106 protein-coding genes, 4 tRNA genes, 3 rRNA genes, 5 pseudogenes and 2 riboswitches (2 of these 120 only partly in view) are annotated in these 115,343 nt (G+C 31.4%); of the genes and pseudogenes, 61 read left to right on the top strand and 57 right to left on the bottom strand.

From position 1 onward, the window contains the following. The 14 genes and pseudogenes from gspM to gspC form a co-directional block, all read right to left on the bottom strand. On the bottom strand, positions 1–154 hold the 5' portion of the coding sequence (gspM, locus tag CF386_RS03720) for a type II secretion system protein GspM (RefSeq protein WP_089073112.1). Its footprint begins 293 nt before the window's first position; the window shows 154 of its 447 coding nt (coding positions 1–154); its start codon is at positions 152–154; its stop codon lies off the left edge, out of view. A gap of 6 nt (positions 155–160) precedes the next feature. Further along, complete coding sequence (locus CF386_RS03715) at positions 161–1,303, bottom strand: type II secretion system protein GspL (protein WP_089073111.1); 1,143 nt, start codon at positions 1,301–1,303, stop codon at positions 161–163. Next, positions 1,278–1,523, bottom strand: coding sequence for a hypothetical protein (locus tag CF386_RS13610; protein ID WP_404824958.1), 246 nt, complete (start codon positions 1,521–1,523; stop codon positions 1,278–1,280). Before CF386_RS13610 ends, CF386_RS03715 begins: the two co-directional genes overlap by 26 nt. Beyond that, on the bottom strand, positions 1,475–2,275 hold the full coding sequence (gspK, locus tag CF386_RS03705; protein WP_089073109.1) for a type II secretion system minor pseudopilin GspK: 801 nt from the start codon (positions 2,273–2,275) through the stop codon (positions 1,475–1,477). The genes CF386_RS13610 and gspK overlap by 49 nt, the downstream gene beginning before the upstream one ends. Further along, positions 2,238–2,834 (bottom strand): type II secretion system minor pseudopilin GspJ, encoded by a 597-nt coding sequence (gene gspJ, locus CF386_RS03700; protein ID WP_089073108.1) that lies wholly within the window; start codon positions 2,832–2,834, stop codon positions 2,238–2,240. The genes gspK and gspJ overlap by 38 nt, the downstream gene beginning before the upstream one ends. Beyond that, positions 2,827–3,216 (bottom strand): type II secretion system minor pseudopilin GspI, encoded by a 390-nt coding sequence (gspI, locus tag CF386_RS03695; RefSeq protein ID WP_158522288.1) that lies wholly within the window; start codon positions 3,214–3,216, stop codon positions 2,827–2,829. Before gspI ends, gspJ begins: the two co-directional genes overlap by 8 nt. Next, positions 3,200–3,445 carry a hypothetical protein gene (locus CF386_RS03690; RefSeq protein ID WP_145955010.1) on the bottom strand — a complete coding sequence of 82 codons (246 nt, stop codon included), beginning with the start codon at positions 3,443–3,445 and terminating at the stop codon, positions 3,200–3,202. The genes gspI and CF386_RS03690 overlap by 17 nt, the downstream gene beginning before the upstream one ends. A 26-nt stretch (positions 3,446–3,471) precedes the next feature. Continuing rightward, positions 3,472–3,726, bottom strand: coding sequence for a prepilin-type N-terminal cleavage/methylation domain-containing protein (locus CF386_RS03685; RefSeq protein WP_089073105.1), 255 nt, complete (start codon positions 3,724–3,726; stop codon positions 3,472–3,474). Further along, a complete protein-coding gene (gene gspG, locus CF386_RS03680) occupies positions 3,716–4,189 on the bottom strand; it encodes a type II secretion system major pseudopilin GspG (protein ID WP_089073104.1) in 474 nt (157 codons plus the stop codon). Before gspG ends, CF386_RS03685 begins: the two co-directional genes overlap by 11 nt. Positions 4,190–4,290: 101 nt before the next feature. Further along, a complete protein-coding gene (locus CF386_RS03675; protein ID WP_089073103.1) occupies positions 4,291–5,490 on the bottom strand; it encodes a type II secretion system F family protein in 1,200 nt (399 codons plus the stop codon). A 7-nt stretch (positions 5,491–5,497) separates the two neighbouring features. After that, on the bottom strand, positions 5,498–6,964 hold the full coding sequence (gene gspE / locus CF386_RS03670; RefSeq protein WP_089073102.1) for a type II secretion system ATPase GspE: 1,467 nt from the start codon (positions 6,962–6,964) through the stop codon (positions 5,498–5,500). Between the two features lie 130 nt (positions 6,965–7,094). Further along, positions 7,095–7,976: pseudogene (locus tag CF386_RS12990) on the bottom strand (type II secretion system protein GspD); the annotation flags it as partial. After that, positions 7,952–8,989, bottom strand: a complete 1,038-nt coding sequence (locus CF386_RS12985) for a secretin N-terminal domain-containing protein (protein WP_225971715.1) — start codon at positions 8,987–8,989, stop codon at positions 7,952–7,954. The gene CF386_RS12985 and the pseudogene CF386_RS12990, both read right to left, overlap by 25 nt. Beyond that, complete coding sequence (gspC, locus tag CF386_RS03660; RefSeq protein WP_089073101.1) at positions 8,922–9,728, bottom strand: type II secretion system protein GspC; 807 nt, start codon at positions 9,726–9,728, stop codon at positions 8,922–8,924. The genes CF386_RS12985 and gspC overlap by 68 nt, the downstream gene beginning before the upstream one ends. Positions 9,729–9,844: 116 nt before the next feature. On the opposite strand from gspC, the gene CF386_RS03655 reads away from it, so the two are divergent. From CF386_RS03655 to pckA, 3 genes are all read left to right on the top strand, one after another. Further along, positions 9,845–10,252 carry an RNA-binding S4 domain-containing protein gene (locus CF386_RS03655; RefSeq protein WP_089073100.1) on the top strand — a complete coding sequence of 136 codons (408 nt, stop codon included), beginning with the start codon at positions 9,845–9,847 and terminating at the stop codon, positions 10,250–10,252. Between the two features lie 9 nt (positions 10,253–10,261). Further along, positions 10,262–11,122, top strand: a complete 861-nt coding sequence (hslO, locus tag CF386_RS03650; protein WP_089073099.1) for an Hsp33 family molecular chaperone HslO — start codon at positions 10,262–10,264, stop codon at positions 11,120–11,122. A gap of 112 nt (positions 11,123–11,234) precedes the next feature. Beyond that, a complete protein-coding gene (pckA, locus tag CF386_RS03645) occupies positions 11,235–12,851 on the top strand; it encodes a phosphoenolpyruvate carboxykinase (ATP) (RefSeq protein ID WP_089073098.1) in 1,617 nt (538 codons plus the stop codon). A gap of 42 nt (positions 12,852–12,893) precedes the next feature. On the opposite strand, the gene dtd is transcribed toward pckA, so the two are convergent. After that, positions 12,894–13,328, bottom strand: coding sequence for a D-aminoacyl-tRNA deacylase (gene dtd, locus CF386_RS03640; protein WP_089073097.1), 435 nt, complete (start codon positions 13,326–13,328; stop codon positions 12,894–12,896). 2 nt (positions 13,329–13,330) lie between these two features. Next, positions 13,331–15,160 carry a translational GTPase TypA gene (typA, locus tag CF386_RS03635; protein ID WP_089073096.1) on the bottom strand — a complete coding sequence of 610 codons (1,830 nt, stop codon included), beginning with the start codon at positions 15,158–15,160 and terminating at the stop codon, positions 13,331–13,333. Between the two features lie 339 nt (positions 15,161–15,499). On the opposite strand from typA, the gene glnA reads away from it, so the two are divergent. The 3 genes from glnA to glnG are packed head-to-tail and all read left to right on the top strand — an operon-like array spanning position 15,500 to position 19,387. Then, a complete protein-coding gene (glnA, locus tag CF386_RS03630; protein ID WP_089073095.1) occupies positions 15,500–16,909 on the top strand; it encodes a glutamate--ammonia ligase in 1,410 nt (469 codons plus the stop codon). Between the two features lie 23 nt (positions 16,910–16,932). Beyond that, on the top strand, positions 16,933–17,958 hold the full coding sequence (glnL, locus tag CF386_RS03625) for a nitrogen regulation protein NR(II) (protein ID WP_089073094.1): 1,026 nt from the start codon (positions 16,933–16,935) through the stop codon (positions 17,956–17,958). A 25-nt stretch (positions 17,959–17,983) separates the two neighbouring features. Beyond that, the gene (glnG, locus tag CF386_RS03620) at positions 17,984–19,387 is read left to right on the top strand and encodes a nitrogen regulation protein NR(I) (protein WP_089073093.1); all 1,404 of its coding nucleotides are present in this window, start codon (positions 17,984–17,986) and stop codon (positions 19,385–19,387) included. Positions 19,388–19,390: 3 nt separating this feature from the next. On the opposite strand, the gene yihI is transcribed toward glnG, so the two are convergent. Beyond that, positions 19,391–19,810, bottom strand: a complete 420-nt coding sequence (gene yihI / locus CF386_RS03615) for a Der GTPase-activating protein YihI (protein WP_089073092.1) — start codon at positions 19,808–19,810, stop codon at positions 19,391–19,393. A 56-nt stretch (positions 19,811–19,866) separates the two neighbouring features. Next, positions 19,867–20,481 carry a c-type cytochrome gene (locus CF386_RS03610; protein ID WP_089073091.1) on the bottom strand — a complete coding sequence of 205 codons (615 nt, stop codon included), beginning with the start codon at positions 20,479–20,481 and terminating at the stop codon, positions 19,867–19,869. Positions 20,482–20,558: 77 nt separating this feature from the next. Between CF386_RS03610 and yihA the strand changes: the two genes are divergently transcribed. Beyond that, entirely contained in the window at positions 20,559–21,200 is a 642-nt protein-coding gene (gene yihA / locus CF386_RS03605; protein ID WP_089073090.1) for a ribosome biogenesis GTP-binding protein YihA/YsxC, read from the top strand. Here yihA and polA read toward each other — a convergent pair. The 9 genes and pseudogenes from polA to lptM form a co-directional block, all read right to left on the bottom strand. Further along, positions 21,194–23,903 (bottom strand): annotated as a pseudogene (gene polA / locus CF386_RS03600) (DNA polymerase I). The gene yihA and the pseudogene polA overlap by 7 nt on opposite strands. Positions 23,904–24,095: 192 nt before the next feature. Then, the gene (locus CF386_RS12980; RefSeq protein ID WP_225971714.1) at positions 24,096–24,908 is read right to left on the bottom strand and encodes a 3'-5' exonuclease; all 813 of its coding nucleotides are present in this window, start codon (positions 24,906–24,908) and stop codon (positions 24,096–24,098) included. After that, positions 24,869–26,240: pseudogene (locus tag CF386_RS12975) on the bottom strand (UvrD-helicase domain-containing protein). The gene CF386_RS12980 and the pseudogene CF386_RS12975 overlap by 40 nt, the downstream one beginning before the upstream one ends. A 41-nt stretch (positions 26,241–26,281) precedes the next feature. After that, on the bottom strand, positions 26,282–26,989 hold the full coding sequence (locus CF386_RS03590) for an HAD-IA family hydrolase (protein WP_089073089.1): 708 nt from the start codon (positions 26,987–26,989) through the stop codon (positions 26,282–26,284). After that, positions 26,986–27,891 (bottom strand): tyrosine recombinase XerC, encoded by a 906-nt coding sequence (gene xerC / locus CF386_RS03585; RefSeq protein ID WP_089073088.1) that lies wholly within the window; start codon positions 27,889–27,891, stop codon positions 26,986–26,988. Before xerC ends, CF386_RS03590 begins: the two co-directional genes overlap by 4 nt. Before the next feature lie 12 nt (positions 27,892–27,903). After that, on the bottom strand, positions 27,904–28,509 hold the full coding sequence (locus CF386_RS03580) for a DUF484 family protein (RefSeq protein WP_089073087.1): 606 nt from the start codon (positions 28,507–28,509) through the stop codon (positions 27,904–27,906). 11 nt (positions 28,510–28,520) lie between these two features. Next, positions 28,521–29,351: a diaminopimelate epimerase gene (gene dapF / locus CF386_RS03575; RefSeq protein WP_089073086.1), complete on the bottom strand. Its 831-nt coding sequence runs from the start codon at positions 29,349–29,351 to the stop codon at positions 28,521–28,523. Further along, positions 29,341–30,612 carry a diaminopimelate decarboxylase gene (gene lysA, locus CF386_RS03570; RefSeq protein WP_089073085.1) on the bottom strand — a complete coding sequence of 424 codons (1,272 nt, stop codon included), beginning with the start codon at positions 30,610–30,612 and terminating at the stop codon, positions 29,341–29,343. The genes dapF and lysA overlap by 11 nt, the downstream gene beginning before the upstream one ends. Positions 30,613–30,627: 15 nt before the next feature. Then, the gene (lptM, locus tag CF386_RS12905) at positions 30,628–30,762 is read right to left on the bottom strand and encodes an LPS translocon maturation chaperone LptM (RefSeq protein ID WP_089073084.1); all 135 of its coding nucleotides are present in this window, start codon (positions 30,760–30,762) and stop codon (positions 30,628–30,630) included. 81 nt (positions 30,763–30,843) lie between these two features. On the opposite strand from lptM, the gene cyaY reads away from it, so the two are divergent. Continuing rightward, positions 30,844–31,134 carry an iron donor protein CyaY gene (gene cyaY / locus CF386_RS03560; RefSeq protein ID WP_089073083.1) on the top strand — a complete coding sequence of 97 codons (291 nt, stop codon included), beginning with the start codon at positions 30,844–30,846 and terminating at the stop codon, positions 31,132–31,134. Here cyaY and CF386_RS03555 read toward each other — a convergent pair. Next, positions 31,131–33,626 (bottom strand): class I adenylate cyclase, encoded by a 2,496-nt coding sequence (locus CF386_RS03555; protein WP_089073082.1) that lies wholly within the window; start codon positions 33,624–33,626, stop codon positions 31,131–31,133. The two genes, cyaY and CF386_RS03555, sit on opposite strands and share 4 nt — an antisense overlap. Before the next feature lie 150 nt (positions 33,627–33,776). Between CF386_RS03555 and hemC the strand changes: the two genes are divergently transcribed. From hemC to CF386_RS03525, 6 genes are read left to right on the top strand one after another with little or no spacing between them, the layout of a single operon-like run. Next, complete coding sequence (hemC, locus tag CF386_RS03550; protein WP_089073081.1) at positions 33,777–34,709, top strand: hydroxymethylbilane synthase; 933 nt, start codon at positions 33,777–33,779, stop codon at positions 34,707–34,709. Further along, a complete protein-coding gene (locus tag CF386_RS03545) occupies positions 34,706–35,461 on the top strand; it encodes a uroporphyrinogen-III synthase (protein WP_089073080.1) in 756 nt (251 codons plus the stop codon). Before hemC ends, CF386_RS03545 begins: the two co-directional genes overlap by 4 nt. 11 nt (positions 35,462–35,472) lie before the next feature. Continuing rightward, positions 35,473–35,814: a hypothetical protein gene (locus CF386_RS03540; protein ID WP_089073079.1), complete on the top strand. Its 342-nt coding sequence runs from the start codon at positions 35,473–35,475 to the stop codon at positions 35,812–35,814. Between the two features lie 38 nt (positions 35,815–35,852). Next, positions 35,853–36,461, top strand: coding sequence for a uroporphyrinogen-III C-methyltransferase (locus tag CF386_RS03535; RefSeq protein WP_264080472.1), 609 nt, complete (start codon positions 35,853–35,855; stop codon positions 36,459–36,461). Positions 36,462–36,494: 33 nt separating this feature from the next. Beyond that, positions 36,495–36,995, top strand: coding sequence for a hypothetical protein (locus CF386_RS03530; protein ID WP_089073077.1), 501 nt, complete (start codon positions 36,495–36,497; stop codon positions 36,993–36,995). A 5-nt stretch (positions 36,996–37,000) separates the two neighbouring features. Next, complete coding sequence (locus CF386_RS03525) at positions 37,001–37,669, top strand: heme biosynthesis protein HemY (protein ID WP_089073076.1); 669 nt, start codon at positions 37,001–37,003, stop codon at positions 37,667–37,669. Here the strand turns inward: CF386_RS03525 and CF386_RS03520 are convergent. Continuing rightward, positions 37,662–38,054, bottom strand: a complete 393-nt coding sequence (locus tag CF386_RS03520; RefSeq protein WP_089073075.1) for a DUF4174 domain-containing protein — start codon at positions 38,052–38,054, stop codon at positions 37,662–37,664. The genes CF386_RS03525 and CF386_RS03520 overlap by 8 nt on opposite strands. Before the next feature lie 296 nt (positions 38,055–38,350). On the opposite strand from CF386_RS03520, the gene CF386_RS03515 reads away from it, so the two are divergent. Continuing rightward, complete coding sequence (locus CF386_RS03515; protein WP_158522287.1) at positions 38,351–40,393, top strand: OPT family oligopeptide transporter; 2,043 nt, start codon at positions 38,351–38,353, stop codon at positions 40,391–40,393. A gap of 56 nt (positions 40,394–40,449) precedes the next feature. Here CF386_RS03515 and CF386_RS03510 read toward each other — a convergent pair whose 3' ends face one another. The 9 genes from CF386_RS03510 to ubiE form a co-directional block, all read right to left on the bottom strand. Then, a complete protein-coding gene (locus CF386_RS03510; protein ID WP_089073073.1) occupies positions 40,450–41,187 on the bottom strand; it encodes a class I SAM-dependent methyltransferase in 738 nt (245 codons plus the stop codon). Between the two features lie 106 nt (positions 41,188–41,293). Continuing rightward, the gene (locus CF386_RS03505) at positions 41,294–42,592 is read right to left on the bottom strand and encodes an anaerobic sulfatase maturase (RefSeq protein WP_089073072.1); all 1,299 of its coding nucleotides are present in this window, start codon (positions 42,590–42,592) and stop codon (positions 41,294–41,296) included. A 22-nt stretch (positions 42,593–42,614) separates the two neighbouring features. Continuing rightward, a complete protein-coding gene (locus tag CF386_RS03500; RefSeq protein WP_089073071.1) occupies positions 42,615–44,189 on the bottom strand; it encodes an arylsulfatase in 1,575 nt (524 codons plus the stop codon). A 73-nt stretch (positions 44,190–44,262) separates the two neighbouring features. Beyond that, positions 44,263–44,961, bottom strand: a complete 699-nt coding sequence (gene tatC, locus CF386_RS13605) for a twin-arginine translocase subunit TatC (RefSeq protein WP_404824955.1) — start codon at positions 44,959–44,961, stop codon at positions 44,263–44,265. A 27-nt stretch (positions 44,962–44,988) separates the two neighbouring features. Beyond that, on the bottom strand, positions 44,989–45,270 hold the full coding sequence (locus tag CF386_RS03490; protein ID WP_089073069.1) for a hypothetical protein: 282 nt from the start codon (positions 45,268–45,270) through the stop codon (positions 44,989–44,991). A gap of 5 nt (positions 45,271–45,275) precedes the next feature. Further along, positions 45,276–45,440 (bottom strand): twin-arginine translocase TatA/TatE family subunit, encoded by a 165-nt coding sequence (gene tatA / locus CF386_RS03485; RefSeq protein ID WP_089073068.1) that lies wholly within the window; start codon positions 45,438–45,440, stop codon positions 45,276–45,278. Positions 45,441–45,448: 8 nt separating this feature from the next. Continuing rightward, positions 45,449–47,077, bottom strand: a complete 1,629-nt coding sequence (ubiB, locus tag CF386_RS03480; protein ID WP_089073067.1) for a ubiquinone biosynthesis regulatory protein kinase UbiB — start codon at positions 47,075–47,077, stop codon at positions 45,449–45,451. 2 nt (positions 47,078–47,079) lie between these two features. Beyond that, positions 47,080–47,688, bottom strand: coding sequence for a ubiquinone biosynthesis accessory factor UbiJ (locus CF386_RS03475; RefSeq protein ID WP_158522286.1), 609 nt, complete (start codon positions 47,686–47,688; stop codon positions 47,080–47,082). A gap of 13 nt (positions 47,689–47,701) precedes the next feature. Next, the gene (gene ubiE / locus CF386_RS03470; protein ID WP_089073065.1) at positions 47,702–48,457 is read right to left on the bottom strand and encodes a bifunctional demethylmenaquinone methyltransferase/2-methoxy-6-polyprenyl-1,4-benzoquinol methylase UbiE; all 756 of its coding nucleotides are present in this window, start codon (positions 48,455–48,457) and stop codon (positions 47,702–47,704) included. A gap of 98 nt (positions 48,458–48,555) precedes the next feature. Between ubiE and CF386_RS03465 the strand changes: the two genes are divergently transcribed. Together CF386_RS03465 and CF386_RS03460 are read left to right on the top strand one after the other, a co-directional pair. Continuing rightward, positions 48,556–49,437 carry a DMT family transporter gene (locus CF386_RS03465; protein WP_089073064.1) on the top strand — a complete coding sequence of 294 codons (882 nt, stop codon included), beginning with the start codon at positions 48,556–48,558 and terminating at the stop codon, positions 49,435–49,437. A gap of 93 nt (positions 49,438–49,530) precedes the next feature. Continuing rightward, entirely contained in the window at positions 49,531–51,273 is a 1,743-nt protein-coding gene (locus CF386_RS03460) for an aminopeptidase P family protein (protein WP_089073063.1), read from the top strand. 97 nt (positions 51,274–51,370) lie between these two features. Here CF386_RS03460 and thiC read toward each other — a convergent pair whose 3' ends face one another. The 10 genes from thiC to hemG all read right to left on the bottom strand — a co-directional run bounded on the left by thiC (position 51,371) and on the right by hemG (position 60,097). Beyond that, positions 51,371–53,269: a phosphomethylpyrimidine synthase ThiC gene (thiC, locus tag CF386_RS03455; protein WP_089073062.1), complete on the bottom strand. Its 1,899-nt coding sequence runs from the start codon at positions 53,267–53,269 to the stop codon at positions 51,371–51,373. A 62-nt stretch (positions 53,270–53,331) separates the two neighbouring features. Continuing rightward, a riboswitch (TPP riboswitch) is annotated at positions 53,332–53,430 on the bottom strand. 42 nt (positions 53,431–53,472) lie between these two features. Then, positions 53,473–53,859 (bottom strand): fluoride efflux transporter CrcB, encoded by a 387-nt coding sequence (gene crcB / locus CF386_RS03450; RefSeq protein WP_089073061.1) that lies wholly within the window; start codon positions 53,857–53,859, stop codon positions 53,473–53,475. Positions 53,860–53,951: 92 nt separating this feature from the next. Further along, a riboswitch (Fluoride riboswitch) is annotated at positions 53,952–54,018 on the bottom strand. Positions 54,019–54,055: 37 nt separating this feature from the next. Beyond that, a tRNA-Trp gene (locus CF386_RS03445) sits at positions 54,056–54,132 on the bottom strand. 7 nt (positions 54,133–54,139) lie between these two features. Beyond that, positions 54,140–54,216: transfer RNA gene (locus CF386_RS03440), tRNA-Asp, on the bottom strand. A 12-nt stretch (positions 54,217–54,228) separates the two neighbouring features. Then, positions 54,229–54,344 (bottom strand): 5S ribosomal RNA (rrf, locus tag CF386_RS03435). Positions 54,345–54,435: 91 nt separating this feature from the next. After that, positions 54,436–57,327: ribosomal RNA gene (locus CF386_RS03430) — 23S ribosomal RNA — on the bottom strand. A 215-nt stretch (positions 57,328–57,542) separates the two neighbouring features. Continuing rightward, positions 57,543–57,618: transfer RNA gene (locus CF386_RS03425), tRNA-Ala, on the bottom strand. A gap of 37 nt (positions 57,619–57,655) precedes the next feature. Beyond that, positions 57,656–57,732, bottom strand: a tRNA-Ile gene (locus CF386_RS03420). Positions 57,733–57,794: 62 nt separating this feature from the next. Beyond that, positions 57,795–59,336: ribosomal RNA gene (locus tag CF386_RS03415) — 16S ribosomal RNA — on the bottom strand. Together the 16S, 23S and 5S rRNA genes with 4 tRNA genes alongside form the textbook arrangement of a ribosomal RNA operon. 230 nt (positions 59,337–59,566) lie before the next feature. Further along, positions 59,567–60,097: a menaquinone-dependent protoporphyrinogen IX dehydrogenase gene (gene hemG, locus CF386_RS03410; protein WP_158522285.1), complete on the bottom strand. Its 531-nt coding sequence runs from the start codon at positions 60,095–60,097 to the stop codon at positions 59,567–59,569. An 88-nt stretch (positions 60,098–60,185) separates the two neighbouring features. Here hemG and CF386_RS03405 point away from each other — a divergent pair, with 88 nt between their 5' ends. Genes CF386_RS03405 through glyS form a run of 4 tightly spaced genes read left to right on the top strand, consistent with a single transcriptional unit; the run spans position 60,186 to position 64,436 of the window. Further along, a complete protein-coding gene (locus tag CF386_RS03405) occupies positions 60,186–61,169 on the top strand; it encodes an acrylyl-CoA reductase family protein (RefSeq protein ID WP_089073059.1) in 984 nt (327 codons plus the stop codon). Continuing rightward, a complete protein-coding gene (gene tusA / locus CF386_RS03400; RefSeq protein WP_089073058.1) occupies positions 61,166–61,399 on the top strand; it encodes a sulfurtransferase TusA in 234 nt (77 codons plus the stop codon). The genes CF386_RS03405 and tusA overlap by 4 nt, the downstream gene beginning before the upstream one ends. 41 nt (positions 61,400–61,440) lie before the next feature. Further along, positions 61,441–62,367: a glycine--tRNA ligase subunit alpha gene (gene glyQ / locus CF386_RS03395; RefSeq protein ID WP_089073057.1), complete on the top strand. Its 927-nt coding sequence runs from the start codon at positions 61,441–61,443 to the stop codon at positions 62,365–62,367. Continuing rightward, the gene (glyS, locus tag CF386_RS03390) at positions 62,364–64,436 is read left to right on the top strand and encodes a glycine--tRNA ligase subunit beta (protein ID WP_089073056.1); all 2,073 of its coding nucleotides are present in this window, start codon (positions 62,364–62,366) and stop codon (positions 64,434–64,436) included. The genes glyQ and glyS overlap by 4 nt, the downstream gene beginning before the upstream one ends. A gap of 97 nt (positions 64,437–64,533) precedes the next feature. Here glyS and gyrB read toward each other — a convergent pair whose 3' ends face one another. From gyrB to dnaA, 4 genes are read right to left on the bottom strand one after another with little or no spacing between them, the layout of a single operon-like run. Continuing rightward, on the bottom strand, positions 64,534–66,945 hold the full coding sequence (gene gyrB / locus CF386_RS03385) for a DNA topoisomerase (ATP-hydrolyzing) subunit B (protein ID WP_089073055.1): 2,412 nt from the start codon (positions 66,943–66,945) through the stop codon (positions 64,534–64,536). A gap of 36 nt (positions 66,946–66,981) precedes the next feature. Next, positions 66,982–68,055, bottom strand: a complete 1,074-nt coding sequence (recF, locus tag CF386_RS03380) for a DNA replication/repair protein RecF (RefSeq protein ID WP_089073054.1) — start codon at positions 68,053–68,055, stop codon at positions 66,982–66,984. Between the two features lie 2 nt (positions 68,056–68,057). Further along, complete coding sequence (gene dnaN / locus CF386_RS03375) at positions 68,058–69,161, bottom strand: DNA polymerase III subunit beta (protein WP_089073053.1); 1,104 nt, start codon at positions 69,159–69,161, stop codon at positions 68,058–68,060. 4 nt (positions 69,162–69,165) lie between these two features. After that, positions 69,166–70,536 carry a chromosomal replication initiator protein DnaA gene (gene dnaA / locus CF386_RS03370; RefSeq protein WP_089073052.1) on the bottom strand — a complete coding sequence of 457 codons (1,371 nt, stop codon included), beginning with the start codon at positions 70,534–70,536 and terminating at the stop codon, positions 69,166–69,168. Between the two features lie 305 nt (positions 70,537–70,841). Here dnaA and CF386_RS03365 point away from each other — a divergent pair, with 305 nt between their 5' ends. The 23 genes and pseudogenes from CF386_RS03365 (at position 70,842) to glmU (ending at position 90,303) form a co-directional block, all read left to right on the top strand. Beyond that, positions 70,842–71,600 (top strand): transporter substrate-binding domain-containing protein, encoded by a 759-nt coding sequence (locus tag CF386_RS03365; RefSeq protein ID WP_089073051.1) that lies wholly within the window; start codon positions 70,842–70,844, stop codon positions 71,598–71,600. An 11-nt stretch (positions 71,601–71,611) separates the two neighbouring features. Next, positions 71,612–72,277 carry an amino acid ABC transporter permease gene (locus tag CF386_RS03360; RefSeq protein ID WP_089073050.1) on the top strand — a complete coding sequence of 222 codons (666 nt, stop codon included), beginning with the start codon at positions 71,612–71,614 and terminating at the stop codon, positions 72,275–72,277. A gap of 2 nt (positions 72,278–72,279) precedes the next feature. Then, positions 72,280–73,008 carry an amino acid ABC transporter ATP-binding protein gene (locus CF386_RS03355; protein WP_089073049.1) on the top strand — a complete coding sequence of 243 codons (729 nt, stop codon included), beginning with the start codon at positions 72,280–72,282 and terminating at the stop codon, positions 73,006–73,008. 112 nt (positions 73,009–73,120) lie between these two features. After that, positions 73,121–73,255, top strand: a complete 135-nt coding sequence (gene rpmH, locus CF386_RS03350) for a 50S ribosomal protein L34 (protein ID WP_089073048.1) — start codon at positions 73,121–73,123, stop codon at positions 73,253–73,255. Between the two features lie 5 nt (positions 73,256–73,260). Then, on the top strand, positions 73,261–73,608 hold the full coding sequence (gene rnpA / locus CF386_RS03345; RefSeq protein WP_089073047.1) for a ribonuclease P protein component: 348 nt from the start codon (positions 73,261–73,263) through the stop codon (positions 73,606–73,608). Continuing rightward, positions 73,584–73,844: a membrane protein insertion efficiency factor YidD gene (gene yidD / locus CF386_RS03340; RefSeq protein WP_089073046.1), complete on the top strand. Its 261-nt coding sequence runs from the start codon at positions 73,584–73,586 to the stop codon at positions 73,842–73,844. Before rnpA ends, yidD begins: the two co-directional genes overlap by 25 nt. A gap of 1 nt (position 73,845) precedes the next feature. Beyond that, positions 73,846–75,489, top strand: coding sequence for a membrane protein insertase YidC (yidC, locus tag CF386_RS03335; protein ID WP_089073045.1), 1,644 nt, complete (start codon positions 73,846–73,848; stop codon positions 75,487–75,489). Between the two features lie 98 nt (positions 75,490–75,587). Further along, entirely contained in the window at positions 75,588–76,940 is a 1,353-nt protein-coding gene (gene mnmE, locus CF386_RS03330; RefSeq protein WP_089073044.1) for a tRNA uridine-5-carboxymethylaminomethyl(34) synthesis GTPase MnmE, read from the top strand. Position 76,941: 1 nt separating this feature from the next. Then, positions 76,942–77,390, top strand: a pseudogene (mioC, locus tag CF386_RS03325) (FMN-binding protein MioC). Positions 77,391–77,723: 333 nt separating this feature from the next. Beyond that, positions 77,724–79,613, top strand: coding sequence for a tRNA uridine-5-carboxymethylaminomethyl(34) synthesis enzyme MnmG (gene mnmG, locus CF386_RS03320; protein ID WP_089073043.1), 1,890 nt, complete (start codon positions 77,724–77,726; stop codon positions 79,611–79,613). Next, positions 79,606–80,256 carry a 16S rRNA (guanine(527)-N(7))-methyltransferase RsmG gene (gene rsmG / locus CF386_RS03315; protein WP_089073042.1) on the top strand — a complete coding sequence of 217 codons (651 nt, stop codon included), beginning with the start codon at positions 79,606–79,608 and terminating at the stop codon, positions 80,254–80,256. Before mnmG ends, rsmG begins: the two co-directional genes overlap by 8 nt. Before the next feature lies 1 nt (position 80,257). After that, a complete protein-coding gene (locus CF386_RS03310) occupies positions 80,258–81,049 on the top strand; it encodes a ParA family protein (RefSeq protein WP_089073041.1) in 792 nt (263 codons plus the stop codon). 7 nt (positions 81,050–81,056) lie between these two features. Beyond that, positions 81,057–81,929: a ParB/RepB/Spo0J family partition protein gene (locus tag CF386_RS03305; protein ID WP_089073750.1), complete on the top strand. Its 873-nt coding sequence runs from the start codon at positions 81,057–81,059 to the stop codon at positions 81,927–81,929. 154 nt (positions 81,930–82,083) lie between these two features. Beyond that, positions 82,084–82,395 (top strand): ATP synthase subunit I, encoded by a 312-nt coding sequence (locus CF386_RS13600; RefSeq protein WP_089073040.1) that lies wholly within the window; start codon positions 82,084–82,086, stop codon positions 82,393–82,395. Positions 82,396–82,403: 8 nt separating this feature from the next. Then, positions 82,404–83,204: a F0F1 ATP synthase subunit A gene (atpB, locus tag CF386_RS03295; RefSeq protein WP_089073039.1), complete on the top strand. Its 801-nt coding sequence runs from the start codon at positions 82,404–82,406 to the stop codon at positions 83,202–83,204. A gap of 70 nt (positions 83,205–83,274) precedes the next feature. Beyond that, positions 83,275–83,520, top strand: a complete 246-nt coding sequence (atpE, locus tag CF386_RS03290) for a F0F1 ATP synthase subunit C (protein WP_089073038.1) — start codon at positions 83,275–83,277, stop codon at positions 83,518–83,520. Between the two features lie 34 nt (positions 83,521–83,554). Continuing rightward, positions 83,555–84,025 carry a F0F1 ATP synthase subunit B gene (gene atpF, locus CF386_RS03285; protein WP_089073749.1) on the top strand — a complete coding sequence of 157 codons (471 nt, stop codon included), beginning with the start codon at positions 83,555–83,557 and terminating at the stop codon, positions 84,023–84,025. A 20-nt stretch (positions 84,026–84,045) separates the two neighbouring features. Further along, positions 84,046–84,579 carry a F0F1 ATP synthase subunit delta gene (locus CF386_RS03280; protein ID WP_089073037.1) on the top strand — a complete coding sequence of 178 codons (534 nt, stop codon included), beginning with the start codon at positions 84,046–84,048 and terminating at the stop codon, positions 84,577–84,579. A 14-nt stretch (positions 84,580–84,593) separates the two neighbouring features. Further along, on the top strand, positions 84,594–86,135 hold the full coding sequence (atpA, locus tag CF386_RS03275; RefSeq protein WP_089073036.1) for a F0F1 ATP synthase subunit alpha: 1,542 nt from the start codon (positions 84,594–84,596) through the stop codon (positions 86,133–86,135). 29 nt (positions 86,136–86,164) lie between these two features. After that, positions 86,165–87,031, top strand: a complete 867-nt coding sequence (gene atpG, locus CF386_RS03270) for a F0F1 ATP synthase subunit gamma (RefSeq protein WP_089073035.1) — start codon at positions 86,165–86,167, stop codon at positions 87,029–87,031. Positions 87,032–87,058: 27 nt separating this feature from the next. Then, positions 87,059–88,471 carry a F0F1 ATP synthase subunit beta gene (gene atpD / locus CF386_RS03265; protein WP_089073034.1) on the top strand — a complete coding sequence of 471 codons (1,413 nt, stop codon included), beginning with the start codon at positions 87,059–87,061 and terminating at the stop codon, positions 88,469–88,471. 2 nt (positions 88,472–88,473) lie between these two features. Next, positions 88,474–88,896: a F0F1 ATP synthase subunit epsilon gene (locus CF386_RS03260; protein ID WP_089073033.1), complete on the top strand. Its 423-nt coding sequence runs from the start codon at positions 88,474–88,476 to the stop codon at positions 88,894–88,896. 36 nt (positions 88,897–88,932) lie between these two features. After that, the gene (gene glmU, locus CF386_RS03255) at positions 88,933–90,303 is read left to right on the top strand and encodes a bifunctional UDP-N-acetylglucosamine diphosphorylase/glucosamine-1-phosphate N-acetyltransferase GlmU (RefSeq protein ID WP_089073032.1); all 1,371 of its coding nucleotides are present in this window, start codon (positions 88,933–88,935) and stop codon (positions 90,301–90,303) included. Between the two features lie 18 nt (positions 90,304–90,321). Here the strand turns inward: glmU and ilvA are convergent, their stop codons facing one another. The 3 genes from ilvA to CF386_RS03240 are packed head-to-tail and all read right to left on the bottom strand — an operon-like array spanning position 90,322 to position 94,626. Further along, positions 90,322–91,833 (bottom strand): threonine ammonia-lyase, biosynthetic, encoded by a 1,512-nt coding sequence (gene ilvA, locus CF386_RS03250; protein ID WP_089073031.1) that lies wholly within the window; start codon positions 91,831–91,833, stop codon positions 90,322–90,324. A gap of 18 nt (positions 91,834–91,851) precedes the next feature. Further along, positions 91,852–93,690 (bottom strand): dihydroxy-acid dehydratase, encoded by a 1,839-nt coding sequence (gene ilvD, locus CF386_RS03245; protein WP_089073030.1) that lies wholly within the window; start codon positions 93,688–93,690, stop codon positions 91,852–91,854. After that, on the bottom strand, positions 93,691–94,626 hold the full coding sequence (locus CF386_RS03240) for a branched-chain amino acid transaminase (RefSeq protein ID WP_089073029.1): 936 nt from the start codon (positions 94,624–94,626) through the stop codon (positions 93,691–93,693). A 284-nt stretch (positions 94,627–94,910) separates the two neighbouring features. Between CF386_RS03240 and CF386_RS03235 the strand changes: the two genes are divergently transcribed. The 17 genes from CF386_RS03235 (at position 94,911) to CF386_RS03155 (ending at position 113,060) form a co-directional block, all read left to right on the top strand. Further along, entirely contained in the window at positions 94,911–95,768 is an 858-nt protein-coding gene (locus tag CF386_RS03235) for a LysR substrate-binding domain-containing protein (protein WP_089073028.1), read from the top strand. 174 nt (positions 95,769–95,942) lie between these two features. After that, positions 95,943–97,127 carry a nucleotide sugar dehydrogenase gene (locus CF386_RS03230; protein ID WP_089073027.1) on the top strand — a complete coding sequence of 395 codons (1,185 nt, stop codon included), beginning with the start codon at positions 95,943–95,945 and terminating at the stop codon, positions 97,125–97,127. 15 nt (positions 97,128–97,142) lie between these two features. Further along, positions 97,143–98,933 (top strand): ABC transporter ATP-binding protein, encoded by a 1,791-nt coding sequence (locus CF386_RS03225; protein WP_089073026.1) that lies wholly within the window; start codon positions 97,143–97,145, stop codon positions 98,931–98,933. 1 nt (position 98,934) lies between these two features. Further along, positions 98,935–99,927, top strand: a complete 993-nt coding sequence (locus tag CF386_RS03220; RefSeq protein WP_089073025.1) for an NAD-dependent 4,6-dehydratase LegB — start codon at positions 98,935–98,937, stop codon at positions 99,925–99,927. Beyond that, positions 99,917–101,062: a LegC family aminotransferase gene (locus CF386_RS03215; protein ID WP_404824954.1), complete on the top strand. Its 1,146-nt coding sequence runs from the start codon at positions 99,917–99,919 to the stop codon at positions 101,060–101,062. The genes CF386_RS03220 and CF386_RS03215 overlap by 11 nt, the downstream gene beginning before the upstream one ends. Next, positions 101,059–101,643 (top strand): PglD-related sugar-binding protein, encoded by a 585-nt coding sequence (locus CF386_RS03210; protein WP_089073023.1) that lies wholly within the window; start codon positions 101,059–101,061, stop codon positions 101,641–101,643. Before CF386_RS03215 ends, CF386_RS03210 begins: the two co-directional genes overlap by 4 nt. Before the next feature lie 3 nt (positions 101,644–101,646). Next, positions 101,647–102,645, top strand: a complete 999-nt coding sequence (gene neuB, locus CF386_RS03205; protein ID WP_089073022.1) for an N-acetylneuraminate synthase — start codon at positions 101,647–101,649, stop codon at positions 102,643–102,645. 32 nt (positions 102,646–102,677) lie between these two features. Further along, positions 102,678–103,829 (top strand): UDP-N-acetylglucosamine 2-epimerase, encoded by a 1,152-nt coding sequence (gene neuC / locus CF386_RS03200; protein WP_089073021.1) that lies wholly within the window; start codon positions 102,678–102,680, stop codon positions 103,827–103,829. A 246-nt stretch (positions 103,830–104,075) separates the two neighbouring features. After that, the gene (locus tag CF386_RS03195) at positions 104,076–105,119 is read left to right on the top strand and encodes a nucleotidyltransferase family protein (RefSeq protein ID WP_089073020.1); all 1,044 of its coding nucleotides are present in this window, start codon (positions 104,076–104,078) and stop codon (positions 105,117–105,119) included. A gap of 37 nt (positions 105,120–105,156) precedes the next feature. Next, positions 105,157–105,864, top strand: coding sequence for an acylneuraminate cytidylyltransferase family protein (locus tag CF386_RS03190; protein ID WP_089073019.1), 708 nt, complete (start codon positions 105,157–105,159; stop codon positions 105,862–105,864). A 1-nt stretch (position 105,865) separates the two neighbouring features. Continuing rightward, on the top strand, positions 105,866–106,066 hold the full coding sequence (locus CF386_RS03185; RefSeq protein ID WP_089073018.1) for a hypothetical protein: 201 nt from the start codon (positions 105,866–105,868) through the stop codon (positions 106,064–106,066). Continuing rightward, positions 106,063–107,415 (top strand): O-antigen polymerase, encoded by a 1,353-nt coding sequence (locus CF386_RS03180; protein ID WP_089073017.1) that lies wholly within the window; start codon positions 106,063–106,065, stop codon positions 107,413–107,415. The genes CF386_RS03185 and CF386_RS03180 overlap by 4 nt, the downstream gene beginning before the upstream one ends. After that, complete coding sequence (locus tag CF386_RS03175; RefSeq protein ID WP_089073016.1) at positions 107,402–108,538, top strand: hypothetical protein; 1,137 nt, start codon at positions 107,402–107,404, stop codon at positions 108,536–108,538. The genes CF386_RS03180 and CF386_RS03175 overlap by 14 nt, the downstream gene beginning before the upstream one ends. A gap of 56 nt (positions 108,539–108,594) precedes the next feature. Next, a complete protein-coding gene (locus CF386_RS03170; protein WP_089073015.1) occupies positions 108,595–109,620 on the top strand; it encodes a polysaccharide biosynthesis protein in 1,026 nt (341 codons plus the stop codon). Continuing rightward, positions 109,617–110,741 (top strand): polysaccharide biosynthesis C-terminal domain-containing protein, encoded by a 1,125-nt coding sequence (locus tag CF386_RS03165; protein ID WP_089073014.1) that lies wholly within the window; start codon positions 109,617–109,619, stop codon positions 110,739–110,741. The genes CF386_RS03170 and CF386_RS03165 overlap by 4 nt, the downstream gene beginning before the upstream one ends. A gap of 1 nt (position 110,742) precedes the next feature. Further along, a complete protein-coding gene (gene wecB, locus CF386_RS03160; protein ID WP_089073013.1) occupies positions 110,743–111,870 on the top strand; it encodes a non-hydrolyzing UDP-N-acetylglucosamine 2-epimerase in 1,128 nt (375 codons plus the stop codon). A 5-nt stretch (positions 111,871–111,875) separates the two neighbouring features. Further along, complete coding sequence (locus CF386_RS03155; protein WP_089073012.1) at positions 111,876–113,060, top strand: glycosyltransferase family 4 protein; 1,185 nt, start codon at positions 111,876–111,878, stop codon at positions 113,058–113,060. 1,168 nt (positions 113,061–114,228) lie between these two features. Here the strand turns inward: CF386_RS03155 and CF386_RS03150 are convergent. Next, positions 114,229–114,960 (bottom strand): hypothetical protein, encoded by a 732-nt coding sequence (locus CF386_RS03150; RefSeq protein ID WP_089073011.1) that lies wholly within the window; start codon positions 114,958–114,960, stop codon positions 114,229–114,231. A gap of 303 nt (positions 114,961–115,263) precedes the next feature. Next, positions 115,264–115,343 (bottom strand): annotated as a pseudogene (locus CF386_RS03145) (TrkH family potassium uptake protein) (it continues 1,365 nt past the right edge of the window).

Genomic DNA, 115,343 nt, shown 5'->3' with positions numbered 1-115,343 from the left:
TTTTACTTTGTTGATAAAGTTTAGATTGTTTTATATTTTCCTGTGTTAAGTAATTATTAAGAAAGTACAATACTAAAATACAGAAAACGAAACCCAAAAGAATGACTAAAAATTTTTCACGTGTTGTTTTTGAAAGAAACCACTTTTTTATCATGTTAGCCTAGCCTAAAACTTTAAACGAAATAATATCAAGGTTGTTTTTTTTTGTGTTTGATAAAATTTTTAAATTTTTTAATTTTTTTAATAGTACTGCTACATTTCTGTTATTTTTTCCCTCTATGTGTAAAGAAAAAGTCTCTGTATCATTGTTGTAATCTAATCTTTTAATGTGCAATTCTCTTAGCCCAGATAGGATTCTGTCTAATTCAACCAACCTTGAATAAAAATCTTGTTTAGGTTTAGCTTGTTCAATAAGTTTTGCTTCATAACCCAACTTAATTTCATCAATAGACATTGAATCATTGATATTACCAAGATCCTTTTGAGCCATATGTTTAATTTCTTTATTAATGACATCGACCTTGCTTTGTAAAGCTATGTTGTTTGATATTTTTGATAAGAAAAAAGAAATAATGAAGAAAAAAGTCAACACGCATATACTTTTTGTTTTTGTTCTGTAGCGAAAATATGGGCTTTTTTCAGAATTTAAATTTATTAGGTTGGTAGGGTCATTAAGTAAATTATTAGAAATAAAATCAAATTCCTCTCTGTTGTTTTGAAAATAAACATTATATAATTTTGGCTGATGTTCATTGAGAAAAACGTTAAATAAACTATTCTTCAACTCAATACAATCAAAGTCTTGCATTTTTATAATCTTAGAGCTATCTCTGGAGAGTACTGTCCAATGATTTTTTTTTATAGGCAAACACATTGCCTCTGATGTTATTAAATCTATATCTATTCCGATTTCCGAAAAACTGAGAGTTATTTCATCAATAATTTTTTTATCTACAACAGATACATAAACATAATTGGCACCTCTTTTTATGATACTTATTTTTACATCTTCAATTTTTTGAAAAATATATTCTTCAGCTAAAAACTCTACGGTTGTTTGAATATTTTTTTTATTTTGCAACTCCAAGGGCAAATCTAATTTTAAATTAGAAATTATTTTTGTAGGAATAATCAAATAAACTTTTGTTACTTTACTAAAGTAAGCTGAATTCTTTAATTCTTTTAAAGTTCCTTTCTCAACAAAATCTAAAGTTTTTTGCGGCGATCTTGAAGATATATAACCCCATGCATACTCTTTTATGAGTGTATTTTTTAACTTAATGATTAGGGTTATTTTCTTCATATGTTATTACCAAAAATCTATAAAAATTTTTCCATTTATTTTTATTTTGGTAAAAAAGTGATCTCATTTTCCACGTCATATTATTAGTTTTAACAGAAGATTCAATTAAAAAATAATCACTTTTAACTGATAAATATTTTTTATCAGTCGAATTTTTCAACCCTGAAATGCTCAAAAATTCATCAACACTACTCCAACCATCAAAAGGCCTATCTTCAATAATTTTTTTGCATCTTCTGAAGTGAGTTCAGGGTAATAAATTGCACTTAACAAAATTGCACTTTCAGTATTTAATGTATTTATATTAATTGATAGCTTGTCCGAAGGAATGGCACAACTTAACAGCCTCATCTGTTTGAATTTTTGCGAAGTCATGCCATCAACTACTCTTATTTCACTAAAATCTGACAAAGTTCTGTTGGCTGATTTAAATGGAGGAAAATTATTTTCATAAATGGATTCACTCACAGAATCTCCTACTGATATGGGATTTAAATTAATAAAATCCCATATTGAAAAAACTATGTCGTCATCAATTTCAAGTAATTTCAGCAAATCTTGATAAATTGAAATCTCTCTTGGAATCGTGGTTGTTTTTTGCTTATTAATATTAAAAGAGTTAATGTTGAAACAGGAACTCATATCTTTGATCGAAATAGATAACTGTGAATCATCAATATCATAAGTTATACCATTAAATGATGCCCATATTTGACTTTGATTGATATTATTGGAATTATCTTCGAAAGTTTGTCTTAAAGATAACAATCCCAGGTTCTCAATTGATAATGCATACCAAAAACTCTGCTGTTGCGCAGAATATAATTTATTCTTTTTGAAGTTCTGCTGAAAGTTTTTAGTCAAAAAAAGAAGACTAGCCGACACGATAACAAGAAGCATTAATACAAGAATTAAAGCTCCTCCTGTTTCAGTATCATACTTCGCTTTCTGGTAATAAATAAATTTTTTCAATACGACCAATACCTTCAATATTAATTATAATTTTTAAGGCCTGTGGCGTGTTTTCTTTTTTCCATTCTTGAAACCACAGACCTTTTTCATATGACTCAATTTCAAAAGAAAGAATATTGTTTATCAATATCTGCTTATAAAACGGTGTATTATCTGTTGTATCAACAAAAGGATACCACTTTCTCATTAATTGTTTATTTTCAATATAATACTTCACTTTTAAAAACTGACTTCTACGAAACTCATAATTAGGATTAACCCATCCACCTCTAATAAGCGAAACGCCTACATCATCGGATGAATTTTCACCTAATCCTATAATAATAGGATTAATATTTATTTTTTCTTCACTAGAATATTTCCGAGATATAATTTGATTAAAATCATTATCAAAAATAATTAATGCTCTTTGAAGCTCATTATTTTCTTGTGTTTTTTGGTTTGATGCCACTTCTGTTTCTTTAATTGAAAACAGCATAGAATACGCTGCAATTCCTATAAATGACATGATTACTGTCGCTAGTAAAACTTCTATTAATGTAAAGCCATTTTTATACATCAACTTCTTTCTTCTTAAGAGGCACGTAACTAATCAACATATAGATGGAATTTTCTTGTTTTCTGTCATTAAAAACGGTAATTTCTTTTCTCAATAAATAACCATCAACACCAATCTGTGTTTTTATGACCCAATACCATGTTCTATTAACCATTTCTACTTGACCATTTCTTTCATTTTCTGAATATCTTTTATACAAAGCATCTTCTTTAAAAACTTTATCAGCAACCAGCGAAGCATAGAATCTTTCCTCAAGACGCGTGTTTGATTGTAGATTAAAGTTAACTGCATTAAACACACTCAATGAAATAATTGATAATATGACTAACGATAGCAAGACCTCAATCAGAGTAAACCCCGGATTATTATTCAGCAGATTCATATTTTTTTTGTAGTTTCCCTGTCTCATTAATAAATATGCTACCTATTTTGCTTTCATTGCTTGAATTAAAAACTTCAAGCTCAAAAGGAGCGATAAACCCATTGGATTCTAGTATGATACTTGGCCTTACTGTTTCATTATTTTCCATTTTAATTTGAATATTATTTAAATCATTTTTGAATAAGTTTTCATTTTTCAGCAGTTTAAAATTCAATTTGCTTGAATTCACACTCTTAAAATTACTATTTTGGGAGTCTATCTTTTCAAACCCTTTTTGAGTAACTGTAAAAAAAAATATTTGTTATCTGTAAAAGTAACCAAATAGGATCTATTGAATAACACAGATTCATCATATAAATTATTTAATTGTATAAATAGCCTTTCAAATTCTTTAGTTGATTGAGAATTTTTCTTTGTTTCGGGAAGATTTATTGAAACTATAAAAACTAAACTTGAAATAATCAAAAGAACTAATAAAACCTCTAGCAATGTAAACCCTTTAGTATTCATTCAGATTCCAAGATCCAATATCTTGATTCATTTCCTCTCCGCTTTCCTTCCCATCTTGACCAAAACTATATACATCAACTGATCCGAACTTTCCAGGTATTGCATATTGATATGGATTGCCCCAGGGATCATTGGGAAGTCTTTTAATATAACCGCCCTTTCTATAATTTTTAGGTATTGGATCAAGTGATGGTTTTTTTACCAAAGCTTTTAATCCTTGCTCTTCAGTAGGATAAATATTATTATCCAACTTATACATATCTAGTGCGTGCTCTAGTGTTGTTATATCCGTCACTGCTTTTTTTTGATCTGCCTTATCTTTATTACCAAGTAAATTAGGAACAACAAGACTTGCTAATACTCCCAAGATAACAATAACTACCATTACTTCCAGAAGAGTAAATCCACTTATTTTTTTTGTATAATTTTTCTTATCTAATTCCTTTGCTACAAAATAATCCATGATAGTTCCATAATCTAAAATATTTAAAATAAGTTTAGTTTATAGATAATTTTTTTTTTATTAAAATTAATAACCCCATCATATTTTTACAATCAGTTAAACTAAACAAAATTATTAAGCTCAATGATAGGAAGCAAAATGGCAACAACAATAAACATAACTATTCCTGCCATTAAAATGATAAGTAATGGCTCAAATATTTTTAAAGCAACATTAACAACACTTTCAAAATATTGATCTTGATAGTCAGCTGCTTTATTTAACATCTGGACAAGCTCTCCACTCTTTTCGCCACTTGAGATCATGTATAACATTATAGGAGAAAACATGTTTATATTTTTTAATGAGATATAAAGTGATACTCCCTCTTTAACATTATCATAGACCTTATTAATTTTATCATTTAAGAATTTATTAGTTACAACATTTTTTGCTAAAGTTATTCCTTCAAGTAAAGGTATTGAACTTTGCATAGAAATGGCCAACGTTCTGGCAAACCTAGAAGAGTTTAAGTTCACTATTATTTTTCCCACAATAGGAATCTTGAGATAAACTCTATGAAGCCAAAGCTTTGCATAATCTTTCTTTATCCATAACCTAAAAATTAGATAAAAAAAGATTAACAATACAGCAATGAACAAGCCATAGTTTATAATAAATGAACTTATTGAAATCAAAATAACTGTAACTAGTGGAAGTGATTTATTAATGCCAGAAAACTGTTCTATAATTGGTGGAACAACAGAAACCAATAAAAATAAAGTAATAATGATAGACACTACTAATAATACAACTGGATAAACCATAGCCTGAGTAGTAACACTCTTCAATTTATTTTTCTTTTCGATGTAAGTAGCTAGGCTTTCAAGCACACCGCCTAATTTAGATGACTTTTCTCCCGAAGCGATCATACTGACATAAAGAGAGTCGAAAACATTTGGAAACTGATTCATAGTTTTAGATAGGGTATTTCCTTCTCTTACACCATCTCTAACTTTAATAAGTATTTTAGATAGTCGCTCTTTTTGTGTTTGCTCTGCAATAGTGCTCAAACTTTCATCAACTGAGATATTGGCTTGAATCAAAGTTGCCAACTGTCTAGTGAATAAAGATAAATCTTTTATAGAAATTTTATATTTAAAAAATGAAATTTTTTTGTATGCTGCCTTTGGACTTAAAGATACTAATATTTTATGTTGTTCTTTTAATATCAAGCTTACTTCACTTTTAGTGCCAGCGTTAATTTCTCCTTTTTCTGTTTGGCCATCTGCGTTTATAGCTTCGTATTTATATAAAGTCATAACAAAGTTAATCCCTTACCACACGAAGTATTTCTTCGAGAGATGTGATTCCTTGCAAGACTTTGTCTACAGCATCTGTCTGTAATGAAGGATGGGTCTGTCTAATGTATTCTATAATTTTTTGTTCATCTGCTTCATCATTTATTAGTTTTGAAATATTAGGATCATTTAAAAAAAATTCATGTATTCCCGTCCGTCCTGAGTATCCTTTAAAATTGCATTTATCACATCCTAAAGGTTGATAAATGAGAACTTTATCACTGTTGTTTTTCCCTAACTGTTTTAATTGGTCATAATTTGCTTCAACTGGTTTCTTACAATGCTGGCAAAGAGTTCTCACGAGTCTTTGTGCAATTACACCTAACAAAGAAGTTGATATTAAAAAAGAAGGTATTCCAATATCTTTTAATCTAGTTACAGCACCCACAGCAGTATTCGTATGGAGAGTACTTAAAACCAGGTGACCAGTTAAAGATGCTTGAATAGCCACATCTGCTGTTTCTTTATCTCTAATTTCTCCAACCAACACAACATCTGGATCTTGCCTTAAAATTGCTCTCAGTCCTCTAGCGAAAGTCATATCAACTTTCGAGTTTACCTGCGTTTGATTAATTCCATTTAAGTCAAACTCAATTGGATCCTCAACTGTCATAATATTTTTTTCATTACTATTTATTTCTTGGATACCGGCGTATAAAGTAGTTGATTTCCCAGAACCAGTCGGACCTGTTACTAACAAAATCCCATGTGGCTTTAATAAAGCATCTTTAAAAGATTGACTATTTTCTTCAGTCATTCCAAGAGAACCTAAGTTTAACTTAATTGCGGATTTATCTAAGAGTCTCAGAACTATTCTTTCTCCATGAGATGATGGTAAACTAGAAACTCTGACATCAACATTTTTCCCTCCAATGAGAAGAGAAACTCTTCCATCTTGAGGAACTCTTTTTTCAGAGATATCTAGTTTAGCCATAATTTTAATTCTAGATATAAGAAGTGCCGATAATTTTCTATTCGGTTTTAAAACATCTTTTAAAACCCCATCCACTCTAAAGCGAATATTAATTTTATCTTCGTGAGTTTCAATATGAATATCTGATGACTTTTCATTAATTGCTTCCAGTAGCAATGCATTAATCAATTTTATTATTGGCGCATCATCATCACCTTCCAATAAATCCTCAGCCACAGGCATATCATCTACTAAAGAAAAAATGTCTTGTCGCTCATCATCGATAGATGCAATTATTGAAGAAGAGTCATCGCTTCCATTTTGATAGACTTCAGATAGTAACTCATCGAAATCTTCTGGAGTAATTTTTTTTACTTCAAAATCTTTAACTATCACACGATTTATTTCTTGTATGATGTTTAAATTTAAATTACTACAATAGGTTAATATCAACTTTTCATCAACATTATGAAATAATAACTTTAAGTTTTTAGCTTGTTGATAATTGATATGAAAAGTCATTGTTAATTATCCTTAGCATATGTCATAAAAAGTCTTATTTCTTCAGGAAGCTCTACATCGCCAGCAGTTGAAAATTCACCCAAAACCATATCAGAATTTTTTGTTTCAAGATACTATCGTTGAAAACTTGATTGTATAATTGATCTGCTCTTAAGTAATTATATTTTCGTTGTGCTAGGCCATCTGCGCTAATATCATCCCTAATGATAGTTGGTTTTAAGAAAATCATAGTGTTTTCTTTTGTTTTGGATGAGTTGCTTCCTCTAAATAATGCACCTAAAACAGGTATATCTCCTAAAACTGGTACTTTTTGATTAGAATCAACTTCCCTATCTTCAATTAATCCCCCTAGGACAATCATGGATCCACTTTTGATTAAAACCGATGTTGAAAGTTTCTTTGTTCTAAATGTTTGAAGGCCAACACTAGCGTTAGATTGAACAACTCTAAGAATTTCTTGTTCAAGTTTTAGTTGTACCGAGTCACCTTCATTAATTTGTGGTGTAACAGTTAACTTTGTACCTACATCTTTTCTTTCAAAAGTATTAAATGGGTTACTATTATCATCACTAAGTGTTTGTCCTGTTAATATAGGGACTTCTTCTCCAACAGAAATAACTCCTTCAGCATTATCTAATACAGTAAAGTTAGGCGCCGAAATAATATTGGAATTTGAAGTTTGCTGTAGTGCATTTAAAACAACAGCCCAGTCATTCCATACACCTCCTAAAACCAAACCTCTTGCTGATCCAAGTGTAGCTGCTGCTACACCATTATCTCCATTATTTAGTGCCTCTGCCCCAATATAATAATTCACAAAAGGTAGACTATTGGCTCCGCTACTGAACTGAGTAAAACTTCCTTGAGTTGCACCCATTTGTACACCCAGCTCCTTCAATGAATTTTCATCCAACTCAACAATTAAAGCCTCAACATGGACTTGAGCTCTTCTAATATCAAGTTGAGCAACAATACTTTTCAGCTGTTTCATAGTTTCTGGATTTGCAGTGATGACAACAGAATTTGTATCTGCATGAAAAGAAATTTTAATTTTATTTCGACTACCAGATGAGCCTTTATTTCCAGCAAGCTTATTTTTTCAATGGTAATGTTATCTGAAACCTCTTGAAGAACCTTAGCAACCTCCTCTGCCTTTGCATATTTTAAATAAATCACCTGATTATTGGAAGTCGTAGCCATTTCCCTATCTAATTGATAAATCAGTTTTCTTAACCTATATTTTACTTTTTTATCTCCTGATAGGAGCACAGCATTCGTTCTATCATCCGCAACAATAACTGGTTTCAAATACATAGGTGTATTTTTTGAGGTTTTACTTTTATTGAGTGCATCAATTATCCTCACCATTTCTGAGGCGGAAGCATTACGCAAAGGGACAACTTCAACTTCATTGTCACCAGTCTGATCAACTTGTTGAATTATTTTTGTTAGTTTTTTGACAACTGAGGCCCTTCCTGTAAGCATTATCACATTTGAAGGCTCATAATGAACGACATTACCTGAACCAGCATTATCATTTAACTGTCTGAGTAGTGGGGAAAGCTCTTTAACGGGAATATTATGTACAGGAACGATACGAGTTACAACTTCATCACCGATAGCTCCTGAGTTTACTGGTACAGCATCCACTTTTGCATCTTTATCTCTGACTATTTTTAAAATATTTTCATCTACTTTAATGGCTGCATAACCATAAACATCTAAAACATTCAAAAAAAATTGATAGTACTGTTGTCTATCAAGTGGATCATAGCTTTTGACGTTGACCGTCCCTTTAATATTTGGGCTTAATATAATTGTCTTATTTAAATTTCTTCCTACTGTACTTATAAACTCTTGAATATTAACATTTTTAAATGTTGCATTAAATGTTTCAGAGTTTATGAAAGACGAAAAAAACAATAATATAATAAAAATTAATGTTAATTTATACTTATTATAATTCAACAAATATATCATGAAGTTGCCCATCCCTTTGAACTGTAACATTGAAGCTTGATGCATTTAACAGTTCTTCTCTTAATTTAGTCATTACAATAGGCTCAGTCAGATCAAATCCATTTAAGGATATAGCCAAATCATTGTCTCTCAATCCCACTGAATAGAAAAAATCTTTTTTCACACCTGGTCTAAGCCGGTACCCAACAAGTTTTCCATCGCGAATCACTTGCGACATTCTTATATACTGTAATATAGTACTAGGTTTTATTTTTGTTCTATCCATAGATGCTATTTTTTGTAACTGATCATTCTTTTTCAGAATTTTAGTAGATTTTGGGATATTTGAAGCATTATTTCTTGATTCAAAATCAATATATTCCTTTACACCATTGTTGCTTATGTATATTTTATCGGGATAAATATCAGTGACTTTAATGCGTGAGCCCTTAACTGTTTCGTTAACACCATAAGCATCCTGATTTCCTTTATAATCAATTACAACTAAACTGTTGTTTTTAAGTGTAGAAATAACTATACCTGTCAGTTTAGCTCCACTTCTTGATTTTTTTATAATGTTATTGTTTGGTTTTATGGGTGCTTTGACCATACTAAATAATGATGATAATTTAGGAGATTGCAAAGTGTTTCCTTGATTATCTTGATTAACATTATCTGATACAAATTGACTATTTTCTGATTCAACAAAAAAATTAGATAGACTTTTACCTAATAACCATGATATTGCTACAACAAAAAATATGAGGGTTATATAATATAAAATATTGAATATACGTTTATTCATGAAAATATAGATTAGTCTTTTAAACTTTAATTTTAGTTCAAATATACGATCATTGAGTCAATTTAGACTAAATTATGATATACTTCTCATTAAACTTAAAATTATGGCTATAGTAAATGTCAAATCAAGATTCTGAGTTACAAGTCAGATTAGATAAATGGTTATGGGCATCAAGGTTTTTTAAAACCAGAGCTATTGCAAAACAAGAAATATCAAAAGGACGTGTTTTGTATAACAACCATCATGCAAAGGTTAGTAAACAAGTTGAAATGGGCGCATTAATAACAATAAAAAAAGGTCATGTATCATACACAGTTAAAGTTTTGATGCTTTCTGATGTAAGAAGAAACTATTCTCAAGCTCAAGCGTTATATCAAGAAACTGATGAAAGTATAATTGGAAGATTAAACCAAAATAAAAATTACCAAATTAATAAACAGTGCTTTATTCCATCTCAAACTAAACCGAATAAAAAGCAGAGACGTAACATAATAGAATTTAAAAAAGATCAATCCAATAAATAGGTAAAAGAAATGCAAGAGTCATTAACAAAATTTGTATTTTTAAATCATCAAATAAAAGGTGAAATCATTCAAGTCAATAAAGTGTTTGAAGAGTTCACGGTACACAAAAATTATCCTCAACCAGTAAAAAAAATATTAGGAGAACTTTTTATCGCAACTAATCTAATGGCTGCTACTTTAAAGTTTAAAGGAAAAATAACTACTCAAATACAAGGTAACGGTCCACTAAATCTTGCTGTCATTAATACCACAAATAATTTTATCAACAAAGGAACAGCTCGATACGATACGAAGTTAATCAAAAAAGACATGTCTTTCAAACAATTACTGGGAGATGCACAATTAATTGTCAGTATTGAACCTGATCAAGGTGAGAAATATCAGGGTGTAATAGCATTAGATAAAGATAGTTTATCTGATTGCATCAAACAATATTTTCTTCAATCAGAGCAAATAGATACAGATTTAATTATAAGGGTTGATGCTAATATAAATAATCTTGCTGGTATATTGCTACAAAAATTACCTAGCAACTCAGATTCAGATATTACAACAGATCTTAATTCTTTTGAACATGTTCTGACATTAGCTAACACAATCAAAAACGATGAGATCTTCGAGTTATCTCCAAATGATATTTTATATAGATTATTTAATCAAGAAAAGGTAAAAGTCTTTGAATCTGAAGCTATTTCTTTTAACTGTGGGTGTTCCCAAGATAAAAGTGATACCGTAGTTAGGTCACTGGGTTTGGAAGAAGCAAACAAAATTTTGTCTGAACAAGGGAAAATTAGTATAATTTGTGAGTATTGTGGTAAAGAATATTACTTCGACAAAGATAAGATAGAACAGTTATTTATTTCACATTAAACTAACTTTAATCTACTAAAAATTTCATAAATGCTGAGTCACACGCAAAAATAAGTTCTATTAAAAGTTAAGATTCCAATATGTTAAATGAAATCTTAACTAAAGGACTATTATGGCTACAGCGCAAAAAAAATCAGTCATTGACTTAGAAAAGTATGGGATTACAAATAGTACAAAAATATACCACAATCCAAGCTACGACTTATTATATCAGCATGAAACGTCTCCAAGTTTAAATGGATATGAAAAAGGCTTTGTGACTGATTCTGGAGCCATTGCTGTTAAAACTGGTGTTTTTACTGGAAGATCACCAAAGGACAAATATATTGTAAATGATAAGATTACAAAGGATACTATTTGGTGGAACTCCCCTAATAGCCCCAATGATAACAAACCAATACCTCCATCGACGTGGATAAATGTAAAGAAACAAGTAGTATCTCAGCTTAGTAATAAAGTGCTTTACGTTATAGATGGTTACTGCGGTGCAAATAAAAGCTCTCGTCTAAATGTGAGAATTGTTACTGAAGTTGCATGGCAAGCACATTTTGTCAAAAATATGTTTATAAGACCAACAGAAGATGAGTTAGAAACATTTGAACCTGATTTTATTGTTTTAAATGCTTCAAAATGTACTAATAAACATTGGAAAGAGCAGGGATTAAATTCTGAAAATTTTACCATGTTTAACTTAACAGAGAGAATGCAAATTATTGGCGGAACGTGGTACGGAGGCGAAATGAAAAAAGGGATTTTTGCCATGATGAATTATTACTTGCCTTTAAAAAATATTGCATCAATGCATTGCTCCGCTAATCAAGGTTCAAACGGTGAAGTGGCAATCTTTTTTGGTTTATCCGGTACAGGCAAAACAACACTTTCAACAGATCCAAAAAGAGCACTCATAGGCGATGATGAGCATGGTTGGGATGATGATGGGATCTTCAACTTTGAGGGCGGATGTTATGCTAAAACAATAAATCTTTCTCCCGAAGATGAGCCGGATATTTATAATGCAATAAGAAAAGATGCTCTTTTAGAGAATGTAGTTTTAAACAAAAGTGCAGTCGACTACGATGACTCAAGTATTACAGAAAATACTCGTGTTTCTTACCCAATTTATCATATTGAAAATATCGTTAAACCATTGTCAAGAGGGAGAAATGCCAATAAAATTATACTTCTATCTGCTGATGGGTTTGGGGTTCTGCCACCTGTATCAATTTTAACTAAGGAACAAGCTTTATATCATTTTTTATCTGGATTTACATCTAAACTAGCTGGGACAGAACGAGGAGTGACTGAACCAACTCCAACCTTTTCTTCTTGTTTTGGTGCGGCATTCCTTACCCTACATCCAACGAAATATGCTGAGGTTTTGTCAAAAAGAATTGACTTAAATAATGCTCAATGTTACTTAGTTAATACTGGTTGGAATGGGAAAGGCAGCAGAATTTCAATAAAGAATACAAGAAAAATTGTTGATTCTATTTTAGATGGAAGCATACACGATAATCCATCGTCAAAGATTCCCTTCTTTAATCTTGAGTATCCTCACCATATTGGAGAACTTCAGGTTGATATCCTAGATCCAAGAGCATGCTATGACACAAAAGAACATTGGGAATCTAAAGCAAAAAATCTTGCGAAGAAATTTATTAAAAATTTTGAAAAGTTTGAGGATTCAGAGAGTGGTAAATATTTAAAACAGTTTGGTCCAACTTTATAATTTTATTACAAAAAAAGCCTATTGGCTTTTTTTGTAAATAATTTATATATGAATCCAAAACGTGACTGGCCCATCATTAACTAATGATACTTGCATATCTGCAGCAAACACGCCTGACTTAACATTATCTAATTTATCCTTTGCTCTTAACACAAAGTTTTCAAAAAGATTTTTAGAAAAATCTACTGGTACAGACTTAAAGCTTGGTCTTAAGCCTTTTTTTGTATTTGCAGATAAAGTAAATTGAGGTACAACTAATAAATGTCCATTTATATCTTGTAGACTCAAATTCATTTTTTTATTTTCATCGGAAAAAATTCTATAGTTAATAATTTTGTGAATCATCCTATCAACTGTATCAATCGAGTCTTCAACTTCTATACCAAGTAAAATAACAATACCTTGATCAATAGAGCAATGATTGGCTCCATTGATCTGAACTTCTGCTTTTGCGACCCTTTGAATTAATCCAATCACAATTATTTAGCCGCTCTAGATGCTCTTTTACGATCATTTTCAGTCAAATGTTTTTTTCTGATACGAATGCTTTCTGGAGTTACTTCAACTAGCTCATCATCATCTATAAATTCAAGAGCTTGTTCTAAAGTGTATTTGATAGCTGGAGTAAGAATCAAAGCATCATCCGTTCCAGAAGCTCTAACATTAGTAAGTTGTTTTCCTTTTAAACAATTAACTGTTAAATCATTTGAACGATTATGAATTCCAATTATTTGTCCTTCGTAAACTTCATCAGCATGTTCAGTAAACAATCTACCTCTTTCTTGTAGATTAAATAAGGCATATGTCAAAGCTTTTCCAGTTGCATTTGAAATTAAAACACCATTATTTCTTTGACCAATCTGCCCTCCTTTATGTACGCCATAATGATCAAACGTATGGTAAAGCAAACCAGAACCTGATGTAAGCGTTAAAAATTCTGTTTGAAATCCTATTAAACCTCTTGAGGGCATAATAAAGTCCATTCTCACTCTACCTTTACCATCTGGAGACATATCTTTTAATTCGCCTTTTCTAAGACCAATATTCTCCATTATGCTACCTTGATGCTCTTCAAGCACATCTATAGTCACAGTTTCAAAGGGCTCCATCAAAGTGCCATTTTCTTCTTTTAATATTACTTCTGGTCTCGATACAGCAAGCTCATAACCCTCACGCCTCATATTCTCAATTAAAATAGACAAGTGAAGCTCACCTCTACCAGAAACTTTAAATTTATCAGGATCGTCAGTTTCTTCAACTCTCAGAGCAACATTATGTACGAGTTCTTTCTCTAATCTTTCTAAGATATTTCTTGAAGTAACATATTTTCCTTCTTTACCAGCAAATGGTGATGTATTGACCTGAAATGTCATGGTAACAGTTGGTTCGTCTACGCTTAGAGAAGGCAGTGCCTCTACCATATTAGGATCACAGACTGTATCAGAAATCTTTAGATCACCAAGACCAGTAACGGCTATTATATCACCTGCGCTTGCTTCATTGATTTCATTCCTTTCTAGCCCCAAATAACCAAGAACTGTACCAATTTTTGCATTTCTTTGACTGCCATCGGCACCAATAATTGTAACTTGCTGATTAGGTTTTGCGGTTCCACGAGAAATCCTAGCTACACCAATTACTCCAACATAAGAATTATAATCTAATTGAGAAATTTGCATTTGGAGAGGTCCATCAACATTTACATTAGGAGGGCTAACATTATCAACAATTGCATTGAATAAAGGCTCCATGTCTGTTCCTTCATCACCTTCTTCACAAGATGCCCATCCATTAAGTGCTGATGCATAAATAACTTTAAAATCAAGTTGTTCATCAGTTGCATCTAAATTATCAAATAAATCGAAAACCTGATCCATAACCCAATCAGGTCTAGCTCCAGGTCTATCTACTTTATTGATAACAACGATTGGCTTTAATCCATGGGCAAATGCTTTTTGAGTTACAAATCTAGTTTGAGGCATTGGTCCATCAACAGCATCTACAATCAGAAGAACTGAATCAACCATAGACATAATTCGTTCAACTTCGCCACCAAAATCAGCATGTCCAGGAGTGTCTACAATATTTATTCTATAGTCCTTCCAATTAATAGCGGTATTTTTGGCTAATATAGTTATACCTCTTTCTTTTTCAATGTCATTAGAGTCCATGACTCTGTCTTCTAACTCACCTCTTGATTGAAGTGTTCCTGATTGCTGTAATAACTTATCAACTAATGTTGTTTTACCATGATCAACGTGAGCAATAATTGCTATGTTTCTCAATTTTTCGATTTGTAAATTAGACATAATTTTTCTACTTTGTTGTAATAAAATGTAAATTTCTTCAAATAAAAATACGATATTTAACTATTTTACCTTAAAATTGTAACTCTGTGTGATATAAATCACCTTTAATTATCAATTTTTTTTTTGTATTGATTTTGGATGTTAATCATCGTAATAATATACATGTAAAATCAACCCAAATTAGGGCAGAAAAGCACTGATATGGTGCATATTAAAGGTTATTGTATATTTTTTGTTCTAATGAGCATTAAAATCTTCAATAATGACAAGTTACATATTGCGAGTTTTATCACGTACTTTTTATAATTAAAATTAGTTTATTACTGGAGAGATAAAATCATGTCTGTCGAAAATGTTTTAAGTATGATAAAAGATCATGAAGTTAAGTTTATTGATTTAAGATTCACTGATACAAAAGGTAAAGAGCAACATGTATCTATTCCTTCTCATCAAATCGATTCCGATTTTTTTGAGGAAGGTAAAATGTTTGATGGTTCATCTATAGCTGGTTGGAAAGGAATAAATGAATCAGATATGGTTTTAATGCCAGATGCTGAAACAGCCGTGTTAGATCCATTTACAGAAGAGGCCACTCTTAATCTTAGATGTGATATTTTAGAACCATCCACAATGCAAGGTTATGAGCGAGACCCTAGATCAATAGCCAAAAATGCTGAAGATTATATGGTTTCTACAGGTATCGCAGATTCTGTTTTTTTAGGACCAGAGCCCGAGTTTTTTCTTTTTGATAGTGTAAAATACAAAAATGACATGTCAGGTTGTTCCTTCAGTATTGATGAATATGAAGCGGCTTGGAATTCTAATAAAGATTATGATGGTGGAAATAAAGCACACCGACCTGGAGTTAAAGGTGGTTATTTCCCTGTTCCTCCAGTTGATTCATCACAAGATATTCGTTCAGCAATGAGCTTGATTATGGAAGAAATGGGATTAGTGGTTGAAGCTCATCATCACGAAGTAGCAACTGGTGGCCAAAATGAAATTGCAACTAAATTTAATACATTAACCAACAAAGCTGACGAAATTCAAATATATAAGTATGTAGTTCATAACGTTGCTCATGCATTTGGAAAGACTGCTACATTTATGCCGAAACCACTTGTTGGAGACAATGGCTCAGGAATGCACGTACATCAATCTTTGGCTAAAAATGGTGAAAATATTTTTGCAGGCGACCAATATGGTGGTTTATCTGAAACTGCACTATTCTACATCGGTGGTATAATTAAACATGCCAAAGCTATAAATGCCTTTGCCAATGCATCAACTAATTCATATAAACGTCTCATCCCAGGTTTCGAAGCTCCTGTAATGTTAGCTTATTCAGCAAGAAACAGATCAGCTTCGATAAGAATTCCAGTGGTCCCTTCTCCTAAAGCTAGAAGAATTGAAGTACGTTTTGGTGATCCAACTGCAAATCCATATCTTTGTTTTGCAGCTATGTTAATGGCTGGTCTTGATGGAATTCAAAACAAAATACATCCTGGTGATGCGATGGATAAGGATCTTTATGATTTACCACCTGAAGAAGCATCTGGAATACCACAGGTTGCAACTTCTTTAGAAGAGGCATTGGCTGCATTAGACAAAGACAGAGAATTTTTGACTAAAGGTAATGTATTTTCTGATGATTTTATTGACTCTTATATTGACTTAAAATATCAAGATGTTGAGCACTTGAACATGACGACTCATCCAGTTGAGTTCGAAATGTACTATTCTGTTTAAAAAAATAATAATACAAACACAACATGAGTCTTGATAGTGCGATATTAAACAATATAACAACTGCCATTGCTGTCTTAGATGCTCAATTAAATATTAGTTTTACTAATAATGCATGCAGCAAGCTATTTGGACTTAATAAAAAAAAAATTGAAGGGAAAAATATTTTTAAATTTTTCCCTCAATTTCCAATAAACTTCGACTCGCAACAACTTTCTAATAACTTTAACAAAATAATTCATATTAGTGATATTTCACTTCACTCATTTTTGAACAATATTACTGTAGAATTAACTATTAATCCTTTTAACTCCTCTCAATATCTTCTTGAAATTAGGCCTCAAGATTTTTATCGTGATTTGGGTAAAATAGAAAACCAAACTCAATTTAATATTTCTAAGGAAATTATTCGAGGAATAGCTCATGAAATTAAAAACCCCCTAGCTGGTCTAAGAGGAGCTGCCCAATTACTACGAAAAAAACTTAACAATTCAAGTAATGATGAATATATCCAAATGATTATTGAGCAATCAGACAGGCTTACATCTATTGTTGATAAGCTTTTGGGTCCTCAAAAAGTTGAGACATATGAAGTAATCAACATCCATATCATTATAGAAAAAGTTCTACAGGTTTTAGAACTAGATGAACAGAATAATATTACATTTCAACGTGACTATGATCCAAGTTTACCTAACCTAAAAATACAAAAAGAATCTATACAGCAAGTGTTCTTTAATATTTTATCAAATGCATGTCATGCATCTAAAAATATTGGTAAAGTAATTATTAAAACTAGAATTCTACACCAATTTATAGTTCAGGATATACAATATAAACTAACTATACAAATTGATGTTATCGACTTTGGTGAAGGAATCCCTGATGAAATTAAAAGTACTTTATTTTACCCTATGGTTACCAGAAGAGATGGAGGTACAGGGCTTGGATTATCAATTGCTAATAATATAATTATTCAACATAAGGGTAAAATTGAAGCAAAAAGTTCTCATGGTATAACAACTTTTTCTATTTATTTACCTATTTATTAAACATGTGATTAAAAAGAGGTTTGATGTGAACGGAACTGTTTGGATTATAGATGACGACGAATCTATTAGATGGGTTTTAGAGAAAACATGCACTGAAGCAGGGCTAAACTGTAGAACTTTTCCAAGTGGCCATAGGGTTTTAGATGAAATTATTAAAGAAAAACCCAACGCTATCATCACAGATATTAAGATGCCTGGTATAAATGGACTGGAATTACTAACAGCAATCAAAAAAAATTCTTCAGTAAATATCCCTGTTATAGTAATGACTGCTCATTCTGATTTAGAAACAGCCGTAAACACTTATAAACTTGGTGCCTTTGATTATCTTCCAAAGCCTTTTGATATTGATGAGGCTATCCTTCTAATACAGAGAGCTGTGAACTTATCAAACACTTCAGACAGTGAAAAAAAAATTTCCTCCCTAACAACTGATATTATTGGGGAGTCACACGTAATTCAAAATGTTTTTAAAGCAATTGGAAAGTTATCCAAAACAACAATTTCTGTATTAATTTCTGGACAATCTGGTACTGGTAAAGAATTGGTCGCAAAAGCAATACATAAACATAGTCCAAGAGCAAATTCTAATTTTATTGCTCTTAATATGGCAGCTATTCCAAAAGAGTTAATAGAATCAGAACTCTTTGGCCATGAAAAAGGCTCTTTCACAGGAGCAACTACGGATCGAGTTGGTCGGTTTGAACAAGCTCATATGGGTACTTTATTTCTTGATGAAATAGGTGATATGCCATTAGATATTCAAACTAGACTTTTGAGAGTTTTATCTGATAAAAAATTCTATAAAATTGGAGGCAAAAAAACAATTGAAGTAGATGTAAGAATAATTGCTGCAACACATCAAAATTTAGAGGATCTTATAAAAAAAGGCCTTTTTAGGGAGGATTTATTCCATCGACTGAATGTCATTAGAATTAATCTTCCATCTCTCAATGAAAGAATTGATGATATTCCTCTACTATGTAATTACTTTCTTGAAAAGATTTCAAAAGAATTATCTTTGCCCAATAAACAATTTACAAAAAAAGCATTATTGAAACTACAAACAGTCAATTGGAAAGGAAATGTTAGACAACTTGAAAATGTTTGTCGGTGGTTAATTGTTATGACATCTGGAGATCAAATTGAAGTTGAAGATTTACCAACAGATTTATTTTATAATGTTGATAATACAAATATTACTGATAAAGCTTCAAGTAATTGGCAAGAATCACTTTATACTTCAATTAAAAAACACCTTGATGAAGGCAACAAAAATATCTACAGTAAATATATTAATCAATTAGAAAAAGTTTTAATCGATTCAGCCCTAAAGCATTCAAATGGCCATAAAATCAATGCTGCAAATTTACTTGGGATGGGTAGAAACACCCTTACTAGGAAAATCAAAGAGTTAAAAATTAAATAAAAATCACTTATTTTCTTCTAAGATTTTAATCAATTCATCTGCACGGTTTAACTTTTCATTAACATAATCTGTTAAACCTTCTCCAAGCTTCTCTCCGTTATCAATTCGATCTAATAAAATATTTAATTTATTATCATTTTCAATTTGTTTCAGTTCATTCTCAACTTTATCATAATCAAGGCTATCAATTTTTGACTCATTTAAGTTCAATAAAATTGGTTTTTTACTTCCTAATCTGGGATCTTTTTTTAACCTAAAATCACTGTTGGTAATGTTTTCTTGCGAATTTCTATTTCCTGGACGTAACCCTTTTTTCTTATTTTCTTTTTTACGTAAACGGCCCTCGTAGTCTAATCGATTTCTATTTTTCATAACCACGACTTCTTGAAAACCACCCGTTTTTGATTTTTTTCTTCTAGTCATATACTTCTTTATTTTGATTATTTAAATATCAATTAATTATAACCTAAATATAAAACTTAATACAATCCATTCAAATAAGATGCTAAAGCTGAAATTTCTTCATCAGTTAAGTTTTTAACTGTTGTTCTCATCATACCATTCATATCATTTTTTCTTTTATCATATTTAAAAGATAATAATTGTTGTTTTGTATATTCAATATTTTGACCTGATATTCTTGGAAACCCTGTTAAACTTGTTCCATTTCCTCTTGGACCATGACATGCTAAGCAAGCAACAATACCTCTTGTTTTATCACCACCTTTATACAAACTATCAGCTATAATGATAGCTTCCTTTGAAGCAAAACCCGTTATTTTTTTTTGTTTAGAAAAATACATGGATAAGTCCTTCATATCTTGAGTTGATAAATTTTGAACAATTCCTTGCATGATTGGATTAGATCTACCCTCCTTTCCTTGAGATGAAGTTGCTAACTTAAATTCTGTTAATTGTTTGAATAAGTATTTATAATGTTGTCCTGCTAAAACAGGATTATTAGCAATAATTTTATTGCCCTTTAGACCGTGACAGGCCACACACTGTTGAGCTAATTTTTCTCCCTTTTCAATATTAGAAATTGAAAAACAACTTGAACTAATAAATAAAGACAGTAATAATATTATTTTCATATAGAACCATTTATTATATTCTTATAATATGTAATATGGTACTAACTTTAAGATAATGTAAATTTTAATAAAAACTCATGACCAAAATAACAAAATTTAATCAATTAGATTTTCGGCAAACAAAATTTCTATTGAGTGCACCTAATATTTACAATATGCCCACTGACGAAGGTTTAGAAATCGCTTTCGCTGGACGTTCCAATGCTGGTAAATCAAGTGCTTTAAATGCAATCACGGATCAAAAAAATTTAGCTAGATCCAGTAAAACCCCTGGTAGAACTCAATTAATAAATATATTTCAAGTTAATAACCACTTAAGTTTAATAGATTTGCCTGGCTATGGGTTTGCAGAAGTACCATTAGCTGTAAAGCAAGAGTGGCAAAAATCTCTTGGTGAATATATGCAACAAAGAAAAGCTATGAAAGGTATTGTGATTTTAATGGACATTCGACATCCCTTAAAACCACTTGATAAACAATTAATTGACTGGTCATTAGAGAGTAATTTAAATATTTTAATTTTGCTGACCAAGGCAGATAAATTTAAAAGAGGTGCTCAAAAAAATCAACTTTTAAGAGTTAAAAATGATCTTCCTAAAAACAAAGCCATAAACATAGTCCCTTTTTCTGTCTTGAAAAAACAAGGCATAGAAGAGTCAATTAATATACTCAATAGTTGGTATGATCAATACCTATCGGAGGAAGCTCTGCATCAATGAGCCTCTCCCCAATTAAAGCCAATTCCCATATCTGCAATTAGAGGAACATCAAGCTTTACTGCTGTTTCCATCAAACTTTTAAGGTGATATGATACTTCATTTACCATATCAGTATTGATTTCAAAAATTAATTCATCATGAACTTGCATAATCATTTTAACATTTGATGACAAATCGTTTTTTTGGATATACTGTTCAATATTTAACATTGCTAATTTTATAATATCAGCAGCAGTTCCTTGCATTGGTGCATTTATGGCCATTCTCTCTGCAGCTTTAAATTTCATCATATTTTTGGATGTAATATCTGGTATGTTTAATTTTCTTCCCATCAACGTTTTGACATATAAATTACTTTTAGCATCTTCCTTTATTTTGTTCATGTAATTTAAAACTCCAGAGTATTTTTCAAAATAAAGATCAATATATTTTTGAGCTTCGGCTCTTGTAATATCTAATTGTTTAGATAAGCCAAAGGCACTCATACCATAAATTAAACCAAAGTTAATAGCTTTAGCTTTTCTTCTTTGATCTGAATCGACTAATTCTATCGAAGTATTAAATATTTCAGCTGCTGTTGCGCTATGAATATCTTTACCGGAGCGGAATGCATCCATTAGATACTCATCACCTGAAAGATGTGCCATTATTCTTAATTCAATTTGCGAATAATCAATAGAAACTATTTTGTTTCCTTTTTCAGCAATAAACGCTTTACGAATATCTTTTCCTCTCTGTCCTTTTACAGGTATATTCTGTAAATTAGGATCACTCGAACTCAACCTTCCCGTAATTGTTCCTATTTGATTATAAGAAGTATGAATTCTACCAGATTTTATATTGACCATTTTAGGTAATTTATCTAAATATGTACTTTTCAATTTGAACAGAGTTCTGTACTCTAATATTAATCTAGGCAAAGGAAAATCAAGAGCTAGTTGTTGTAAAACCTCTTCATTAGTTGACGCAGCTCCGGTAGGTGTTTTTTTGATGATAGGAAGTTCTAGTTTTTCAAATAATATACGTTGGAGCTGCTTAGTTGAATTAATGTTGAATTTTTCTTGGGAAATCTCAAAAATTTTATGTGTTATACCATCTAACTCTTTCTGGATTTGCTTTGATTGCTCTAACAAAAGCTGTGAATCAATTAAAACTCCTGTATATTCCATTCTTGATAAAACATTGATAAGTGGTAGCTCAATTTCCTCGTATAATTTATATGAATCAGAGTCTTTATCAAGTTCTGTTAACATTTTAAAATAAAGCTGGTAGGTCAAATCCGCGTCTTCTGATGCATATTTCGTAGCAGTTTCAATATCTACCTGATCGAAACTAATTTTATTTTTCCCCTTACCTGTAATTTCTTCATATGAAGTCATTTTGTAATTAAAATATTCTTGTGCTAAGGAATCTAAACTATGTCTCCGAGAAACACTATCCAAAACATGAGATAAGATCATTGTATCCTTAATATTAGAAGAAAGGTTAATTCCATATTTTAATAAAACGTTTCGATCATATTTTATATTTTGTCCGATAATGCAATGATCCTGTGATTCCAATAATCCTTTTAAATTAGTCAAAACATAATTAAGATCTAGTTGAATATTTTCAATTAAATTATGTTGCAAGGGAATGTAATATCCCGTGTTGTCTTCTAAAGAAAAGATATACCCACTAAATTTGCTTGAAAAGGATCTAAACTATCCGTTTCAGTGTCAAATGCAAAAAAATCAGATTCGCTGATTGTAATTAAAAACTTTGAAAATGCTTCATTATCATTTATAGATTTATAATTTTTTTGACTATTGTAGTTTCATTGAAAGAAGCTTCATTTTCTAGCCATTTTTTAAAATTTAACTCTTCATAAATAGCGTTTAATTGTTTTTGGTTATTTGACTTTTTTTGACTTTTGGCGTTAAAAACATTGCTATCATCAAATTCAACATCAATTTTTATAGTTGCTAATTCATACGATAATAGAGCCATATCTCTTTCTTGTTCAAGTTTTTTTGCTAAAGTTTTAGAACCTCTGAAGTTTAAGTCTTTTATCTTTTCAAGATTATTATATATATCTTCAAGTGATCCAATTCCAGCTAGCAGGCTTTTAGCGGTTTTTTCACCAACTCCTTGAACTCCAGGAATATTATCTGAACTATCACCCATTAATGCCAAATAATCAATAATTAAATTAGGTCCAAAACCATATTTAGCCTTAACACCTTCGATATTTAATGTTTCATTTGTCATGGTATTAATTAGAGTGACTTTATTAGTCACAAGCTGTGCAAGATCTTTATCGCCGGTGCTAATTACTACTTCATAACCCAATTTCTCCGCTTTTACAGCTAGAGTTCCAATCACATCATCTGCTTCTACGCCACTCACGGATATTAAATCAATATTCTGTAATTCTATAATTTCAAATAATAAAGGAATTTGTACACTCAAGTCTGAAGGCATTTTTTCTCTATTAGCTTTATAGCTAGGATAAAGATCGTCTCTGAAAGTTTTACCTTTTGCATCAAAAACCACAATAAGTTTATAACTTGGAAATTGTTTAATTAAACTTTTTAACATATTTAATACGCCATAAATAGCCCCCGTAGGAAAGTCTTTACTATTTCTAAAGTTAGGGTAAGCATGATATGCCCTATATAAATAAGATGAACCGTCTACTAAAATTAATTTATTTTCTATCATATTAAACTCTTATAAAATTTTTCTTAATTCAACTTAAATCATGTGGATAACTTTGTTAATAGTAAGCCAAAAATTTAATCGGAAATCCAAAAAAAAAGATCTTTTATGTTAATTACATTAAAATTCAATTACTTAAAAAAAACACAGCCAGCTGATCATTGATCCGGAATAGATCTGCAATTGTGGAAAAAGTTATATTTTTTTTATGTTGCACAAACTTAAAATTAACCATTTTCTACCGAGGAAATCAAAGTTAATCTCTATTTTTTCTAAATCATCATTACCTTGTAAGTTAAGAACATAGCCTTTGCCAAATTTAGGATGCTCTATTCTATCACCAATCATAAATTTTTTTGTTTGATGGTCGACATCAATAACGAGATTATTTGAAGAATCTATGTTATTCACTCTATTTTCTATACAATGCTCTGGAATTTCATCAATAAACCTTGAAGGCAAATGATATTGTTCTTTACCATATATACGTCTAGATTCTGCATGAGATAAAAATAGTTTATCCATCGCTCTTGTTATTCCCACGTAGGCTAGTCGACGCTCTTCTTCAAGTAATTTTTCATTGAGGCTTCGCGGACTTGGAAACAAACCTTCTTCAACACCTACTAAAAAAACAACTTTAAACTCTAAACCTTTTGAACTATGTAGAGTCATCATTTGAATCGCATCATCTGAAGCCTTCGTTTTTTCTTCCCCACTTTCAAGGGATACATAAGATAAAAATTCATTAGTTACATTCATACTTTCATTCTCATGCGATGCCTCGAACTGCTTAGCTGCATTAACTAATTCTTCTATATTCTCGACTCTCATACCGGATTTATCTGATTTATCTGATAAATACATATTTTTTAAGCCAGTATTTTGAATTATAAGTTTCAGTTTATTAGTAAGTGAGAGAGAGCTTGCTTCTTTCGACATGGCAACGATTAACTGTAAAAACCTTTCAATCACTCCTTTAGTTCGTGATGATATTTCAGAATTATCCAAAATTCGATCATAGTTGACCACATTGAAGTTTTGTTTGCTTGGGAAGCAAGTCTTATACTTTCAATTGTCTTCAATCCAATCCCCCTTGTCGGACGATTAAGAACTCGCTCAATTGAAGCATCATCATCTTTATTCTGTAATATCCTTAAATATGCAATACAATCCTTTATTTCCATTCTATCAAAAATCTTGTTCCACCATAAATATAATAAGGGATTTTAACTTGAGAAAGTTGATCTTCAAATAATCTTGATTGCATATTACTTCTATATAAAATAGCTATATCTTTAGGCCTGATATTAAGGCTCATATAATACTGTATTTTCTCAACAACAAAAATTGCTTCGTCAATATCATTAATCGCCGAATAGATGGAAATCTTCTCACCATCATCCATTTCGGTCCATAAGTTTTTTCCAAGACGTTTGTTATTATTCTTAATTAAACTATTAGCAGCATTTAAAATATGAGTTGTTGAACGATAATTTTGTTCTAGTTTAATAGTTTCTACTTCATAAAAATCTTTAAGAAACATATTTATATTATCTATATTGGCTCCACGCCACCCATATATCGATTGGTCATCGTCACCAACGATCATGACGCTATTACGACCACTATAAAATGACTTTAACCATTTATATTGTAATTTACTCGTATCTTGGAACTCATCCACAAAAATATACTCGAATCTTCTTTGGTAGTGCTCTTTAAGCATTTCATTTTTTTCTAATAACTCATATGTTCGAAGTAATAACTCAGAAAAATCAACAAGACTAGAGCGTTCACAAACATTTTGATATTCTTTATAAATATCCATCCACTTTGAATCATAATAGGATAAATCTATATTCGTTTGACCTGGCCTAATACCATCATCTTTTTGGCCATTGATAAACCATGCAGCCTCCTTTGCACTCCATTTTTTCTCATCTAAATTCATACCTTTAATGACTTTTTTTAACAGCCTTAATTGATCATCAGCATCAATAATCTGAAAATTTGGATCTAAACAAGCTTCTTTAGCATGAATTCTTAATAAACGGTGACAAAGTCCATGGAAAGTACCACTAAATATATTTAATCTAGATTCAGAGAGTAAACTTCCAACTCTTATATTAAGTTCATTTGAAGCCTTATTAGTAAAAGTCACTGCCATAACTGAAGAAGATTTAACAAGTTGATTTTTATTAACCATGAAATTCTATGTACTAGAACCTTAGTTTTTCCACTCCCTGCGCCAGCAAGGATTAAGTAATTTCCTTTTGAACATGTAACTGCCTCTTTTTGCTTTTCATTTAAGTTATTAAGTACATTATTTACTGATTGCATAATTTTAAAATCCAATAAAATTTATTTCCAAAGCCAATGAATCAAAGAATTTTTTTTAACTCTAAAATATTTTTAATTTCAAAGTCAGGCGTAATTACATGATTTGTATTTAATTTTTCTTGTTTTAAATTTATCCAACATGATTTCATCGAACATGATACAGAACCAATTACATCATCAACGTAACTGTCACCAATATGAAGTATTTTGGATGGTTTAATATTTAACTCACTAATAGCAAGCTCAAACATGTCTGCTTTGGGTTTAGCTCTACCATCTTTACCTGATTTATAATTATATTGAAAAAATTTATTTAAGACTGTTTGACCAATATCAAGGTTACCATTTGTTATGGATATAAGGATATATTTCATGGACAAAGAGCTTAAAAGTTTTATTATATCACTTTCAACCACAATTTGGTTTCTATAAAACAAAAATATTTCTAAGGCTTTGTGAGCTGCAAGTTTGGATTTCTTGATTGTGAAACCTAACTTTTCAAACAAAATAATGAGACAATTCAATCGAAATAAAGTTAAATCATTTCTAAACATATTATTTTCAAGAAAATTTTTTCTAATTAACGATATATTTTCTAAATAATATTGCTTGCTTATTTTAAAATTGTGATTTAACCAGTAAAATAATTCTAACTCTGCTTTAAATAGGACTTTTTTGTTGCAATAAAGGGTATCATCTAAATCGAAAGATAAAACCTCAAACTCATCTAACTTTTTAAAAGTATTCATTTTTTATTACTTTTTTTAGCCCGAGGATGTGCTTGATCGTAAACACTAGCTAAATGCTGGAAATCTAGATGAGTATATACTTGAGTAGTTGATAAATTAGCATGTCCTAAAAGTTCTTGTACTGCTCTTAAGTTCCTACTTGATTCAAGTAAATGAGTAGCAAAACTATGTCTAAGTTTATGAGGGTTTAAATGACTAGAAAGCGATTGCTTTTTCCCCCATTCAGATAATCTTTTTTGAATGCTTCTATGAGAGATTCTTTTACCTTGCTTGGATAAAAAAACAGCGTCATTAGATAAGTTATTTACAAAATCATCTCTATATTTTAACCACTCTGTCATTGCTTTCAGAGACTGTCCCTGAAATGGAAGTAATCTTTCTTTATCACCTTTACCAATTACTTTAATTTCATGATTTTTACAATTCAGATCACTAAGATTTAATGCAACTACTTCGGATAATCGTAAACCTGATCCATACATTAATTCCATGATGGCTTTATCTCTGATAGATAGGGGGTCATCACTTTCGAAAGCGAGTAATTTATTAATTTCATCAACTTCAATATTCTTTGGTAACAATTTATCTTTTCTAGGAGAATTTAAACTAATAGCTGGGTTAACTTCCAAAAATCCTTCATGAACTAAAAAATTTAAAAAACTTCTAAGACTAGAAAGCTTTGTAGAAATACTTGTAGACTTTAACCCCTTACGTTTTAAATATGATGCGAATTGTCTAACTTTATGAACATCAACATCACGCCAAGAATCAAAATGATTTTTTTCAAAAAATAATTTTATTTCTAATAAGTTTCGTTTATAGTTTTTTAGGGTATGAATACTAGTATTTTTTTCATATTTTAAATAATTAAGAAAATAATCCAACATTTGCTCTTTATCCATATATTCCTCAACTTATGAATCTTTAAAAATCGTTAATAGAAACTCCACCTGCATCTTTAAATTTTCTAAATTGCTTGGATCTAAAGATAAATTAAAATGCTCAACATCTGAACTTTTAAAAAGAAAGTAGCCATGTTTATCTAAACGAATTATGGCTACAGAATATTTATCTGATTGATTAGTTGTATCAATTAATTCATATAGGTTTTTAGCGTCTACAGTGCCTAAAAAAATATTATTATTAAATTTTAACTCATTTAGAAAATTATTTTTAATTAGATGTTTTTTAATATACCTAAATTCTAAATTAACATTTAATGAAAATTTTGTAATCCTTTCAAGAAGTTCATTTTTATTTGTACATAAATACAAATCAGAATATAACCTTAAATATTTTTTTGATAATTTATTATTATGATCGTTTATATTGATAATACTATTCAATATAGATTCACAATGGTTATTTTTTTTTCTAAGCATTTTTAAATGATATTTTGTAAGATTAATAGTATCAGCTCTTTCAACATAAAAATCATGATCTAAAAACTTGCCCATATTTTTCTCTAAAAAATCTGGATTATTTTTTATATATAAAATCACATCATTTTCATCAATCACACTAGAACCCTTTAAATATTCAAGAAACCATCAAATACATGTTTTGCTTCACCAATTAAAAATATTGAGTCAGATGAGCAATCTTTCATTATATCTAGTGTTCCTCCTAGCAACTCAACTCGAACCTTAGATTCTAATAAATTGTTTGATTGTCCAATAGCCACAGCAGCACATGCACCCGAACCACATGCAAATGTCTCACCTACCCCTCTTTCATAAACTCTGAGTTTTATAAAATTATCTGAAATTATTTGCATAAAACCAACATTGACTTTATTAGGAAAGCGATGGTGTGACTCTAAAATCTTACCTACTTTATTAAAATTACAATTTTTAATATCATTTACAGTTATGACTGCATGAGGGTTTCCCATACTAACTACACTAAAAAAAATGGTTTCACCTTGTTCTCGAATGATGTAAGTGTTTTCTTTTTTTGTAGCTTGAAAAGGAATTTTTTCAGGCTCAAAAATAGGCTTACCCATATTAACCTTTACAGATTTATCTGGCTGTATCGTTAATACATATTTACCTGACTTTGTGCTTACCTTAATATTTTTTTTATTGGAAAGACCCTTTCTTCTGACAAAGCTAGCGAAGCACCTTGCACCATTTCCACATTGTTCAACCTCTGATCCATCAACATTAAAAATTCTATAATTAAAATCAATATCTGGATCATATGGTGCTTCAACCAAAAGCAGTTGATCAAAGCCTACACCAGTATTTCTATTTCCTAATCGTTTAATCATATCTTTAGAAAAGAAAACATTTTGCGTTATACAATCAACAACCATAAAGTCATTTCCTAACCCGTGCATTTTAGAAAAATTAACTCTCATTTGGTGCCTCATCAAAATTAGGTATTACTTCCAACTCTAACAAATTATCTATATTTTCCCTTTTTCTAATTTCAAAAACTTTAGATTCATCAATAAAAATCTCTGCAGCTCTCCCTCTAGAGTTATAATTGGATGACATAACAAAACCATAAGCTCCAGCTGATTTAATAGCTAGATAATCTCCTTCAACTATTGACAGTTTTCGATCTTTACCCAAAAAATCTCCTGTTTCACAAATTGGTCCCACAACATCATAATTTTTCATATATTTATTATTCAATTTCAAAGGGACAATTTTCTGCCACGCGTTGTAAAGTGTTGGTCTGATTAAGTCATTCATTGCTGCATCAACAATAGCAAAGTTTTTTGCTTCATTTTCTTTAATTGTTAGTACTTCAGTTAGAAGAACTCCGGCATTTGCAGCAATCGCTCTTCCAGGTTCAAGAATTAACTCCATATCTGGATATTGTCGTAATTGTTGTAAAATTTTTTCTGAATATTCACTTGGTAGCGGTGGATTTTCTTTATCATAAACAACACCAAGCCCTCCACCAAGATCAATATGTTTGATATTTAATCCTTTTTGTTTAAGATTATCAACTAAAGCCAATACTCGTGATAACGCATCTTCAAAAGGACTCAGTTTAGTCAATTGTGAACCGATATGACAGTCAACACCTTCAACTTCAATATTTTCTAAAGAATCTGCATATACAAATTCATCAATGGCTTTTTTGTACGATATTCCAAACTTATTATCTTTAAGTCCTGTCGTAATGTATGGATGAGTTTCTGCATCAACATCAGGGTTTACTCGTATTGAAATTGGCGCGATCTTTCCTAATTCTTTAGCTATTTTATTAATTAAGTCTAGTTCACTTCGTGATTCAACATTAAAACTTTTAATGCCTACATTTAAGGCATTCTCAATCTCAATTCTAGTTTTTCCCACACCAGAAAACACAACTTTTTTAGGATCTCCTCCTGCTCTTATTACTCGTTCTAATTCACCTCCAGAAACAATATCAAATCCAGAGCCAGCTCTTGCTAAACAATTCAGTATAGCTATATTTGAATTTACTTTTACCGAATAACAAATTAAGTGTGGGTGAGAACTTAATGGTTTTGTGAATGCTTGATAATGTCTTAAAAAAGTTTTTTTTGAATATACATACAGTGGTGTACCAAATTTTTTTGCAACATCGCTAAGTTTTACATCCTCACACCACAACTCATGATCTTTAAATTCAAAATAATCCAAAATTCATACTCCTATTCAATATAACAAAAAACTATCTTTTGATTGCTTTTTGTCATTGTTTTTATCTGGTTGATAAAGGGGCCCTGTATTACCACAACCGGATAAAAACAATAAAGATATTAAAGTAAACATTATAACTAAAAATTTCATTTTAATAACCAAGTGATTCTTTTTCTTAATTAAACTATAATCTCATTATTCAACTAAAAATCAAGTAAATTAGAAGGAAATATGGATAATACAACCTATTTAAATCTTGCTGAAAAGGCATTTGAGCAAATAATAGAATTAATTGAATCTATCAATGATGATGTAGAGTATGAAATAAATGGCAATATATTATCATTGGAGTTTGAGAGTGGTTATGAAATTATAATTAATAAACAAGAAGCAATGAAGGAAATTTGGTTAGCATCAACAAAAGGTGGATTCCATTTTGCTTTTACAGATGGACATTGGTACTCGTCAAAAGATTCAATCGACTTACTTACAAAAATAAGAGAGGAGCTCAAAAATAATTAGTTTGAGTTACTACTTTTAAAAGGAACAATATGAAGCTCTCCTTCTGTATTTTGTATAATATTATAAAATTGAGGGAGATTAAAATTAATTGTAGTCTCATAATGAACATTTTTCTCTGAAGCATAAAATTTATTCATTCCATTAATCAATTCATTTTTGTTTCCTGTATTTTGATAATATGCCTCAACTTTGTTATTCTCATCTAAAATATAAATATTAAAACCGATATCACAATCTTCAAAAAAACATTGAACCAGACCTTCACTTGCAAAAGAATGTACAACATTAGGTGCATTTAATTGGTTTATTAGTATATTTTTATGATCAAATTGTTTTTTTAACTTATTGGCTGAAATATCTGCATAAAAATCGATAGGATTTTCTAAAGGTTTAACAGTAACACCTTTAGCCTCAAAAAATAATCCATAAATTTTATGACAAATGGAAAGTGTTTTAAATTGTTTCTTCATAGAACTATATTTGGTACTTAGCCTCATATTAATGCATTCCGAGACTAACTGAAAAACGTAATTTCTTAAATGAGACGTCAAATTTTGACTATAACAATATACATCAATTTGTCTTGGGTGGCTTGCTTCATTGTGCATTTTACCTAATAATGTTTTAAGAGCTAACAAAATAGAATTATATCCTGTAAAATTAAGTGTTCTAATTTCGTTCCATGAATTTTTATAGATTAAATCAATACTTCCAACTAAACTAATTTTGTGCTCACCATAACTCAGGAAATTCTCATTCGTAAAATTAGTATCTATTAGTTTTGTGTCTAATTTAGAGGTGGGGTCTTCCTCAAAATTTATCATTATCATTAACTCTTTGATTTCACATGGACCTCTCAAAGACTCCAAAGAAGTTTTTTCAAAGTCTAGTTCAAATGTATTTTTCAAATCATTTATTGCCTGTAAAAGCTTAATTTGATTCAAGTCATGATAAACATCTCGCAAGAAAATGTTAGTTTCATTTATTAATAAACCATTAAAGTATGACCAAGCTAAAAGTTTGCTTAAATATGAATTTGATTCTAACGATAATTTACCAATCAACTCATTTGGTTTTAGTGAGCTTTTGTATAAATGCCAACCTTTCATATGTGACTTAGATGAGATAAAGAGTAAGTTTTCTTCTGCAAGATCTGAAGTAATCTGAGGGTTTAACAGTGAAACTTTTCCAGGAAGAACTTCAAAACTTGCATAAAGCTTTCGTGATAGCACACTTATGTCTTCTGGACTAATAACGGAATTAATATTATTTTTTCTTGCAAACTTCATCAACTCTCGATAACTCGTCATTAATGACTGTAATAACATATCATGCATTTTTTTTACATTTTCAATCTTCCATGATTTACGCGAATCTAACTCTTGAATTAAATCTGATTTCCAATCCCAGCGATAGGATAGCTTCTTTAAGATAGCTTTTCGCCATGCTACTGACTGAATAGAATTAATCTGTGATAATTTTTCGTGGGTTTTCAGATAAAAACATCTTCTAATCAAATCCAACCTAAATGAATCATTTTTAACTTTGAGATATGTTGTTGCTTTACTTAACATTAGATAATAAGCATCAAATTTATAATCAATATCTTGTTTTGAATGTATCATTTTTTTAAGCTTACTACTTAATAATTCAGTATGTGGGTATTCCCATGAATAAGTCTCTAATAAAATTGCTTTTAATACGGATTTATATGGAGAGTCAATACTCTTATAGAGATGCCATAAATTTGCACCAAAATATTCTGATGGAGAAATTTTATTCAAGGGACCAAAATCAATCCAATCTTTTAAGCTAATAATTTTTTTTTCTTGTAGTTTTTCTATATACTCATCATAACAGCTCTCCATATCTGGAGGTATCACATGCCAAAGTATTTTTTTTCCAGCTAAGCATATTGATGAACGATAAAATTCATCCAACAACAAAAAGTGTTGACTAGAGCCACAATTCTCACCATCCACTGACTCCGAAGATAATTTCCTAAATCTATTCTGTTTAATTATAAAAAAAGTTACCTCGATATTTAGCGCTGATGCCCATTTTGAAATTAAGTTACATTTATCATTAAGTAAATTAATTTCAAGTTCTGTCATTGAATTATCTACACAAACCCAGATATCAAGATCACTAGTTAAGCTTTGCCCCATAGATCCAGTACTACCCATTGAGTAAATTCCAATAATGCTTGGGGTTAGTTCTTTATCATCAGCAGATAAATCTGATTCTATGTCAAACTGAATGAAACGTTCTATATATTTGAGTTGCTCTGCATTAGCTTGAAATTTCCAAACACCTGATGGGACACAGTCTGATACATAGCATGGCATAAAAGAATCATTATAGTGAAGAAATAAAGGAATCAAGTCTAATATTTGTTGTGCACTTTTTGGCATCATTAAACGAGACTTTTCCATACGCTCATTGTTCAATTGAGTTACTTTTTTACTGACTCTTTCAATATAACCTAACAAATTAGCCTCAAATAGAATATTTTATGTAAAATAATAAAAAAACTTCTCAATGATAACATTTTCTAACCAAAAAGTATTCTTGTTTAATTTTAATATATATCATAATGTTATATTATAAGTAACGTTCTGTATAATTATAAAAAATACTATATGCAAAATAAGAAAAAAATTATTATAGCAACTAGAAAGAGTCAACTTGCTATGTGGCAAGCTAGTTATGTAAAGCTTAAAATTGAAAGTCAATCTCCTGACCTAGAGTGTGAACTTCTACCCTTATCGACGAAAGGCGATAAAATTCAAAATACCCCACTCAGTAAAATTGGTGGAAAGGGGCTTTTTGTTAAAGAAATACAAAATGCTTTATTAGAAGGAAAAGCTGATATCGCAGTGCACTCCATGAAAGACTTACCCAAAGAAAATCCTCATGAACTTACAATTACCGCCGTTCTTGAAAGGGCATCTCCTTATGATGCTATGGTTTCTAACAAATATGAATCTTTTGATTCTCTTCCTATTAATGCTATTGTTGGCACATCTAGTGCGAGAAGGTCAGCCCAAATACTTTTGAATAGGCCTGATATACAAATTAAGCAGTTACGAGGTAATGTCAACACCAGATTATCAAAATTAGATAATAATCATTATGATGCTATAATCTTAGCCTCTGCCGGTCTTGAACGCATAGGTTTGAAAAAAAGAATTACACAAATTCTATACCCCCCATTAATGATCCCAGCAGCAGCACAAGGCGTTATTGGAATAGAGACTTGTAAAGACAATACAAAGCTAAATCAGTTAATCCGTTCTATAAATAATCCTAATACAGAAATAACTACTGATGCAGAAAAAACATTCTACAATACCTTGGAAGGAAGTTGTCAAACAGCCATTGCTGCATTTGCAACCATTGACAAAGAAAAGCTATTTCTAAAGGGCTTCATTTCAACGGCCAATGGAGATCAGGTTTTAATGAGTTATGATGTTGGTTCAATTAAACACCCTAAAACCTTAGGTACATCTTTGGCTAAAAAAATGTTAAGTAGTAACTCAACAATAATTATGAGTCAATCAACAATAAAATGAACTTCTTAATTTTTCGAGAACTTAATGATTTTTTAGAAATAAAAAAAGGACTTAAAAATTTTAACATATTGCTAAACCATTCAAATATTTTTAATATATTGCCCGGACCGGATTTAAAATTTATTCGAAATAAATTTCTCTCTCTAAATACTCGAGATATCATAATACTTACAAGTAAAAACTCTGTTATAAGCACATCAAATTACTTAAAAGAAAATAATTTCTTTTGGCCTCAAAATATCAACTACATAGCTGTTGGTAAACGAACTGCAGAAACATTTCAAGAGTTAACAACTTTTGAAGCAACCTACCCTTCATCGTACTCTAGCGAAAACCTTCTCGAATTAAACATTTTTAAACATTTAGCCAATAGAACTCAAAATGTTTTAATTTTAGCTGGTAACAATGGAAGAAAGTTAATTTATAAAACATTAAAAGAAAGATTTATGAGTGTATCACAATTAGAAGTTTATAATATTAAATGGAATGAGAATGCGATTGATTTTAATCAATGGAAAATACATAATTATACTCATTTAGTTGTTACCAGTTTAAACCAATTGAAGTTTCTCGAAACACACTGTAGTGCCTCTAATAAATTATGGTTCAACAATTGCACTATACTTCTACCAAGCATGAGAATAAAAATAGAAGCGATGAAAATGGGGTTTAAGGACTGTATAATTGTAAAAAATGTATCAAACAAAGCTATAATCAATAAAATTATCGACATTTATAATTTATCTAAGTAGGATTAAATTCAATGGAACCAAAAAATAATAAAACTAAATTACTTCCTTCTAAAGTAAAAAAAATTGATAAAAAGTTTATTTTTTTTACAACACTTATTATTATGTCTTTATTTTTTTCGTTTATTAGTTTGGGATTTTTATACAAATTCCATCAAAACTTTGTAGCTAACGATAATCAACTGAATGAACTAAAATTAAATGTTAAAAATTTAACATCCTCTAACACCAATAATTTAAAAAAAATCCAACTCAATATTGATTCAATTCAAAAACAATCAAAGGAAAACAAAAAAAATATTCAATTTTTTACGATACTCAATCAGAATCCCATAATAAAAACATTTGGACTTTAGCTGAACTTACATATTATATCAATATTGCTCAAACAGAATTGTCAATAAAGCACAATATCAAAAATGCTATTCTAGCCCTGAAACTTGCACAAAATACAATAAATTCGGCAAACACCATCGACTCATACGGCTTCAAAAACACTATTAGCACAGATATCAATAAGTTAGAAAAAACACAAACATCTAATAAAACTTCTGCTCAGCAAACTATCCAAGTTTTACAAAATGAAATTAATAATCTTGATTTCAACAACTTAAAAGAAACTGTTGAAGAAAGAAGTGCTAACGTCCAATCTTCATCTTTGGAAGTATTTTTTAATAATCTAAAGGCTATGATAGAAAAAATGTTTGTTGTTAAGACTCTTCAACCTGATCAAATGTGGTTTGAAAATATAAAGCTAACCAAAAATATAATATATTTAAAATTAGAAAGTTGTATTAGTGCTTTAGACCAGAATAACCCTAGGGAGTTTTCAGTAAGATTAAAAAATACTTTGAATTTTATTACTAAAAATTTAAACCAAAATATTGATAATAATAAAGCCTTTATAAGTAAATTGAAAAATATCCACTCCCAAAATGAACAAAATGAATATGAACTAGCTTCATACAAGTTAATACAACAAGTTAACAAAAAGAAGAAATGAAAGATATTGATTCCCCAACTAAGGAGAAGAGTTATGATTAAGTTATTATTAGTTGCTCTTTTCCTTATTTTTGTATTCATATTTAGTGGCAATATTGTTTCAAATAATTCAGAAATATATATTAAGCTTTATAATTATAGTATTCAGATGAACTTAATTTCTTTTGTTATTTGTATTCTTTTGGCCTTATTCTTAGGTAAAGTTTTATTTTATATCTTGAATATGAACAATATTTTCAAAAAAATATTCTATAGTAAATACCAAAGACGTAACCTAGAACTATTTATATCTGCAAACAAAAACTTAGTTATGAAAAGTGGAGATCAAGCTTTAAAAGAATTAAATAATATTATTAGCAAAAAAAACAAGAATTCATTAACTGAAGCTGCAATTTTAAATGCTTTGTTTATTTCGTGTCAAAATGATAGCTTATCTGAAATAAAAAAGTATGAAAAGTTGATCACAGATAAAGCGCAGAGCTTCGATTCTTTTTCTATAATAGCTGACTATTATTATAAAAAAACAACTTCTTAGAGAGCTTGGACTATCTAAATAAAATTAAAAGATCTCTCTCTAATCATGAAAAATCAATTCAAATATGTAACTTAAAAGCACTAGGTAAATGGGATGAACTAACAAAAATAAGTCCTAAATTAATTAAAGATAAGCTCATTACTAGGGAAGAAAGTCAATTATTTGAAATCAATAAATTTAAAGTGGAAATATTAGATCTCATTAAACAACACGATCTTACTAAAATTAAAAAATTCAGAAACTCTTTACCTAAAAACATAAAAAATAATCCGTCAATCACCAATCTATACATCGATGGTTTAATTGAAAATCATCAAAATGAGGAAGCATATAATTTTATATATAATTTGCAAAAAAAGACAAATTCATTACAGTATGTACATCATGTTGCTAATATTAAACTAATGGATTACAGTTCTATTTTAATACAAATTGAACGATTATTAGAAAAAGATGAAAACTTACCTTTTAAATACGAAGCATACAAGACTCTTTATCAATTAAATTTCAAAAACAAAAATATTAACACGGCAATCAAATATTTAAAGTTAGTAATTTCTGAAAAAAAACAAAAAGATGATATATATAAATTAATTAATTACTATATTGATAATAATGAAAAAGACCTGGCATTTAAAGAATTAAAAAATCTATTTGAAAACACTATTAATTAGACTTATACATCGGCATAGTACGGATTAAGCTATAAACTGAATTCAACTCATTTTGTGAGATATTTTTTGCTTGATATTTAATTTTTCCATCTAAACCTATGAGAATAAGGTTATTATATTTAAACATATTATTTACATTTGAAATATTTAATTTATGAATAAAATTATTTTCAGAACTCAACTGGAATTTATTTAAATTTAATATTAAGTTTAAATTGTAATGGTTGAATTCCAATTTATTTTTTAAAAATAGTTTTTTTGTTAAATTGGGGTCACCATTAACAAGTAAAACTCTTTTCTTCCACTTCCAGTTATCCAAACTCAAGTTTGACTGCCCTAATGCGCAAAAAGAAATAAAAGATAAAATCATAATTATTTTAGTCATAATAAGATTACTCGCAAAAAAATGTTCAAAAAATAACCTGCCAATAGATAAAAATTATCAACTCAATCATTAGTTGATCGTAGATAATAAGACCAAATAAACAAAATAAACAGATAATTAAATTGCAAATTAGAATTTAGCAGTTAAATAAACTGCAAACTACGTTTTAAAAGTTAAATAATCTACCTTAATCAAATATTTTTAACTTGTAAACTCAAAAAAAATGATTATCTTATATACAGTTTAAACCATATTTAAACTTTTTTTTTACAAACACGATAATCTTGGAGAACAAATTGAAAAGCTTTATACCAGCGTCACAAAAACTACCAGAGCTCACTATAAGAGCTTGTCTTTTGGCGGCGTTTATCACATTAATATTAATGGCAGCAAATATGTACCTTGCACTGAAAGTTGGTTTAACTTTTTCCACCACATTACCTGCTGCAGTAATATCAATGGCCGTATTAAGTCGATTTAAGAACTCAAATATTCTTGAAAATACTGCTGTACAAACTTTTGCTTCGACTGGAGGCACTTCATCAGCAATTGTTTTTGCTTTACCAGCTCTAATAATTGTTGGCACATGGGCTAATTTCCCATATTGGCAAACGACTTTAATTTCACTTCTTGGTGGATTGTTAGGTGTATTTTTCACCATACCTCTTAGACGTGCTCTTGTTGTTGAAAGTGAAAAGGACTTACCTTTTCCTGAGGGAACAGCAGCAGCAGAAGTTTTAAAGGTCGGCGAAACAATAATCCAATCTAAAAAACAAAATGAAAAAAAAGAATCTGGTATTGGTTTTCTTGTAAGTGGTGGCTTAATTTCTGCAGCCGCAAGTTTACTAATAAATGGCTTTAAACTTGCAAGTGGTGGCATTTCACATCTTTCAAAAATTGGTGGTAGTGTTGCATCTACTAGCTGTGGATTTGGTTTTGCTTTAGTCGGTGCTGGTTACCTAATTGGAGCTAGATTATGTTTGTATATGTTAGCCGGAACAATTTTTGCAAACTGGGTACTCATTCCTTATTTTTCAGCTAGCCCAGAATATGCTTCCATGTCACTTTCAGATATAAGTGATAGCGTATACACAACTAACATACGATATATTGGTGTGGGCTGTATTGCAGTTGCCGCTCTTTGGTCAATTATAACTCTAATTAAGCCACTTTACGAAGGAATTATGGCTTCTATCAGAGATCACAAAGCAAATAAGCTATCTGATGAAGACTTGATGTTAAGAACCGAAAAAGATATACCTGTTAAATACCTTTCTACTGCTATTTTATTTATTGCTATTCCATTAATTGCTTTAATCGCTTATTTTATCGGTACTCAGCCAATACAATTAACTGGCGGAAAATTATTTGCTCTCGTACTTTTTTGTGTTTTTTTAGCTATCTTAATCGGATTTATTATAGCTGCCATAGCTGGTTATATGGCCGGTTTGATTGGTTCATCTAATAGTCCAATTTCAGGATTAATTTATTTAACAGCAATAATAATTGCTCTCGTTCTTAGCTTATATGGCTCGGCATACTTTGAAATTTCAAATGAAAGCCAAGAGCTCGTCAATAAATCAATAGTAGGTATTGTGCTATTTATAGCCTCTTTAGTACTAGCAATGGCGGCTTGTGCTAACGATAACTTACAAGATTTAAAGACTGGACAAATTGTAGGAGCTACGCCCTGGAAACAACAAACGGCTCTTTTGATGGGTGTTGCTGTAGCTGCTTTAATAGTTTCACCTGTATTTAATATGTTATATAATGCTTATGGTCTTCAAGGAGCTCCTCTACCTCATCCAAACATGGATTTATCAAATGCATTAAATTCTCCACAGTCAAATATTGCTGCTGCCTTAACAAAAGGAATAGTCACACATACTCTTAACTGGAATATGTTACTATTAGGTGGTGCTATTGGTGTAATTTTAATAGCATTAGACTATGTTTTTAAAGCCTTAAAGTGGCCTAGGATTAGCTTGTTCTCTTTTAGTATAGCTATTTATCTTCCTATGGACATGATTTTACCAATAGTTATAGGTGGTATAATTGCATATTTCATCCATAAGAAATTAAAAGCTAGATCTAACAGTGAAGAAGACTTTGAAAATCAAAAAACACCCGGAGTATTGGTTGCATCAGGCTTAATTGTTGGTGAAGCACTTATGAGCATTTTTATAGCTGGTGGAATTGGCGCTACCGGTAACCAAAACTTTATCTCACTAGTGAGTAGCTCATATGGGGATTTAGCAAACTATGTGGGTCTTATCATATTTATTATTGGATTGCTAATATCTATGAAATATATGTTAAAAAGATTTAAATTGAATTAATCATAAAATGCTAGATACCAAAAAAGCTTCAATATTGAAGCTTTTTTTACTATGAATCAAATATATACATCATATCTTGTATTTTTACTTAAATATTCAAAATCTGGTTTTAACGAATTTAAAAAAGGTGCCCCTTTGGGTCTTTTTACAACAACTCTCTTTTTTGCTAAAGACTTAGCTTTCTCCAACAAAAAATCAGAATCTTTGTCGTCCCCAACTATTTTATGAAACATGGCCATTTCTTTTTTAACACTAGCTGATTTATTTCTTTTTGGATACATTGGATCTAAATAAACAACATCAAACATATCTAAATGTCCAATATTGTCCAGAATAGTTCCTTTTTCTAGAGTCAAACTATTTTCTTTATTAGTATAGTTTTCTGAGTTCTTAAGTTTATTTAATCCATTTTCAAGCAAGGCACAAACTATCTCATTCCTTTCCAACATATGAACATTGCAGCCATGAGAGAAAAACACAAATGAATCTTTTCCTAGTCCTGGCGTAGCATCCAAAATATTTAGTGGGGTGCGGGATTTTGTTACTCCAATTGCTTTTAAAATTGTTTGTTTTTTTCCTCCACCAAAGCTTTGGCGATAAACTGATTGCTTTGATAAGAAATCCACATATACACCGGAGTGATACTCCTTTAAATCAATTATCTTCAAATAATCATTTTCTATAATAAACTCAAAGTCTGAAGTTGAGTCAATACGAATATCCCAAATCTTACATATTTCATTAATGCATGAAGAATAATTTTTTGATTGATCTATTTTGATACTTATAGTCATTAAGTGTTCTTGTAACTTTTAATAAGTTTAAATAAGGTCTTGGATATTTGAATTATATTAAAACATTATTTCAAAAGTCAATTTGCAATTATATTTGGTAATGGGACTAACTTTTATGAGTTTGTAATATGTGCGCTAATCCCTTTAATATTGGAGTAGAGTATTCAAAAAAATCCCTAAATCCACTACATAAATAATTTAAGCCTAACTCTCCATCAGGAGTCCTAATAATTCTATTTTTTGGACACTCGCCCCAACATAATTTGAGGTGCGGACATTTTCTGCAAAAAACTGGAAGAGATTCTCTCTTAGACATACCAAAAGCTTCTTGACGAACAGATAAAGCCATATCAGCTAATTTATGTGACTTTATGTTCCCAAGTTTATATTCATCATAAACAAAATGATCGCATGAATATAAGTCTCCATTATGTTCTATAGCCAAGGCCTTACCACAAAACTCTGACATAACACAGATTTGTGATGGTTTTCCCATAATTTGAGCCAATGCTGACTCAAATAAGTTTACCAATACAGTTCCCAAATCATTATTTATCCATTCAGTAAAAATTGTTTTTAAAAAAAAACCCCAATCATCTGGATTCACTGACCAATTAGTGACAATTGACATTGGATGACCTGGTAATGATTCATCACTCCCTATTTTTGGAACATTAGGATCTGATGAAAATTGTGGTGCTTCTTCTTTAAACTGCTTTGGCTCAACACATGGAGTAAATTGAATATATGTAATACCTAAATCATTTACCAAAAACCTGTAAATATCCAATGGATATTTCACATTAAAATTATTAACTGTAACTAATGCATTAAATTTAATGTTAAATTTGTTGAGCTTTGATATTGCTTGCATTACTTTTTTAAATGTAGGCTTGCCACTTTTACTAATTCTGTAGTAATCATGTATTTTTTCAGGTCCATCAATAGATAATCCGACTAAAAAATTATTTTCAGATAAAAATTTACACCATTCATCATTTATTAAAACTCCATTTGTTTGGAGATCATTGTATATGTTTTTTCCAGTGGGTTTATGTTTTTCCTGAAAAAATATTATTTTTCTAAAATAATCTATTCCCAACAGTGTCGGCTCTCCGCCTTGCCAAGAAAAAACGATATTTTGATTATCCTGACTGTTAATATAATCTACTATATACTTTTCTAATAGGTCATAATCCATTTTGGGTTGTTTGGGTTGGTGAAGTAACTTTTCTTTATGAAGATAAAAGCAATACTTACAATCTATATTACACTTAGCACCTCCTGGTTTTGCCATCACATGAAATCTTCTTTTATATTTTGGCTTAACGGAGTTATCTTTTTGAGCTGTTTTTAAGGGAATATTTGGCAGTAAAACTGTATCTTTTGTTAATCCTTTAACCATAAATTTATCTCTTTTATATTATTTATTGCTGTGTTTTAGTCTTAGCCTCTTCAATAATTTCAGTCATATCAAAAGTGCTTCCTCCTTGCGTTGGTGGGTACTTTATCAAGGTATCTACATGTTGTTTAACTATTTCACTCACAGGCGCTAATAACCAAGACATTTTCTGTATTAAATGACCATTTGAATCAATTGAGTCATAGCTTTCAAAAGGATCTGCCCTTAAGTTATAAATTTTAGGTTTAGATAGTCTTAGCAAATTATCATAATAATTTTCTGCAATAGCAAAATGAAATTTCCATGGTCCAACACGAACAGCAGAAAGTTGATCTTCAAAATAATACAAAATGGATTTTCTTTCAGATGTATCCGTTAATCCTTTCCAGTAATCCAAATTGTTAATACCATCAATATATTGGTTTTTATCTTCAATAACCTTTTGTTTAATATCACTAATGCCTGCTGCAGTAGTAAGGGTTACAAAAACATCTTGATGACCTTGAATCCCATTCAAGACTTTTCCTTCAGGAATTACTTTGGGCCATCTAACTAAAAAAGGTACTCTAACTCCACCTTCATAAGTTGTCATTTTTTCGCCTCTAAAAGGCGTAGTACCTCCATGCGGCCAAGATGAGTGTTCTGGCCCATTATCAGTAGTATAAATAACTATAGTATTTTCTTCGAGTTCTCTTTTTTTAAGCTCATCTAATAAAAAACCAATATCGTTATCATGTTGAATCATGCCACTTCCATGAAAATCATATTCACTAGTATATTTTTCGGCTTTATAACGCCACTTTTGATCTAATCGGGTATATAAATGCATTCTGCTAGTATTAATCCAAACGAAAAATGGTTTATTACCTTTAATAGATTTATCAATAAAATTTAGCGCAAGTGGTAACATTTCCTTTCTATCAAAATTTTTCATTCTTTCTTTACCTAAAGGACCTGTGTCCTTGCACTCTTGTTTTCCAATGACTCCAAATCTAGGATCTACTTTATTGTTGTATTCTGTAGTTGCAAAACAATGAAGAACTCCTCTTGTTCCAAATTTATTTTTATAAGCCTCCTCTGAACCAGCATATTCAATTGCGAAATTTTGATAATCTCTTTGTTCATGTTCTTCTTGAGTATTCAAATGATATAAATTACCAAAAAATTCATCAAACCCGTGCACCGTTGGAAGAGCAAAGTTATGATCTCCTAAGTGATTCTTCCCAAACTGGCCAGTAGCATAACCAATTTTTTTTAATTCTTCTGCCAATGATGGAGACTCTTTTTTTAATCCTAAAGAACCACCAGGCATTGCAACAGTAGTCATACCTGATCTAATTGGATATTGGCCTGTAATGAAAGCTGCTCTTCCTGCGGTTGAACTTGGCTGAGCATAATGGTCTGTAAAAATTATTCCTTCTTTCGCAATTCGATCAATATTGGGGGTTCTATAACCCATTGTGCCCATGCCGTACGCACTTACATTTTGCCAACCAATATCATCACCAAATATTACAACAATATTTGGTGATTTTTGTTGTGCATTTATACTAAATGAGAACAATGATGACAAGGCAATATACAAAGGTTTGAACTTCATCACATTAACCTAAATAATTAGCTATTATTTCAAATTAGTTTATCTTTATATATTTACAACTAACAAAAAGTATCTAATTGATCTCACCCACATTTTTTTTGAGCTTAAAAATGATTAATGACAATAAAAGTCCTAGCTCATACAAAAGATACAAAGGCAATCCAATTAAAATTTGAGTAAGTACGTCTGGAGGAGTAAGCAACATAGCTATTATAAAACAGGCCACAAAAACATATGAACGAAACTTTTTAAAATGAATTAGGATAGATTGATTAAACCACGCTAGTAACATCATAATTACTGGTACTTGAAAACATAAAGACAAACATAAGCTTAATGAATAAATAAAAGAAAAATATCTTTCTACATCTGTGTTAATATTAATTATGTCCGGTGAGATATATCCTATAAAATAAATTATTTGGGGCATTACGATTAAAAATGAAAATAAAAATCCCCCATAAAATAAAACCACAATGAAAGTAAATATTAAGCAGAAAAATATTTTTTCATTTTTGTATAAAGCTGGGGAGATAAAAACCCAAATTTGGAATAAAATTATCGGTAATGTTAATAAAAAGGAAACACAAAATGCTACTTTTAAAGGTATTAATAAAGGTGAAGTCACTCCTATCGCAATTAAAGGTGATCCGTTGGATTTAATATCATTTAAAGGAATTGAGACTATTTCAAAAATTTCTTTTGAAAAAAAAACACAGATTAACGAAGTAAATAAAAAGAAGATAAATGCTTTTATAATTCCATAACGCATTTGTTCCAAATAAGACATAAAAAATCCTTATTTATATGGTCTCTGTACACTTTTAGTTCGTTCTTCAAAAATTTTTTTAATTTCTTTTAACTCTTTGCCTACCTCAGTGTTTTCATCAAGAGAGTCGAGCTTCATAACTTTTTCCTGAATTTCGTTTAATAAGCTTTCGTTTGTTGCTACTCTGAAATATTTAATTGCTTTATTCAATTGTCTTTTAACTAATACAAATATAAAAAACGTTTTCTCAAAGCCTAAGAATATGAATAACACAACACACAATAGAAGCTCATTGAAACCAATTTCAAACATAAAAATTACTCATCTATTTTATTGTTTTCCTTTTCATCTTTTGTCTCTTTTTTGTAGTTTTTTAAAGCTGCACCCAAATCAGAACCCAAACACCTTAATTTTTTTGAACCAAAGATTAAAACAACTAAAAGAATAACTAATATTAGTTGCCAGATTCCTATATTTCCCATAAATATCCTTATTTAGAATTTAAAAAACTTAGTGCAAAAAAAATCACTCCTACTATTAAAGATGAGATTGACAATTCTTCTGAAGTTGACACCAAAATAAAAGAACCTAAAGTAAATGTAGCACCTATACCTAATAAAGTTTGCGTGAAGGTTCTCCTTTTTGCACTCTCTAGCTGAATTTTTTGATTATATTGAAGTTGTTCTTTTAAATCATTTTTGATATTTAAGTTTTGGTAAATTAAATCGGGAAGATCTGGGAATTTTTCACTCCAATAAGGTAACTGTTCTTTTATAGTATTAAATAATGCCTTAGGACCAAGTTGCTCTGATATCCATTTTTCTAAAAAGGGTTTGGCCGTCGCCCATAAATCCAAATCTGGATATAATTGCCGCCCTAAACCTTCAATATATAATAAAGTTTTCTGCAACAAAACTAATTGAGGCTGAACTTCCATCTGATATTTTCTGGCTGTGTTTAACAGATTTAAGAAAACATAACCAAAAGAAATATCTGATAATTTCTTTTGAAATATAGGTTCGCATACCGTTCTAATAGAGGATTCAAATTGTACAATGTCGGTATCATATGGCACCCAACCAGAGTCAACATGTAGTTCAGCAACTTTTCTGTAATCACGATTAAAAAAGGCTAATAAATTTTCTGCAAGGTATCTTTTATCTTCTTTATTTAATGTACCTACAATACCAAAGTCGAGTGCAATCCAAACTGGCTTTTGGGGTGTTTCACGTGAAACAAATATATTTCCGGGATGCATGTCAGCATGAAAAAAACTATCTCTGAAAACTTGAGTAAAAAAAACTGTCACAGCATTTTCTGCAAGAACTTTTAAATCAATTTTGTTTTTTATTAATGTTTCACGATCGGATACTTGAATACCATAAATTCTTTCCATAACCAAAATATTTTTTGTACTTAATTCTGGGTATATTTTTGGAATATATAACATATTATTGTCTTCAAAGTTTCTTCGAAGTTGTAGACCATTTGCGGCTTCTTGTTGTAAATCAAGCTCACTTAAAAGCTGTTTTTCATATTCGATGACTAAGTCTTTGGGCTTTAATCTTTTACTGTCATAATAATATCTATCAATAAATTTAGCTATTCGATGCATAAGTTTAAGGTCTGATTTTATAATATCCTCAATATCCGGTCTTATTACCTTAATGACAATATCTTTATTATTTTCAATAAGAGTTGCTGTATGGACTTGTGCAATAGAAGCAGATGCAAGCGGCTTTTTATGAAACTCAAAAAAGAATTCACAAATTTTACCCCCTAAAGATTCTTCTATAATTTTAATGGCAGTATTTCCGTCAAAGGGGCTTACATTATCTTGAAGAAGTGAAAGTTGCTCAATTATTTTTAAAGGTAAAAGATCTCTTCGCGTAGATAACATTTGACCTAGCTTTATCCATACCGGCCCCAATGTTTCAAGGGCTTCCCTTAGCCGAACTTCCTTTGGTAAATCCTTTTTCGTATTTCGAATCCAAAAAAGTACTCTTCTAAATTTTTTAATCTTTTTTGTACTCTTATTATTTGGTATAAACTCATCTAATCCATTGGATAAAATTATTTTTATAATTTTATAAAGTCTGCTGAAATCACTGAAAATCATTATTATCTCTTATTTAATTTTGATTTGATTTGATTGAACTTAAATTCTAAATTTGCAAGGTCCATTTTTAAAACATCCACTTCTGAACAAAAATATGCTACTTCATTAGGGTGTGGTGTGATTTTAATTTCATTCAACATTAAATCTGACATTACTAATTTATTATCAGAATGAACTTCATTCACTTTATTCTTCAATAAAACTAAAGCATGGTGCACATTGAACCCTAAAATGTCCCCTAAATATGTGGATAAAATTTCTTCTAAATCTGGTGATAATTTTTGTAATAAATTAGAAAAATTTTGGGCTACATTCATATCCCCTTCAATATCTAATTTACCAGATTTTATCAATTGCGTTATATTGTCAGAATTTTTGATAATTAAAATATCTTTTAAATTAAATTTCATCTTCAAGTCGGGGGTATATTCGGTATTAATAATATTTTCCAAATTATCTCCGATTTGGATAAAAAAAGTTTTTTCGATATCCTTCAATTCAATCATTATCCTTTTGCCTTTAAGGCGTTCGAATCTTTCTTGAGATTTTGAATCAAATTTTAATATGAACTTAATAATGTTCGAAATTTTATCTAAAATAGTAGTGTTCAATTGTTTCATTCCTTTAAAACTTAAAACCTTTATGCAAAGCAACAATACCGTCAGTATAATTATAGTATTTTACTTCATCAAAACCTGCTTGAAGCATCATTTGCTTCAGTTCATCTTGACTAGGGTGCATCCGAATAGATTCAGCTAGGTACTTATAGCTTTCTGAATCTCCAGCAATAATTTTACCCAATATAGGTAAAACATTAAAAGAATAAGTATCATATAATTTAGAAATTAATTGGCTATTAGGTTTAGAGAATTCTAAAATTAAGATTCTCCCTCCAGGTTTTAAAACTCTATATATTGAGCGCAATGCAGCTTCTTTATTCGTTACATTCCTCAAACAGAAGCTAATTGAAACACAATCAAAGTAATTATCAGGAAAAGGTAAATGCTCTGCATCAGCCTGAACATAACTTATATTATTTATAAACCCCAAGTTTCTCAGTTTTTTTCTACCTTCTTTAAGCATAGATTGGTTAATATCTGACAAAATAACTTTACCTTCAACGCCTACAATTTTAGAAAATTTTTGAGATAAATCTCCAGTACCTCCTCCAACATCAAGAACTTTTTGACCTTTTCTTACACCACTATTTGCAATAGTATTCGCCTTCCATACTCTATGTATACCGAGAGACATTAAATCATTCATAAGGTCATATTTTGTAGCTACAGAGTCAAAGACATCTGCGACCAACTCTCTTTTATGGCTTTTATTTACTGTTTTATAACCAAAGTGAGTTTGTTCGTCGTTTTTATGTTGCATTGAATATTTTCTCCGTAATTCATTTAAATTATTAGTATTATAAACCGATTGTCCATATAATATTTTTTTAAGTATATCATTATCGTAATAGGGGTCATATGATTAGAATTGAAAAAGCAACCTACTTAGCATTAATTACTGTTTTTTTTTGGTCAACTATCGCTGTGGTATCAAAACAAGGAACAAGTAAACTAAATGTTGATCAATTTCTTTTATATTCAACCATTATTTCTACAATAATATTTTATGTATATTTAATCAAAATAAAAAAAATTTTCTTTTTAATAGATACATTTAAATCTGCTCCTTTGTTTTTTATAATTTATGGATTAATGAACCCTTTCTTAACCTTAGGTCTTCTATTAACAGGTTATCAGCATTTACCCGCAACTGTTGGTATGAGTATTAATTTTACTTGGCCAATAACATTTATGTTAATTTCTTGGTTAATATTAAAAGAAAAACTCACAAAAAAAGACTTTTTTTACTGTATTTTAGGATATATTGGTGTATTAATTATAATTTTAGGTAACTCTCTCACATCGCATAAAGCAATGTCTTTATTCGGTATATTAATAATGTTTTTATTCACAATTTGTTGGAGCTTATATTGGATATTAAGTAAAAAAAACAAACATGACTCATTAATTAGTCTGACTATTGGCTTCACAATATCTATTCCTTTTTTAATTATATATACATATCTAAATGGACATCTTAATGTTAATATCTCTAATAGTAATTGGGTTTATATTATTTTGTTTGCTTGTTTTGAAATGGGCTTTTCATACATCCTTTGGCAAAAAGCAATAGACACAAGCTCAAAACCATCTAGTTTAGGGATGCTTATTTTTTTGTCACCACCTTTATCTATAATTTGGATATACTTTTTTTTAGGTGAGCCCATAACACCGTGGCTTATTTTAGGACTTTTCACCATCATAGCCTCACTATATTTCAAAAACAAAAAAGCTAATTAATTAGAATTTTAAAACTTGAATAAAGTTTGATATATTATACAAAATAATATAGGAATAATAAGAAATGCAATTTACTATTGAAAAAAAGTCAAATTGATTAGAGATTGGCTTAAAAAAAATAATTTGGATGCTATCATCATCCCTCATGAAAATGAATTCTTATGTGAATATGTGCCTGCAAACCATGAAAGACTATTATGGGCTACTGGTTTTACTGGTTCCAGTGGATTTGCCGTCATATCTGAAAATCAGGCAGCAATATTTGTAGATGGAAGATACACTGTTCAAGTCAAGCAACAGGTTCCTAACTCTGTCTTCGATTACTGTAGCATACCAACAGATACTATAACAGAATGGCTTTTAAATAATTTAGCCAAAAACTCAAAAATAGCCATTGATCCAAAAGTTCATAGTATTTCTTGGGTGAAAAGTACAGAAAGTCTTATCTCGGATAATTTATCTTTTATAAATATATCAGAAAATCCAATAGATTACTTCTGGGAAGATAAACCTAGCCAAGCTAATACAGTAACTAGACATCTCCCTGAGTCAATAACAGGGCAATCCTCAAACGAAAAAATTCAATACATTTCAACTTTTATAAAAGATAAAAAATTAGACCTTTTCATTATTTCGCAACTAGAGAGTATCGCGTGGATTTTAAACTTAAGAGGTAATGACATACCTTGTTTACCAGTAATATTTTCTCATCTAATTATTGATAAAAGTGGAATGGCCCATTTTTTTGTTAAAGCAGATCTTATTAATCAAATAAAAAATTATGATTTCAAAACTAAAATAACAATTCATGATGTAAATGATTATGCTCGTTTCCTCTCTTCATTAAAAGATTTAAATATTGGGGTCGACCCATTGACTTGTAACCAATGGACACAAAATCAACTAACCAATAATAATATTAATCATGTAGAAGATCCTACTATCCATCGTAAAGCTATCAAAAATAAAACTGAAATAGAAGGATTTAAAAAAAGTCATTTAAATGATGGTATTGCATTAGTCAAGTTTTTTTCATGGCTAGAACAATCGATTAGTAATAAAAAAATATTAAACGAAGATACGTTGTCTAAAAAACTGTGGTCGTTCCGCAAAGAAAATAAGGATTGTATTGAGCCAAGCTTTGATACTATCTCTGCAGCAGGTCCGAACGCTGCTATGTGCCATTATAATCACTTAAACTCTGATAATCCCTCCAAACTCCCTGAAAATGGATTATATCTTTTGGATTCCGGTGCACAGTATTTGTATGGGACAACGGATGTAACTCGAACCATCGCGATTGGTAAGCCCACCCAAAAGATGATAGATGCTTACACGCTAGTTTTAAAAGGTCATATTTCAGTATCTAAATCTTTATTTCCAAAAGGCACAAGTGGAAGTCAAATAGATACATTCGCTAGACAATACCTTTGGGAATATGGGCTTGATTTTGCTCATGGTACTGGTCATGGTGTTGGACATTTTCTGAATGTTCATGAAGGTCCTCAAAGAATAAGTAAATTAAGTAATGTTCCTCTTGAGACTGGAATGGTTGTTTCTAATGAACCAGGTTACTATCTTGAAAATGAATTTGGGATAAGAATAGAAAATTTAGAAGTTGTGGTTGAAAAAGAAAATAAAGGTAATTCAATTTCACTTGGCTTTTCCTCCTTAACTAAGGTTCCTTTAGATATAAGCCTAATCAATAAAGATCTCTTAAATGACGAGGAAATCAATTGGATAAATGATTATCATGCTGATGTATATAATTCTTTGGAAGCCCAACTTTCTGAAGAATTAAAAAGTTGGCTGAGAATTAAAACTAAACCTATGTAAAATTTGAGGTCAAAGTTACTCGTAAGTCTTTTACTAAAGTCACATGGTCAAAGTTTACGAGTAAAACATGACGTTAATTAAATTTATTTATCTCAAATTATGATAAATTATCTGCTTTGTGGTAAATATCACCCCCAAGCTTATTAAACTCGTTAGACTTTTGTTTCATTGCATTATCTATATTTTTAATATCAATCTTACTATAGAATTCATTTCTAACTTCATGAGATATTTTCATTGAGCAAAATTTAGGTCCACACATAGAGCAAAAGTGAGCAATTTTTCCAGACTCTTTCGGTAGAGTTTCATCATGAAAAGCTCTACTTGTTTCAGGATCAAGACTTAAATTAAATTGATCTTCCCATCTAAATTCAAAGCGTGCTTTTGACAGAGCATTATCTCTAATGTGTGCCATTGGACTACCTTTTGCTAAATCTGCTGCATGAGCACTTATTTTGTAAGTAATCAAACCAGTTTTGACATCTTCTTTATTTGGTAAGCCCAAATGCTCTTTTGGTGTAACATAACATAACATAGCACATCCATACCAACCGATGTTAGCTGCACCAATTCCAGATGTTATATGATCATAACCTGGAGCAATATCAGTTGTTAAAGGGCCTAACGTATAAAAGGGAGCCTCGTAACATTGTTTTAGCTCCTCAGTCATATTCTCTTTAATCATGTGCAAAGGCACGTGACCTGGTCCTTCTATCATAACTTGAACATCAAAACCCCAAGCAATCTTAGTTAATTCTCCTAATGTTTTTAATTCACTAAACTGAGCTTCATCATTTGCATCTGCAATCGAACCAGGCCTTAGTCCATCTCCAAGTGAAAGGGCTACATCGTATTGTGCACAGATTTGACAAATTTCCTCAAATTTTTCATAAAGAAAGTTTTCTTTATGATGTGATAAGCACCATTTTGCCATTATTGAACCACCTCGTGAGACAATCCCCGTAAGTCTCTTCGCTGTCATAGGTACATATCTTAACAATACTCCTGCATGAATTGTAAAATAGTCGACACCTTGTTCAGCCTGTTCAATCAAAGTATCTCTAAAGACCTCCCAATTTAAATCCTCTGCAATACCGTTAACCTTTTCAAGAGCTTGATATATTGGTACCGTCCCAATTGGAACCGGGCTATTACGAATAATCCATTCACGTGTTTCATGAATATTTCTTCCCGTTGATAAATCCATAACAGTATCAGCACCCCATTTTGTTGCCCATATAAGTTTTTCAACTTCTTCTTCTATTGATGAAGTTACAGAAGAATTACCAATATTTGCATTAACTTTTACCAAAAAGTTTCTTCCAATGATCATTGGTTCTGATTCTGGGTGATTTATGTTATTTGGTATTATCGCTCGTCCTGAAGCAACTTCTTGTCGTACAAACTCTGCAGTTATTTTTTCAGGGATATTTCCACCAAAACTATTTCCTGAATGTTTTATGTTTAATAGTTCATTCTTATATTTTTTTAGCCCTAGGTTTTCTCTTACAGCAATATATTCCATTTCAGGGGTCACAATCCCTCTTCTGGCATAGTGCATTTGAGTAACTACTTTATTTTTTTGACCTTTCTTTATTCTATGATTTGATTGAAACCTAATTTCCTTTAAAGTTATGTCTTCTTCTCTTTTTTTTGTATATTCTGAGTCTGTACCATCGATATAGTCAATATCATCTCTAGTTTCGATCCAGCTATCTCTGATTTTCTCTAATCCTGAATAAATATTAATTTCTTTTTTTAAATCAGAATAATAACCCGATGTATCATATACATAAACTGATTCATTAGGCTCATAAACTGGACTATTTTTCGTTCCACCAATTAGAGTATCTGATAATTTTATTTCACGCATACCTACGCGTATATTAGGATATATTTCACCTGATATATATTTTTTATTTGAATTAGGAAAACTAACATGTTTAAAATTTTGAATAAATGATTTTGCAAGGTCTTTTGATTTGTTTTGAGTCATAATTATAATCTCTTAGAATTAAATGCATAAAATATCTTATTTGAATGACTTAACTAGAGAGTTATATTTAATCTCCTGTTCCCTACGTAAATATTAATTTATTCAGGTTCAACGGATCCTACATTAGTAGTCTCAGCCTTAAGGCACTCCGACAAGATATATTTATATTAATTGACTCAATTTAAAATAACAATAATTTTTTTTTAGTTTTTGAAAAGTAAATGAAATCCTACCCAACAAGCAGATAAACTTAAAACCACATTCAATATAATATTCAAACAGAACTTAAAGAACATTCCTGATTGAAGTAATAAAATACTGTCCATTGAAAACGTAGAGAAAGTTGTTAAGCCTCCTAAAAAACCCAATCCGATAATTTGTCTGTAAGGATCTATGTTATCAAAAAACTCTCTCTGAAATAAAGCCCCTAAGATCCCCATCAATAATCCGCCTACAACATTAACGGTTAAAGTCCCATAAGGAAAATTTTTACCAAATAAAAATGCCATTAGCTCTGATATCAAGTATCTTGAACAACAGCCAACAGCTCCGCCCATAGCAACATACAATAAAGTTATAATTTGATTCATTTAGATATTTCCTCTGTTTATTTTTATAATCAGAAAATATTAATTTAGACTGAGTAATTTCCTAACTATAAAGCTAATTTTACATATTAAACTTTCTAGCAGGAGTCATTATCTCTATTTGAGCGGTTAAATTGGTGGAACTCCATCACCATATGAAATATATTACCCCTATCTTATCTATAAAGCAATACAATATTGGCAGGGGATGACGGATTCGAACCGCCGACATTCGGTTTTGGAGACCGACGTTCTACCGGACTGAACTAATCCCCTAAAGTAATGGCGGAGCGGACGGGACTCGAACCCGCGACCCCCGGCGTGACAGGCCGGTATTCTAACCAACTGAACTACCGCTCCGTAAAAAGGGAAGCTTGGCGATGACCTACTCTCACATGGGGAATCCCCACACTACCATTGGCGCAATTACGTTTCACTTCTGAGTTCGGCATGGGATCAGGTGGTGCCATAATGCTATGGTCGCCAAGCAAAATTTGTTTACAATTCGAAAAGCTGACTTTGCAATACACATCAAGATCTTTATATCTTTAAAATCCTGCAAAACCCCTTGGGTGTTGTATGGTTAAGTCTCACGGGCAATTAGTACAAGTTAGCTCAACGCCTCACAACGCTTACACACCTTGCCTATCTACGTCGTAGTCTCCAACAACCCTTTAGGATACTTATAGTATCAGGGATGACTCATCTCAGGGCTCGCTTCCCGCTTAGATGCTTTCAGCGGTTATCGATTCCGAACTTAGCTACCGGGCAATGCTACTGGCGTAACAACCCGAACACCAGAGGTTCGTCCACTCCGGTCCTCTCGTACTAGGAGCAGCCCCCTTCAATCATCCAACGCCCACGGCAGATAGGGACCGAACTGTCTCACGACGTTCTAAACCCAGCTCGCGTACCACTTTAAATGGCGAACAGCCATACCCTTGGGACCGACTTCAGCCCCAGGATGTGATGAGCCGACATCGAGGTGCCAAACACCGCCGTCGATATGAACTCTTGGGCGGTATCAGCCTGTTATCCCCGGAGTACCTTTTATCCGTTGAGCGATGGCCCTTCCATTCAGAACCACCGGATCACTATGACCTGCTTTCGCACCTGCTCGAACCGTCATTCTCGCAGTCAAGCGGGCTTATGCCATTGCACTAACCTCACGATGTCCGACCGTGATTAGCCCACCTTCGTACTCCTCCGTTACTCTTTGGGAGGAGACCGCCCCAGTCAAACTACCCACCAGGCACTGTCCTCACCCCAGATTATGGGGCTAAGTTAGAACATCAAACATACAAGGGTGGTATTTCAAGGTTGGCTCCACGATAACTGGCGTCACCGTTTCAAAGCCTCCCACCTATCCTACACATGTAGGCTCAATGTTCAGTGCCAAGCTGTAGTAAAGGTTCACGGGGTCTTTCCGTCTAGCCGCGGGTACACAGCATCTTCACTGCGATTTCAATTTCACTGAGTCTCGGGTGGAGACAGCGTGGCCATCATTACGCCATTCGTGCAGGTCGGAACTTACCCGACAAGGAATTTCGCTACCTTAGGACCGTTATAGTTACGGCCGCCGTTTACCGGGGCTTCGATCAAGAGCTTCGTCCGAAAACTAACCCCATCAATTAACCTTCCGGCACCGGGCAGGCGTCACACCGTATACGTCATCTTTCGATTTTGCACAGTGCTGTGTTTTTAATAAACAGTTGCAGCCACCTGGTATCTGCGACTCTCAACAGCTCCAAGAGCAAGTCTCTTCACCGTCAAGAGCGTACCTTCTCCCGAAGTTACGGTACCATTTTGCCTAGTTCCTTCACCCGAGTTCTCTCAAGCGCCTTGGTATTCTCTACCCGACCACCTGTGTCGGTTTGGGGTACGATTTCTTATAATCTGAAGCTTAGAGGCTTTTCCTGGAAGTATGGCATCAATAACTTCACTGCCGTAGCAGCTCGACATCAAGTCTCAGCCTAACAATGACCCGGATTTACCTAAGTCATTAGCCTACACTCTTGAACCTGGACAACCGTCGCCAGGCCTACCTAGCCTTCTCCGTCCCCCCATCGCAATTATAAAAAGTACGGGAATATTAACCCGTTTCCCATCGACTACGCCTTTCGGCCTCGCCTTAGGGGTCGACTTACCCTGCCCCGATTAACGTTGGACAGGAACCCTTGGTCTTCCGGCGAGGAAGTTTTTCACTCCCTTTATCGTTACTCATGTCAACATTCGCACTTCTGATACCTCCAGCAGACTTTACAATCCACCTTCAACGGCTTACAGAACGCTCCCCTACCCAGCAATGCTAATGCACGCTGCCGCAGCTTCGGTGTATAGCTTAGCCCCGTTAAATCTTCCGCGCAGGCCGACTCGACCAGTGAGCTATTACGCTTTCTTTAAATGATGGCTGCTTCTAAGCCAACATCCTGGCTGTCTAAGCCTTCCCACATCGTTTCCCACTTAGCTATAACTTTGGGACCTTAGCTGGCGGTCTGGGTTGTTTCCCTCTCCACGACGGACGTTAGCACCCGCCGTGTGTCTCCCGGATAGTACTTACTGGTATTCGGAGTTTGCAAAGGGTTGGTAAGTCGGGATGACCCCCTAGCCTTAACAGTGCTCTACCCCCAGTAGTATTCATCCGAGGCGCTACCTAAATAGCTTTCGGGGAGAACCAGCTATCTCCAGGTTTGATTGGCCTTTCACCCCTAGCCACAAGTCATCCGCTAATTTTTCAACATTAGTCGGTTCGGTCCTCCAGTAAGTGTTACCTCACCTTCAACCTGCCCATGGCTAGATCACCTGGTTTCGGGTCTAATCCTAGCAACTATTCGCCCAGTTAAGACTCGGTTTCCCTACGGCTCCCCTATTCGGTTAACCTTGCTACTAAAATTAAGTCGTTGACCCATTATACAAAAGGTACGCAGTCACCCCACGAAGGGGCTCCCACTGCTTGTACGTACACGGTTTCAGGTTCTATTTCACTCCCCTCACAGGGGTTCTTTTCGCCTTTCCCTCACGGTACTGGTTCACTATCGGTCAGTCAGGAGTATTTAGCCTTGGAGGATGGTCCCCCCATATTCAGACAAGATGTCACGTGTCCCGTCCTACTCGATTTCATTATCATTGCGCCTTCAGCTACGGGGCTATCACCCTGTACCGCAGAATTTTCCAAAACTTTCGCCTAGCACAATGAAAACTTAAGGGCTGGTCCGGTTTCGCTCGCCGCTACTACCGGAATCTCGGTTGATTTCTTTTCCTCGGGGTACTTAGATGTTTCAGTTCCCCCGGTTCGCCTCCTAAACCTATGTATTCAGTTTAGGATAACTGCTTATGCAGTTGGGTTTCCCCATTCGGAAATCGTAGACTCAAGTGGCTCTTACTGCCTTATCTACGCTTATCGCAAGTTAGTACGTCCTTCATCGCCTCTGACTGCCAAGGCATCCACCGTGTACGCTTAGTCACTTAACCATACAACCCCAAAGGGTCTCACGTATGTCTAAACAACCAAGGTTCTTTGTTTCGCCGGATCTTAAAAATACAAGACACTTGATGTGTTTTGCTTTTTGAGAACTCTTCTAACTTTCGTTAGAATTATTTTACTAGTCAGCTTTCCAAATTGTTAAAGAGCTATGGTTTTCAAAAAAACCAATTCCTAAAGTGTCTCAATCAAACATCTTAGGAATTGGTGGAGCTAAGCAGGATCGAACTGCTGACCTCCTGCGTGCAAGGCAGGCGCTCTCCCAGCTGAGCTATAGCCCCATGAAACCATGGTTAAGATATGATACCAATAAAATATTGGTGGGTCTGAGTGGACTTGAACCACCGACCTCACCCTTATCAGGGGTGCGCTCTAACCAGCTGAGCTACAGACCCATATCTTTGTTCTTCATTACTAAATAATCTGTGTGGACACTACATCAATATAATCTTTAAGGTAAGGAGGTGATCCAGCCCCAGGTTCCCCTAGGGCTACCTTGTTACGACTTCACCCCAGTCATGAACCACACCGTGGTAAACGCCCTCCCGAAGGTTAAGCTATCTACTTCTGGTGCAGCCCACTCCCATGGTGTGACGGGCGGTGTGTACAAGGCCCGGGAACGTATTCACCGTGGCATTCTGATCCACGATTACTAGCGATTCCGACTTCATGGAGTCGAGTTGCAGACTCCAATCCGGACTACGACATACTTTATGGGATTCGCTCACTCTCGCGAGTTGGCAGCCCTCTGTATATGCCATTGTAGCACGTGTGTAGCCCTACTCGTAAGGGCCATGATGACTTGACGTCGTCCCCACCTTCCTCCGGTTTATCACCGGCAGTCTCCCTGGAGTTCCCACCCGAAGTGCTGGCAAACAAGGATAAGGGTTGCGCTCGTTGCGGGACTTAACCCAACATTTCACAACACGAGCTGACGACAGCCATGCAGCACCTGTCTCAGAGCTCCCGAAGGCACCCTTCTATCTCTAAAAGGTTCTCTGGATGTCAAGAGTAGGTAAGGTTCTTCGCGTTGCATCGAATTAAACCACATGCTCCACCGCTTGTGCGGGCCCCCGTCAATTCATTTGAGTTTTAATCTTGCGACCGTACTCCCCAGGCGGTCTACTTAACGCGTTAGCTCCGAAAGCCACGATTCAAGATCACAACCTTCAAGTAGACATCGTTTACGGCGTGGACTACCAGGGTATCTAATCCTGTTTGCTCCCCACGCTTTCGCATCTGAGCGTCAGTCTTTGTCCAGGGGGCCGCCTTCGCCACCGGTATTCCTTCAGATCTCTACGCATTTCACCGCTACACCTGAAATTCTACCCCCCTCTACAAGACTCTAGTTTACCAGTTCCAAATGCAATTCCCAGGTTAAGCCCGGGGCTTTCACATCTGGCTTAATAAACCGCCTGCATGCGCTTTACGCCCAGTAATTCCGATTAACGCTCGCACCCTCCGTATTACCGCGGCTGCTGGCACGGAGTTAGCCGGTGCTTCTTCTGTTGCTAACGTCAAATGATAACGCTATTAACGCTACCACCTTCCTCACAACTGAAAGTACTTTACAACCCGAAGGCCTTCTTCATACACGCGGCATGGCTGCATCAGGGTTTCCCCCATTGTGCAATATTCCCCACTGCTGCCTCCCGTAGGAGTCTGGACCGTGTCTCAGTTCCAGTGTGGCTGATCATCCTCTCAAACCAGCTAGGGATCGTCGCCTTGGTGAGCCCTTACCTCACCAACTAGCTAATCCCACCTGGGCTAATCCTAATGCGAGAGGCCCGAAGGTCCCCCCCTTTGCTCCGTAGAGATTATGCGGTATTAGCCATCGTTTCCAATGGTTATCCCCCACATTAGGGCATATTCCCAGGCATTACTCACCCGTCCGCCGCTCGTCAGCAGGAGAGCAAGCTCTCCCCTGTTACCGCTCGACTTGCATGTGTTAGGCCTGCCGCCAGCGTTCAATCTGAGCCATGATCAAACTCTTCAATTAAAGTTTTGGCTCAATGAATTCTGATTAATAAATTGACTGTGATGAATATCTCTATTCATTCCGGTCACTCAGCTCATTGATAATTCTTTTTTAATGACTATCATTCACGAGTGCCCACACAGATTATCTAGTTATATTTTTAAAGAACATTTGCTTTAAAGCTTATCTTTAAAACAGGTGAGCATATTATTCTTTTTAATATAGGTTGTCAACTTTTTTTTATATAAAAATCAACTTAATATTTCATTAGAAAACAAATTTACTTGCTCCCAGTCTGTATAACATAAATAAGGGATTGTTGTATCTGTTTCTCCACCAGTTAACTTCATGATAAAACGAATCATCGTTCGATCAAAAAAGTTATACTTAGGGTAACACAAGACACCTGCAAAAATTTCAGATTTTACAAAACTCAACTTAGATTTTTGGATAAATTTTAAATAATATTTGCTATTTTCAACCTTTCTCTTCTCAGACTTTCTGGCACTTAAGCAAACTATATATAAATAAAGCTTTTTATTTATAAGTTTACTATAGTTATTTCTAATAAAATCATAAACTTTTTTATTTATATTTCCATATCTAACTGGCATACCCAATACAATAGATTCATATTTTTCAAAATTAAAACCTGAAGGAATCATCGATATCTCTAACAAATCAACTAAATACTTTTTTGATTCAATGTTTTGTTTAATTACAGAAGCTATCTTTTTTGTATGGCCATCTTTAGTAAAGTATAAAATTAAAATTGGTTTCATAAAATAATCACTTAAAGGATGAAAGATTATACAATTTATTAATTTATAGTATAATAAAATAATTTTTATACAAAATGTAACTTTTATTATGATTTCAGCAATTGTTTTAAAAAAAATTAACGATCTTTTTGAGGCTGAATACAAAACAAATGTAAACGTGGACTTTCTTAATGTTGAGGACACTCTCATTGAAGTTGAGTATTCATCTTTAAACTATAAAGATGCACTTGCAATAACTGCTCCAAATAAAATAGTAAAGACATTTCCATTTATACCTGGAATAGATCTTGCTGGAAAAGTTATTGAGTCTAATAATAAAAACTTCTCTAAAGGTGATAGAGTAGTATCAACGGGTTATGGTTTAGGAGAAAAATACTTTGGTGGGTTTTCTTCAAGAGCTTACGTTAATTCAGCCTATATATGTAAACTACCAACCAACCTTTCAACTAAAGAAGCTATGTCAATAGGTACTGCCGGTTTAACTGCATTATTGTGTATTCAATCTTTATTAAAAGAAAATATAAAACCTAATGATGGACCAATAGCGATTACAGGGGCTAGTGGAGGCGTTGGAAGCTCCTCAATAAGTATATTATCCAATTTGGGATATGATGTAGTCGCTATTACAAGTAGAAAAGAGCCAAACCAAAATTATTTAAAACAGCTAGGTGCAAGTAAAGTATATAGTTTAAATGAAATAAGTAATAACCAAAAACCACTCAATAAACAATTATGGTCTGCAGTAATAGACTGTGTTGGAGGAGAAATATTGTCTAATTTACTTACTGAAATTAAGTATGCAGGTTGTGCAATTATTTGTGGTTTAGCCCAAAGCTATAAGCTTAACACAACAGTAATGCCTTTTATTCTCAGAGGTATAAAGTTAATTGGAATTGATTCAGTTTATCAAAACTTACAGTCCAAACAAAACTGTTGGGACAATGCCAAAAAGTTATTTAAAGAAAATTATTTTCAAGATAATATGAAGGTAATACCTTTGTCAGAAGTTCTTTCATATTCTGAAGATCTTATAAATAAAAAAGTTACTGGTCGATTAGTGATATCATTATGACAAAAAAAAGTGATTTTGAAATAAGTACATTAGGTTTAAGGTGTCCTGAACCAATAATGATAATTAGACAAAAAATTAGAAAAATGAAAAATGGAGAAACTTTAATGGTATATAGTGATGACCCTTCTACCATAAGAGATATACCAAGTTTTTGTAGGTTTATGGAGCATGAGTTATTGTCCAAAGAAATAAATTCAACTCCTTACAAATTTTTAATAAAGAAAAAATAATGTTTCATGTGAAACAAAATGATTAACAAATGGTTCTTATAATGAATAAATACGACATAAATACTTTTCAAGGAATGATTTTCGCTCTACAAGATTTTTGGTCTAGGAATGGTTGCTCTATTGTGCAACCCTTAGATATGGAGGTTGGTGCAGGAACCTCTCACCCGATGACATTCCTAAAAGCTATTGGGCCTGAGCCAATAAATACAGCATATGTACAACCATCGAGAAGGCCGACAGACGGTAGATATGGAGAAAACCCTAATAGACTTCAGATGTTTTATCAGTTTCAAGTAATATTAAAACCCTCACCATCAAATATACAAGAATTATATTTAGAATCATTACAATCAATAGGGCTAAACCCTAAAGATAATGACATTAGGTTTGTTGAAGACAACTGGGAAAACCCAACTTTAGGAGCGTGGGGTCTAGGATGGGAAGTTTGGCTAAATGGCATGGAAGTTACTCAATTTACCTATTTCCAACAAATTGGAGGGCTTGACTGTAAACCAGTAACTGGAGAAATTACTTATGGATTAGAAAGGCTGGCTATGTATATACAAAACGTCGATTCTGTCTATGATCTTGTCTGGTCAAACAATGTCAATGGCTCAGTAAGCTATGGTGATATTTTTCTTCAAAATGAAAGAGAGCAATCTGCATATAACTTTGAACATGCTGATGTTGATTTTCTATTTAAATTCTTTGAACAATGTGAGTCCCAAGCATCTTACTTAGTTGAAAGCCCAGTCTCACTTCCTTTAGCTTCCTACGAACAAATACTTAAAGCTGCCCATGTATTTAATTTATTGGATGCAAGGAAAGCAATATCTGTTACTGAGAGACAAAGCTATATATTAAGAATCAGAAACTTAACAAAAAAAGTTGCAAAAAGTTACTATAAATCTCGGGAAGAATTAGGTTTCCCAATGCTTGAGAATTCTACTTTTAAGGAAAAAAAATGAAATTAAATTACCTTATTGAAATAGGAACTGAAGAGCTCCCCCCGTCAGAGCTGAAATCTTTAGGCTTAAACTTCAAAAAAAACATGCAAGAAGATTTAGAAAAGAATCACATTAGTTTTTCAGAAGTATTATGGTATGCCACACCAAGACGGCTTGCTATTGAGGTTGTTGATATAGCCGAAAATCAACAAAATATAATCGAGGAAAAAAAAGGACCTTCTAAAAAAGCAGCTTTCGACAATGATGGTAATTTTACAAAAGCTGCTCTGGGATGGGCTAAAAGCAACCAAGTTGAATTATCTGATATTTCATTTGTTGAAACTCCAAAAGGTGAATGGTTATTTTTAAAAAAGGAAATAAAAGGAAGACCCGTAAAAGAAATCATAGGTGATATTTCATTAAATGCATTTAAAAAAGTTCATGTTGCAAAAGCAATGAGGTGGGGTCAGAATGACTTTACATTTGCTAGACCAGTAAAAACCTTAACAATGATGCTAGGTGATACATTAATAAACGGTGATATTTTTGGAATTAGTTCATCAAATAAAATATTTGGTCATCGTTTTATGGGTGAACAAATTATTGAACTTGATAAAGCGAGTCATTATGAAAAAATTCTTGAAAATAAAGGGTTTGTTATTCCTTGCTTTAACAAAAGGCAGAATATTATTTTAAAAGAATCAGAATCAATAGCAAAATCATTAAATGGTAATATCAAAGTTTCTGATGACTTATTAGATGAAGTAACATCACTAGTTGAATGGCCCAAGGTATTACAAGCTTCTTTTGAAGATAGGTTTTTAGGTGTCCCCAAAGAAGCTCTAGTTTCAACAATGGAGAAAGATCAAAAATACTTTCCCATATATGATAATAACCATGAATTAAAACCAAACTTTATATTTGTTTCAAATATTGATACAGAAAACAATAAATCTATAATAACTGGTAATGAGAAAGTTATAAGACCAAGGCTTAGTGATGCTGAATTCTTTTTTAATTCAGATAGGAAATGCTCTTTAGAAAGTTACCTCTCTCTTCAAAAAGATACTTTATTTCAAAAACAATTAGGTACATTAATGGATAGAACCACGAGATTAGTTGAACTAAGTGGTCATTTAAATTTATGTATTAATGGTGATAAATTATTAATTGAGAGAGCTGCTCTTCTATCTAAATGCGATTTAATGACTTCTATGGTTTTTGAATTACCAGAATTGCAAGGTATTGCTGGCAAATATTATGCTCAACTTGATAATGAGTCACCGGAAGTTGCTTTAGCAATTGCCGAGCAATACTCACCCAAAAATAATCAAGATGATGTTCCTAAATCTAAAACATCAATTGCATTAGCTTTAGCTGATAAATTTGATTTATTAACAGGAATATTTGGTATAGGCTTGCAGCCAAAAGGTACTAATGATCCATATGCACTTAGACGAGCAGCAAATGGAATTATCAAAATTATTTTAGCTAATAAAATTTCAATAAATTTAAACAAGATATTAACTATATCTAATAATACATATAAAATAAATTTAGAGTCTAAAAACTTAATTGAAAATATTTTTGATTTTATTCTAACCAGATATAAAAGTTATTTATTAGATGAGGGTTTTACTGTTGATGTAATTAATGCTGTGTTTGCTGGAGATTCTTATAACTTATTAGATATTTATCATAAAATTAATGGGTTAACTGAATTCAAGTCACATAATGATATTGAAGATTTTTTTGAAATAAACAAAAGATTAAAAAATATTGTTGAAAAAAATGCAAAAAATATTAACGTTTCTAATAAAAAAGAAATAGTCCTAAATAATGAGTTTGAACTTAATCTTTACAATAAAATTAATGACATACAGATGAGAGCAAAGGTTTCATCAGAAAATAATAATTATGTTGATGTTTTTAACAATATTCTAGAAATTAAGACTGAATTAAATATCTTTTTTGATAATGTCATGGTTATGTCTGAGAATTTAAACGAAAGAGAAAATCGATTAACTTTATTGAAAAGAATACATGTATTTATTTCTCAGTTCGCAGACATATCTCAATTATCATTATAACTAAGATTATTATTTTTGAGGTAAGAACGAAGTTAAATATTTTATTAATAAAAAAGGCAGTTAAACTGCCTTTTTTTACAATAAATTTTTAATTTAGTTAAACATCTAAATTACCGACTTTTAAAGCATTTTCTTCAATAAAATTTCTGCGAGGTTCTACATTATCACCCATGAGCGTACTGAATAACTCATCAGCAGCAACAGCATCCTTTAATGTAACTTGCATCATTCTTCTTGAATCAGGATCCATGGTGGTTTCCCATAATTGATCAGGATTCATTTCTCCTAACCCTTTATATCTTTGAATATTTAGACCCCTCTTGGCTTCCTTAACTAACCACTCTTTTACTTCTTTAAAAGTACTCACTTTCATCTTTTTATCACCCTTACATATAAAAGACTCATCTGAAATTAAATCATTTAATTCGGTAGATAGTGTAAATAACCTTTTGTATTCTTGGGAATTAAAGAAATCAAATGAAAGTGGATAAAAGTAATCAACCCCGTGAGTTCTTATTTTTAAAGTTGGTAAAAAAACCTCATTAACTTCGTCATAATTTATCTCGAAGTTGTAAATGCTCTCACCACTTTGTTTTTCTTTTAATTTATCGATGACTTGTTGGATCCAAAACACAACCTTCTGTTCATCTTTTAAAGAATTTACATCAATAGTCAGATATTCAAGGAGCAGATTCAAAAACTCAATTGGATATTTATGTTTTAATCTATCAATCAATTTTAATACGGCATTGTATTCTAATAAAAGTTTTTCTAATTTAACACCCAGGATTCCAGGAGCATCTTTTGTTTGAAAAAAAGTTGCGTTATCTAATGCACTTGAAATAAAAAACAATTCCAAATCTTCTTCATCTTTAATATAACGTTCTTGTTTGCCTTTCTTAACTTTATATAAAGGCGGTTGAGCAATATACACATAACCATTTTCAATCAGTTCTGGTAATTGTCTATAAAAAAAAGTTAATAATAATGTGCGAATATGTGCACCATCAACATCGGCATCGGTCATAATTATTATATTATGATATCTAAGCTTTTCAATATTGTAATCTTCTCGGCCAATTCCACATCCCATTGCTGTAATGAGGGTGGCAACTTCAGCTGATGATAACATTTTATCAAATCTAGCCTTTTCAACATTCAAGATTTTACCTTTGAGAGGAAGAATTGCTTGATTTTTTCTATTTCGACCCTGTTTTGCAGAACCTCCAGCAGAATCACCCTCGACTATATATAATTCGCTTAGGGCTGGATCCTTTTCTTGACAGTCTGCTAGTTTTCCAGGCAATCCAGCTAAATCTAATGCTCCTTTACGACGAGTCATTTCTCTTGCTTTTCTTGCCGCCTCTCTAGCTCTCGATGCATCTATAATTTTATTACAAACTATTTTTGCATCGTTTGGATTTTCCATAAGGAACTCTTGAAGTTTTTCACTCATAGAAGACTCAACTATAGATTTGACTTCAGAAGAAACTAGTTTATCTTTAGTCTGACTTGAAAATTTTGGATCAGGGACTTTAACTGATACAATTCCTGTCAAACCTTCACGAGCATCATCTCCGGAAGTTGAAGCTTTGAATTTTTTATTAAGCCCCTCTCTTTCCATATAGTTGTTTATTGTTCGTGTTAAAGCACCTCTAAACCCAGCTAGATGTGTTCCACCATCTCTTTGAGGTATGTTGTTAGTAAAACAAAAAATATTCTCTTGAAATGAATCATTCCATTGCATTGCTACTTCAACAGTGACACCTTCTTTTTCCGATTTAAAATAAAAAGATTTAGGGTGAATTGTTGTTTTATTTCTGTTTAGATGACTAACAAAGGCTTGAATTCCACCTTCATACATAAAGGTTTCTGATTTACTATCTCTTTCGTCAATTAACTCTATAGAAACCCCAGAATTTAAAAATGCTAATTCACGTAACCTTTTAGCCAGAACATCATAAGAAAAAACAATGCTTGAAAAGATATTTGGACTAGGCCAAAATCTAATTTTTGTTCCTGTTTCTTCAGTATTACCTATCTCTTTTAACGGCTCCTCAGGAACCCCTAAATTATAAGTTTGTTCATGTACTTTCAAATTTCTTTTAATATTTAATGACAACTTATCTGAAAGAGCATTAACAACAGAAATGCCAACTCCATGAAGACCACCAGATACCTTATATGAGTTATCATCAAATTTTCCACCCGCATGAAGAACGGTCATAATAACTTCTGCGGCAGAAACACCTTCTTCGGGATGTATTTCTGTAGGTATACCTCTTCCATCATCACTCACAGAAACAGAGTTATCCTCATGAATTTTGACAACAATTTTGGAGCAATGTCCAGCAAGTGCTTCATCAATTGAATTGTCTACTACTTCAGTAACCATATGATGAAGACCTGAACCATCATCTGTATCACCTATATACATCCCAGGTCTTTTTCTTACGGCATCTAATCCTTTAAGAACTTTTATACTTGATGAGTCATAACTATTTGACATTAATCATCTCTCTTTGTTTATTTAAATTATTGAAAGTTAAATTTCTTTGATTATACCATGTTCCACATGAAACATTTTTAAATTTTCAGAAAAATCTTCAAAAAAATCTGATTTATTTATAGCTGTTACAAAAACTTGAGATTCCATTTTAGATAATAATTTGAACAGCAAGGACTTCTTTTCAGTATCAAGCTCGGAAGAAAAGTCATCAATCAAGAACATGCTACTTTTATTTGCTTTTTTCTTCAACATATCGCCTTGAGCAACTATTAAAGCGCAAACCACCAATTTAATTTGCCCTCTTGATAAAATTTTTTCGATTGGTACATTTTGGTACAGAACTGAAAAACTTGCCTTATGAGCTCCTTGATTAGTAAAGCCTAGATTATAATCTTTCTCGATATTTTTCTCTAAAACTTCACTATAACATAAACTATCATTCCAACCTCTAAAAAACTTAAGCTTTAAATCACACCCCGGTAAAAATAAAGTTATATATTTCTTAAAATAATCAGATAACTCATTAAAATATTCGCCTCTTAAAAGACTCAATTTATTTGTAATTGTTATTAATTGCTGATCCCAAATTTTAATCTGTTCATAGGGAGTATTCTTTCTTAATAAAAAATTTCGGTTTTTAATTATCTTTTTTATATCCAACCACAGACTATAAAAATCTTTATCTTGATAAAACAACCCCCAGTCAATAAAACTTCTTTTCTTTGCAGAGCCACCGAAAACTAACTGGAAACTTTCTGTAGTCATTAATTGCAATGGGAGTAAACTTACCAACTCTGATTTTTTAAAATTTTTCTTATCATTAATAATAATTTCTAGTGCACTTGATTTATCTTTAAATAATGTAAAAGGTTTCATAAATTGAAACCCTATGCTCCCTTTAATCAGAAAAAAATTTTTATCAATATGAACCATCCGATTCTGTTCAGAAACTCTAAATGATTTAGCATGACCTATAAAGTATAGCGCCTCAATTATAGCACTCTTCCCTGCACCATTTTCTCCATAAAATAAATTTAAATGTGGAGAAAAGTCCAAATGTGAAACGTTCAAATTTCTAAAGTTTTTTATCTGGATAGAGCTTAAAGACATAGTTAATATCTACATGGGGAAATTAAGTATAAAGTATTAGATTGTGGTATGTCCTTAATTAAAATACCTGAAGTGCTATCTTGTAAGGAAATTTCTAACTTATCCGTTTTAAGAGCATTAATTACATCTAATAAGTAATTAACATTCACACCAATCTCAATATCACTACTATTATAATTAATTTGCAATCTTTCCTCAGCTTGTTCATTTTCAGCATTTGAAGCGGATATTGTAATAAGATTTTCACTTACTTTCATCACAACAGCTTTAAATCTATCATTTGTTAAGATAGAAGCTCTTATTAGAGCTGATTTAAATGTTTCACGATTTATAATAATTTTATTGTGTGATTCATTTGGAATTACATTCTCATAATTTGGAAAAGAGCCATCAATAAGTTTGGTGATGAAGCGGAAATTATTTGTGGTAATGGCCAAATTATTTTTATTTATTTCTACTTTTATTTTTAAATTAGATTCATTCAAAATTTTTATTAGTTCATTAACCCCTTTTCTGGGAATAATAACTTTAGTGTGTTTAATATCGGATATAATTTCAATTGAAGAAAGCGCTAATCTATGCCCATCTGTTGCTACTGCTGTTAATAAAGCATCATTTATATCTAATAAAACACCATTTAAAAAATATCTGATATCCTGATTTGCCATAGAAAACTGAACATCATTTAAGATTTTTCTTAAATTATTTGACTCAACAAAAAATGAAATTTCAGCATTAAAATTTTCATTTGCAGGAAACTGTTCACTATCAAGTGAAGAGAATACAAAACTACTACTTCCTGCTTGAACTTTTAATTTGTTTTCTAAAATGACCAATTCAATATAACTATTATCAGAAAAAGTTTTGAATATATCTAAAAATTTTTTTGAAGGAACAGTGAATGAATTATTAAATTGTCCGTCAAGAACATTTTCAATGGTATAAAAAATTTCAACTTCAAGATCGCTACTAGTTAAATATATATTTTTATCTCTTAGAGTAACTAAAATATGACTTAATATTTCTGAAGTAGCTCTTGATGAAACAATACTACTTACAGTTTGAAAAGGTTTAATAAGTGAGCTTTTTTTTATTTTTAATTTCATAATATTATGATGATAATGTTCTTATTAAGTTTGAAAAATCTTCCTTGATATCATTACTTTCATCTTTTAACTCATGAACTTTCCTACATGCATGTAAAACAGTTGTATGGTCTCTTCCACCAAAAGCATCTCCTATCTCGGGTAAACTATGGTTTGTAAGTTCTTTTGATAAAGCCATAGCAATCTGTCTTGGCCTTGCCACAGAACGGGAACGACGTTTAGATAACAAGTCAGATACTTTAATTTTATAATATTCTGCAACAGTTTTTTGAATATTATCTATTGTTACAAGCTTATCTTGAAGTGCCAGAAGATCTCTCAAAGCCTCTCTAACAAAGTCAATATTAATAGTCCGTCCTGTAAAATTGGCATTTGCGATAACTCTATTTAAAGCACCTTCAAGCTCTCGGACATTTGAGCGTAATCTTTTTGCAATAAAAAAAGCAACTTCATGAGCTAACTTAATATTATGATCTTCAGCTTTTTTCATTAATATTGCAACTCTAGTTTCTAACTCTGGGGGTTCAATAGCTAGAGTTAACCCCCAACCAAATCGAGACTTCAGCCTCTCTTCAACACCACTTATTTCTTTTGGATAGCGATCTGAAGTTAAAATAATTTGTTGATTACCTTCTAATAATGCATTAAAAGTATGAAAAAACTCCTCTTGAGTTCCTCCTTTGTTGGCAAAAAATTGAATATCATCAATTAGAAGAGCATCAACTCCTCTATAAAACATTTTAAAGTCGTCAATTAAATTATTTTGGAGTGCTTTAACCATATCCATTACAAATTTCTCAGAATGCATATAGACAACTTTTGCATTCTGCTTTGATTCTGAAATAGCATTACCTACGGCGTGTAAAAGATGCGTTTTACCAAGTCCTGTCCCACCATAAATAAATAAAGGGTTGTAGGAATTACCGGGGTTCATAGCAACTTGTCTTGCTGCTGCCAATCCTAATTGATTAGATTTACCTTCTACAAAGTTATTAAAATTTAATTTTCTATTCAGGTTTGATCGAAAACTTTCATTTAAATGAGTATCTGCATTATTATGTTGATTAGGCATAATTTTTGTAGGTGTATCTACGATTTTTTTCTTTTCATCTTTTTTTATCAATGGCTTGGTTTCAAGTGATCCCACTTCAAATCTCAACACAAGCTTTGTTTCTGAGTATTCATTGACAAGACGATTAATATCATTTAAATATTTTTCCTGTACCCAATCCAAGACAAAACGATTAGGTGCATATAAAGTTAAAGTATTATTATCATGATCCGCTTGGAGTGGTCGGACCCACATACTAAATTCTGTTGCAGGAATTTCATTTTTAAGACTATCAAGGCACTGCAACCATAAAGAAGATGACACGTAAAACCTCAAATTATTAAAAGGTAATAGAAATTCTAACTTTGAGATAAAAACAAAATTAGATCGGATTAATTGGATCAAAAAAATGATCCGTTATTTTGTACACAGGTCTTATATACAAGCATTATATCTATCTTAAAAAGATTTTACAAAACTTATTCACAAAAAAAATGAGTTATTCACATATTTTGTTTAGTTTTTTAACACTTTTTGTTATGACTTATTAAAATAATTTATTTTATTAATTGTAACTATAATCAATATAATCGAATAAAAATTATTAATACTAAACTAAGGTTATTTTTATGAAGCTTATTCTAAAATATTTGTTTTTGATCATTTCAATATTTTTACCATTTTTTTCTATGGCACAAACATTTAATGTTGGCTTATCTGGGAACTACCCTCCTTTTGGTTTTCTTAAAAATGATAAACTAAGCGGTTTTGAAATTGATGTTTGGAATCAAATAGCTCAACGAACTAATAATAAAGTAAAATTTACAACATCAAATTTTTCTGGGCTATTCGGCTTATTAGAAACTGGTAGGATTGATACTATTGCAAATCAGATAACACCAACGACTGAAAGAAAAAATAAATATTTATTTTCACAACCTTATACCTACGGTGGTGCTCAATTTGCTGTTAAAAAAGACTCAAAATATCAAAAAATAAGTGATTTAAAAGGAAAAAGCATTGTTGTTAATTTGGGGACAGACTACGAACAAATGCTTAAAGCGTATAATGCAAAGCATCAATATAACTTTAAAATTGTAACTATGGATACTGGTATAGAACAAAACGTAATTATAGGTCATTCGGCATCTTTTGTTATGGATAGAGCCTCTATTTTATATAACATTAAAAAGTTTAATCTTCCGATTAGATTACTTGAAAAGCCATTTAACAGTATTCAAAGCGCCTATCCTTTTGTTAAAAATGAAAAAGGCATAAAATTAAAAAAATTAGTTGATAGCACAATTCAAAAAATGCGCGAAGATGGTTCATTAACCAAAATTTCCATTAAATGGTTTGGTGCTGATATAACTAAGTCCCCTAATTAAGAGAAATAGTCATGAATTATGATGTTAATTTTACTTTGCAAACTTTATTGATACTTATTAAATATTTGCCAACAACGTTAATGATGACAATAATTAGCTCATTATTATCTTTACTTATAGGATTATTAATCGCAATATTAAGGATAAAAAAAGTTAAAGTAATAGATAAAATACTTCTCATTTATATAAGTTTTTTTCGTGGTACACCTCTACTCGTTCAGCTATTTTTACTTTATTATGGTTTACCTCAGATCTTTCCATCACTAGTTGGATTATCGGCATTTTCAGCAGCAATTATTGGTTTAAGTTTTCATTATTCAGCATATATGGCAGAGATATTCAGAGCTTCTCTTAATGGAGTTGATACCATTCAAAAAGAAGCTGCTCAATCTATTGGGTTAAATAGATTAAAGACTTTTATCTATATTTTATTTCCACAAGCCTCAAGATTAGCAACACCAGCACTCATAAATCAAATTATTGATATACTCAAATCAACTTCACTAGCTTTTACATTCGGTGTAGTTGATATTATGGCAAAAGCACAAATGCAGGCTAGTTCAAACTTTAAGTTTCTAGAGTCGTACTTAGCCGTTGCTATTATTTACTGGTTATTAGTTATTATCCTAACAAAAATTCAATCTTTAGTTGAAATAAAATTAAGTAGAGGTTTTTAGCTTTGATAAAAATAAGTAATCTTGAAAAAAAATATAATAATCAAATCATTTTTAATGATTTAAATTTCACTATAGAAAAGGGAGAAGTAATTTCTATTATTGGGCCATCAGGTACTGGTAAATCAACATTATTGAGATGTTTAAATCTACTTGAAATACCAGATAAAGGAACCTTAGAAATTGATAAAATTAAATTTAATGCTTCTCATTATAAATTAAATGAAATAAATAAAATTAGACTCAAAACAAGCTTTGTTTTTCAAAATTATGGGTTATTTAGAAATTTGAATATCATTAATAACATAACTTTAGGATTAACGAAGGTAAATGGAATCGATAAAGTTGAAGCCAATAAAATCGCAAGTGATCTTTTGGAGTCAATTGGTTTACTTGATAAAATGTATTCATACCCTTCTTCTTTATCAGGTGGGCAACAACAGCGTGTAGCTATTACTAGAGCTTTAGCATTAAATAGAAATTTAATGCTACTCGATGAGCCAACATCATCATTAGATCCACAATGGGTTAAAGAAGTGCTTAATCTAATAAAGACGATATCATTATCAGATCAAACAATGATCATTGTTACTCATGAAATGAACTTTGCAAAAAGTATTTCTGATAGGATCTTTTTTATGATGGATAAAAAAATTGTAGAACAAGGATCGCCAAATGAAATTTTTGATAACCCTAAAAGCCTTAAACTCAAAAAATTTCTCAAAAATTTATAATTTTAGTTATAATAAGTTGTTGACTAAATGTTCTACAATGATTAAAATTCTCCCTCTAATTAATATATGATTATTAATTGTATAAAAACTATAGTTTAAAAGGTAATACAAAATGAAACGTACATTTCAACCTTCCGTTTTAAAAAGAAAGCGTTCACATGGGTTTAGAGCTCGTATGTCTACTAAAAATGGACAGAGAGTGATTGCTGCTCGAAGAGCTAAAGGTCGTAAACGTCTTTCCAAATAATTATTTTGAAAGACTTAACCTTTAAAAGGGAGTTAAGATTACTTACTCCCGAATCCTTTAAAAACGTTTTCAAGAAGAATTACAGAGTCTCTTCTCCCAATTTTATCATTCTCTCCAGAAAAAATAATTTAAACTACCCAAGGCTAGGTATTACTGTAGCAAAAAAACAAATGAAAAGAGCTGTTGATAGAAATCGCTTTAAAAGAGTAGCTAGAGAGTCTTTTCGCCTGAATCAACATCAATTAAATCACAAAGATTATGTTGTAATAGCTAAGTTCCCTGCAAAAAATAAAAAAAATAGAGAGTTATTTGAAAGCTTTGATAAATTATGGAAAAAATTAAATCAACATTAGTATTTATTTTAATAGTACCTATAAAAATATATCAGAAAATTATTAGCCCTTTATTAGGACCTAGGTGTATTTTTTATCCATCTTGTTCTCAATATGCTATTGAAGCTTTGAAATTACATGGTATTGTAAAAGGTTGTTGGCTTATAATGAAACGTCTTGTAAAATGTCATCCATTAAACTCTGGTGGAAACGATCCAGTACCACCAGCTAAACCAAAAAATAAAAGAGAATTTTAAAATGCCTATTCAGCGTAATATACTAGTTATAGCTCTTTTGGTCGTAACATTTTTTATTTATCAAAAATGGAACGAACAAAATACTTATACAAATCAACAAAAAAACAATATATCTCAAGTTGAATCATCTAAATCTGGACATATTCCGAATATTGATGAAAACTCAACAAATAATATTACCAATCAAGCTGAGAAATTAGTCACTATTACAACAGACAAAGTAATTTTTAAAATTAATCTTTATGGTGGTGATATTGTTTATGCAAAACTAATAAATTTACAACCCACTGGTAAAGATAGAACATTTCAACTTCTACAGAACACAAATAATGCCTATATTGCGCAAAGTGGTTTAATTGGAAAAAATGGAATAGATTCTAATACTAATAAAAATAGACCTTTATTTTCATCTCAATCATCTAATTATACTCTTAAAGGCGATTCTCTATCTGTACCAATTACATATACTAAGGATGGAATAACATACATAAAAACTTTCATCATTAAAAAAGATAGTTATGCAGTAGATGTAAACTATGATATAAAAAATAATTCTGGAACTACTGCTAATTTAGCAATGTATACCCAAATTAAAAAAAGTGAAAATCAACCATCTGGTGGTTTGAAATCATATGCAATGCCTGTTTATCAAGGAACCGCTTACTCTGATCAAGAACACAATTATAAAAAATATAGTTTTTCTGATATCAAAGATACTAATTTAAATATAACGACAAATACCGGTTGGATTGCAATGTTACAACACTATTTTGTCACAGCATGGGTTCCACATCTTAATAAAGATCAAAGTGGTAAAATTTACACTACAAGCAATAATGGTTATGCCTACATCGGATTTATGTACCCTTCAGTATCAATTCCCAATGACCAAAGCGCTACTATAAAATCTACACTATGGATTGGTCCAAAAATTCAAAATGCAATGGAAAAGGTTGCTCCTCATCTTAATCTAACTATTGATTACGGTTGGTTGTTTTTTATTGCTAAGCCTTTACATTGGTTATTTTTAAAAATTCATAGTTTAGTAAGTAATTGGGGATTAGTAATCATAATATTTACTCTTTTGGTTCGAGGCGCGATGTATCCTCTTACAAGAGCACAGTATACTTCTATGGCAAAAATGAAAATGCTCCAACCAAAGATCGAAGAGATGAAAGCAAGAGTTGGTGATGATAGACAAAAAATGAGCCAAGAAATGATGGCTTTATATAAAAGAGAAAAGGTTAATCCTCTCGGTGGTTGTTTACCATTATTAATACAAATGCCTATATTTATTGCCTTTTATTGGGTTTTAATGGAATCTTATCAATTAAGAGGAGCACCTTTTTTTGGATGGATTACTGATTTATCAAATCATGATCCATTGTATATTCTTCCATTACTTATGGGAGGTACTATGTTTCTTATACAAAAAATGAGTCCCACTACTGTTACAGATCCAATGCAACAAAAAATAATGACCTTTATGCCTATTGTTTTTACTGCTTTTTTCTTTATGATGCCATCAGGACTGGTTCTATATTGGGTTACATCAAACCTGGCTACTTTAACTCAACAATTTATAATATTTAGATCACTTGAGAAAAAAGGCTTACACACAAGGAAAGCAAAAAACAAGAAATAAATAATGCTTGTAAAAATCCTTGAGCCATAATTTATTTTGTTTCAAGTTTGATATAAAATCTCTATTATATATTTTAGATATAGTAGAGATTTTTTTTTATGAGTGTTCATAATGATACAATCATCGCCCAAGCAACGCCTCCTGGTAAAGGAGGTGTCGGGATTATTCGTATTTCTGGACAACATTGCCAGAAAGTCGCAAATCAAATTATTAAACAACCTTTAAAATCAAGGGTTGCTACTTTCACTCCCTTTTATGATTTAAATAACAATGTCATAGATCAAGGGATAGCTATTTTTTTTAAATCACCAAACTCCTTTACTGGAGAAGATATACTTGAACTTCAAGGACATGGTGGGCAAGTTTTATTAGATTTAATTATACAAAACATTTTAAAAATTCCCGATATTAGAATGGCTAAACCTGGAGAATTTACCGAGAGAGCCTTTTTAAATGATAAAATAGACCTAACTCAAGCTGAAGCTATAGCAGACTTAATTAATGCAAGCTCTATAGAGGCTGCTAAATCAGCAATGAACTCGTTACAAGGTGAATTTTCAAAAAAAATAAATGAACTAGTGAAACAAATTATATATTTGAGAGTTTATGTAGAAGCTGCGATAGATTTTCCTGAAGAAGAAATCGATTTTCTCAATGATGGGAAAGTTAAAGATACATTAAATAAAATAGTTAAGTCTTTTGAAAATTTAAAAAGTGAAACAAAACAAGGCATATTATTAAAAGATGGCATGAAAGTCGTAATAGCAGGGAAACCTAATGCAGGCAAATCGAGTATACTAAACAAACTTTCTGGAAAAGATAGTGCTATTGTTACAGATATTGAAGGAACTACAAGAGATATAGTAAAAGAACATATCCACATTGATGGCATGCCCCTTCATATTATTGATACAGCAGGATTAAGAGATACTGAAGATAAAGTTGAACAATTAGGTATTCAAAAAGCGTGGAAAGAAATAGAGAGTGCAGATAAAGTATTACTAATATTAGATAGTTCTAAGGTAACAGATGTCCAAGATTCACTATCCTACTTTAAAAATAAAGAAAAACTTACTTTAATTTTAAATAAAAGTGATTTAAAAGAAAATAACGTCCAAAAACTTAACATACCACATGAAATTGATACTATAAGCGTTTCAGCTAAGACTGGTGATGGTATAAATAATTTAAAAAAATATCTCAAAAATTCAATGGGATACACTGGAGATAATGAAAGCAATATAATAGCTAGACAAAGACATCTAGATAGTATTAATAATGCTTTTGAACATTTAATTAATGGTAAATTAGCTTTAGAGGAATTAAATGCTGGTGAGCTTCTGGCTGAAGAGCTTAAAATTAGTCAAAGCTACTTAGATCAAATCACTGGTAAATTTTCATCTGATGATTTACTGACTGAAATTTTTTCATCTTTTTGTATAGGTAAATAAAATGCATCATATAAATATAATAACAGGAAGTACTCTTGGAGGAGCTGAGTATGTGGGTGATTGTTTAGCAAAAGAGCTTCAAAAAACAATATTACATCAGATATATTCTATGAACCAAATTTAAATGAAATTCCTTGTGAAGGCATATGGTTGATTATTTGTTCCACTCATGGTGCAGGAGATTATCCAGAGACAATAGAGCCTTTTGCCAAACAACTCCAAGAACAAAACCCTAATTTAAGTAATATATTGTTCTCAATTATCGCTATTGGTGACTCAAGTTACGATACTTTTTGTGGGGCTGGAAAAAAACTAGAAACATTACTACAGAAACTTAAAGCTCAATCATTAATACCAAGATTTGATATAGATGTCTCTTTAAACCCGATGCCTGAAGAAGCAACAAAAGATTGGACAACAGTCTTTATTGAAGCTCTAAAACAATGTTAATAACTTATTATAAAACCACATAACCCCCCTCTCTTATCCACATACAAAAAAAAACAAAAAAATATTTGTGGATAAGTTTCCTTTTGATCACAAAATAACAACAGATGATCAATAGTAAAATTACAGCTAATGATCTTCGTAACTAACTGATCATTATGATCTAATGTCAGTTAATAACAAGATCATAGATCCTTAATAATAGATCTAATAAAAAAGATCTATATAGATCTATATATATATATATATAAAGATCTTGTTAAAAAAGTTTTGTTTTTTTTAGATCAAAGGTAAAATAAGCATCTCTTATATATAGGTCTAAAAACAGAGGTAATTATGTTTTATAATGAAGAATACGATGTTATTGTTATAGGTGGCGGTCATGCTGGAACTGAAGCAGCTCTTGCGTCAGCTAGAACAAAACAAAAAACATTATTACTTACTCAAAATATTGATAATTTAGGACAAATGTCTTGTAACCCAGCTATTGGTGGAATAGGAAAGGGACATTTAGTCAAAGAAATTGACGCTATGGGTGGTTTAATGGCAGAAGCTATTGATCATTCTGGCATACAGTTTAGAACATTAAATTCTTCTAAAGGACCAGCAGTAAGAGCAACAAGAGCTCAAGCAGATCGTATTTTATATAAAAACTATATAAGAAATTATCTCGAAAACCAACAATATTTAGATATTTTTCAACAAGAAGTTATTGATCTAATCATTAATAATGAAAAAATTGAAGGCGTTATTTTAAATATGGGGGTAAAAATAAAAGCAAAATCTGTCGTTTTAACGGTAGGAACATTTTTATCCGGTCGTATCCATATAGGATTGAATAATCACTCTGGCGGAAGAGCTGGAGATTCAGCTTCAAACCAATTAGCTCATAATTTAAAACAGTATCCATTTCGTTTTGGTAGATTAAAAACTGGGACTCCACCTAGAATTGATTCAAGAACTGTCAACTTTGACCTTTTAGATAAACAATATGGAGATGAAATTTTACCTGTTTTTTCTTTTATTGGAGATAGAAACAATCATCCTAAACAAATTCCTTGTTATATTACTAATACTAATCAAAGAACACACGAAATTATACGAAATAACTTGGAAAGAAGCCCGATTTATTCAGGCGAGATTGATGGTATTGGTCCGAGATATTGCCCATCAATCGAAGATAAAGTTATGAGATTCGCTGATAAAAATAGTCATCAAATTTTCATTGAGCCTGAAGGGTTAACAACAAATGAATTATATCCTAATGGAATTTCTACAAGTCTACCCTTTGATGTTCAAATAGAAATAGTTAGATCTATGAGTGGATTTGAAAATGCAAGAATTACAAGGCCAGGGTATGCTATTGAATATGATTATTTTGATCCAAGAGATTTAAAACACACACTTGAAACAAAATTTATTAAAGGTTTATTTTTTGCTGGACAAATTAATGGTACTACTGGCTATGAAGAAGCAGCAGCACAAGGATTAATTGCAGGCTTAAATGCTTCAAGATATGTAAGTGAAAAAAGTCAGTGTATATTGAAAAGACATGAAGCTTACATAGGAGTTTTAATAGATGATTTATCGACTTTAGGAACTAAAGAGCCTTATCGAATGTTCACCTCTAGAGCAGAATATAGATTAAATCTGAGAGAAGATAATGCTGATTTAAGATTAACTGAAATGTCAAAAAAAATGGGATTAATTTCTGATTTAAGATGGAAAAGATTTAACCAGAAAAAAGAAAATATCGAAAAAGAAAAACAAAGATTAAAAGATATTTGGTTTAACCCCAATTCAACTGACATCAATGAATTAAATCATTTGTTAAAAAATAATTTGACAAAAGAAGTAAATGGCATCGATATTTTAAAAAGGCCTGAAGTGAAATATGAGTCATTAATTGAGATTAACAGATTTTATAAAGAAGATTTAGATTTAGAAGCTTGTAAGCAAGTAGAGATTCAAATAAAATATCAAGGTTATATTGATAGACAGATTGATGAAATAGATAAACAATTAAGATACGAGAATACAATACTCCCATCGGACTTTGATTATTCAAGTGTAAAGGGTTTGTCTAATGAGGTGGTTTCTAAGTTTAATGATTTTAAGCCTGAAACTATAGGAAAAGCGTCAAGAATTTCAGGTATTACTCCAGCTGCAATTTCGCTTTTATTGGTTTATTTAAAAAAACAGGGATTATTGAAAAAAGGTGCATAGCAAAGAATTAATTGAACAACTTGAGAGGCTAGTAAATAAAACAGATCTTGAAGTCAACTCAAAACAAATTAACCTTTTAGCAGAATACGTTTTATTACTTAAAAAATGGAATAAAGCGTATAACTTAACATCCATAAAAAATGAAAATGATATGCTCATAAAACATATTATGGATAGTTTAGTAGTTTCCCCTTTTTTAGAGGGTGAAAATTTTATCGATGTGGGTACTGGACCTGGCCTTCCTGGTATTCCTCTTTCGATTATAAATCCAAATCGAACTTTTTTTCTTTTAGATAGTTTAGGAAAGAGAACACGCTTTTTAAATCATGTAAAAGGAACATTAAGTTTAAAAAATATTAATATTGTGCAAAGTCGAGTTGAGAAATTTATACCAGATATTAAATTTGATGGTGTTTTGAGTCGAGCTTTTACCTCTATACCCAATATGCTTGAACTTTGTAATCATTTAGTAGATACCCAAGGCTTTTTTTATGCGTTAAAAGGGAATATTGATAAAGAAGAAGTTTCTCAAATTGATTCGTCGTATATTGTTACAGATATTTTTTCTTTAAAAGTTCCTGAGCTTAATGCTTCTCGTAGTTTAGTCAAATTAAAAAAACAAAAGCTTTTAAAAGGGGTTTAAAGTGGCAAAAATTATAGCATTTGCAAACCAAAAAGGTGGTGTAGGTAAAACCACATCAACAATAAACCTCGCAGCTTCATTAGCTGCTACAGAGAGGAATGTTTTAGTAATCGATTTAGATCCACAAGGCAATGCTACTATGGCAAGTGGTGTGGATAAATATGCGCTTAAAAACTCAATTTATGATTTATTAGTCGAAGATAATAGTATTGAAGATGTGCTTATACAAAATACTGCGGGAAAGTATGATTTAGTTGGTGCTAATGGCGACTTAACTGCAGCAGAAATAAAATTAATGGATTCATTTGCAAGAGAAATGAAGTTAAAGAATGCTTTAGAGCCAGTAAAAGATATTTATGATTTTATTTTAATTGACTGCCCTCCTTCTTTAAACTTATTAACAATAAATGCCATGGCAGCATCCAATTCTGTTATTATCCCTATGCAATGTGAATACTTTGCTCTTGAGGGATTAACAGCACTTTTAGATACAATAAATAAATTAACGAGTGTCTTAAATTCAAACCTTGTTATAGAGGGATTACTTCGTACTATGTTTGATCCCAGAAATAAGTTAGCAAATGAAGTATCACAGCAATTGAAAAGCCATTTCGGTAGTAAGGTCTTCAGGACAATTATTCCCAGAAATGTTAGGTTAGCAGAGTCACCCAGCCATGGTTTGCCCGCAATCTTTTATGATAAATATTCTAATGGTGCTAAAGCTTATTTGGCTCTTGCAGGAGAGTTATTAAGAAAATATGATAGTTTAGATCAAACAGTAATAAATGGATAAAATTAATATGACAAAACACAAAAGAGGACTGGGCAGAGGTTTAGATGCTTTACTATCAATATCTAATGTGACACAAGACAAAGAAATTAAAGAAGTAGATGAAATTACAACTAATGATATTGTAGAATTACCTATCAATGATTTAGTTCCTGGTGAGTATCAGCCAAGAAAACTTTTAGATCAAGATAAAATTGATGAATTAAGTTTATCTATTAAAAAACATGGTCTTTTACAACCTATATTAGTTCAGAAAAAAGCACAGTATTATGAAATAATTGCTGGAGAAAGGCGATGGAGAGCTTGTAAGCTAGCAGGCCAAACAAAGATAAAATGTATTCAAAAACAATACGATAATAGAGAAACAATAGCTGTATCTTTAATTGAAAACTTACAAAGAGAAGATTTAAATGTGATTGAAGAAGCCCAGGCTCTTTATAGAATGCAAACAGAATTCAATTTAACGCATGAAGAAATTGCAGATATAATCGGTAAATCTAGGGCTACTGTAACTAACTTAATGAGATTGAATAAATTGACAGAAGAAGTCAAAGCTTTAGTTATAAACCAAAAATTAGAAATGGGACATGCACGAGCTATATTAAGCTTAGATGAAAGCAAACAGCTAGTCATTGCAAAGCAGGTAATTGATAATAAATTAAATGTCAGACAAACGGAAGATTTAATCAAAAATAAAAACATAAATCAGGCAAGAAAGAAAAGAACAGAAATCAGAAGTACTTTTAATACATTTGAAGAAACATTGTCTAAAAGGTTTAATAGTGATGTAACAATTAAGCAAAACTCTAAAGGCAAGGGTACAATTAGTATAAATTTTGATAATAATGCTAAATTAGATGAATTAATTAAGTTATTGCAATAAAAAGATACTTTTAAGGTTTACATTAACAAATATGAAAAGTATAATTTCATATTTAAAAATAAATCAATTATAAAGATGACGACGTGTTTTCTCCGATTATAAAAGATGGAATACGACTAGCAAAAAAATAATTTGTATAGAAATAGCGTTAACGATGTTAATTTCAACTGTTATTATTGTATTTGCGGGCAAGTATGCTGGAATCTCCTCTTTGATAGGAGGTGTAATATTTATTTTAGCTAACATAGTGTTTTGTTTTAAAGCCTTTATTTTTTCAGGAGCAAGACAAAAGCAACAAGTTATCAAAAGTTTTTTTTGGGGAGAAACACTTAAATTTATAATTATAATTTTCTCCATTGTATTTGTGAATAGTGTATTTTCAATACAAATATTTTTTATGTTGGGAATGCTTCTTTTTTTGCTATTCATTAATGCTTTTTTACCTTTTATTATTAAACAGATATAGGATAAATCATGGCCGAAGTGATTAATGGACAACCCTTAACACCTACAGAGTACATAAATCATCATTTAACTAGTAATAAATTTCCACATGAATCACTAAATTCTTTCTTGCAAGTAAATGTTGATATCTTATTCTTTTCAACTGTTTTGGGGCTATTATTTATAGTTTTATTCTATGTAGCTTCTAGAAAAGCATCGTCAGGTGTTCCTGGTAAATTTCAATGTGCAGTTGAGATACTTTTTGATTTTATAAATACGAATGTGAAAGATATCTTTCATGGAAAAAGTCGCTTGATAGCGCCTCTAGCTATGACGATATTTGTTTGGATTTTTTTAATGAATTTGATGGATTTGATACCTGTTGATTTATTACCACATCTGGCAAATGTATTGTTTGGAATATCTTATTTAAGAGTTGTACCGACAGCTGATATAAATGTCCCTCTTGCACTAGCATTAGGAGTTTTTATTTTAATAATTTTCTATAGTATAAAAATAAAAGGTCTTGGAGGATATTTGAAAGAATTAGCTTTTCATCCTTTTAATCACAAGGCTTTAATACCAGTAAATCTTATATTTGGTTTAATTGAACTAATTGCAAAACCAATTTCTTTATCTATGCGTTTGTTTGGAAATATGTTTGCTGGAGAAGTCGTTTTTATCTTAATTGCGGGTTTAATACCATATTATCTGCAATTTATGGGCTCTTTACCTTGGGCTTTATTTCATATTTTAGTTATTACGATTCAAGCTTTTGTTTTCATGATGTTAACGGTTGTCTATTTAGCCCAAGCTCATGAAAAACATTAAATTTTTTAAACACTAATTTTTTACAAATATAGACAATTGTGTCTAATTTTAAATTAAACTGGAGAAAATAATGGAAACTGTTTTAGGTTTATCTGCAATAGCATGTGGTTTACTAATTGGTTTGGCTGCTCTTGGAACAGCAATAGGATTTGGTATATTAGGTGGTAAATTTTTAGAAAGTGCCGCGCGACAACCAGAAATGGCGCCAATGCTTCAAGTTAAAATGTTTATTGTAGCAGGTCTTTTAGATGCAGTAGCGATGATATCTGTTGTTGTTGGGTTCTTGATTATGTTTGCAAACCCTTTTATACAATAAGTTTCTCTAATTTTTAGGAGAATTTTTTATTATGATAAACATAAATCTCACGTTATTTGGACAAATGATTTCTTTTGTAATATTTGTTCTTATATGCATGAAATATATATGGCCTCCGGTTATGAAAGCTATTGAAGACAGACAGTCTAAAATTGCGGATGGTCTAGCTGCAGCTGATAAAGCAACTCAAGACTTATCCGATGCAAAAGACAAAGTGGCAGATATGCTTTCTGAAGCCAAATTCAAAGCTTCTGAAATTATTGAGCAAGCTAATAAAAGAAAATCTCAAATAATTGATGAAGCAAGAGTTGAAGCTAACAAAGAAAGAGAAATGATAGTTAGCCTTGGCCATGCAGAAGTAATGTCAGAAAAGTCTAAAACTGAAGATGAATTAAGAAAGAAGCTTTCTTCTCTAGTTATTTCTGGTACAGAAAAAATTATTGAAAAGTCGATTGATGAAGATCTTCATAAAGAGATTTTAGATAAAATCAAAGCAGATATTTAATCTAATTTTTAGGAGATTTTATGGGTGAAAAAATCACATTAGCAAGGCCATATGCCAAAGCTTCATTTGATTTTGCTATGAAAACAAACTCATTGAGTGTTTGGTCACAATTTATGAATTTGTTAAAAGAAGTAACCCTCAACTCTAAAACATTAAATGCTTTAGAGGAAAGTGGAGAATCATCAAGAGTGATTGAGTTCTTATCTAATTTAAGCGATGACTCTATTCGTGAAAAAGTTAGAAACTTAATCCATGTTGTAATTTACCATAATAGATTAAGTCTTTTACCAGAAATTTGTGAAGAGTTTTTTAACTTAAAAAATCTATATGAAAATACTATTTCAGTGGATTTGATTTCGGCTATTGAGCTCTCAAATGAAGATAAAGGTGACTTACAAACTAAACTAGAAAAACGCTTTTCTAAAAAAGTAAAGCTTAATTGTCAAATAGATTCATCCTTGCTCGGTGGAATTATTGTTCGAGCAAAAGATGAAGTTTTGGATTATTCACTACGTGGAAAATTGAAACGTATGAATAACATATTACAATCTTAAAAGGGTATTGTAACATGCAACTTAACTCTGTAGAAATCAGTGATTTAATTGAAAAAAGAATTGAAGATTTCAATTCTAGTACTGAACTTAAAAATGAAGGAACAATTGTTTCTGTCAGTGATGGCATTATTCGTATAAACGGCCTTGCTGATGTTATGCAAGGTGAAATGATTGAATTACCAAATAAAAAATATGCACTTGCTTTGAATTTAGAAAGAGATTCTGTTGGTGCTGTAGTTATGGGTTCTTATTCAGATATCCAAGAAGGCACTAAAGTTACTAGTACTGGTAAGATTTTGGAAGTGCCTGTTGGTAAAGGGTTACTTGGTCGTGTTGTTAATACATTAGGCGAACCCATTGATGGTAAAGGACCTATTTCATACGAGCAAACAAGTCCTATAGAAGTTATTGCGCCGGGTGTAATTGACAGAAAATCTGTAGATCAACCTCTACAAACAGGCTACAAAGCCGTTGACTCCATGATTCCGATTGGTAGAGGACAAAGAGAGTTAATTATAGGCGATCGCCAAACAGGTAAGACAGCTTTGGCTATAGATGCAATTATTAACCAAAAAGATTCCGGTGTATTTTCTGTTTATGTAGCTATAGGCCAAAAAGCATCAACAGTTGCAAATGTAGTCAGAAAGTTAGAAGAACATGGTGCTTTGAGTAATACGATTGTAGTTGTTGCATCTGCTTCTGAATCTGCCGCTTTACAATATTTAGCACCTTATGCCGGATGTACAATGGGTGAGTTTTTCCGAGATAGAGGGGAGGACGCATTAATAGTTTATGATGATTTGACTAAACAAGCTGTTGCTTATAGGCAAATATCCTTACTTTTAAAACGACCACCAGGAAGAGAGGCCTATCCAGGTGATGTTTTTTATTTACACTCAAGATTACTAGAAAGAGCTGCGAGAGTAAGTGAACATTATGTTGAGAAATTTACTGAAGGAAAAGTTAAGGGAAAAACAGGCTCTCTAACAGCTTTGCCTATTATTGAAACCCAGGCTGGTGATGTTTCAGCATTTGTTCCTACAAACGTAATATCTATTACAGATGGACAAATTTTTCTTCAGACTGAATTATTTAATGCTGGTATAAGACCGGCTGTTGATGCAGGTATTTCCGTATCACGTGTAGGTGGCGCAGCGCAAACAAAAATTATTAAAAAATTGTCTGGTGGAATTCGAACAGCTTTGGCTCAGTATAGAGAGTTAGCTGCCTTTTCTCAATTTGCATCTGATTTAGATGATGTTACGAAAAAGCAACTTCAACATGGACAAAAAGTAACTGAACTTATGAAGCAAAAACAATTTCATCCTATGTCAATAGCTGAGCAAGCATTGTCTGTATTTGCTGTTGAGAAAGGTTATTTAGAAGATGTTGAAATTGATAAGATATTAGATTTTGAAGCCTCTTTGATTTCTTTTGCAAAAGATAAGTACAGTAATTTGGTATCAGAAACGAATGAAACAGGAAGTTGGGATAAAGATATTGAAAATAAATTTCATGATCTTTTGAAAGACTTTAAATCTACACAGACTTGGTAGAAAGATAAAAGGGTTTCTTAGGAGCGTTTATGCCATCAACTAAAGAAATTAGAACTAAAATTGGTAGTGTTAAAAATACTCAAAAAATAACCAAGGCAATGGAGATGGTTGCAGCCTCAAAAATGAGGAAAACACAAGATGCAATGTTAGCTGCCCGACCTTATGCTGAAACTATAAGGAAGCTTATTAGTCATATTGCTCTTGGTGCATTAGAGTATAAACACCCATATTTTGAAGAAAGAAAAGTTAGTAGAGTTGGATATATTATAATCTCTTCTGATCGAGGCTTATGTGGAGGGTTAAATATGAATTTATTTAAGAAAACACTCGAAAACATTAAGTCTTGGCATGAAGAAAATGTTGATATTGATATTGCAATCATTGGCACAAAAGCTACAACTTTTTTCAAAAGCTACGGGGGAAATATTGTTGCCCAAGTATCAGGTATTGGAGATAAGCCAGAATTAAATGACTTTATTGGTGTGGTAAATGCCATGGTTAGGGAGTTTGATTCAGGGAAAGTTGATAAACTTTACTTAGCAAGTAATGAGTTTATCAATACTATGGTTCAAAAACCGAATATTGAGCAGCTTCTTCCTTTGCCAAAATCAGAAGAAGAAGATATGCATAGATCTCATTCTTGGGATTATATTTACGAGCCAGATCCAAAAGCAATTTTAGATCATTTATTGAGAAAATATATTGAATCACAAGTATATCACGGTGTTATTGAGAATTTAGCGTGCGAACAAGCTGCAAGAATGGTAGCAATGAAAGCTGCAACTGATAATGCTGGTAATTTAATTGATGAATTACAATTGGTATACAATAAAGCGAGACAAGCTGCAATCACACAAGAAATATCAGAAATTGTTTCTGGTGCATCTGCAGTTTGATTAAAATAATTTTATAGAGGATAAATTATGTCTACTGGTAAAATCATCCAAATAATTGGAGCGGTTGTTGATGTAGAGTTTCCAAAAGATTCTGTTCCTAAAATATATGACGCTATTAAAGTCACAAAAAGTGAAAATAGCACAATAACTTTGGAAGTCCAACAACAAATCGGTGGTGGAGTTGTTAGATGTATTGTAATGGGAAGCTCAGATGGTTTAAAAAGAGGTTTGCTAGCTACTAATACAAATAAACCAATCGAAGTTCCTGTTGGTGAAGCTACACTTGGAAGAATAATGAATGTGCTTGGTGAACCAATAGATGAAAGGGGCCCAGTTGAGTCAGAAAAATATGAAATTCATCGTAAGGCTCCTTCATTTGATGAGCAATCAAACCAAACAGAAGTTTTAGAAACGGGTGTTAAAGTTATTGATTTAATGTGCCCTTTCGCCAAAGGTGGTAAAATTGGTTTATTTGGTGGAGCTGGCGTTGGTAAAACAGTCAATATGATGGAGTTAATTAATAATATTGCACTTAAACATTCAGGTCTTTCAGTTTTTGCTGGTGTTGGTGAACGAACTCGTGAAGGTAACGATTTTTACCATGAGATGCAGGAAGCTGGAGTTGTTGATATTGAAGATCAGGCTAAATCTAAAGTTGCAATGGTATATGGTCAAATGAATGAGCCACCAGGTAACCGATTAAGAGTTGCTTTAACTGGACTAACAATGGCTGAAAAATTTAGAGATGAAGGCAAGGATGTACTTTTATTTATTGATAATATTTATCGATATACGCTAGCAGGTACTGAGGTTTCAGCTCTTCTTGGTAGAATGCCATCAGCTGTTGGATATCAACCAACATTAGCTGAAGAAATGGGTGTTTTGCAAGAAAGAATTACATCGACTAAAACAGGCTCTATCACATCTGTACAAGCAGTTTATGTCCCCGCAGATGATTTAACAGATCCTTCTCCTGCTACAACTTTTGCACACTTAGATGCTACTATAGTTCTTTCAAGACAAATAGCATCCTTAGGTTTATACCCAGCAATAGATCCATTAGATTCAACTTCAAGGATGTTAGATCCACTGGTAGTTGGTCAAGAGCACTATGATATTGCTAGAGGTGTCGAGTCTACTTTGCAACGTTATAAAGAATTGAAAGATATCATAGCTATATTAGGTATGGATGAACTATCAGAAGATGATAAGCAAATTGTTTCTAGAGCTAGAAAGATAGAAAGATTTTTAACTCAACCATATCATGTTGCTGAAGTTTTTACTGGAGATCCAGGGTTGCATGTTTCTTTGAATGATACATTGAGGAGTTTTAAGGGGCTTTTAGCTGGTGAATATGATAATATTCCAGAACAAGCTTTCCTTTATTGTGGTTCAATAGAAGACGTTCTCGAAAATGCTAAAAAACTTAAGAGCGCTTAATTATGGCAGGTATAACTTTTCTTTTGGAAGTTGTGAGTGCTGAGAAAAAATTAGTTTCTCAGCAAGTTGAGAATATTAGAGTAACAGGTACAGAGGGCGAGCTTGGTATTTATGCGGGGCATACGCCTCTTTTAACTTCGATAAAGCCTGGTTTGGTTAAAATCAAACTAAAAGATGGTCGTGAAGAAGTGATTTATCTTTCTGGCGGGGTCTTGGAAGTTCAACCTAATGCGGTAATTATTTTAGCGGAAACTGCTATTCGAGGCGAAAATCTTGATAAAGATAAAATAGAAAAGGCGAGAAAACAAGCCGAGCATTTGATGACCAATAGTAATAGTGAAATTGACTTTGCAAGAGCTAGTTTGGATTTAGAAAATGCTATGGCTAAACTTCGAGTCATTGAAATGATAAAACATAGAAAATAAAGGCCTTTTTAAAGGTCTTTTTTATAGAGGACAATTATGGATTTAAATGCAATCATTTTGGCTGCTGGGAAAGGCACACGAATGAAATCCAACAAGCCGAAGGTACTTCATGAGCTTGCATCTAAGCCAATGGTAAACCATGTTATCGATACCTGTAAGGAAATTCGTTGTAAGACTATTTCTGTTGTTTATGGGTATCAACCAGATATGATGAAAAAAGCTCTCGAAAAAGAAAAATTGACTTGGATTTATCAGAAAGAGCAATTAGGAACGGGACATGCCGTTCAAATAGCCCTAAATGATAAAAATAAATCTGATAAAATATTGGTACTATATGGAGATGTCCCTCTAATAACAAAGAAAACGATTAATAGGCTAATAGAAAGTCAGCCTAAGGGAGGTATTGCTTTTCTGACATGTATAAAAGAAAATCCTAAAGGTTTTGGAAGAATTTGTAAAAAAAATGAGTTAATTGAATACATTGTTGAAGAGAAAGATGCTAATTCAAAAGAAAAAGAAATAAAAGAAATTAATACTGGCGTTTTAGTAGCTGATGCCAAAGATTTAGCCTTATGGTTAAGTCAAATTAATAATAATAATGCTCAGAGAGAATATTATCTTACTGATATTGTTAAGGTTGCAAATAATCATGGTCGAAAAGTTGTTGCTGTTACAACAGACAATGAAATGGAAGTAGAGGGAGTTAATAGTAAATCTCAACTGTCAGCTTTGGAAAGAACATATCAGAGTTTTCTGGCAAAAACTTATATGGATGAAGGATTAGAAATTAATGATCCGACACGATTTGATGTTAGAGGTGAGTTAACTTTTGGTCAAGATGTATTCGTTGATAATAATGTTATTTTCGAAGGGAGAGTCAGTTTAGGTAATAATGTAAGAATTTCATCTAATTGCATTATAAGAGATTCAGTCATTGACGATAATACTGAAATTTTATCCTTTTCTTCGATCGAAGAGTCTAAAATCGGCAGTAATTGCATTGTTGGTCCCTACGCAAGATTACGCCCACAGACTAAATTAAAAAATAGTGTTAAAGTTGGAAATTTTGTTGAAATCAAAAAAACAACAATAGATGATCTTTCGAAAGTTAATCATTTATCTTATATAGGTGATACATCTATAGGTAAGAAAGTGAATATTGGTGCAGGGACAATAACTTGTAATTATGATGGAGTGAATAAATTTCAAACTGAAATTGAAGATGATGTTTTTATTGGTTCTAATTCTTCATTGAGAGCTCCATTATTAATAAAAAATGGGTCTACAATTGGTGCTGGTTCAGTTATTACAAAAAATGTCTCTGAAAAGGAGCTGGTTTTTAATAAGGCTCCGATAGTTAAGTCCACGTCTTGGGTTAGACCAAAAAAAATAAAAGATGATAAGTAAGTTCTTTTGGAACTTACTTTATAAGAAAACTTTAAATGCCTTATTATTACTTACATTTGTAAACTTGTAGTTAAGATTTTTTAGATAGTTCAAGAGTTCTTTTTTATCCGTATGTTTAACATCAAAACCACATAATACTTTTCCATAATCTGAACCTTGGTTTCTATAATTAAATAGAGTTATGTTAGTTCCCTTTATTAAATGGTTTAAAAATATTCTTAGTGCTCCCGGATATTCGGGAAACTCAAAGCTAAATAATAATTCTTCAATATTTTCTTTTGTTTTTCCACCAATCATATATTTGATATGCTGCTTCGCAATTTCATCATTAGATAAATTAAAAGCATCATAACAAGCATCTTTAAGGTCTTTTTGAATTTCTTTTATTTCATCCAAACCACTTGATAATCTTATTCCAATCAATATGTTAGCATTTTTGCTATTATTAAACCTGTAGTTAAATTCTGTAATATTTCGTCCTTTTAATTTGTTATATAACTTTAAAAACTCACCAACTTTTTCAGGAATTTTTACAGCAAATAACGCTTCTTTTTGTTCACCAATCTCACTTCTCTCTGAAATGTATCTTAAACTATTAAAATTTAGATTTGCTCCTGTAAGAATGGTTGCAAAACTTTTATTTTCTATATTATGTAGAGATATATATTTTTTTATTCCTGCTAAACCCATTGCCCCTGATGGTTCTGAAATTGCTCTCGTATCTTCAAAAATATCTTTGATAGCAGAACAAATTTCATCACTATTTACCAAAATAATATCATCGACATAATCTTTACATATTCTGAAAGTCTCTGTTCCAATCTTTTTTACAGCAACACCATCAGCAAAACGTCCTACATGATTTAAAGATTTAGGTTTACCAGTCTTAAGTGCCTCATATAAACACGGAGATTCCTCCGATTCAATTGCAATTATTTTTATATCAGGTATTAATTGTTTGATTAGTATAGCGATGCCGGATATTAAACCGCCTCCGCCAACAGGAATAAAAATATAGTTTAAATGACTATTTTGTTGAAATATTTCTAAACCTATTGTTCCTTGACCAGTTATTATATCTGGATGATCAAAAGGAGGTATAAATTTTAAGTTTTGTTCTTTAGATAGTTTTAAAGCATAATTTTGCGCTTCGTCAAAGTTTACGCCATGAAGAATTACCTCAGCGTCTAAGTTTTTAACAGAATTTATTTTTATTTCTGGAGTGATATTTGGCATTACAATTTTTACAGGAATATTTAACTTTTTTCCAGATAAAGCTAGTCCTTGGGCATGGTTACCTGCGGATGCTGTAATTACCCCATTTATGTTAGAGGACTTTATTTTATAAAGCATATTATAAGCACCTCTTAACTTAAATGAATGCACAATTTGTTGATCTTCCCTTTTAATAAAAACCAAATTTTTTGTTTTAGTTGAAATTTTTTTTAATTTTTGGAAATCAGTTACTCTAGCCACATCATAAACAGGAGCTTTAAGAATATTTTTTAAATAATCATTTTCAGTCAGCATAAAATTACTTATTATTACTTATTTTAATTTAGATAAATCTCTAACAGCACCTTTATCTGCACTTGTGGCCAAGGAAGCATATGCTTTTAAAGCTGCAGAGACAGTTCTTTTTCTTTGTTTGGGTTTCCATCCACTTAGTGCTTGCTTTGTATATCTTTCTTTTAATAGATCATCTGGTACTAAAAGATTAATAGCTCTTGTTTTAATATTTATTTCAATAATGTCATTATTTTGAATTAAAGCAATAGCACCTTTATTAGCAGCCTCTGGAGAAATATGACCAATTGAAAGACCACTAGTTCCGCCAGAAAATCTACCGTCAGTTATGAGTGCACATTTTGTTCCTAGCCCCATTGATTTGAGGTATGTTGTAGGATAGAGCATCTCTTGCATACCTGGACCACCTTTTGGTCCTTCATATCTTATAACTACAACATGTCCTGCTTGTACAGTTCCATTTAATATATTTTTAACAGCATCTTCTTGAGATTCGAAAACGATAGCCTTTCCCTTAAAGTAAAGGTTAGATGGATCGACGCCAGCTGTTTTTACGATACATCCATTTATAGCTATATTTCCCTTTAATACAGCTAATCCTCCATCTTGACTGTAGCAGTTCTCAATGTTTCTTATACAACCATTTTTTCTATCAGTGTCTAAATTGTCCCATCGACAATCTTGAGAGAAGGCTCTAGTGGTTCTGATTCCAGCAGGACCAGCACTAAAAAGACGTTTGATGTCATTGTTATGAGTTGTCATTATATCAAACTCATCTACCAATTCATGAAAGTATTTTCCTTGTATATTAAAAACGTCAGAATTCAATAAATTTGCTCTATTAAGCTCGGCAAGAATGCTCCAAACACCACCAGCTCTGTGAACATCTTCCATGTGATACTTTGGGGTTGATGGGGCTACTTTGCATAAATGTGGGATTTTTTTTGACATTAAATCTATATCATTCATATCAAAGTCTATATTTCCTTCTTGTGCTGCAGCTAGGAGGTGAAGAACTGTATTTGTAGAACCCCCCATAGCAATATCAAGAGCCATTGCATTTTCAAAAGATTGTCTTGATGCAATTTCTCTAGGTAAAACTCGATAATCATCCTTTTCGTAATAATCTTTTGTTATTTTGACTATCTGGCGTGCAGCTTTTAGAAAAAGCTCTTTTCTATCTGAATGTGTTGCTAAGAGGGAACCATTAGATGGAAAACTTAAACCTAATGCTTCAGTTAGACAATTCATCGAGTTTGCGGTGAACATACCCGAGCATGATCCACATGTGGGGCATGCAGATTTTTCAATTTTTTCTGACTCTTCATCAGAAATATTAGGATCGGCACTTTTTATCATGGCATCAACTAAATCGATTTTTATCGTATCTTTAGAAAGCTTGGTTTTACCTGCTTCCATAGGACCACCTGATACAAAAATTGTAGGTATGTTTAATCGCATAGAAGCCATTAACATACCAGGCGTGATCTTATCACAATTTGAAATACAAACCATTGCATCTGCACAGTGTGCATTTACCATATATTCAACAGAGTCAGCAATGAGCTCTCTAGAAGGTAAAGAATATAACATTCCACCATGTCCCATAGCTATGCCATCATCTACTGCAATTGTATTAAACTCTTTGGCTATTGCACCTGAGCGCTCTATTTCAGCAGCAACAAGTTGACCAATATCTTTTAGATGAACATGACCAGGTACGAATTGGGTAAATGAATTTACTACAGCAATTATAGGTTTTCCAAAGTCACTGTCTTTGACCCCAGTAGCTCTCCAGAGTGCTCTTGCTCCAGCCATATTTCTTCCATGGGTAGTTGTTTTAGATCTATATGAAGGCATTTAATTTTTCTCCTTTATATTTGTGAGCCAACCCCATTTATCTTCAAAGCTGCCATTAAACAATCCAAAATATGAATCTTGAATTTTTTTTGTTATTTCTCCTCTATTACCATCACTTATTGTAATCTTATCAACACTACGAACGGGAGTGACTTCAGCAGCAGTTCCTGTCATAAAAATTTCATCAGCCAAATATAATGATTCTCTTGTAATAGCTTGTTCCTTTACTTCAATATTAAGATATTTGGCAATTTGAATGACTGAATCTCTAGTAATACCAAGTAAAATAGAATTTGTGGCAGGCGGAGTAATTAATGTGTTATTTTTGACTATGAATATGTTTTCACCGGCACCTTCTGATAAAAGTCCATTAATATCAAGAGCTATACCTTCATGATAACCATGGCGTCGAGCTTCACTTCCAACTAAAACGGATGATAGGTAATTACCTCCAGCTTTTGCTGCAGTAGGTATTGTATTTGGTGCTGCTCTATTCCAACTTGAAGTCATTGCATCAACTCCTTTATCTAAAGCCTCTTTACCTAAATATGATCCCCATGGAAAAGCGGCAATCATTATATTCATATCTACATTTTCCGGGGGACATACGCCAAGGCCAAATTCATCAGAAAAAAAAGCAAGAGGTCTAATGTACGCAGCTGAAAGATTATTCTTCAAAAGAATGTCAATACAAGCATCACTGAGATTTTTTAAGCTATATGGAATTTCAAAATGGTATATTTTTGCAGAGTCTTTAAGCCTTTTAATGTGTTCATTTAATCGGAAAACACATGGACCTTGGGGTGTTTCATAACAACGAATTCCTTCAAAGAATGAGGTTCCGTAATGAAGGCTATGCGATAGTACGTGTACTTGGGCATTTTCCCATGGAACAATTTCTCCTTTAAACCATATATACTTTGCTTTTTTTTTCATTTAATTCTCTCTTTTTGAAACTCATGATAAAAGGCGTTAGATTGAGCTTACCATGATGACAACTTTGACTTAACTCAGTAGTCTTTTTTTTAAACATCTTTAATTACTTCAATTTACTGTATTGAATGTTAACAATGTTTTATGATTAATGTTTATTTTGTATAATTATAAGTTATAGTTATATCTTAAAACTAAGATAAATCTTTTTACTTTAATACTATATTAATTTTTTTTTTTTCTAAAGTGATATATTTTCAACTAATAATTGAATTATTGGCATAAACATGAATATCAGGAACTTAAAACTTTTTGTACGACTCGCATATCATAAGAATTTTTCTCAAACAGCGCTAGAAAATAATATTACACCATCTGCTTTGAGCAGAATTATTAAAGGAATGGAGGATGAATTAGGTTTTATTATTTGTGAAAGAAATAATAGAGTCGTACGAATAACTGAACAGGGAAAAAAGTTATTAGAAACAGCCAAAAAAATAGATGAAATTTGGTTTGATTATAAAAGCTCTTTAAATAAAAAACATACATTTTCAGGTAAGCTGAAGATTTTTAGTTCCGTTACAGCTAGTTACAGTCATTTACCCTTTTTGATTAAAAAAATACAAAATATTTCTGATCAAATCGCTATAAGTGTAAGTACGGGTGATCATGAAATGGGTTTTAAATACGTTGCTTCTGGACAGTGCGACTTATCAATATGTATAAAACCCACTCAAAATTTACAAAATACTAATTTTTTTAATTTATCTGAAATAAAGCTAATATTAATTTATCCAACTAATTTCAAAACAAGCTTCTGCCTTGATAGTATTTTTAAACATCCTATTATTTTACCTTCTCAAGGTTTCATAAGAGCAAAAATAAATAATTGGCTGAAAATAAATAACTTAACCCCCCCTATTTTTGCTGAAGTCACAGGTAATGAAATTATAGCTAATATGGTTTCTTTGGGTTATGGTTTTGGTATTATCCCAGAGCCAGTATTAGAATTTTGTCCAGTATCTAATAAGATTAGCAAATATCAATTAGATAGTTTGCCATGTTTTTCTTTAGGGGTTCTCTACAAGACTGAAAAGAATAGTCTGGTGAATGCACTTATGCGAGAGATGTTTTATAGTGATTAAAAGATTGGGATTTGACTTTTAGCTATATAGATAATTTACATAAAAATGGATAAATTTTTGATATTTTTAATACTTTGGTTTATCATTTTGTTCTTTTATTTGTTAAATTTTTCAGATTTAGTTAGCTTACAAATAATTATTTAAAGATTGTCTTTACATAAAATTGGGTTTTATATGAAAAAAAATAACGTTAAGATTACTGTTGTAGGTATTGGTTACGTCGGCTTGTCTAATTCAGTTCTGTTATCTCAAAAAAACAAAGTCGTAGCATTGGATCTTTCTCAAGAAAAAGTAGATGCAATCAATAATAGAGTGTCTCCAATTTCAGACTCTTTGATACAAGAATATCTTAACAGTGAAAAACTTGATTTGTGCGCAACTACAGATAAAGAGTTTGCTTATAAAGATACTGAGTTCGTTATTATATCTACACAAACAGATTATGATCCTAAAACAAATTATTTTAATACTTCATCTATTGAAAATGTTATTCAAGATGTATTAAATATTAACCCTAAAAGTACTATTGTTATTAAATCCACTATACCAGTAGGTTATACAAAAAAATTAAAAGCCCAATTTAATACAGACAATATTATTTTTTCTCCTGAATTTTTGAGGGAAGGAAATGCCTTATTCGATAATTTATATCCATCTAGAATTGTAGTTGGAGAAAAGAGTGAAAGAGCTGAAAAGTTTGCAAATTTATTACGATCCTGTAGTAAGAAGCCAGATGTTAAAGTTCTTTTTACTGACTCAACTGAGGCAGAAGCTATTAAATTATTTTCAAATACATACTTGGCTATGAGAGTAGCCTATTTTAATGAATTAGATACATATGCATTAACACATAACCTGAATACTTTAGATCTTATCAAAGGGGTAAGCTTGGATCCGAGAATTGGGGATCATTACAATAATCCAAGTTTTGGCTATGGTGGATATTGTTTACCCAAAGATACAAAACAATTATTAGCAAACTATTCAGACGTACCGTCTAATTTAATAGAAGCAATTGTAAAAGCTAATACTACAAGAAAAGATTACTTGGCATCTCTTATAATTGAAAAGAACCCTAAACGGGTCGGTATATATAGATTGGTTATGAAATCAGGATCTGATAACTTTAGGAGTAGTGCAATTCAGGGAATTATGAAGAGAGTTAAAGCTAAAGGAATTGAAGTTATAATATACGAGCCAGAAATGAGAGATGATACTTTTTATAACTCCAGAAATTATAGAAACTTTGATGATTTTAAAAAAAATTCAGATATTATATTAGCTAATCGCATGGTTGATGAATTAAACGATGTAAAATATAAAGTATTTACACGAGATATTTTTAATCAAGATATTTAAGAAATAAGAATAATTATGAATAAATTTAAATACTATTTTACGAATATATTGGATCAAGAAGACAAAAAAAAATTCCTCAAATACATCTTAGTTTTGTTTTTGGGTAGTGCTTTTTCGGTCTTAGGAATTGGGGTTGTTATCCCTTTTATTAACTTACTCATTCAACCGGAAAAGATAATGTCCTTTTCTTTAGCTAAAGGTTGGAGTTACCATGAGTTGATGGTTTTTTTTACTGTGCTATTAGTCATGGCTTTTTTTATAAAAAATACTGTTGCTCTGATGTTGATTAATTATCAGTATAAGTTTTTATTTAGTTTAACTGCAAAAATACAAAAAAAACTCTTTTCAGGTTATATAACAGCACCTTATGAATATCATTTGAATCGTAACACACCAAATTTGATTAAAATCGTTAACAATGAAACAACACTTTTTTCAAACTATATTGTTGCACCTTTGGGCACAGTTTTTACTGAAACTTTTTCTTCAATGTTTGTTATTATTGTTTTGTTTTACCTTAATCCAGTGTTTACATCTTTAGTTGCATTATTTTTAGGTTTAGGGGTTTATTTGTTTATGAGAGCTATCAAGAAAAAAATAGAGTTTTATAGTTTGAGGCGATCAAAATCATGGACATCAATGACTCAAAATGTTTTAGATGGACTTACAGGTATTAAAGAAACAAAACTTTATCATAATGAAGAAAAGTTTTTAACTAACTTCTCAAAAGAAGCTAACTCTATTAATACTTCAAGCTCATTCCAGTTAACGTTTCAATCAGCACCAAGGATGTTAATTGAGTTTATAGGGCTTACAGTTGTTATGTGTGTATTATGTGGGTTTGTTTTGTATGGTGAGTCCTCACAAAACATGTTTTTATTACTTGGAGTTTTCGGGGTTGCCGCTGCTCAACTCTTACCTAGTTTAAATAGATTGACTCAAGCATTAGTTCAAATTAAATATGGCATGCCAGCACTAGTTTCTATTTATGAAGAGTTAAATAAAATAGAAATTCCAAATAAAGATTATTTTTCCAATAAATCAAAAAGTGAAAGGACAAATTTTAAACACTCCATTAATTTAAAGGATCTTTATTTTAATTTTTCAGATGGAACAAAAGCAATTGATGGTGTAAATGTTGAAATTTATAAAAATCAAAAAATTGCATTTGTTGGAGAGTCTGGAGCAGGTAAAACAACATTAGTCGATGTAATTTTGGGTATGTATGAACCCTCATCAGGAAAAATTTATCTAGATGGGGAGTATATCGATAGTGAGTCTAAAAAAACGAGATATCAAAAATTATTTGCTTATATTCCTCAATCTATAATTCTTTATGATAAAAGTATTAGAGAAAATGTTGCTTTTGGTATTGATGAAGATTTGATTGACGATGAGCTTGTGAAAGATTGTTTGAAGTCGGCTCAATTACTTGATTTTGTTGGTAGCCTTGACAAAAGAGAGTTTTCAGTAATTGGTGAATCTGGCACTAGATTATCAGGAGGACAACGTCAAAGGCTTGGTATTGCGCGTGCTTTATATAAAAGACCAAAAATTTTAGTTATGGATGAAGCAACTTCTGCACTAGACAATAAAACGGAGAAAGATATTACATCTGTAATTTCAAAACTGAAAGATCTGACTATAATAACTATTGCACATCGTCTCAGTACTATTAAAGATTATGATGTAATACATGTTATGCAGTCAGGTAAATTAATTTCATCTGGAACATACAATGAATTGTTAGAAAAATGTGAGGTTTTTTCTAATATCGCAGTTCATCACAATATAAAAGAGAGTTAATATGTTATTAAAAGGAAAAACCGTTTTAGTTACTGGAGCTGATGGGTTCATCGGCTCTCATCTGGTCGAGTTATTAGTTAAGAAAGGTTCTAAGGTAAAGGCTTTAAGTCAATACAACTCATTCAATTATTGGGGGTGGCTTGAAGATGTAAAGTGCCTAGATAAAATTGAAGTACTTAACGGTGATATACGAGACCCTCATTATTGTAAAGAAATAACTAAAGGTGTGGATGTTGTATTTCATTTGGCAGCTCTTATAGCTATTCCATATTCATATGTTGCTCCTGGTAGCTATGTTGATACAAATGTAACTGGAACTTTAAATATATGTCAAGCCGCTAAGGAAAATGGTTGTTCAAGAGTTATTCATACATCAACCAGTGAAGTGTATGGTACAGCTCAATATGTGCCAATTGATGAGAAACATCCTTTACAGCCACAGAGCCCATATAGCGCAAGTAAAATTGGTTCAGATGCTATGGCAATGAGTTTTTATAATGCTTTTGATATGCCTTTAACGATAGCTAGACCATTCAATACCTACGGTCCTAGACAATCAGCAAGAGCTGTAATACCAACAATTATTACTCAAATTGCTAATGGCATCAAAGAAATAAAATTAGGTGATGTTTCTCCAACAAGAGATTTTAACTATGTTGAAGATACGTGCAGAGGGTTTATCGCTATTGCAGAGTGCGATAACTCCATAGGGAAAACCGTAAACATAGGCTCAAACTTTGAAATTTCTATTTTAGATACTTTAAACTTAATTAAAGAAATAATGAATAGTGATGTGAATTTTTTAGTTGAAGATGTTCGTCTTCGCCCCGATAAAAGTGAAGTATTTAGGTTGTGGTGTGATAATTCGCTAATCAATCAATTGACTGGCTTTAAACCGAAGTTTGATATAAAATTAGGACTTAAGAATACATGTGAATGGTTTTCAAATAAATCTAATTTAGAAAAATACAAGGCGAATATATATAATGTATGATGAATTCGTGGGTTTTGTAAAAAGCATTTATTCCAATAAAAAATTTATACCTTTACATGAGCCTCTCTTTATCGGAAATGAGAAAAAATACCTTAACGAATGTATAGACTCAACATTTGTTTCATCAGTGGGTAAGTTTGTCGATCAATTCGAAGTGAATTTAGCAGAAAAGTTAGGTGTTAAGCATGTGGTTGCAACAGTTAATGGAACTACGGCACTTCATATGTGTTTATTATTAGCTAATGTTAAAGAGAATGATGAAGTCATTACACAGCCACTAACATTTATAGCTACATGTAATGCTATTTCTTATTGTAGAGCTCATCCTGTGTTTGTTGATGTAGACTCAGATACGATGGGAATGTCACCAATTTCCTTAAAAAATTTTCTTCTTGATAACGCTGAAATAAGAGACGGTGTCTGTTACAACAAAATAACTGGAAAAAAAATTACTGCTTGCGTCCCAATGCACACTTTTGGACATCCATGTCGCATAGATGAAATTAAGAAAATATGTTCTGAATACCATATTAAACTGATTGAAGATGCAGCAGAGTCTTTAGGAACGTCATATAAAAATCAGCAGCTGGGTAGCTTCGGCGATCTTTCAGCAATTAGTTTTAATGGAAATAAAATTATCACCTCTGGAGGAGGTGGAGCTATAGTTACAAATGATGAAAATTTAGCACTTAAAGCTAAGCATTTAACAACTACCGCTAAATTAAAGCACGCTTGGAGATTTGATCATGATCAGGTTGGGTACAATTATCGTATGCCAAATTTGAATGCTGCTTTATTGTGTGCACAACTTGAAAACTTGGATATTTTTATTCGGAATAAGAGAGAAACAGCTTATTTATATCAATCCTTTTTTAATGACATCAAATGGGCAAAATTTATTTCAGAACCCTCCCACTCTAAATCAAATTATTGGTTAAATGCTTTGAGATTGAAAGAACCGTCTGAGAGAGAATTATTTCTTGAAAAAACGAATAGCTCAAAAGTAATGACAAGACCTATTTGGACATTAATGAATAAACTCCCTATGTTTAAACACGCATTTAAATCAGATTTATCAAATGCTAAGGCTCTGGAAGAGTCAATCATTAATATACCAAGCAGTGTTAGATTATGATTCCCAAATTAGTTCTTATTGGAGGTGGGGGACATTGTGAGTCTTGCATAGATGTTATAGAAAAATCTAAAAAGTTTGAAATTATTGGTATAGTTGACCCTAATTTAAGAGTTGGTACCGATGTGTCTGGTTACCCTGTTCTAGGGGGCGATGATGAGCTTTCAAACTTAAAAGCTATCACAAAATATGCCTTAATCACTGTTGGTCAAATTAAAAATTATAACATTAGAGTTAATTTATATAACAAGTTAAAAAAGCTAGATTATTGTTTACCAGTAATTATCTCTCCATTAGCATATATAGCGAAAAATGTATTTATTGATGAAGGTACTATTGTAATGCATCAGGCATTAATCAATTCAAATGCTAAAATTGGTAAAAACTGTATTATTAATACAAAGTCTCTGATAGAGCACGGTGTTGAAGTTCATGATCATTGTCATATTTCGACGGCTACAATAATTAATGGAGACTCTAGAGTTTGTAAGTGTTCATTTGTTGGTAGTAATTCAGTAGTTGTGAATGGAACTATTGTACCTGAAATGTCATTTATCAAGGCAAATCAATTAGTAAAAGGATAAGTTATGCACAAAACATTTATTATTGCCGAAGCCGGTGTTAATCATAATGGCTCATTGAAACTTGCAAAAAAGCTTATTGATGAAGCTAGTGAAGCAGGTGCTGATGCAGTGAAATTCCAAACTTTTAAAGCAGAAAAACTTGTATCAAAACATGCGGAAAAAGCAGAATATCAAAAAAAAATAACAGATTCAGATGAAACTCAGTTTCAAATGATAAAAAAATTAGAGTTAGATAAAGATGCACATTTAGAACTTATAAGCTATTGTCAGAAAAAAAACATTATGTTTTTATCGACTCCTTTTGATAATGAGAGTGTTTTCTTACTCAACAAGCTAGGATTGGATATTTTTAAAATTGGTAGTGGAGAAATAACAAATTTACCATATCTCAAAGCTATAGGTAGTTTGGACAGAAAAGTAATTTTATCAACAGGAATGTCTGATATTGGCGAAATTGAGGATGCTTTAGATGTTTTAGTTAAAGCAGGCTCGAAAAAAGAAAATATTATTGTACTTCATGCCAATACTGAATATCCTACTCCAATGAGTGATGTTAATTTAAAGGCAATGCAAACCATTGCCAATACCTTTCAAGTTAAAGTTGGATATTCAGATCATACACTTGGAATAGAAGTTCCGATAGCAGCAGTTGCATTAGGTGCCTGTGTAATAGAAAAGCATTTTACCTTAGATAAAAAAATGGATGGACCAGATCATAAAGCGTCGCTTGAGCCTAAAGAGCTTAAAGCAATGGTATCTGCCATTAGAAATATTGAGATTGCTATGGGTACAGGGGTGAAAAAACCCAGTAAAAGTGAGTCTTCTAACATGAAAGTTGCCAGAAAATCGATAGTTGCTAGCAAGCGAATCAAAAAAGGAGAAAAGTTTACTGATGACAATATCATTGCTAAACGTCCAGGAACTGGTTTAAGCCCGATGCTTTGGGACTCAATTATAGATACAATTGCACAAAAAAATTATGATGAAGACGAATTGATTTAACTGAATTAATTTTGTGGCTGAAGAGAAAAATTATGACAAAAATTTGTATAATTACTGGAACAAGAGCAGAATATGGGCTTTTGGTGCCCTTAATGGAGAAAATCAAAAGAGATCCTGAGCTTGAACTTCAGCTTATTGTTACTGGGATGCATTTAAGTTCTGAGTTTGGATTAACTTTTAAAGAAATTGAAAATAAGTTTGTTGTTAACAAGAAAATAGAAATGTTACTGTCATCTGATACTCCAGTAGGTATTTCTAAGTCTATTGGTTTGGCTACTATTTCCTTTTCAGAAAGTTTAGATGAGTTAAAACCTGATATACTAGTTGTTTTAGGTGATCGATTTGAAATTTTGGGAGCTGTGACATCAGCAATGGTTTTAAGAATACCAGTTGCTCACCTTCATGGCGGTGAGACGACAGAAGGGTGTATAGACGAGGCGATTAGACACAGCTTGACTAAAATGAGTCAATTACACTTTACGTCGACTGAAGTTTATAGAAAAAGAGTTATACAGATGGGAGAGGATCCAAAGAGAGTTTTTAATGTCGGAGCGTTAGGAATTGATAACATTCAAAATTTAGAGTTATTATCAAAAAATGATTTTGAAAAATCAATAGGAATGAAATTAAATAAAAGAAATATTTTAGTTACATACCACCCAGTTACTTTAGAAAAAGATACAGCTTTGAAAGATATTACAAACTTATTAAATGTGATTGATAAACTAGAAAATACAAATATTATCTTCACAGGGGCAAATAGTGATACTGATGGTCGAATTATTAACAAAAAAATTCAAGATTATGTAATTAAAAACAAAAACAAATCCGTTTTTTTTATGTCACTAGGTCAACTAAGATATCTTAGTGCTTTACAATATGTTGATTGTGTTGTTGGTAATAGTTCAAGTGGTCTTATAGAAGTCCCCAGCTTTAAAATAGGAACTATTAATATTGGTGATAGACAAAAAGGTAGGATATGTGGTGATAGTATAATATCTTGTGAAAATTCCGAAAACTCTTTAAAGTCTGCTTTTGATAAACTATACTCACATAAATTTCAAAAAAAACTGTTAAATGTTGAAAACTTATATGGTCAAGGTGGCACTGCAGATAAAATTATTAACACAATAAAGACTTTTGACTTAGATAAACTTTTGTTTAAAAAGTTTTATGATTTATGATTTATGATTTATGATTTATGATTTATGATCGTAAAAAATGATTGTCTACAAATCAAAAATAATCTATCCAAAACCATAATTTAAAAATAGATAGAGCAGGTGTATTTAGAAAATTTAAGTTTAGGTTATTAAGGTTTGTAAAAATTATTAATTTATATTGAAAAAGAAATATTTAACTTACCTATTGTTTAGCATCATAAAAAAAAATTAAGATGATAATAAACATGTATAATGAGAGTAATGTTTATGGATTTTAAAAAGCTTTTAATAAAGAACTATATTAGTATCAAAGAAGCTATGAAAACTCTAGATCTATTAGGAAGTCAATTTCTTGTCGTCGTAAAAGATAATAATGAATTGGTTGGCTCTTTAACAGATGGAGATATAAGAAGAGGTTTATTAAATAATATTAGTTTAGATGATAGGATTGATAAAGTGTGTAACTTAAATCCTATTGTGTTAAATAATCAATTCAATAGTGCAGAAATAAAAAACAAAGCAAAACAAAAACAAGTTTCACAACTAATTTTAATAAATTCATGCAACCAGGTAATTGGAGTAGAATCAACTAAAACTGTAAAGCAGAAGAAGAAAAATGCTGTTGTCTTGATGGTAGGTGGTTTAGGTACACGTTTGAGACCTTTAACAGATAAAACCCCAAAACCTTTACTTAACGTTGGTGATAAACCTATTTTAGAAATTATAATTAAAAAATTTGTTGATTCAGGTTTTCAGAAATTTTATTTATCCGTTAATTACAAAGCAGAAATGATTAAGAATTATTTCCAAGATGGAAGTCATTTAGGCGTTGAAATTGAATATTTAGAAGAAAAAGATCGTTTAGGAACAGCTGGAGCTCTAAGCCTATTGAATAGTAAAAATATAGTCGAGCCATTCTTTGTAATGAATGGAGACTTACTAACTAATATTAATTTCCAAAAATTGTTAGACTTTCACTTGGAACAAAAATCAATAGCAACAGTTGGTGTCAGAGAATATGACTTTCAAGTTCCATATGGTGTATTAAAAACAAAAAATGGCTTTGTTTCTAAGATTGAAGAGAAGCCGGTCCATAGTTTTTTTGTTAGTTCGGGTATATATTTACTTGAACCAGAAATACTACCCTTAGTTCCTAAAGATAAATTTTATGATATGCCAACATTATTAACAGAACTAATCAATCAATCCCATCGAATAAGCTCGTTTCCAATCCATGAATATTGGCTAGATATTGGAAGAATTAATGAATATCATCAGGCTAATGCTGAATATAAGGATATTTTTGAATGAAAGTAGTCAAACAAAAATCAATGAAGGTAAAAAATAAATGATTGAAAATAGTAAAGAAATTTTATGTACAATTTGTGCTAGGGGTGGTTCAAAAGGAGTGAAAAACAAAAATATACGTGAGCTTTCTGGAAAACCACTTATTGCTCACTCCATACAGCGTGCTAAAGATTCTAAGTTATTTGAGCACATCGTAGTTAGTACAGATTCAGATGAAATTGCTGAAATTTCAATCAAATATGGTGCTGAAGTTTTTTTTAAGAGAGATGATGATCTTGCATCTGATACAGCTGGGAAAGTACCTGTTATAAGGGATGCCTTCATTCGCTCAGAAAGTCATTTTTCGAAAAAATTTGATACCCTAATCGATTTGGATGCAACCTCACCATTAAGAACTGTTGAAGATATTATTAATTCTCTTGAATTGTTCGAAAGAGAGGGTTTTGATAATCTTTTTTCGGTAATGCCAAGCAGAAAAAGTCCTTATTTTAACCTCGTAGAGGAGGATAAGGATGGAAGAGTCAATTTATCTAAGCCTTTGGATGAAACTGTATTGAGAAGACAAGATGCACCGAAAACTTATGATATTAATGGTTCAATTTATATTTGGAAAAGAGATATTATATTAAAAGAAGATTCTCTTTTTTTAGATAAAACTGGTCTTTACGTGATGCCTGAAGAGAGATCAATTGATATTGATACTGCTGTAGACTTTAAGTTTGTTGAATTTTTAATGAGGGATAATTAATATGATCTCTGATAAAGTTGTTGTTGTGACAGGAGGAGATAGACTAATAGGTCAATATTTTTCTCAAGAAATAGTCAAGCATCAAGGCATAGGAGTGTCGAATTCAGATGATTTAAACGGAACATTAATTTGTTTTTTAAGCGATATGAGTGCATTTGTTATTGGGCAAAATATTGTTGTTAGTGATGGGTTTTCACTATGAGTTTGTATCAAAATCAAGTTATTACTATTAAATGTTTGAGAATAATTAATGTTCTTGCATTTTTACTGTTATTAGTTGCTACAACTTTTTCTTTTTATGATGATGAATCAGTATCGATAACACAAATCCTTTGTGTAGATGTGATAATTGTTTGGCTTTATTTCATCGATAAACCTAAACAGATTTTTCATCCGAATAATATAGTTTTTATTTTTCATTTTTTGTATGTAGTTGTACCGAGTTTAATATTTTTTATTTTTCAAGCTTATGATATACAATATACTCTTCCATGGGCGCCTCCAAACTGGTTAAGTTTCCACCCTATTCTTTTCGTTCAAATACTATATGTATATTTGATTTTATTTCTTTCATTTTCCTATTTTACTAGAAACATGAAAGTTACAAACTTTCCTAGTTATCAGATATCTACGGTTCTCTTTTGTTGTGTAATACTTGTGATGATAGCTTTCCTTTCCTTATTTATTATCCAAACTGGCGGAATATTAGCCTGGGTTACTGATTACAAAACAACTTATCTAACAGGTAGGAAAGGAGTAGGGGGATTAAGCTTTATTATAAGATATCTTTCACCGCTAGTTGCATTTATGCTAGGTCTTTACTTAAGACAGTTTAAACAAAAATTCATTCCATTTTTACTTGGCGTATTATTTTTACTTTTCTTGTCGTATTTTCAGGGATTTAAAAGTACCTTTATTATTTTTCTTGTTATGATGATTTCTCCTTGGCTTTATAAAATTGAAATTACAAATACCAAGATTTTTGTAATGGGGCTGCTTTTTTTTCTATTTTTAGGTTTTGCAAATTATCTAAGATCTGATGGTCTTTATAATTCATTTCAAACATCTATTGAATATTTGATGTCATACTTTAATGTGTTTTATCTTCAAGACATAGTATTAAATAACTATGAACCTCAATTCATGCAGACGATTGGACTTTTTTTGAACAAATATGCGGCAATAATGGGAGGGGGTAATCCTAATGCTAACTTTGATCTGTCAGTTATGTTGACGAAAGTTTATTTTCCTGGACAATGGGAATCCTGGGGTGCCACTCAACAATGGCCATTGGTTACTGATCTATATTTCAATTGGTACGGTATGTTATTTGGCTGGATACCTTTAATTATTTATGCTGCTATTATTTCGAAATTATACAAATTATTTATTGATTGTAATTTATATTTCTGGCCGATATATATTTTCTTATTTTTTAGGATTTTTTCAACTTTGAGGTCTACTGTAATACCATGGGATATTATAGTCATGATAGTTTTCTTTTTTTTGTTTTATCTTTCAATGAAAGTGATTTATTATGTTAAAAAATAAAATACTTCAAGCTTATTATAATGAAATTTGTTTAGATAAAGATCTTTTAAGTTATTGTTCATCTCGAAATAGAAAATATCCTAGCTCATTCTTATATAAGAGTTTAAAAGTCCTTAGCTTTTCAAAGCCAAAGTATATTGTCTTTTCTTTTTTATCTAAAACATATAGCAAAATTTGGTATGTCTTATATATTTATGTGTTTTTTAGGTTTTTATTGAGTCTTTTTTCTGGTCAAGAAAGATTATTAAAAACAGACAAAAACATTGGTTTCATCTTTTCAATTAAAACAATTAAAGATATATCATTAACTAAAATATCGCCTATATTGCATATAAATTTAAATTATAAAGGGGTTGCTAAATATTGTTTGATGAAAGATAAGTATAAAGCCTTTATTTTGAGTATTCGAGTAATAAATGAAGTTCGGTTGCTTAAAAAAAAGGAAGAAAAGCTTATTTACTCTAGTTTAAAATTACACCTTAATGATATTTATTTAGTAAGCATGTATGTATTTCTTTTGTTAAGAATGGAAAAATCTGGAGTAGATAGGGTAATTGCTAATGGCCATTATCAAAGATGGTCATTTTTAGCATCTCATATTTCTATGGATAAATTTACACTTGTGCAGCATGGAAAGGTGAAAAATGATATAGTGTTTAAGTTCAAGTTTGGAACTATCAATGAACTTTTCTGTTTTAATGCTCAATCATACGAATATTTTTCCAATTACTATCAAGTTAGGTCATTTAATTATGTTAAGCAACATGTAAAACTTACCAAAATGCAAGATTCTTACAAAAAAAGAATTTTTATTGCATCCACTCCTGTTTCAGTTGAAGCAGAATTGTCTTTTATAGAAAGATTTTATGAAAAAACTAAAGGATTAGACGTTGCTATATATGTTAAAATTCATCCACTTTTTGAATATAAAGATCAATTTAATAATGTACTAGATAAAGTATCGTTTATAACTGATATTTATCCCTATGTTGATATGATGGTTACTCATGGATCATCATTAGGAGATGAGTATCTGGCTATGGGTCAAGAGGTTTGTTTTTTGCAAAATTATAATAGAATGGAAGATGCTGCAAATCACGTTCATAATTGTATTTTTAGTTAAAAGAAATACTTTAAAGTGTATCTTTAACTTTTTTAGATTTAAAGGCTTAAGTGAATATGTTTAAAAACAAAATTTTATTAATAACTGGGGGAACAGGTTCTTTTGGGAATGCTGTTTTAAGAAAATTTTTGGAAACAGATATTTCTGAAATTCGAATATTTTCTCGTGATGAAAAAAAACAAGATGATATGAGAAAGAAATATAATTCATCAAAATTAAAATTTTATTTAGGTGATGTTAGAGATTTAAACTCTATAAAAGATGTGATGAGTGGTGTGGATTATGTTTTTCATGCTGCAGCATTAAAACAAGTTCCTTCGTGTGAGTTCTATCCCACACAAGCAGTAAAAACAAATGTCCTGGGAACAGAAAATGTCTTGAATATTGCAATAGAAAATAAAGTTGAGAAAGTGATAGTTTTGAGTACAGATAAGGCAGTGTACCCAATTAATGCAATGGGTATTAGTAAAGCAATGATGGAGAAAGTTGCTATTGCCAAATCTAGAAACTGTACCAATGAAACAACTATATGTTGCACACGCTATGGTAATGTTATGGCATCAAGAGGTTCTGTGATTCCTTTATTTTTAGAACAAATTAAAAACGATCGAGAAATCTCAATTACAGATCCTTCTATGACTCGATTTATGATGAGTTTGGATGAAGCAGTTGAATTGGTCCTATTTGCTTTTAAAAATTGTAAAAATGGGGATATCTTTGTACAAAAATCTCCAGCAGCTACTATTGAGTTGCTAGCAGAAACTTTGAGAGAACTTGTTAATAAGCCAAATCACCCCATCAAAGTAATAGGTACCAGACATGGCGAAAAATTATATGAAACTTTATTGACACGCGAAGAAAAAGTGAAAGCTGTGGATCTTGGCGGTTATTATAGAATTCCATCTGATGATCGTGATTTGAACTATGATCAATTTTTTGCTGATGGAGAAAAAGTTATCACGGAAGCAGATGAATATCACTCCCATAATACCAACAGACTGAATAAAACTGAATTAAAAAAATTATTATTAAATCTAAGGGAAATTCAGTTAGACTTAAAGCACTTTAAGGTTATAAAATGAAAAAGAAAATCTTAGTGACGGGTTCAAAGGGCTTTATTGCAAAAAACTTTATATCTCATCTTGAATATGGAGGTTTCTCTGAGTTTGATGTTATCAAAGTTTGTCGATCAACGTCAGATCAGAAACTTAAACAATATGTTGAGTCTGCTGATATTTTAATTCATTTAGCTGGTGAAAATAGACCTAAAAGTAGAGAAGGTTTTATTGAAGGTAACTTTAATTACACACAAAAGCTTGTCGATTATTCTAAAAAAAATAAAACTCCAATTATTTATACATCATCGATACAAGCTGAATTAAATAATGATTATGGTTTATCTAAGTTGGCTGCAGAGGAAACCCTGTTAAACTACCAAAAAGAAACTGGGGCGATTATTGCGATTTCAAGGCTTCCTAATGTTTTTGGTAAATGGTGTAAACCAAATTATAATTCATTTATTGCGACTATGTGTTACAATTTATGGCGCGATATTCCGTTAAACATAAAAAACGAAAATCAAATTTTGAACCTAGTTTATGTTGATGATGTAATTAAAACTTTGATTGAAAAAATGAATGAAATAATAATGAATGGTAAAATTGGTTCTAATTATTTTTCTATCAACCCACAATATAAAGAAACAATAAAAAATATTTTTAATTTCCTGAACGATATAAAAGATGGTCAACGTAACCTCAAAATCTCAAATAGATCAGATGGATTCAATCGAGCTTTATCTGCTACTTTTTTAAGTTATTGTCCTGAAAAACACATCAAATATACCTTAGAAGAATATGCTGATGAAAGAGGAAGTTTCTATGAAATTTTTAAATTAGGTAAATCTGGACAAATTTCAGTTTCTACGACCAAACCGGGTATAGTTCGGGGTAATCATTTTCATCATTCTAAACAAGAAAAATTTTTAGTGATTAAAGGCAAGTGTGCATTCAAGTTTAGGTGTATTGACTCAGGAAATATTGTTGAATTACAAACTTCAGAAGATAAAAAAGAGGTGGTAGAAGTTCCTTTGGGCTACACTCATAATTTTACTAATATAGGAACAGATGAATTAGTTGTTTTAATTTGGTGTAATGAAGAGTTTGATAGAAAAAATCCGGACACATATTTTTTAGAGGTTTGATGTGAAAAAATTAAAATTAATGACAATTGTTGGAACAAGACCTGAGATTATTCGTCTATCTGAGGTTATAAAAAAAGCAGATATTTCCTTTGAACAAGTTTTTGTTCACACAGGGCAGAATTATGATTATGAGCTTAATCAAATATTCTTTGATGACTTAGGGCTAAGGAATCCAGATGAATATTTAAACGCAGTTGGTAACTCACTTGGCCAAACAATAGGTAATATTATCTCATCATCATACGATGTAATGAAAAAACACATGCCAGATGCTTTATTATTGTTGGGAGATACTAATAGTTGTTTAGCTGCGTATTCTGCAAAGAGACTTAAAATTCCAGTATTTCATATGGAGGCTGGTAATAGGTGCTTTGATCAAAATGTGCCAGAAGAGATAAATCGCAGGGTTGTCGATTGTATTAGTGATGTTAACTTAGCTTATACTGAGCATAGTCGTCGTTATTTGTTAAGTGAGGGAGCTAAAAAAGAATATACATTTGTCACCGGCTCGCCTATGACAGAGGTTTTAAAAGCAAATCTTCATAAAATAGAACAAAGTGTAATTCTTGATGAACTCAACTTAAAAAAAAGGAAATACATAGTTGTATCTGCTCATAGAGAGGAGAATATTGATTCTGAGAAAAATTTCATTTTATTAATGGAGGGACTTAACGAGCTTGCTAGCACGTATGATTTGCCTGTGATTTACTCCCTTCATCCAAGAAGCAAAGCTTTTTTAGAGAAGCGCAAGGTAGCATTGCATCCTAACTTACAACTGATGAAGCCTTTTGGTTTTAGTGACTATAATGCATTGCAAAAAAATGCTTACTTAGTTGTTTCTGATAGTGGAACATTGAGCGAGGAGTCGGCAATATTATCTTTTCCAGGTATTTTAATTCGTACTAGTACAGAGAGACCTGAAGCGGTTGATAAAGGTACGGTAGTCGTGGCGGGAATTGATAAGCAATCAATTTTACAGGCTTCAACAGTATTATTGCAGACATTTGATTATGATCATGATCGCTATGTGCTGCCTCATGACTATAAAGACGATAATGTATCAAATAAAATAACTCGTATTATCCAAGGTTACACACCTATTATTAATCAATTTATATGGCGTAAATAACGGTCATGAATATCATTTTAATTGCCGACGAATACATACCTCTAAGTAGAAAAGTTCAACCTAAAATGCAGCATGAGCTAGCTGTACATTTAGTTAATGAGGGACATAATGTTACTGCATTAATGCCAACTTTTAGAAAGGAAAAGTTAAGAGAGACAATTGATGGTGTTGATGTAATTAGATATAAAATTGGTGTAAATAAAAACACATCTAAAGTACGACGATTAATTAGCGAGTTATCATTATCAAGAAAAGCATGGAAGGGATTTAAGAATAATTATTGTTTAAAGCCGGAGTTGGTTGTTTATTTTTCCCCCCCTATTTTTTTTGGAAAGCTTATTCAGAAAATAAAAAGAAAATATAATGCAACTAGTTACTTAGTTTTAAGGGATTTTTTTCCTCAATGGGTTATTGATCAAGGGATGATCAAAGAGAAATCATTAATTGCAAAGTTCTTTAGGCACTATGAGCAAATTAGCTATGAGTCAGCAGATAAAATTGGGGTTATGTCTCCAGAAAATTTAAAATGGTTTAATCAGTATACATGCAATAAATATAAGAACATAACAGAAGTGCTGTATAACTGGGTGGACAAAAGTTTTCTTGAACCTATCGCTCCCAATAAAGATTTTAGGCGGAAGTATAATTTAGAATCTAAAACTATAATGATCTATGGAGGAAATATTGGGCATGCACAAGATATGATGAATATTGTGCGTTTAGGAGCTGGCCTCCAGCATCTCACGCAAGTACATATTGTTATAATTGGGCAAGGTGATGAATATGAGCTTGTAGAATCTGAAATTAAGCGTTTGAAGCTGGAAAACATTACACTACTTCCAGGAGTTTCTCAGAATGAGTATTTTGCGATTCAAAAAATATCAGATATAGGCTTGTTTTGTCTTCATAGAGACCATAAAACACATAATTTCCCGGGTAAAATATTGGGCTACTTAGCACAGGGTCTTCCTGTCTTGGGTTGTGTGAATTCAGGGAATGATCTAAAGGAGCTTATTAATGACTCTGGTGCTGGCCTTATTTCTGTTTCAGGAGAGGATAGTAAATTGTTGCAAAATGCAATAAATCTGATTCATGATACAGATGGTAGAGAGAATATGAGAAAAAACTCTTTAGCATTATTAGTTTCATGTTTTTCTGTGGATGCAGCAGCCACGCAAGTAATAAAGTAGAGTTAAGTTTCTCAAAGTATTAGTAACTTATCTAAGCATTATAATCCGTTAGTGAGAATTAGCTTATTATCATTTTGTTGCCCGAAAAACAAAGGGATTTTTGTTTCGGTCCATAATTTAAATGACTTAATTTCCATATATCTGTATCTGCAGATGATATTTTTTTGATTTCAGAGGCATAGATTTTTTCAATAAAAATTCTTACTAACCGAACTGATAAAGTGCTTGATAAAAGAGTTTTGCAAATACCTATTCCTCTTGGTTCCCTTTTTATTTCTTTGTTCTAATGTTGCGTTACACGATACAAATTTGATACATGTACATGATAACTATTAACGACAACTTTCTGCTTGCTCAACACTTTATTGCTACATTTAGAAACCGTCACTAATATCTGCGCATTCCTGTTTAACAATCTTTTGAGGTAATTTGGACTAGGCTCTAAAAACCCCAAATAATTGTCATTCTTTCGGCTATCAAGCATAGCCAAAATTATCAAATTTACGTATTTGTCTTTTGTACTGATAGCCCATACGATTACTTATTTCATAAACACTAATTGTCTCTATATCGTAGTATTGATTCATCAATCTCTCTAATAGTTAGATTAATGAGCATCGTTTGAACCGTTATAGAACTAATTCATACTTCATTAACGATATTTTGAACTCATCTGAGTAAATACTATCCCTTAAGCATTTCGGTACTTTACCTCTATTAGGATATTTAATCTTATAACTCATATTTGTAGTAGTTCCTGTTTCACAGTACTAACATTTATATATGAGTAGTTTAATTTTAAATATAACTGGGTTATTAAAAAATTGAGGTATACCTATACACACTAGTTATATAATATGGTTTTGCCGCGTCTTTTACACATATGTGACAGAATATCGAACGTGATTATGATGTTCCCTTTATTATCAGAAGGGAGAGGTATCATTAAGGTTATTTTATCTAAAAGAAAGTTGAAGTCTTTAATTAAAAGGGCAACATCTCGATTCAAGTGAAAGCATGGTAATCCATATGCAAACTTAACTCTTTACAAAGAGGGAGATGAGCCAATGTTTTTTTAAACAAAGAAAACGAATTAATGTGTTTTTCTCTTAAGTAAAATCTAAATAATTAACAGTTTTATTTAAGAGAAAAACTTATCTAGTACTACTTAATTGTTATCCTTAAATTCTTGACGAACGTTGGAAATAATATAGACGGTAAAAATAGAAAAGAGAGATATTATTATTGATAAAACTAAGCCAAGTACAAATATCTGTATTTTGGACATGTTTGTAGGGTATAAGCTTCTTGTCATTTGAATACTTTTGCTAGGTTTTTCATCGAGACTATTTATTACAGCTTTACGATCTTGTATAAGAGCTTTCAAAAAAGCCTCTGACGTATTACTACTTATAAGATTAGCGTTATTCATTCCAATTTTTGGTATTGCGTCAGAAGTAAATTTTTTCCAGTTTTCAATCATGGTTAAATATTTTTTATCTGAATAAATTGAATTAATAAGATCGTGGGATATTTGTTTTATGGAGGCAGCTTGATCTTCAGTTCCTGTGGCAGTTAGTCCCATTTCACACTTTTCAGGGATACTTTTTACATTATATTTTTTAATTAATTGAAGGTTTTCCACAGCAAACAAATTAAACTTTTGATTAGCTATCCGAGAAAAGGTAGGACAGTTAATATGTTGAATCGATGTTGACATATTTTGAAACGTTGGACCACTAATACTTAATTTGTAGCTGTATTCCTTTGTATGGTTGAGTGTAAAAAAAAGTGTAGCCACTAAAAATAAAATAAATACTGAAATACCTATTTTTTTATGTTTTATTATAATCCTAATGATATCACTAAGCTTTATTACATTATTACTTGTTTCATTCATTACAAAACCTTAAAATTTTTGTTTAAATTATTTTATAATTTATTTGTTAAAGAAAATTATAACACGAATTCAATTAATTATGTAATTTATAATCTGCAAATAATTCAGCAAACTTAGATAGATAGATAGATAGATAGATAGATAGATAGACAGATATGAATTGATATTCAGGAGCCTAATGAGATATCATAATAAATTATAAATCTTTATATTTAAAAAATACCCTAATTATTAGAAATAATTTTTCTTAAATATAATAAATTTTTGTTTAAATTAGGATAAGTTTTAAACTGATAAATTGTTTTAACTTTTCCAAAAAGCAGGGATAAAAATTACCAAAACTGTTAATATCTCTAACCGTCCCATTAACATACCAATACTTA

Source organism: Paraphotobacterium marinum, from assembly GCF_002216855.1.
Classification (GTDB): domain Bacteria; phylum Pseudomonadota; class Gammaproteobacteria; order Enterobacterales; family Vibrionaceae; genus Paraphotobacterium; species Paraphotobacterium marinum.
This window is presented reverse-complemented; position numbering and strand designations above follow the sequence as displayed.

Excerpts from the sequence above, each read along its gene's own strand:
- CF386_RS03165 (WP_089073014.1), top strand. The coding sequence starts at position 109,617 with ATGAAAAAGAAAATCTTAGTGACGGGTTCAAAGGGCTTTATTGCAAAA.
- CF386_RS03545 (WP_089073080.1), top strand. The coding sequence starts at position 34,706 with ATGAACTTCTTAATTTTTCGAGAACTTAATGATTTTTTAGAAATAAAA.
- CF386_RS03180 (WP_089073017.1), top strand. The coding sequence starts at position 106,063 with ATGAGTTTGTATCAAAATCAAGTTATTACTATTAAATGTTTGAGAATA.
- neuC (WP_089073021.1), top strand. The coding sequence starts at position 102,678 with ATGACAAAAATTTGTATAATTACTGGAACAAGAGCAGAATATGGGCTT.
- atpB (WP_089073039.1), top strand. The coding sequence starts at position 82,404 with ATGGCCGAAGTGATTAATGGACAACCCTTAACACCTACAGAGTACATA.
- atpE (WP_089073038.1), top strand. The coding sequence starts at position 83,275 with ATGGAAACTGTTTTAGGTTTATCTGCAATAGCATGTGGTTTACTAATT.
- recF (WP_089073054.1), bottom strand. The coding sequence starts at position 68,055 with ATGTCTTTAAGCTCTATCCAGATAAAAAACTTTAGAAATTTGAACGTT.
- glnL (WP_089073094.1), top strand. The coding sequence starts at position 16,933 with ATGAGTCTTGATAGTGCGATATTAAACAATATAACAACTGCCATTGCT.
- CF386_RS03305 (WP_089073750.1), top strand. The coding sequence starts at position 81,057 with ATGACAAAACACAAAAGAGGACTGGGCAGAGGTTTAGATGCTTTACTA.
- glyS (WP_089073056.1), top strand. The coding sequence starts at position 62,364 with ATGAAATTAAATTACCTTATTGAAATAGGAACTGAAGAGCTCCCCCCG.
- CF386_RS03360 (WP_089073050.1), top strand. The coding sequence starts at position 71,612 with ATGAATTATGATGTTAATTTTACTTTGCAAACTTTATTGATACTTATT.
- atpG (WP_089073035.1), top strand. The coding sequence starts at position 86,165 with ATGCCATCAACTAAAGAAATTAGAACTAAAATTGGTAGTGTTAAAAAT.
- tusA (WP_089073058.1), top strand. The coding sequence starts at position 61,166 with ATGACAAAAAAAAGTGATTTTGAAATAAGTACATTAGGTTTAAGGTGT.
- CF386_RS03465 (WP_089073064.1), top strand. The coding sequence starts at position 48,556 with ATGATTAGAATTGAAAAAGCAACCTACTTAGCATTAATTACTGTTTTT.
- CF386_RS03590 (WP_089073089.1), bottom strand. The coding sequence starts at position 26,989 with ATGAATACTTTTAAAAAGTTAGATGAGTTTGAGGTTTTATCTTTCGAT.
- CF386_RS03195 (WP_089073020.1), top strand. The coding sequence starts at position 104,076 with ATGGATTTTAAAAAGCTTTTAATAAAGAACTATATTAGTATCAAAGAA.
- CF386_RS03715 (WP_089073111.1), bottom strand. The coding sequence starts at position 1,303 with ATGAAGAAAATAACCCTAATCATTAAGTTAAAAAATACACTCATAAAA.
- thiC (WP_089073062.1), bottom strand. The coding sequence starts at position 53,269 with ATGACTCAAAACAAATCAAAAGACCTTGCAAAATCATTTATTCAAAAT.
- yihI (WP_089073092.1), bottom strand. The coding sequence starts at position 19,810 with ATGACTAGAAGAAAAAAATCAAAAACGGGTGGTTTTCAAGAAGTCGTG.
- rpmH (WP_089073048.1), top strand. The coding sequence starts at position 73,121 with ATGAAACGTACATTTCAACCTTCCGTTTTAAAAAGAAAGCGTTCACAT.
- CF386_RS03280 (WP_089073037.1), top strand. The coding sequence starts at position 84,046 with ATGGGTGAAAAAATCACATTAGCAAGGCCATATGCCAAAGCTTCATTT.
- ilvD (WP_089073030.1), bottom strand. The coding sequence starts at position 93,690 with ATGCCTTCATATAGATCTAAAACAACTACCCATGGAAGAAATATGGCT.
- CF386_RS12985 (WP_225971715.1), bottom strand. The coding sequence starts at position 8,989 with ATGCATCAAGCTTCAATGTTACAGTTCAAAGGGATGGGCAACTTCATG.
- CF386_RS03225 (WP_089073026.1), top strand. The coding sequence starts at position 97,143 with ATGAATAAATTTAAATACTATTTTACGAATATATTGGATCAAGAAGAC.
- glyQ (WP_089073057.1), top strand. The coding sequence starts at position 61,441 with ATGAATAAATACGACATAAATACTTTTCAAGGAATGATTTTCGCTCTA.
- CF386_RS03655 (WP_089073100.1), top strand. The coding sequence starts at position 9,845 with ATGTCAAATCAAGATTCTGAGTTACAAGTCAGATTAGATAAATGGTTA.
- hemC (WP_089073081.1), top strand. The coding sequence starts at position 33,777 with ATGCAAAATAAGAAAAAAATTATTATAGCAACTAGAAAGAGTCAACTT.
- hemG (WP_158522285.1), bottom strand. The coding sequence starts at position 60,097 with ATGAAACCAATTTTAATTTTATACTTTACTAAAGATGGCCATACAAAA.
- CF386_RS03490 (WP_089073069.1), bottom strand. The coding sequence starts at position 45,270 with ATGTTTGAAATTGGTTTCAATGAGCTTCTATTGTGTGTTGTGTTATTC.
- CF386_RS03185 (WP_089073018.1), top strand. The coding sequence starts at position 105,866 with ATGATCTCTGATAAAGTTGTTGTTGTGACAGGAGGAGATAGACTAATA.
- yihA (WP_089073090.1), top strand. The coding sequence starts at position 20,559 with ATGACCAAAATAACAAAATTTAATCAATTAGATTTTCGGCAAACAAAA.
- CF386_RS03505 (WP_089073072.1), bottom strand. The coding sequence starts at position 42,592 with ATGGTTAAAGGATTAACAAAAGATACAGTTTTACTGCCAAATATTCCC.
- gspE (WP_089073102.1), bottom strand. The coding sequence starts at position 6,964 with ATGACTTTTCATATCAATTATCAACAAGCTAAAAACTTAAAGTTATTA.
- gspI (WP_158522288.1), bottom strand. The coding sequence starts at position 3,216 with ATGAATCTGCTGAATAATAATCCGGGGTTTACTCTGATTGAGGTCTTG.
- dapF (WP_089073086.1), bottom strand. The coding sequence starts at position 29,351 with ATGAGAGTTAATTTTTCTAAAATGCACGGGTTAGGAAATGACTTTATG.
- tatC (WP_404824955.1), bottom strand. The coding sequence starts at position 44,961 with ATGCGTTATGGAATTATAAAAGCATTTATCTTCTTTTTATTTACTTCG.
- tatA (WP_089073068.1), bottom strand. The coding sequence starts at position 45,440 with ATGGGAAATATAGGAATCTGGCAACTAATATTAGTTATTCTTTTAGTT.
- CF386_RS03685 (WP_089073105.1), bottom strand. The coding sequence starts at position 3,726 with ATGAATACTAAAGGGTTTACATTGCTAGAGGTTTTATTAGTTCTTTTG.
- yidD (WP_089073046.1), top strand. The coding sequence starts at position 73,584 with ATGGAAAAAATTAAATCAACATTAGTATTTATTTTAATAGTACCTATA.
- typA (WP_089073096.1), bottom strand. The coding sequence starts at position 15,160 with ATGTCTAATTTACAAATCGAAAAATTGAGAAACATAGCAATTATTGCT.
- CF386_RS03500 (WP_089073071.1), bottom strand. The coding sequence starts at position 44,189 with ATGAAGTTCAAACCTTTGTATATTGCCTTGTCATCATTGTTCTCATTT.
- yidC (WP_089073045.1), top strand. The coding sequence starts at position 73,846 with ATGCCTATTCAGCGTAATATACTAGTTATAGCTCTTTTGGTCGTAACA.
- neuB (WP_089073022.1), top strand. The coding sequence starts at position 101,647 with ATGCACAAAACATTTATTATTGCCGAAGCCGGTGTTAATCATAATGGC.
- CF386_RS03530 (WP_089073077.1), top strand. The coding sequence starts at position 36,495 with ATGATTAAGTTATTATTAGTTGCTCTTTTCCTTATTTTTGTATTCATA.
- glnA (WP_089073095.1), top strand. The coding sequence starts at position 15,500 with ATGTCTGTCGAAAATGTTTTAAGTATGATAAAAGATCATGAAGTTAAG.
- mnmE (WP_089073044.1), top strand. The coding sequence starts at position 75,588 with ATGAGTGTTCATAATGATACAATCATCGCCCAAGCAACGCCTCCTGGT.
- CF386_RS03240 (WP_089073029.1), bottom strand. The coding sequence starts at position 94,626 with ATGAAAAAAAAAGCAAAGTATATATGGTTTAAAGGAGAAATTGTTCCA.
- CF386_RS03220 (WP_089073025.1), top strand. The coding sequence starts at position 98,935 with ATGTTATTAAAAGGAAAAACCGTTTTAGTTACTGGAGCTGATGGGTTC.
- hslO (WP_089073099.1), top strand. The coding sequence starts at position 10,262 with ATGCAAGAGTCATTAACAAAATTTGTATTTTTAAATCATCAAATAAAA.
- CF386_RS03675 (WP_089073103.1), bottom strand. The coding sequence starts at position 5,490 with ATGACTTTATATAAATACGAAGCTATAAACGCAGATGGCCAAACAGAA.
- xerC (WP_089073088.1), bottom strand. The coding sequence starts at position 27,891 with ATGGATAAAGAGCAAATGTTGGATTATTTTCTTAATTATTTAAAATAT.
- atpA (WP_089073036.1), top strand. The coding sequence starts at position 84,594 with ATGCAACTTAACTCTGTAGAAATCAGTGATTTAATTGAAAAAAGAATT.
- CF386_RS13600 (WP_089073040.1), top strand. The coding sequence starts at position 82,084 with ATGTTAATTTCAACTGTTATTATTGTATTTGCGGGCAAGTATGCTGGA.
- CF386_RS03540 (WP_089073079.1), top strand. The coding sequence starts at position 35,473 with ATGGAACCAAAAAATAATAAAACTAAATTACTTCCTTCTAAAGTAAAA.
- glmU (WP_089073032.1), top strand. The coding sequence starts at position 88,933 with ATGGATTTAAATGCAATCATTTTGGCTGCTGGGAAAGGCACACGAATG.
- cyaY (WP_089073083.1), top strand. The coding sequence starts at position 30,844 with ATGGATAATACAACCTATTTAAATCTTGCTGAAAAGGCATTTGAGCAA.
- CF386_RS03235 (WP_089073028.1), top strand. The coding sequence starts at position 94,911 with ATGAATATCAGGAACTTAAAACTTTTTGTACGACTCGCATATCATAAG.
- CF386_RS03510 (WP_089073073.1), bottom strand. The coding sequence starts at position 41,187 with ATGACTATAAGTATCAAAATAGATCAATCAAAAAATTATTCTTCATGC.
- CF386_RS03365 (WP_089073051.1), top strand. The coding sequence starts at position 70,842 with ATGAAGCTTATTCTAAAATATTTGTTTTTGATCATTTCAATATTTTTA.
- CF386_RS03150 (WP_089073011.1), bottom strand. The coding sequence starts at position 114,960 with ATGAATGAAACAAGTAATAATGTAATAAAGCTTAGTGATATCATTAGG.
- pckA (WP_089073098.1), top strand. The coding sequence starts at position 11,235 with ATGGCTACAGCGCAAAAAAAATCAGTCATTGACTTAGAAAAGTATGGG.
- atpD (WP_089073034.1), top strand. The coding sequence starts at position 87,059 with ATGTCTACTGGTAAAATCATCCAAATAATTGGAGCGGTTGTTGATGTA.
- gspC (WP_089073101.1), bottom strand. The coding sequence starts at position 9,728 with ATGAATAAACGTATATTCAATATTTTATATTATATAACCCTCATATTT.
- ubiE (WP_089073065.1), bottom strand. The coding sequence starts at position 48,457 with ATGCAACATAAAAACGACGAACAAACTCACTTTGGTTATAAAACAGTA.
- CF386_RS03260 (WP_089073033.1), top strand. The coding sequence starts at position 88,474 with ATGGCAGGTATAACTTTTCTTTTGGAAGTTGTGAGTGCTGAGAAAAAA.
- CF386_RS03175 (WP_089073016.1), top strand. The coding sequence starts at position 107,402 with ATGTTAAAAAATAAAATACTTCAAGCTTATTATAATGAAATTTGTTTA.
- crcB (WP_089073061.1), bottom strand. The coding sequence starts at position 53,859 with ATGAATCAAATTATAACTTTATTGTATGTTGCTATGGGCGGAGCTGTT.
- CF386_RS03230 (WP_089073027.1), top strand. The coding sequence starts at position 95,943 with ATGAAAAAAAATAACGTTAAGATTACTGTTGTAGGTATTGGTTACGTC.
- dnaN (WP_089073053.1), bottom strand. The coding sequence starts at position 69,161 with ATGAAATTAAAAATAAAAAAAAGCTCACTTATTAAACCTTTTCAAACT.
- lptM (WP_089073084.1), bottom strand. The coding sequence starts at position 30,762 with ATGAAATTTTTAGTTATAATGTTTACTTTAATATCTTTATTGTTTTTA.
- CF386_RS03170 (WP_089073015.1), top strand. The coding sequence starts at position 108,595 with ATGTTTAAAAACAAAATTTTATTAATAACTGGGGGAACAGGTTCTTTT.
- ubiB (WP_089073067.1), bottom strand. The coding sequence starts at position 47,077 with ATGATTTTCAGTGATTTCAGCAGACTTTATAAAATTATAAAAATAATT.
- ilvA (WP_089073031.1), bottom strand. The coding sequence starts at position 91,833 with ATGCTGACTGAAAATGATTATTTAAAAAATATTCTTAAAGCTCCTGTT.
- CF386_RS03520 (WP_089073075.1), bottom strand. The coding sequence starts at position 38,054 with ATGACTAAAATAATTATGATTTTATCTTTTATTTCTTTTTGCGCATTA.
- CF386_RS03190 (WP_089073019.1), top strand. The coding sequence starts at position 105,157 with ATGATTGAAAATAGTAAAGAAATTTTATGTACAATTTGTGCTAGGGGT.
- CF386_RS03210 (WP_089073023.1), top strand. The coding sequence starts at position 101,059 with ATGATTCCCAAATTAGTTCTTATTGGAGGTGGGGGACATTGTGAGTCT.
- mnmG (WP_089073043.1), top strand. The coding sequence starts at position 77,724 with ATGTTTTATAATGAAGAATACGATGTTATTGTTATAGGTGGCGGTCAT.
- gspJ (WP_089073108.1), bottom strand. The coding sequence starts at position 2,834 with ATGTATAAAAATGGCTTTACATTAATAGAAGTTTTACTAGCGACAGTA.
- CF386_RS03610 (WP_089073091.1), bottom strand. The coding sequence starts at position 20,481 with ATGAAAATAATATTATTACTGTCTTTATTTATTAGTTCAAGTTGTTTT.
- CF386_RS03405 (WP_089073059.1), top strand. The coding sequence starts at position 60,186 with ATGATTTCAGCAATTGTTTTAAAAAAAATTAACGATCTTTTTGAGGCT.
- gyrB (WP_089073055.1), bottom strand. The coding sequence starts at position 66,945 with ATGTCAAATAGTTATGACTCATCAAGTATAAAAGTTCTTAAAGGATTA.
- CF386_RS03155 (WP_089073012.1), top strand. The coding sequence starts at position 111,876 with ATGAATATCATTTTAATTGCCGACGAATACATACCTCTAAGTAGAAAA.
- gspG (WP_089073104.1), bottom strand. The coding sequence starts at position 4,189 with ATGGATTATTTTGTAGCAAAGGAATTAGATAAGAAAAATTATACAAAA.